Origin of the sequence: Mesorhizobium sp. Cs1299R1N3 (assembly GCF_037179625.1) — a bacterium.
Classification (GTDB): Bacteria; Pseudomonadota; Alphaproteobacteria; order Rhizobiales; family Rhizobiaceae; genus Mesorhizobium; species Mesorhizobium salmacidum.
Window position 1 is genome coordinate 1 of sequence record NZ_JAPYKQ010000007.1, and the last position, 109156, is coordinate 109156.

At 63.7% G+C, this 109156-nt stretch carries 113 protein-coding genes, 1 tRNA gene, 2 pseudogenes and 1 riboswitch (1 of these 117 cut by a window edge); of the genes and pseudogenes, 56 read left to right on the top strand and 60 right to left on the bottom strand.

Annotated elements, in window-relative coordinates; all coding sequences use genetic code 11:
- Positions 1–630: pseudogene (locus O7B34_RS16830) on the top strand (hypothetical protein); the annotation flags it as partial.
- A gap of 26 nt (positions 631–656) precedes the next feature.
- On the opposite strand, the gene O7B34_RS16835 reads toward O7B34_RS16830, so the two are convergent.
- Genes O7B34_RS16835 through O7B34_RS16850 form a run of 4 tightly spaced genes read right to left on the bottom strand, consistent with a single transcriptional unit; the run spans position 657 to position 3722 of the window.
- Positions 657–956, bottom strand: a complete 300-nt coding sequence (locus O7B34_RS16835; protein WP_337147124.1) for a CcdB family protein — start codon at positions 954–956, stop codon at positions 657–659.
- On the bottom strand, positions 956–1198 hold the full coding sequence (locus O7B34_RS16840) for a type II toxin-antitoxin system CcdA family antitoxin (RefSeq protein WP_337147125.1): 243 nt from the start codon (positions 1196–1198) through the stop codon (positions 956–958). The genes O7B34_RS16835 and O7B34_RS16840 overlap by 1 nt, the downstream gene beginning before the upstream one ends.
- Positions 1199–1255: 57 nt before the next feature.
- Positions 1256–3076, bottom strand: a complete 1821-nt coding sequence (locus O7B34_RS16845) for an ABC-F family ATP-binding cassette domain-containing protein (RefSeq protein WP_337147126.1) — start codon at positions 3074–3076, stop codon at positions 1256–1258.
- A gap of 1 nt (position 3077) precedes the next feature.
- Positions 3078–3722 carry a thiamine diphosphokinase gene (locus O7B34_RS16850; RefSeq protein WP_337147127.1) on the bottom strand — a complete coding sequence of 215 codons (645 nt, stop codon included), beginning with the start codon at positions 3720–3722 and terminating at the stop codon, positions 3078–3080.
- A gap of 87 nt (positions 3723–3809) precedes the next feature.
- Positions 3810–3924: riboswitch (TPP riboswitch) on the top strand.
- Positions 3925–3967: 43 nt separating this feature from the next.
- On the opposite strand from O7B34_RS16850, the gene thiB reads away from it, so the two are divergent.
- The 4 genes from thiB (at position 3968) to O7B34_RS16870 (ending at position 9128) form a co-directional block, all read left to right on the top strand.
- Complete coding sequence (gene thiB / locus O7B34_RS16855) at positions 3968–4966, top strand: thiamine ABC transporter substrate binding subunit (RefSeq protein ID WP_337105697.1); 999 nt, start codon at positions 3968–3970, stop codon at positions 4964–4966.
- A gap of 23 nt (positions 4967–4989) precedes the next feature.
- Positions 4990–6657, top strand: coding sequence for a thiamine/thiamine pyrophosphate ABC transporter permease (thiP, locus tag O7B34_RS16860; protein WP_337147128.1), 1668 nt, complete (start codon positions 4990–4992; stop codon positions 6655–6657).
- On the top strand, positions 6650–7426 hold the full coding sequence (gene thiQ, locus O7B34_RS16865) for a thiamine ABC transporter ATP-binding protein (protein ID WP_337147129.1): 777 nt from the start codon (positions 6650–6652) through the stop codon (positions 7424–7426). Before thiP ends, thiQ begins: the two co-directional genes overlap by 8 nt.
- A 232-nt stretch (positions 7427–7658) precedes the next feature.
- The gene (locus O7B34_RS16870; RefSeq protein ID WP_337147130.1) at positions 7659–9128 is read left to right on the top strand and encodes a M48 family metalloprotease; all 1470 of its coding nucleotides are present in this window, start codon (positions 7659–7661) and stop codon (positions 9126–9128) included.
- 16 nt (positions 9129–9144) lie between these two features.
- On the opposite strand, the gene O7B34_RS16875 is transcribed toward O7B34_RS16870, so the two are convergent.
- Entirely contained in the window at positions 9145–10008 is an 864-nt protein-coding gene (locus O7B34_RS16875) for an RNA polymerase factor sigma-32 (RefSeq protein ID WP_027141824.1), read from the bottom strand.
- Between the two features lie 318 nt (positions 10009–10326).
- Between O7B34_RS16875 and O7B34_RS16880 the strand changes: the two genes are divergently transcribed.
- The 4 genes and pseudogenes from O7B34_RS16880 to O7B34_RS16895 all read left to right on the top strand — a co-directional run.
- Positions 10327–11100, top strand: coding sequence for an amino acid ABC transporter substrate-binding protein (locus O7B34_RS16880; protein WP_337143016.1), 774 nt, complete (start codon positions 10327–10329; stop codon positions 11098–11100).
- Positions 11101–11237: 137 nt separating this feature from the next.
- Complete coding sequence (locus O7B34_RS16885; protein ID WP_027141826.1) at positions 11238–11918, top strand: amino acid ABC transporter permease; 681 nt, start codon at positions 11238–11240, stop codon at positions 11916–11918.
- Entirely contained in the window at positions 11915–12685 is a 771-nt protein-coding gene (locus O7B34_RS16890) for an amino acid ABC transporter ATP-binding protein (RefSeq protein WP_337147131.1), read from the top strand. The genes O7B34_RS16885 and O7B34_RS16890 overlap by 4 nt, the downstream gene beginning before the upstream one ends.
- A gap of 53 nt (positions 12686–12738) precedes the next feature.
- Positions 12739–12825 (top strand): annotated as a pseudogene (locus tag O7B34_RS16895) (IS3 family transposase); the annotation flags it as partial.
- Positions 12826–12888: 63 nt separating this feature from the next.
- On the opposite strand, the gene O7B34_RS16900 reads toward O7B34_RS16895, so the two are convergent.
- From O7B34_RS16900 to O7B34_RS16925, 6 genes are all read right to left on the bottom strand, one after another.
- Positions 12889–13470, bottom strand: a complete 582-nt coding sequence (locus O7B34_RS16900; RefSeq protein WP_006327799.1) for a CarD family transcriptional regulator — start codon at positions 13468–13470, stop codon at positions 12889–12891.
- 369 nt (positions 13471–13839) lie between these two features.
- Positions 13840–14178: a ferredoxin FdxA gene (gene fdxA / locus O7B34_RS16905; protein WP_013892564.1), complete on the bottom strand. Its 339-nt coding sequence runs from the start codon at positions 14176–14178 to the stop codon at positions 13840–13842.
- A gap of 237 nt (positions 14179–14415) precedes the next feature.
- Entirely contained in the window at positions 14416–14802 is a 387-nt protein-coding gene (locus tag O7B34_RS16910) for an RNA-binding S4 domain-containing protein (protein WP_337147132.1), read from the bottom strand.
- Positions 14803–14812: 10 nt separating this feature from the next.
- A complete protein-coding gene (locus tag O7B34_RS16915) occupies positions 14813–18250 on the bottom strand; it encodes a helicase-related protein (RefSeq protein WP_337147134.1) in 3438 nt (1145 codons plus the stop codon).
- A gap of 298 nt (positions 18251–18548) precedes the next feature.
- A complete protein-coding gene (locus O7B34_RS16920) occupies positions 18549–18785 on the bottom strand; it encodes a hypothetical protein (protein WP_337147135.1) in 237 nt (78 codons plus the stop codon).
- 144 nt (positions 18786–18929) lie between these two features.
- Positions 18930–19517, bottom strand: a complete 588-nt coding sequence (locus tag O7B34_RS16925) for a TetR/AcrR family transcriptional regulator (protein WP_337147136.1) — start codon at positions 19515–19517, stop codon at positions 18930–18932.
- Positions 19518–19589: 72 nt separating this feature from the next.
- Between O7B34_RS16925 and O7B34_RS16930 the strand changes: the two genes are divergently transcribed.
- Entirely contained in the window at positions 19590–20828 is a 1239-nt protein-coding gene (locus O7B34_RS16930; RefSeq protein WP_337147137.1) for an FAD-dependent oxidoreductase, read from the top strand.
- 97 nt (positions 20829–20925) lie between these two features.
- Here the strand turns inward: O7B34_RS16930 and phbB are convergent, their stop codons facing one another.
- Both phbB and O7B34_RS16940 read right to left on the bottom strand, forming a co-directional pair.
- A complete protein-coding gene (gene phbB, locus O7B34_RS16935) occupies positions 20926–21651 on the bottom strand; it encodes an acetoacetyl-CoA reductase (protein WP_337105708.1) in 726 nt (241 codons plus the stop codon).
- A 121-nt stretch (positions 21652–21772) separates the two neighbouring features.
- Entirely contained in the window at positions 21773–22951 is a 1179-nt protein-coding gene (locus O7B34_RS16940; protein WP_337147138.1) for an acetyl-CoA C-acetyltransferase, read from the bottom strand.
- A gap of 296 nt (positions 22952–23247) precedes the next feature.
- Here O7B34_RS16940 and phaR point away from each other — a divergent pair, with 296 nt between their 5' ends.
- Complete coding sequence (gene phaR, locus O7B34_RS16945) at positions 23248–23856, top strand: polyhydroxyalkanoate synthesis repressor PhaR (protein WP_027141834.1); 609 nt, start codon at positions 23248–23250, stop codon at positions 23854–23856.
- A 20-nt stretch (positions 23857–23876) separates the two neighbouring features.
- Here phaR and O7B34_RS16950 read toward each other — a convergent pair whose 3' ends face one another.
- The gene (locus tag O7B34_RS16950; protein WP_337147139.1) at positions 23877–25019 is read right to left on the bottom strand and encodes a citrate/2-methylcitrate synthase; all 1143 of its coding nucleotides are present in this window, start codon (positions 25017–25019) and stop codon (positions 23877–23879) included.
- A 92-nt stretch (positions 25020–25111) separates the two neighbouring features.
- Here O7B34_RS16950 and O7B34_RS16955 point away from each other — a divergent pair, with 92 nt between their 5' ends.
- The 5 genes from O7B34_RS16955 to O7B34_RS16975 all read left to right on the top strand — a co-directional run bounded on the left by O7B34_RS16955 (position 25112) and on the right by O7B34_RS16975 (position 33068).
- Positions 25112–26200: a citrate synthase/methylcitrate synthase gene (locus O7B34_RS16955; protein WP_337147140.1), complete on the top strand. Its 1089-nt coding sequence runs from the start codon at positions 25112–25114 to the stop codon at positions 26198–26200.
- A gap of 207 nt (positions 26201–26407) precedes the next feature.
- Positions 26408–27538, top strand: coding sequence for a patatin-like phospholipase family protein (locus O7B34_RS16960; RefSeq protein ID WP_337147141.1), 1131 nt, complete (start codon positions 26408–26410; stop codon positions 27536–27538).
- Between the two features lie 821 nt (positions 27539–28359).
- Positions 28360–29535 carry an efflux RND transporter periplasmic adaptor subunit gene (locus tag O7B34_RS16965; RefSeq protein ID WP_337147142.1) on the top strand — a complete coding sequence of 392 codons (1176 nt, stop codon included), beginning with the start codon at positions 28360–28362 and terminating at the stop codon, positions 29533–29535.
- 79 nt (positions 29536–29614) lie between these two features.
- Entirely contained in the window at positions 29615–32791 is a 3177-nt protein-coding gene (locus O7B34_RS16970; protein ID WP_337147143.1) for an efflux RND transporter permease subunit, read from the top strand.
- Positions 32792–32909: 118 nt separating this feature from the next.
- Positions 32910–33068 (top strand): DUF3309 family protein, encoded by a 159-nt coding sequence (locus O7B34_RS16975; RefSeq protein WP_337143027.1) that lies wholly within the window; start codon positions 32910–32912, stop codon positions 33066–33068.
- Positions 33069–33106: 38 nt separating this feature from the next.
- Here O7B34_RS16975 and O7B34_RS16980 read toward each other — a convergent pair whose 3' ends face one another.
- Both O7B34_RS16980 and O7B34_RS16985 read right to left on the bottom strand, forming a co-directional pair.
- A complete protein-coding gene (locus tag O7B34_RS16980; protein WP_337147145.1) occupies positions 33107–34066 on the bottom strand; it encodes an SDR family oxidoreductase in 960 nt (319 codons plus the stop codon).
- A 194-nt stretch (positions 34067–34260) separates the two neighbouring features.
- On the bottom strand, positions 34261–34443 hold the full coding sequence (locus O7B34_RS16985; protein WP_442920971.1) for a hypothetical protein: 183 nt from the start codon (positions 34441–34443) through the stop codon (positions 34261–34263).
- A 115-nt stretch (positions 34444–34558) separates the two neighbouring features.
- On the opposite strand from O7B34_RS16985, the gene O7B34_RS16990 reads away from it, so the two are divergent.
- On the top strand, positions 34559–35473 hold the full coding sequence (locus tag O7B34_RS16990) for a LysR family transcriptional regulator (protein WP_337147146.1): 915 nt from the start codon (positions 34559–34561) through the stop codon (positions 35471–35473).
- Here O7B34_RS16990 and O7B34_RS16995 read toward each other — a convergent pair.
- The 3 genes from O7B34_RS16995 to O7B34_RS17005 form a co-directional block, all read right to left on the bottom strand.
- Positions 35431–36612, bottom strand: coding sequence for an MFS transporter (locus tag O7B34_RS16995; protein ID WP_027141843.1), 1182 nt, complete (start codon positions 36610–36612; stop codon positions 35431–35433). The genes O7B34_RS16990 and O7B34_RS16995 overlap by 43 nt on opposite strands.
- Positions 36613–36710: 98 nt before the next feature.
- Positions 36711–37019, bottom strand: coding sequence for a DUF1244 domain-containing protein (locus O7B34_RS17000; protein WP_337147147.1), 309 nt, complete (start codon positions 37017–37019; stop codon positions 36711–36713).
- 11 nt (positions 37020–37030) lie between these two features.
- Positions 37031–37828, bottom strand: a complete 798-nt coding sequence (locus O7B34_RS17005) for an N-formylglutamate amidohydrolase (protein WP_337147148.1) — start codon at positions 37826–37828, stop codon at positions 37031–37033.
- A 287-nt stretch (positions 37829–38115) separates the two neighbouring features.
- On the opposite strand from O7B34_RS17005, the gene O7B34_RS17010 reads away from it, so the two are divergent.
- Positions 38116–38562, top strand: a complete 447-nt coding sequence (locus tag O7B34_RS17010) for a DUF1036 domain-containing protein (protein ID WP_245262044.1) — start codon at positions 38116–38118, stop codon at positions 38560–38562.
- Positions 38559–39989, top strand: a complete 1431-nt coding sequence (gene pyk, locus O7B34_RS17015) for a pyruvate kinase (RefSeq protein ID WP_337147149.1) — start codon at positions 38559–38561, stop codon at positions 39987–39989. Before O7B34_RS17010 ends, pyk begins: the two co-directional genes overlap by 4 nt.
- Here the strand turns inward: pyk and O7B34_RS17020 are convergent.
- The 4 genes from O7B34_RS17020 to ykgO all read right to left on the bottom strand — a co-directional run bounded on the left by O7B34_RS17020 (position 39962) and on the right by ykgO (position 42622).
- On the bottom strand, positions 39962–40462 hold the full coding sequence (locus O7B34_RS17020) for a hypothetical protein (protein WP_337147150.1): 501 nt from the start codon (positions 40460–40462) through the stop codon (positions 39962–39964). The genes pyk and O7B34_RS17020 overlap by 28 nt on opposite strands.
- Positions 40463–40514: 52 nt before the next feature.
- Positions 40515–41582, bottom strand: a complete 1068-nt coding sequence (locus O7B34_RS17025; protein WP_337147151.1) for an alpha/beta fold hydrolase — start codon at positions 41580–41582, stop codon at positions 40515–40517.
- Positions 41583–41739: 157 nt separating this feature from the next.
- The gene (locus O7B34_RS17030) at positions 41740–42387 is read right to left on the bottom strand and encodes a tetratricopeptide repeat protein (RefSeq protein WP_337143034.1); all 648 of its coding nucleotides are present in this window, start codon (positions 42385–42387) and stop codon (positions 41740–41742) included.
- 109 nt (positions 42388–42496) lie between these two features.
- On the bottom strand, positions 42497–42622 hold the full coding sequence (ykgO, locus tag O7B34_RS17035; RefSeq protein WP_006327841.1) for a type B 50S ribosomal protein L36: 126 nt from the start codon (positions 42620–42622) through the stop codon (positions 42497–42499).
- 242 nt (positions 42623–42864) lie between these two features.
- Here ykgO and O7B34_RS17040 point away from each other — a divergent pair, with 242 nt between their 5' ends.
- A complete protein-coding gene (locus O7B34_RS17040; protein ID WP_337147152.1) occupies positions 42865–43287 on the top strand; it encodes a lysozyme inhibitor LprI family protein in 423 nt (140 codons plus the stop codon).
- Between the two features lie 64 nt (positions 43288–43351).
- Here O7B34_RS17040 and O7B34_RS17045 read toward each other — a convergent pair whose 3' ends face one another.
- The 11 genes from O7B34_RS17045 to O7B34_RS17095 form a co-directional block, all read right to left on the bottom strand.
- A complete protein-coding gene (locus O7B34_RS17045) occupies positions 43352–44428 on the bottom strand; it encodes a 5-(carboxyamino)imidazole ribonucleotide synthase (protein ID WP_337147153.1) in 1077 nt (358 codons plus the stop codon).
- Complete coding sequence (gene purE / locus O7B34_RS17050) at positions 44425–44922, bottom strand: 5-(carboxyamino)imidazole ribonucleotide mutase (RefSeq protein WP_027141852.1); 498 nt, start codon at positions 44920–44922, stop codon at positions 44425–44427. Before purE ends, O7B34_RS17045 begins: the two co-directional genes overlap by 4 nt.
- 98 nt (positions 44923–45020) lie before the next feature.
- Positions 45021–45926 carry an anti-sigma factor family protein gene (locus O7B34_RS17055; RefSeq protein ID WP_337147154.1) on the bottom strand — a complete coding sequence of 302 codons (906 nt, stop codon included), beginning with the start codon at positions 45924–45926 and terminating at the stop codon, positions 45021–45023.
- Positions 45923–46447, bottom strand: coding sequence for a sigma-70 family RNA polymerase sigma factor (locus tag O7B34_RS17060; protein ID WP_337147156.1), 525 nt, complete (start codon positions 46445–46447; stop codon positions 45923–45925). The genes O7B34_RS17055 and O7B34_RS17060 overlap by 4 nt, the downstream gene beginning before the upstream one ends.
- A 58-nt stretch (positions 46448–46505) precedes the next feature.
- Positions 46506–46727 (bottom strand): hypothetical protein, encoded by a 222-nt coding sequence (locus tag O7B34_RS17065; protein ID WP_337147157.1) that lies wholly within the window; start codon positions 46725–46727, stop codon positions 46506–46508.
- Positions 46728–46860: 133 nt separating this feature from the next.
- A complete protein-coding gene (locus O7B34_RS17070; protein WP_337147158.1) occupies positions 46861–48066 on the bottom strand; it encodes an aminotransferase class V-fold PLP-dependent enzyme in 1206 nt (401 codons plus the stop codon).
- Positions 48067–48091: 25 nt separating this feature from the next.
- A complete protein-coding gene (locus O7B34_RS17075) occupies positions 48092–48553 on the bottom strand; it encodes a RidA family protein (protein WP_027141856.1) in 462 nt (153 codons plus the stop codon).
- Between the two features lie 36 nt (positions 48554–48589).
- Complete coding sequence (locus tag O7B34_RS17080) at positions 48590–49384, bottom strand: amino acid ABC transporter ATP-binding protein (RefSeq protein WP_337147159.1); 795 nt, start codon at positions 49382–49384, stop codon at positions 48590–48592.
- Positions 49385–49388: 4 nt separating this feature from the next.
- Positions 49389–50039, bottom strand: coding sequence for an amino acid ABC transporter permease (locus O7B34_RS17085; protein ID WP_337147160.1), 651 nt, complete (start codon positions 50037–50039; stop codon positions 49389–49391).
- A gap of 1 nt (position 50040) precedes the next feature.
- Positions 50041–50706 (bottom strand): amino acid ABC transporter permease, encoded by a 666-nt coding sequence (locus tag O7B34_RS17090; protein ID WP_027141859.1) that lies wholly within the window; start codon positions 50704–50706, stop codon positions 50041–50043.
- Between the two features lie 73 nt (positions 50707–50779).
- Positions 50780–51610, bottom strand: coding sequence for a transporter substrate-binding domain-containing protein (locus O7B34_RS17095; protein ID WP_337147322.1), 831 nt, complete (start codon positions 51608–51610; stop codon positions 50780–50782).
- Positions 51611–51779: 169 nt separating this feature from the next.
- Here O7B34_RS17095 and O7B34_RS17100 point away from each other — a divergent pair, with 169 nt between their 5' ends.
- Positions 51780–52568: an IclR family transcriptional regulator gene (locus tag O7B34_RS17100; RefSeq protein ID WP_337147161.1), complete on the top strand. Its 789-nt coding sequence runs from the start codon at positions 51780–51782 to the stop codon at positions 52566–52568.
- A gap of 35 nt (positions 52569–52603) precedes the next feature.
- Here the strand turns inward: O7B34_RS17100 and O7B34_RS17105 are convergent, their stop codons facing one another.
- Positions 52604–52807, bottom strand: coding sequence for a YdcH family protein (locus tag O7B34_RS17105; protein ID WP_027141861.1), 204 nt, complete (start codon positions 52805–52807; stop codon positions 52604–52606).
- Positions 52808–53046: 239 nt separating this feature from the next.
- Between O7B34_RS17105 and O7B34_RS17110 the strand changes: the two genes are divergently transcribed.
- The 4 genes from O7B34_RS17110 to O7B34_RS17125 all read left to right on the top strand — a co-directional run bounded on the left by O7B34_RS17110 (position 53047) and on the right by O7B34_RS17125 (position 56542).
- Positions 53047–53226 carry a YdcH family protein gene (locus O7B34_RS17110; protein ID WP_027141862.1) on the top strand — a complete coding sequence of 60 codons (180 nt, stop codon included), beginning with the start codon at positions 53047–53049 and terminating at the stop codon, positions 53224–53226.
- 348 nt (positions 53227–53574) lie between these two features.
- Positions 53575–54828 (top strand): flavodoxin-dependent (E)-4-hydroxy-3-methylbut-2-enyl-diphosphate synthase, encoded by a 1254-nt coding sequence (gene ispG / locus O7B34_RS17115; protein ID WP_337147323.1) that lies wholly within the window; start codon positions 53575–53577, stop codon positions 54826–54828.
- A gap of 5 nt (positions 54829–54833) precedes the next feature.
- On the top strand, positions 54834–55688 hold the full coding sequence (locus O7B34_RS17120) for a lytic transglycosylase domain-containing protein (protein ID WP_337129454.1): 855 nt from the start codon (positions 54834–54836) through the stop codon (positions 55686–55688).
- A 101-nt stretch (positions 55689–55789) separates the two neighbouring features.
- Positions 55790–56542: a Stf0 family sulfotransferase gene (locus O7B34_RS17125; RefSeq protein ID WP_337147162.1), complete on the top strand. Its 753-nt coding sequence runs from the start codon at positions 55790–55792 to the stop codon at positions 56540–56542.
- Positions 56543–56557: 15 nt separating this feature from the next.
- Here O7B34_RS17125 and O7B34_RS17130 read toward each other — a convergent pair whose 3' ends face one another.
- Positions 56558–58897, bottom strand: coding sequence for a response regulator (locus tag O7B34_RS17130; RefSeq protein ID WP_337147163.1), 2340 nt, complete (start codon positions 58895–58897; stop codon positions 56558–56560).
- Positions 58898–59006: 109 nt separating this feature from the next.
- Entirely contained in the window at positions 59007–59924 is a 918-nt protein-coding gene (locus O7B34_RS17135) for a polyprenyl synthetase family protein (RefSeq protein ID WP_337147165.1), read from the bottom strand.
- Positions 59925–60002: 78 nt separating this feature from the next.
- Between O7B34_RS17135 and O7B34_RS17140 the strand changes: the two genes are divergently transcribed.
- The 3 genes from O7B34_RS17140 (at position 60003) to O7B34_RS17150 (ending at position 61741) form a co-directional block, all read left to right on the top strand.
- The gene (locus tag O7B34_RS17140; RefSeq protein ID WP_337147166.1) at positions 60003–60764 is read left to right on the top strand and encodes a biosynthetic peptidoglycan transglycosylase; all 762 of its coding nucleotides are present in this window, start codon (positions 60003–60005) and stop codon (positions 60762–60764) included.
- A gap of 141 nt (positions 60765–60905) precedes the next feature.
- Positions 60906–61088: a 50S ribosomal protein L32 gene (gene rpmF, locus O7B34_RS17145; protein ID WP_008834724.1), complete on the top strand. Its 183-nt coding sequence runs from the start codon at positions 60906–60908 to the stop codon at positions 61086–61088.
- Between the two features lie 251 nt (positions 61089–61339).
- Complete coding sequence (locus O7B34_RS17150) at positions 61340–61741, top strand: hypothetical protein (RefSeq protein ID WP_027141869.1); 402 nt, start codon at positions 61340–61342, stop codon at positions 61739–61741.
- 3 nt (positions 61742–61744) lie between these two features.
- On the opposite strand, the gene O7B34_RS17155 is transcribed toward O7B34_RS17150, so the two are convergent.
- From O7B34_RS17155 to O7B34_RS17165, 3 genes are all read right to left on the bottom strand, one after another.
- A complete protein-coding gene (locus tag O7B34_RS17155; protein WP_337147167.1) occupies positions 61745–62176 on the bottom strand; it encodes a GlcG/HbpS family heme-binding protein in 432 nt (143 codons plus the stop codon).
- Between the two features lie 164 nt (positions 62177–62340).
- Positions 62341–62574, bottom strand: a complete 234-nt coding sequence (locus O7B34_RS17160; protein WP_027141871.1) for a hypothetical protein — start codon at positions 62572–62574, stop codon at positions 62341–62343.
- Between the two features lie 76 nt (positions 62575–62650).
- Entirely contained in the window at positions 62651–63172 is a 522-nt protein-coding gene (locus O7B34_RS17165) for a winged helix-turn-helix transcriptional regulator (protein ID WP_027141872.1), read from the bottom strand.
- 92 nt (positions 63173–63264) lie between these two features.
- On the opposite strand from O7B34_RS17165, the gene O7B34_RS17170 reads away from it, so the two are divergent.
- From O7B34_RS17170 to O7B34_RS17180, 3 genes are all read left to right on the top strand, one after another.
- Positions 63265–64101, top strand: coding sequence for an alpha/beta fold hydrolase (locus O7B34_RS17170; RefSeq protein ID WP_337147168.1), 837 nt, complete (start codon positions 63265–63267; stop codon positions 64099–64101).
- Between the two features lie 89 nt (positions 64102–64190).
- On the top strand, positions 64191–64847 hold the full coding sequence (locus O7B34_RS17175; RefSeq protein ID WP_337147169.1) for a glutathione S-transferase family protein: 657 nt from the start codon (positions 64191–64193) through the stop codon (positions 64845–64847).
- Positions 64848–64852: 5 nt separating this feature from the next.
- Positions 64853–65176, top strand: coding sequence for an ArsR/SmtB family transcription factor (locus O7B34_RS17180; RefSeq protein ID WP_149907640.1), 324 nt, complete (start codon positions 64853–64855; stop codon positions 65174–65176).
- A 129-nt stretch (positions 65177–65305) separates the two neighbouring features.
- Here the strand turns inward: O7B34_RS17180 and O7B34_RS17185 are convergent, their stop codons facing one another.
- The 3 genes from O7B34_RS17185 to O7B34_RS17195 all read right to left on the bottom strand — a co-directional run bounded on the left by O7B34_RS17185 (position 65306) and on the right by O7B34_RS17195 (position 67129).
- Positions 65306–65569: an ArsR/SmtB family transcription factor gene (locus tag O7B34_RS17185; protein WP_010911936.1), complete on the bottom strand. Its 264-nt coding sequence runs from the start codon at positions 65567–65569 to the stop codon at positions 65306–65308.
- 31 nt (positions 65570–65600) lie between these two features.
- Positions 65601–66866, bottom strand: a complete 1266-nt coding sequence (locus O7B34_RS17190) for an MFS transporter (RefSeq protein ID WP_442920972.1) — start codon at positions 66864–66866, stop codon at positions 65601–65603.
- A 68-nt stretch (positions 66867–66934) separates the two neighbouring features.
- On the bottom strand, positions 66935–67129 hold the full coding sequence (locus tag O7B34_RS17195; RefSeq protein ID WP_027141877.1) for a DUF1192 domain-containing protein: 195 nt from the start codon (positions 67127–67129) through the stop codon (positions 66935–66937).
- Between the two features lie 122 nt (positions 67130–67251).
- Here O7B34_RS17195 and O7B34_RS17200 point away from each other — a divergent pair, with 122 nt between their 5' ends.
- The 3 genes from O7B34_RS17200 to O7B34_RS17210 all read left to right on the top strand — a co-directional run bounded on the left by O7B34_RS17200 (position 67252) and on the right by O7B34_RS17210 (position 69566).
- Positions 67252–68262: an NAD(P)H-quinone oxidoreductase gene (locus tag O7B34_RS17200; protein WP_337147170.1), complete on the top strand. Its 1011-nt coding sequence runs from the start codon at positions 67252–67254 to the stop codon at positions 68260–68262.
- Between the two features lie 179 nt (positions 68263–68441).
- The gene (locus tag O7B34_RS17205) at positions 68442–68582 is read left to right on the top strand and encodes a DUF1127 domain-containing protein (protein WP_064987068.1); all 141 of its coding nucleotides are present in this window, start codon (positions 68442–68444) and stop codon (positions 68580–68582) included.
- Positions 68583–68870: 288 nt separating this feature from the next.
- Entirely contained in the window at positions 68871–69566 is a 696-nt protein-coding gene (locus tag O7B34_RS17210) for a DUF1013 domain-containing protein (protein WP_140509080.1), read from the top strand.
- Positions 69567–69735: 169 nt separating this feature from the next.
- On the opposite strand, the gene O7B34_RS17215 is transcribed toward O7B34_RS17210, so the two are convergent.
- The 4 genes from O7B34_RS17215 to O7B34_RS17230 form a co-directional block, all read right to left on the bottom strand.
- Positions 69736–70455 carry a helix-turn-helix transcriptional regulator gene (locus O7B34_RS17215; protein WP_013529238.1) on the bottom strand — a complete coding sequence of 240 codons (720 nt, stop codon included), beginning with the start codon at positions 70453–70455 and terminating at the stop codon, positions 69736–69738.
- A gap of 72 nt (positions 70456–70527) precedes the next feature.
- Positions 70528–70935, bottom strand: coding sequence for a hypothetical protein (locus tag O7B34_RS17220; RefSeq protein ID WP_337147172.1), 408 nt, complete (start codon positions 70933–70935; stop codon positions 70528–70530).
- A 69-nt stretch (positions 70936–71004) separates the two neighbouring features.
- On the bottom strand, positions 71005–71595 hold the full coding sequence (locus O7B34_RS17225; RefSeq protein ID WP_337147174.1) for a DJ-1/PfpI family protein: 591 nt from the start codon (positions 71593–71595) through the stop codon (positions 71005–71007).
- Positions 71596–71679: 84 nt separating this feature from the next.
- Entirely contained in the window at positions 71680–71847 is a 168-nt protein-coding gene (locus O7B34_RS17230; protein ID WP_015315361.1) for a hypothetical protein, read from the bottom strand.
- Positions 71848–72113: 266 nt separating this feature from the next.
- Between O7B34_RS17230 and O7B34_RS17235 the strand changes: the two genes are divergently transcribed.
- Entirely contained in the window at positions 72114–73067 is a 954-nt protein-coding gene (locus O7B34_RS17235; RefSeq protein WP_337147175.1) for a ring-cleaving dioxygenase, read from the top strand.
- Positions 73068–73183: 116 nt separating this feature from the next.
- Complete coding sequence (locus O7B34_RS17240; protein ID WP_337147176.1) at positions 73184–73345, top strand: hypothetical protein; 162 nt, start codon at positions 73184–73186, stop codon at positions 73343–73345.
- 25 nt (positions 73346–73370) lie between these two features.
- Here the strand turns inward: O7B34_RS17240 and O7B34_RS17245 are convergent, their stop codons facing one another.
- From O7B34_RS17245 to tkt, 7 genes are all read right to left on the bottom strand, one after another.
- A complete protein-coding gene (locus tag O7B34_RS17245; protein ID WP_027141882.1) occupies positions 73371–74084 on the bottom strand; it encodes an SGNH/GDSL hydrolase family protein in 714 nt (237 codons plus the stop codon).
- Between the two features lie 181 nt (positions 74085–74265).
- Positions 74266–75003 (bottom strand): DUF899 domain-containing protein, encoded by a 738-nt coding sequence (locus tag O7B34_RS17250; RefSeq protein ID WP_337147178.1) that lies wholly within the window; start codon positions 75001–75003, stop codon positions 74266–74268.
- 178 nt (positions 75004–75181) lie between these two features.
- Positions 75182–76207 (bottom strand): class I fructose-bisphosphate aldolase, encoded by a 1026-nt coding sequence (locus tag O7B34_RS17255; RefSeq protein WP_337129476.1) that lies wholly within the window; start codon positions 76205–76207, stop codon positions 75182–75184.
- 148 nt (positions 76208–76355) lie between these two features.
- Complete coding sequence (locus O7B34_RS17260; protein ID WP_337147179.1) at positions 76356–77552, bottom strand: phosphoglycerate kinase; 1197 nt, start codon at positions 77550–77552, stop codon at positions 76356–76358.
- A 157-nt stretch (positions 77553–77709) separates the two neighbouring features.
- A complete protein-coding gene (locus tag O7B34_RS17265; RefSeq protein WP_027141886.1) occupies positions 77710–79590 on the bottom strand; it encodes a potassium/proton antiporter in 1881 nt (626 codons plus the stop codon).
- Positions 79591–79776: 186 nt separating this feature from the next.
- The gene (gene gap, locus O7B34_RS17270) at positions 79777–80787 is read right to left on the bottom strand and encodes a type I glyceraldehyde-3-phosphate dehydrogenase (RefSeq protein WP_337147180.1); all 1011 of its coding nucleotides are present in this window, start codon (positions 80785–80787) and stop codon (positions 79777–79779) included.
- Between the two features lie 157 nt (positions 80788–80944).
- Positions 80945–82936 carry a transketolase gene (tkt, locus tag O7B34_RS17275; RefSeq protein WP_337147182.1) on the bottom strand — a complete coding sequence of 664 codons (1992 nt, stop codon included), beginning with the start codon at positions 82934–82936 and terminating at the stop codon, positions 80945–80947.
- A 262-nt stretch (positions 82937–83198) separates the two neighbouring features.
- Between tkt and O7B34_RS17280 the strand changes: the two genes are divergently transcribed.
- The 4 genes from O7B34_RS17280 to O7B34_RS17295 all read left to right on the top strand — a co-directional run bounded on the left by O7B34_RS17280 (position 83199) and on the right by O7B34_RS17295 (position 85737).
- Complete coding sequence (locus O7B34_RS17280; protein WP_015315371.1) at positions 83199–83471, top strand: DUF4164 domain-containing protein; 273 nt, start codon at positions 83199–83201, stop codon at positions 83469–83471.
- Positions 83472–83482: 11 nt separating this feature from the next.
- Positions 83483–83848: a cell division protein ZapA gene (locus O7B34_RS17285; protein ID WP_027141889.1), complete on the top strand. Its 366-nt coding sequence runs from the start codon at positions 83483–83485 to the stop codon at positions 83846–83848.
- 211 nt (positions 83849–84059) lie between these two features.
- On the top strand, positions 84060–84719 hold the full coding sequence (locus O7B34_RS17290) for a peroxiredoxin (RefSeq protein WP_140509714.1): 660 nt from the start codon (positions 84060–84062) through the stop codon (positions 84717–84719).
- Between the two features lie 145 nt (positions 84720–84864).
- Positions 84865–85737 carry an MBL fold metallo-hydrolase gene (locus tag O7B34_RS17295; protein WP_337147183.1) on the top strand — a complete coding sequence of 291 codons (873 nt, stop codon included), beginning with the start codon at positions 84865–84867 and terminating at the stop codon, positions 85735–85737.
- Positions 85738–85819: 82 nt separating this feature from the next.
- Here the strand turns inward: O7B34_RS17295 and rpoH are convergent, their stop codons facing one another.
- Both rpoH and O7B34_RS17305 read right to left on the bottom strand, forming a co-directional pair.
- A complete protein-coding gene (gene rpoH, locus O7B34_RS17300; RefSeq protein ID WP_015315375.1) occupies positions 85820–86731 on the bottom strand; it encodes an RNA polymerase sigma factor RpoH in 912 nt (303 codons plus the stop codon).
- A gap of 189 nt (positions 86732–86920) precedes the next feature.
- Positions 86921–87961: an RluA family pseudouridine synthase gene (locus O7B34_RS17305; protein ID WP_337147184.1), complete on the bottom strand. Its 1041-nt coding sequence runs from the start codon at positions 87959–87961 to the stop codon at positions 86921–86923.
- 26 nt (positions 87962–87987) lie between these two features.
- Between O7B34_RS17305 and O7B34_RS17310 the strand changes: the two genes are divergently transcribed.
- The 4 genes from O7B34_RS17310 to O7B34_RS17325 all read left to right on the top strand — a co-directional run bounded on the left by O7B34_RS17310 (position 87988) and on the right by O7B34_RS17325 (position 89875).
- Positions 87988–88371 (top strand): fimbrial protein, encoded by a 384-nt coding sequence (locus O7B34_RS17310; protein WP_337129484.1) that lies wholly within the window; start codon positions 87988–87990, stop codon positions 88369–88371.
- Positions 88372–88407: 36 nt separating this feature from the next.
- Complete coding sequence (locus tag O7B34_RS17315; RefSeq protein WP_337147185.1) at positions 88408–88815, top strand: VOC family protein; 408 nt, start codon at positions 88408–88410, stop codon at positions 88813–88815.
- Between the two features lie 90 nt (positions 88816–88905).
- A tRNA-Glu gene (locus O7B34_RS17320) sits at positions 88906–88980 on the top strand.
- A 526-nt stretch (positions 88981–89506) separates the two neighbouring features.
- A complete protein-coding gene (locus tag O7B34_RS17325; protein ID WP_337147186.1) occupies positions 89507–89875 on the top strand; it encodes a hypothetical protein in 369 nt (122 codons plus the stop codon).
- Between the two features lie 95 nt (positions 89876–89970).
- On the opposite strand, the gene O7B34_RS17330 is transcribed toward O7B34_RS17325, so the two are convergent.
- Positions 89971–90186 (bottom strand): hypothetical protein, encoded by a 216-nt coding sequence (locus O7B34_RS17330; protein WP_337147187.1) that lies wholly within the window; start codon positions 90184–90186, stop codon positions 89971–89973.
- 317 nt (positions 90187–90503) lie between these two features.
- On the opposite strand from O7B34_RS17330, the gene O7B34_RS17335 reads away from it, so the two are divergent.
- Positions 90504–91424, top strand: a complete 921-nt coding sequence (locus O7B34_RS17335) for a DUF2865 domain-containing protein (protein WP_337147189.1) — start codon at positions 90504–90506, stop codon at positions 91422–91424.
- 95 nt (positions 91425–91519) lie between these two features.
- On the opposite strand, the gene O7B34_RS17340 is transcribed toward O7B34_RS17335, so the two are convergent.
- Positions 91520–91840: a hypothetical protein gene (locus tag O7B34_RS17340; RefSeq protein WP_337147324.1), complete on the bottom strand. Its 321-nt coding sequence runs from the start codon at positions 91838–91840 to the stop codon at positions 91520–91522.
- A 216-nt stretch (positions 91841–92056) separates the two neighbouring features.
- On the opposite strand from O7B34_RS17340, the gene O7B34_RS17345 reads away from it, so the two are divergent.
- From O7B34_RS17345 to phoB, 7 genes are all read left to right on the top strand, one after another.
- A complete protein-coding gene (locus O7B34_RS17345) occupies positions 92057–96607 on the top strand; it encodes a PAS domain-containing protein (protein WP_337147190.1) in 4551 nt (1516 codons plus the stop codon).
- Between the two features lie 533 nt (positions 96608–97140).
- Positions 97141–98196, top strand: coding sequence for a phosphate ABC transporter substrate-binding protein PstS (gene pstS / locus O7B34_RS17350; RefSeq protein WP_337147192.1), 1056 nt, complete (start codon positions 97141–97143; stop codon positions 98194–98196).
- Between the two features lie 66 nt (positions 98197–98262).
- Positions 98263–99246 (top strand): phosphate ABC transporter permease subunit PstC, encoded by a 984-nt coding sequence (gene pstC, locus O7B34_RS17355; protein ID WP_337105759.1) that lies wholly within the window; start codon positions 98263–98265, stop codon positions 99244–99246.
- Positions 99247–99249: 3 nt separating this feature from the next.
- Positions 99250–100101 carry a phosphate ABC transporter permease PstA gene (pstA, locus tag O7B34_RS17360; protein WP_337129490.1) on the top strand — a complete coding sequence of 284 codons (852 nt, stop codon included), beginning with the start codon at positions 99250–99252 and terminating at the stop codon, positions 100099–100101.
- Positions 100098–100901 carry a phosphate ABC transporter ATP-binding protein PstB gene (gene pstB / locus O7B34_RS17365; RefSeq protein WP_027141902.1) on the top strand — a complete coding sequence of 268 codons (804 nt, stop codon included), beginning with the start codon at positions 100098–100100 and terminating at the stop codon, positions 100899–100901. The genes pstA and pstB overlap by 4 nt, the downstream gene beginning before the upstream one ends.
- A gap of 25 nt (positions 100902–100926) precedes the next feature.
- A complete protein-coding gene (gene phoU, locus O7B34_RS17370; protein ID WP_337105762.1) occupies positions 100927–101634 on the top strand; it encodes a phosphate signaling complex protein PhoU in 708 nt (235 codons plus the stop codon).
- Between the two features lie 19 nt (positions 101635–101653).
- Positions 101654–102343: a phosphate regulon transcriptional regulator PhoB gene (phoB, locus tag O7B34_RS17375; protein WP_010911896.1), complete on the top strand. Its 690-nt coding sequence runs from the start codon at positions 101654–101656 to the stop codon at positions 102341–102343.
- Between the two features lie 2 nt (positions 102344–102345).
- Here phoB and O7B34_RS17380 read toward each other — a convergent pair whose 3' ends face one another.
- The gene (locus O7B34_RS17380) at positions 102346–103593 is read right to left on the bottom strand and encodes an ROK family protein (protein WP_337147193.1); all 1248 of its coding nucleotides are present in this window, start codon (positions 103591–103593) and stop codon (positions 102346–102348) included.
- A gap of 270 nt (positions 103594–103863) precedes the next feature.
- Between O7B34_RS17380 and xylF the strand changes: the two genes are divergently transcribed.
- From xylF to O7B34_RS17400, 4 genes are all read left to right on the top strand, one after another.
- Positions 103864–104904 carry a D-xylose ABC transporter substrate-binding protein gene (gene xylF / locus O7B34_RS17385; protein ID WP_337147194.1) on the top strand — a complete coding sequence of 347 codons (1041 nt, stop codon included), beginning with the start codon at positions 103864–103866 and terminating at the stop codon, positions 104902–104904.
- A gap of 143 nt (positions 104905–105047) precedes the next feature.
- The gene (locus O7B34_RS17390; RefSeq protein WP_337132139.1) at positions 105048–106400 is read left to right on the top strand and encodes a sugar ABC transporter permease; all 1353 of its coding nucleotides are present in this window, start codon (positions 105048–105050) and stop codon (positions 106398–106400) included.
- 54 nt (positions 106401–106454) lie between these two features.
- Complete coding sequence (locus O7B34_RS17395) at positions 106455–107213, top strand: ATP-binding cassette domain-containing protein (RefSeq protein WP_246672658.1); 759 nt, start codon at positions 106455–106457, stop codon at positions 107211–107213.
- Positions 107214–107349: 136 nt separating this feature from the next.
- On the top strand, positions 107350–108990 hold the full coding sequence (locus O7B34_RS17400; protein ID WP_337147196.1) for a CHASE domain-containing protein: 1641 nt from the start codon (positions 107350–107352) through the stop codon (positions 108988–108990).
- Between the two features lie 131 nt (positions 108991–109121).
- Here the strand turns inward: O7B34_RS17400 and O7B34_RS17405 are convergent, their stop codons facing one another.
- Positions 109122–109156, bottom strand: the 3' portion of a protein-coding gene (locus tag O7B34_RS17405) for a YMGG-like glycine zipper-containing protein (protein ID WP_027141909.1). It continues 211 nt past the right edge of the window; 35 of the gene's 246 nt are visible here — the last part of the coding sequence; its start codon lies off the right edge, out of view; the stop codon is at positions 109122–109124.

Consider the following 109156-nt stretch of genomic DNA (forward strand, 5'->3'; position numbering starts at 1 on the left):
GCCGCCACGCCGCCGCCCGCGCCGGCAGGCGCGACGCCGCCCGCACCGGCCGCGGCTGCTGCGCAGACCGCGGTTCCGGTTGGCCAGAAGGCGATCTTCTATGAGGAACGCACCAGCACCGCGCAGGGTTCGGCCGAGCCCGGCAGCATCGTCTGGTCGCTGGTGCAGGAATCGCCCGGCGGCGACCTGCCTCCCGAGCCGGCGATCCGTGCCGAGGCGACCATTCCGGGCAAGGACATCCAGTTGCGCATGACCATTCGCCGCAACACCGACCAGACCCTGCCGGCGAGCCACATCATCGAGATGATCTTCCTGACGCCCGACGGCTTCGAGGGCGGCGGCGTCGACAACATATTGCGCGTCGCCATGAAGAGCTCTGAACAGGATGCCGGCAGCCCGCTGATCGGCATCCCGGCCAAGATCGCCGACGGCTTCTTCCTCGTCGCGCTCAACGACACCAAGGCCGACGAAGACGCCAACATGACCCTGTTGCGCGGCCAGGACTGGATCGACGTGCCGGTGGTCTACAAGACCGGACGGCGGGCATTGCTGACCATGGAAAAGGGCCTTCCCGGCGAGAAGGTGTTCGACGAGGCGATCAAGGCCTGGCAGGCCAAGACGGCGGGTTGAGAAGGCGGCGCAACGGTCGCCTTCGTTCAGAAACCCTGGAACAGCATGTCGAGTGCGGCGACGATGTCGTCGTGATGCCGGGAAAGATTTCCTTCGACGTCCGGCAATTCGGAGGCCGTCAAGGCTGAGATGAACTGTGTGACCATCACATGGTCTTTGCCGTCGATGGCGAAGGTCGGGTTTAGTCGGCGGCCCGGCACCGGAGCCATATTGGGCGGCATCAACGGAATGACGACTCTCGTGGTCAACCTATCAAGAAGGTCGGCCTGAACATCGAGGAGATAACCGTTACCGTCGATATTCCGATAAAGATCGTAACGTGCCATCAAAACAGCCGGTATTTGGCCAATGGCAGTCCGTTGCGCTCCACGTAGGAGTTGGAACTTTCAATCGCTTCCTTGTTCTCTTCTTGCCAACGGCGCGTTTTTTCCGCTGCAATTGCCTTGGCAATACCTGCTTCGGCAGCGCGGGAGATGTTGATGCCCAGCGCTTTGGCATCTTCGATCAGCTGGGAGTCAATGGACGTGTTGACCGACTTTCGCTGAGATTTCTGCGTCGATTGCAGCATGGAAATTGCCTTCCTTTATGCGCATAATATACGCGCACCAAAGGCCGCATGCAATCTTCACCCTTCCATCTCTTCCCGCAGCATCTCAAGCTCCAGCCATTCTTCCTCGAGCGCCGCCAGCGTGGCGCGCTCCTTGTCGAGGGCGGCGATCGTCTTCTGGAACGAGGCCGGGTCGCGCTCGTAATAGGCCGGATCGGCGATGTTGTTTTCCAGCCGCGAGATCGATGCGGTCACCGCCTCGATTTTCTTGGGTAGGGACTCCAACGCGAACTTCTGCTTGAACGACAGTTTCTTCGCCGGCCCTTTCGGCGCTGCCGGCTCGCTCCTGCCCGGCGTGGGCACATCGCCGGCTTCGGCCTTGGCGCGTGTCTTGCGATCGTCGAGCCTTGTGCCGCCGCGTTGCGCCAGCATGTCGGAATAGCCGCCGGCATATTCGACCCAGCGGCCGCCGCCGTCCGGCGCGATGATGCTGGTGACGGTACGGTCGAGGAAATCGCGGTCGTGGCTGACCAAGATTACGGTGCCGGCAAAACCGGCAACCAGTTCCTGCAGCAGTTCCAGTGTCTCCATGTCGAGATCGTTGGTCGGCTCATCGAGCACCAGAAGGTTCGCCGGCCGTGCCAGCACGCGCGCCAGGATCAGCCGCGCCCGCTCGCCACCGGAAAGCTCACGCACAGGGGTGCGGGCCTGTTCCGGCTTGAACAGGAAATCCTTCATGTAGGAGACGACATGGCGCTGCTCGCCATTGATGACCAGGTTCTCGCCGCGCCCGTCGGTCAGATATTGCGCCAGCGTCTCCTGCGGGTCGACCGCCTCACGCTTCTGATCGAGCGTGGCGATCTCCAGATTGGTGCCGAGCCGCACCGAACCGGCATCCGGCGCCAATTCGCCGGTCAGCATCTTCAGAAGTGTCGTCTTGCCGGCACCGTTCGGCCCGACAAGACCGACGCGGTCGCCGCGCTGGATGCGGGTCGAGAACCCCTTGACGACGGTGAGATCATCAAAGCTCTTCTCGATGTTCTTGGCTTCGATCACCAGCTTGCCGGATTCGGCGGCGTCGCTTGCCACCATGGTCGCGGAGCCTTCGGCGCCGCGATGGCCGCGAAAGCGCTGGCGCATGGTCTGCAGTTCACCCAATCGGCGCATGTTGCGCTTGCGCCGCGCCGTCACGCCATAACGCAGCCAGTGCTCCTCGCGCACGATCTGGCGCCCCAGCTTGTGCTGCTCGCGCTCTTCCTCTTCCAGCACCACGTCGCGCCATTCCTCGAAATGGCCAAAGCCCTTGTCCAGCCTGCGGGTCTCGCCACGGTCGAGCCAGACGGTGGCGCGCGACACACGTTCGAGGAAGCGGCGGTCATGCGAGATGACGATGAGCGCCGAGGAGGTCCGGACGAGCTCCTCTTCCAGCCATTCGATGACAGACAAATCGAGATGGTTAGTCGGCTCATCAAGAAGCAGGATGTCGGGCTCCGGCGCCATGACACGGGCAAGCGCGGCGCGCCTGGCCTCGCCGCCGGACAGGTCGCCTGGCCGTTCCTCGCCCGACAGGCCGAGATGCTCCATCAGATAGCTGGCGCGGTAGGGATCGTCGGCCGGGCCAAGACCGCCCTCGACATAGGCGCGCACATTGGCGAAGCCGTCCATGTCTGGCATTTGCGGCAGATAGCGCACTGTCGCGGAAGGCTGGCGGAACACCTCGCCGTGCTGCGGTTCGATCAGGCCGGCGGCGATCTTGAGCAGCGTCGACTTGCCGGACCCGTTGCGGCCGACCAGCGCGATCTTGTCGCCGCCCGACGCGGTCAAGGCGGCGCCGTCGAGCAGCGGCGTGCCGCCAAAAGTCAGCTTTATCCCGTCGAGATTGAGAAGAGGCGGGGCCATGTCAGCTTTCGGGCAATGGATGGGGATGGGCGAGCAGCAGCGCTCGGCCATGGCGAAGCGCGATGTCGAGGCGGCCCTTGACCTCGTTGGAAATGGTCAACGACGAACCGAAAGCCACCTCGACCTTGTCGAGCGGCCATTTGGCGCCGGTGACGGTCAGGCCGGAGAGTTCGGAGAAGCCAAGGATCGAAAACAGCGTGCCGTCGGCATAATCGAAGCTGGCCCTGCCGAGCAGCAAGGGGACACCTTCCTGGGCACCGCTGGTCAGAAGCACATCCGTTCCGGCCTCGGCCAGCCGCAGGCCAAGCGCCAGGTGCAGGAAGGCGTGGTCGGCGCGCTTGCCGCCGAAGGCGCCCGCCAGCACAAGGCGCGTCGCCCCGCGTTCAAGGGCTGCCGCGATCGCCAGTTCGCCGTCGGTCTTGTCCTTTTCCGCCGGGAAGGTCTGCCTGGGCACGGCGGCGAGATCTTCCGGCAGATCGGCTGGTACGGAATCGAAATCACCGACCCACAGTTCCGGCACAAGGGCCAGCATCCGCGCATGGCCGATGCCGGCGTCGGCGGCGATGACGCGCGAGCCTTCGACCTGGCGGTCGAGCCGGGGCGTGCGGATGAGGTCGCCGCCAAGCAAGATGGTGAATGTGCTCATATCCCGTCGCCCTTACCAGCCCGGCACGGGAAACGGAAGGCGGCAAACTCCCACTTGCGTGTCCCATCGGCCGGGCTTATGTGTCGAAACGCTCTAACGGGGTGCCGGACGCGACTTTCGCGGGCCGGCTGAGAGGCAGTCTCGCCAACCCGCTGAACCTGATCCGGTTTGTACCGGCGGAGGGATTAGACGTTTCGGACAATCCGACGCCTCAATTCCTTTCAACGCAAACGAAGGAGGCGCCGATGCGCACGCTTTTATATTCCCTCATCGCGGCCACGGTAGTGACCCTGTCCGGGCCGGCTTTGGCCAAGGACAAGCTCACCGTCTACACCTATGAGAGCTTCACCGCCGACTGGGGTCCAGGCCCGGTGGTGAAGAAGGAATTCGAAGCCGAATGTGGCTGCGATGTCGAGTTCGTCTCGGTCGCCGATGGCGTGGCGCTGCTCAACCGCGTCAAGCTGGAAGGCGCTTCGACCAAGGCCGATATCGTGCTCGGCCTCGACACCAATCTCACCGCCGATGCCAAGGCGTCGGGCCTGTTCGCGCCGCACGGCGCGGTGAGCGATGTCAATGTGCCGGGCGGCTGGAGCGACGATACTTTCGTCCCCTTCGACTATGGCTATTTCGCTGTCGTCTACGATACCGAAAAACTGAAGACGCCGCCGAAAAGCCTGAAGGACCTGGTCGAGGGCAGTGCCAATGACAAGATCGTCATTCAGGATCCGCGCACGTCGACGCCCGGTCTCGGCCTGCTGTTGTGGGTGAAGTCGGTCTATGGCGACAAGGCGCCGGAAGCCTGGGCCAAGCTCAAGGCCAAGGTGCTGACCGTGACGCCGGGCTGGAGCGAGGCCTATGGCCTGTTCACCAAGGGCGAGGCGCCGATGGTGCTGTCCTACACCACCTCGCCGGCCTACCACATGGTCGCCGAGAACACCGAGCGCTACCAGGCGGCATCCTTCGAAGAGGGCGAGTACCTGCAGATCGAAGTCGCCGGCATCACCACGACAGGCGCCAAGAACCCGCTGGCGGCCAAGTTCATGGCTTTCATGACCGGGCCGAAATTCCAGGACGCCATCCCGGAGACCAACTGGATGTTCCCGGCCGGCAAGACCGACAAGCCGCTCAACCCTGCCTTCGACAAACTGGTCAAGCCGACCAAGACCTTGCTGTTCAGCCCCGAGGAAGTCGCGGCCAACCGCAAGGCCTGGGTGGACGAATGGCTGGCGGTGATGAGCAAGTAGGTTTCGTGGGCTAGTCTCGTGAGATGGCCGCCAAGGAACACAAGGTTTCCCAAGTCGATCGTTGGTTCTCAGTGCAAACCCGCTCTGACCCCCGCATCACAGCCGGCATTGTCGCGCTTGCGGCAACCACGCTGCTGATCGGCGGCGCTTTTGCCGGCCTGCTTCTCGAAGGCGCCCACGATTTTTCCGGCGCCTGGGCCGCCTTCGATCCTTACCTCTTCCGCGTCGTGCGCTTCACGCTCTGGCAGGCGGCCCTGTCGACGCTGCTCTCGGTCGGGCCTGCCCTGTTCGTGGCGCGGGCGCTGTCGCGGCATCCACGTTTCCCCGGCCGCGCCTTCATCCTGCAACTCTTCGCCGTGCCGCTGGCGCTGCCGGCGATCGTCGCGGCGCTCGGCATCCTGGCGCTCTACGGCCGAGCCGGCTATTTCGCCGGCCTGTCCAACTGGGTTGGCGGCCAGGGTTGGCCGGGCATCTACGGCCTCTCCGGCATTCTCGTTGCCCATGTCTTCTTCAACCTGCCATTGGCTACCCGCCTGTTCCTGGAGGCGCTGCAAACCATCCCCTCAGACCAGTGGCGGCTGGCGAGCCAGCTCGGCATGGGAGCGCGTCCGGCATTCCGGCTGATCGAATGGCCGACGCTGCGGGCCGCCTTGCCTGGTGTCGCCGGACTTGTCTTCATGCTCTGCATCACATCCTTCACCATCGTGCTGACGCTCGGCGGCGGACCGGCCGCGACGACGCTGGAGGTCGGCATCTATCAGGCATTGCGCTTCGATTTCGATCCCGCGCGGGCTGTCGCGCTGACATTGCTGCAGATCGCGCTGACCTTTGTCGTGGTGCTGGCGTTGACCCGGCTTGGCGCCAATGTCGTCGGCGACACCAACCTGCCGGTCGCGCCGCGCCGCTATCTCTCGGTCAACAGGACTGAGGCCGTGCTGAATGCCCTGCTCATCGGGCTGGCGCTGCTGTTCGTGGTGGGACCCATGGCGGCGACCGTGGCGGCCGGATTGGGCGCCGATCTCGGCCGGCTGGCCGGTGAGGCCACTGTCCGGCAAGCGACACTGACCAGTGCCGTGCTCGCATTCCTGTCGGCGTTGCTTTCGGTGATGCTGTCGCTGGCTCTCACAATGGCGCGGAGGGCGCTGGCATTGAACCGCCGCTCCGGCTCAAGGACACTGCTCGAACATGCCACCGATACCGGCGCCGGGTTTGTGCTGGTCGTGCCGCCGATCGTCATCGGCGCCGGCTGGTTCCTTCTGTTGCGCCATCTCGGCGATGTCTTTGCTGTCGCCCCGCTCATGGTCGTCACCGTCAACGCCGTCATGGCAATGCCTTTCGCGCTGCGCGCCGTCCGTCCCGCCTATGATGCGGCAAGCGAGCGTCACGAGCGGCTCTGCGCACAGCTCGGCATTTCCGGCTGGTCAAGACTGTGGCTGGTCGACTGGCCGTCGCTTCGGCGGCCGCTCGCCACCGCCTTTGCCTTCGCCATGGCGCTGTCGCTTGGCGATCTCGGCGTGATCGCCCTGTTCGGCAGTGATTCCGTGCAGACCTTGCCCTACCTTCTCCTGGCGCGCATGGGCAGCTACCGCACGCAGGACGCCGCCGGCCTGGCGTTGTTGCTGGGCCTTGTCTGTCTGGCGCTGGTGCTGGCAGCGGACCGGCTGGGAAAGGGGATGGCCCGCGATGTCTGACGGGGCGGCTGACGGCAAAGGGGTTGCGGTGCGGCTGGACAGGGTCTCGTTCAGTTATGGCGAGGCGTTGTTCGCCTTCGATGTCGGATTCACCGCGACGCGGATCACCGCCATCATGGGGCCGAGCGGTTCGGGAAAGTCGACGCTGCTCAATCTGGTGGCCGGGTTCGAGACGCCGCGATCCGGCCGCGTACTGGTCGGCGGGGCCGAAGTCGGTGGCGACCCGCCGGCCATGCGGCCGGTGTCGATGGTGTTCCAGGAAAACAATCTTTTCGCCCATCTCTCTGTCCAGCAAAATGTCGGGCTCGGCCGTTCGCCATCGTTGCGGTTGACCGAAGCCGACCACGCCGATATCGCGGGCGCACTTGCGCGCACCGGCCTTGCCGGCAAGGAGAAGCGGCTGCCGCGCGAGCTTTCGGGCGGCGAGCGTCAGCGCGTCGCCCTGGCCCGCGTGCTGGTGCGTGACCGCCCGGTGCTGCTGCTCGACGAACCCTTCGCCTCGCTTGGGCCCGCCTTGCGCGGCGACATGCTCGACCTGGTTGCCAGCCTCCATGCCGAGCGAGGCATGACGGTGCTGTTCGTCACGCACCAGCCGCAGGATGCCCGCCGCATCGCGCAGAAGGTGGTATTCCTGGACAATGGCACCATCGCTGCCTCGGGCACATCGGACGATTTCTTTGCAGGGGCTGGGCCGGAGGCGTTCCGGCGCTATATCGGTGCCGGTGCCGGGGATGCGTTATCACGAGATATTGCCCGGAAGCGGACATAATTTACGCTCAAACCGGCTTGAGGCGATGTGGCGCTTGCTTGCCATGACTGGAGTAGTGTGGCTAGGTCCGCTCGATACCGGTCCGGCACAGGCCGTGATTTGCCTACAGCATCTGCTGCCCGCCCCGAGGGGCGCGTGACGGACGCTGTAGCAGTTTGTTTTGCGCATGCCGTGGTCATGCGCAAGGACCTGAAAGGAAGCCATTCTGGCGATCAGCGCTGACAGGCTACGAATGAATCCGCTGGTGCGGTTCCTGGCGCTGGCTGGCTTTGCGGTGGCGCTGGCAAGCTGCCAGATGTTCACGCCTCCGGAGGTCCAGGAATCCGGCTTCCAGCCATCCGACAAGCCGATCACGGTGGACAATGTCGCCGCCAACAACAAGCTTGCCGAACTCGCCAAGGCGCAGCATCCGCGCATCCTTGCAACGTATGGCGGCGAATATTCCGATCCCAAGCTCGAGCGCATGGTCGCCAAGGTGGTCGGCAATTTGACCGTGGTATCGGCCAACCCGACCCAGACCTATCGCATCACCATCCTCAATTCGCCCAACGTCAACGCCTTCGCGCTGCCGGGCGGCTACCTCTACATCACGCGCGGCCTCTTGGCGCTGGCCAATGATTCGTCCGAGCTCGCCGCCGTCATCGCGCATGAAATGGGCCACGTCACCGCCAATCACGGCCTGCAGCGCCAGCAGCTGGAGGCCGAGGAAGGCCTGGCGACCAAGGTCGTTTCCGATGTGCTCGGCGACAGCCCGACCGCCAAGGCAGCACTGATCCGCGGCAAGCTCAGGCTGGCGCAGTTCTCGCGCAATCAGGAACTGGAGGCGGACGCCATCGGCATCAAGTCGATCGGCGAAGCCGGCTACGATCCCTATGCCGCCGGCCGCTTCCTGCAGTCGATGTCGGCCTACACCGATTTCCGTTCGATCAGCGGTGCCACGGACGCCAGCCTCGACTTCCTGGCCACCCACCCCAACACGCCGCAACGCATCGATCTGGCACAGCGCCACGCCCGCCAGTTCGGCGCGCCCGGTTTCGGCACGCGCGACCGCGATTCCTTCCTCGCCGGCATAGACGGCCTGCTTTATGGCGATACGCCGGAAGAAGGCTATGTGCGCGGCGAAACCTTCCTGCATCCGGGCCTCGGCGTGTCGTTCACCGTGCCGGACGGTTTCATCATCGACAATTCAGCGGCAGCGGTTACGGCGACCGGGTCGGGCGACATAGCGATCCGCTTCGACGGTGTTTCGATCGACAAGAACCGCGCCCTGACCGATTATATCAGAAGCGGCTGGGTGGCCGGCCTTGACGACAGCACCGTCAAGCAGGAAACCATCAACGGCAATGAGGCGGCGACCGCGCACGCAGGCGCCGAAGGCTGGCAGTTCGATATCGCGGTGATCCGTGCCGGCGGCCAGGTCTACCGGTTGCTGACCGCGGCTCCCTCGGCCAGCACCTCACTGGAGACGGTGGCTCGCTCGGTCAGCGGCTCCTTCCGCATTCTCAGCCCCGCCGAAAAGGCGGCACTGAAGCCACTGCATATTCGTGTGCTCACCGTACAGCCGGGACAGACCATGGGTTCGCTCGCCGCGCAGATGGTGGGAGTCGACCGCAAGCTCGACCTGTTCCGCGTGCTCAACGCGCTGTCGCCGGGGGCCGCGGTTTCGGCCGGCGACAAGGTCAAGATCGTCACCGACAAGTAAGCGCATGTCGCGGGAATCAGGCGGCAGTCGCCATGAATTCCGGGTTCTGCTTCACCAGCGCGACCTTGAGCTTTTCCATGGCGCGGGCCTCGATCTGGCGGACGCGTTCCTTGGAGATGCCGAGCGTTTCGCCGAGAGCCTCGAGCGTGGCGCCCTCGTCGGTAAGCCGGCGTTCCTCGATGATGCGGAGTTCGCGGGCGTTGAGAGCTTGAAGCGCCTCCCTCAGCCAGAGCGAGCGGCGCGCGACGTCGATCTTGTCGCCGACAATCTCGTCGGGCAAGGGATCGTCCGAGACCAGGAAATCCATCCGCTCGGTCGCCCCCGCATCGTCGGCAAGCGGCACGTTGAGCGAGGAGTCGGGCGCCGACAGGCGTGAATCCATCAACTCCACATCAGCTTCGGAAACGCCGAGCGCAACCGACACCTCGCGGTAGAGAGTCGTGTTGGAGAGCGGTTCGGCGCCGTTCGCGAGACGGGCACGCAAGCGCCTGAGATTGAAGAACAGGGCCTTTTGCGCCGAACTGGTGCCGCCGCGCACGATCGACCAGTTGCGCAGGATGTAGTCCTGCATCGAAGCGCGAATCCACCACGTCGCGTAGGTCGAAAACCGCACCTCGCGCTCCGGCTCGAAGCGGGCGGCAGCCTCGAGCAGGCCGACATGGCCTTCCTGGATCAGGTCGCCGAGCGGCAAGCCGTAATGGCGGAATTTCGAGGCCATGGAAATGACCAGCCGCATATGGGCAACGGTGATGCTGTGCAATGCGTTCTGGTCGTTGTCCTCTTTCCAAAGCAGTGCCAGCCGATGCTCCTCGTCGCGCTCGAGGTAAGGCGCCCTCATTGCCGCGCGGACCATGACCCGACCTGCCGTGTCTTCCATCATAAGGCGCTCCTTGGCTCAGGCGTGCGAATGACAAACTGGCAGGAACCGGCTTGAAATGACGGCGTCGTGCCCTAGAACAGCCAAAACTGCCGTGCGCGGGAAAGGTTCCGCTGGCGCAGGCAGGCGAGCGATGACGTCCGGGCAATTTCGGCACGGCTGCCCGGAATCCCGATGCTGCAACGCAATTCCTTTTGGAGTATTTGATTTCTGGAATTAGCCCTCTTTGAAATTTTGTTCCTTATTTTTCCGGGCTGCATCTGTCATTTTCCAACTCTCACAACATGCCTGATATCAGGCCAAGGACGGGATCACAGAAAAATGAAATGGCTGAAGTCGCTCATCATCGCCGGAACGCTGCAGGTCCTGGCGGTCGCATCGGGGCATGCCGGCGCCAATCTCGACCAGATCAAGCAGGCCGGCGTCATCAAGGTCGGTACGGAAGGCACTTACGCTCCGTTCACCTATCATGATGCATCCGGAGCGCTCGTCGGATTCGACGTCGAAATCGCCAAGGCGATCGCCGACAAGCTCGGCGTCAAGGCGCAGTTCCTCGAGGGCAAGTGGGACGGCCTGATCGCCGGCCTCGACGTCAACCGCTATGATGCCGTCATCAACGAAGTCGGCATCACCGATGCCCGCAAGGCCAAGTATGATTTCTCCGATCCCTACATCGCCTCCAAGGCGGTGCTGATCGTGCGCGGCGACAATACCGACATCAAGACTTTCGCCGATCTCAAGGGCAAGAAGTCGGCGCAGTCGCTAACCTCCAATTTCGGCAAACTGGCCGAGTCGAATGGCGCCGAACTGGTCGGCACGGACGGCTTCGACCAGTCGATCCAGCTGCTTTTGACCGGCCGTGCCGACGCCACCATCAATGACAGCCTGTCGTTCCTCGACTTCAAGAAGCACAAGCCCGACGCCAATGTGAAGATCGCCGCCCAGGAAGAGAATGCCGATTACTCCGGCGTCATCGTGCGCAAGGGCGATCCGGAGCTGGTCGCGGCCATCAACAAGGCCCTGGCCGACATCAAGGCCGACGGCACCTACCAGAAGATCGCCGACACCTATTTCGGCCAGGACGTCTCGAAGTAATTCATAAGGCGGGGCGGGTTGTCGCCCCGCAGCCCATCCAGCGGCGAGCCGTCTTTGACGGCTCGCCGCTTTTGTCGTGATATGGCTGACGCATTCGCGCTTCGATGACGCTGCCCGTCCCTTCCGGAGGATATTTCGTGCCGCACTGGCTGCAACTGATGCTGGATTCGCTGCCCTCGCTGCTGTGGGCAGCGTTGATCTTCACCGTGCCGCTGACGCTGCTGTCCTTCGTGCTCGGCCTGACGGTGGGATTGGGCGCGGCGCTCGGCCGGCTGTTCGGGCCGAAGCCGCTGGTGGCGCTCGTGCGCTTCTATGTCTGGATCTTCCGCGGCACGCCGCTCCTGGTGCAGCTGTTCCTGATCTTCTACGGCCTGCCGTCGGTCGGCATCCTGCTCGACGCCTTTACCGCGGCGCTGATCGGCTTCACACTCAATATCGGCGCCTACACGTCGGAAATCATCCGCGCGGCGATCGGCTCGGTGCCGAAAGGCCAGTGGGAGGCCGCCTATTCGATCGGCATGACCTGGAGCCAGGCGATGCGGCGCACCATCCTGCCGCAAGCCGGCCGGGTGGCGGTGCCGCCGCTCTCCAACACCTTCATCTCGCTGGTCAAGGACACGTCGCTGGCCGCCGCCATCACCGTGCCGGAGATGTTCCAGGCGGCGCAGCGCATTGTCGCCACCACCTATGAGCCGCTCATCCTCTATGTCGAGGCGGCGATCCTCTATCTGGCGATGAGTTCGGTGCTCTCGGCCTTGCAGACTCGGCTGGAGGAGCGGCTCAACCGCTATGGCGGCTTCCTGGAGGCACGCTCATGATCGGCCTCACCAACATCGAAAAGCGTTTCGGCGACAATCTCGTGCTGAAGGGGGTGACGGTTGCCATCGCCGAAGGCAGCGTCACCGCGCTGGTCGGGCCTTCGGGCGGGGGAAAAAGCACGCTGCTGCGCTGCATCAACCTGCTGGAGATCCCAACATCGGGCACGGTGCGGATCGGCGACGAGACGCTCGAGTTCCGTCCCGGCGGGAAGGTACCGGCGGCGGACATAAGGCGTCTGCGCCTGCAGACCGGCATGGTGTTCCAGAATTTCCAGCTGTTTCCGCATCGCACCGCCATCGAAAATGTCATGGAGGGGCTGGTCACGGTGCTGAAATGGCCGGAGGCGCGCGCCCGCGAGCGGGCGCTCGCGCTGCTGGAAAAGGTCGGCATGGCGCACAAGGCGGATGCCTGGCCGGCGACGCTGTCGGGTGGCCAGCAGCAGCGCGTGGCGATCGCCCGGGCGCTGGCGCCGTCGCCGAAGGTGCTGCTGTGCGACGAACCGACTTCGGCGCTCGACCCGGAGCTGGCGCAGGAGGTGGTCGATGTGCTGAGTCAGCTCGCCAGCGAGGGAACGACCATGGTGATAGCGACGCATGATTTGCGCCTCGCTTCCAAGATCGCCCAGGAAGCGGTGTTCCTCGACGCCGGCGTCATCGTCGAGCAGGGGCCATCCGCCACGCTGTTCGGCAATCCGGAGCGCGAAAGGACCAAGCGGTTCATCGCCACGCTGAAGCAGGAGGCGGCGGAGAAGAAGGCCGGCGCATAGGCGCGGCAATCTCCGGCAATCCCAAAGAAAACCCGTCCTCGTGAACTGACCCCTACAACCACCGCCGCATCAAACTGAAACTGAAAGGGCTGGCCCCTGTGCAATACAGGACCCAGCCCTTAAATCTACCAGATCAATGAACCGTCCAACTTTACGGGGTCAGTTCACGAGGCCGGGTTTTCGTTAACTCGACGGCGAAAAGCTCAGGCAGCTTCTTCCTGCTCGGCTTCCTCATTGTCGGCCTTGGCGCCACGCTTGGGGCCTTTGTTGAGGTTAACCTCGATCAGGCGCACGGCTTCGGTTTCCGACATGCGGTTTACGGCCGCGATCTCGCGAGCCATGCGGTCGAGCGCCGCCTCGTAGAGCTGGCGTTCGGAATAGGACTGCTCCGGCTGGTTGTCGGCACGGTAGAGGTCGCGCACGACTTCCGAGATCGAGATCAGGTCGCCTGAATTGATCTTGGCATCATATTCCTGAGCACGGCGCGACCACATGGTGCGCTTGACGCGGGCGCGACCCTGCACGACTTTCAGCGCGCGCTCGACATAATCCTCTTCCGACAGCTTGCGCATGCCGATCGAGGTCGCCTTGGCGACCGGCACCTTCAGGCGCATCTTGTCCTTCTGGAAGTCGATGACGAACAGTTCCAGCTTGTGGCCGGCCACTTCCTGCTCGTCGATCGAGACGATCTGCCCGACGCCATGCGCCGGATAGACGATGTACTCGCCGGTCTTGAAACCGTGACGCGCGGCAGTGGACTTCTTCTGCGGGGTGATCGTTGCCATTACGCCCTGAACTCCTTGTTGTGGGCCGGCGGCGGTGCCGGCTGAACTCGCGTGATCGGGGTCACCGACCATTAGCCGCACAACAGATGAACCCACCGGAAAGGCCGGGACCGGCAAACCGCACGAACTGCGGCCGCCTGGCCCAGATCGCTCTGGTCCGGAATGGGATTTTCACCTTTCAGTGATTTGGGGCGTCTGCGCCATAAATCGACGTTGTGTCACCGGCATGTTTCGTTGATGTAACACAAAAAGTCGGAAGAATCAAGGTTTTGCTGCGTAAGCGAAGGCCACAACCAATCGCCGCCTGTCAAGGCGGTTAATCCGACGTGCCTGTTACGCTGCGTCATACAAGCCTTTACAGCGGCGTTGTCAATCGCCTTCGCCCGGCTCGGCGGAGAAGTATTTCTCGAACTTGCCGGCCTCTCCGTCGAAGGTCTTGGCGTCGGCCGGCGGCTCCTTCTTGGCGGTGATGTTGGGCCATTTCTCGGCGTATTCGGTGTTGATCTGCAGCCATTTGTCGAGGCCGGACTCGGTGTCGGGCTTGATCGCGTCGGCCGGGCATTCCGGCTCGCAGACGCCGCAGTCGATGCACTCGTCGGGATGGATGACGAGCATGTTCTCGCCCTCGTAGAAACAGTCGACCGGACAGACCTCGATGCAGTCCATATATTTGCATTTGATGCAGTTGTCGGTCACGACATAGGTCATCGGTCGGCTCCGGGATGTCCCGTTTTTGTTGGCTTTTTTTGTGAGGTAACGCCTTTATCGGCCGCTTGCAAGGGTGGCCATTCCCAGTGGCGCCAGGGTTTGGGAATGGAATTCCAGGCGGCCGGTGCCGCGGGGGCCCGACATGCCCCACCGGCCGTCGCGTTTGCCGGTCCCGGTTCTGCTTTTTGTTTGTCTTTGCCCTCGGGAAACACACCCCCGCGTCTGGTCGGCAAGGGCTCAATCTTCGTCGAGCAATCGGTCGGTCTGGCGGCGCTCTTTTTTGGTCGGGCGGCCGCTGCCTGCCTCGCGCAGCGCCGGGATAGCATCGGGAAGGGCGTCGGCCTTGGGTGTGGGCGGCGGCGACATGTCTTCATAAAGAGTGCGGGCTTCCTCGGCCGGGCCCCGCCGAACACCAGCGCCGAGCACCTTCCAGACGAAGATACGCCGGTCGAGCGTGATGGTCAGCACATCGCCCGGCTTGACCAGATCGGAAGCCTGCGCTGCTTTGTCGCGATTGATGCGCACGCGGCCGGCTACAACCAATTTGGCCGCCAGCGAGCGCGATTTCACCGCGCGCGAGAAGAACAGCCATTTGTCGATGCGCTGGCGGCCTTCAGCAACCATCGAAGCGAGCCTACTTCTTTAATTGGTCGCGTAAGGCTGCGAGCTTGGCGAAGGGGGAATCCGGGTCGAAGCGCACCGGGCGCTCCTCGCGCGGCTTGGGCTGGAAGGCGGGCTTTCCGCCCCCCTTGCCGCGATCGGGCCCGTTGCCTTCCGGCCTGCCACCCTTCCAGTCGGGGCGGCCTTCGCGGCGCTCGGGACGCTCGCCTTGCGGGCGGCCATCGCGACGCTCAGCGCCTTCGCCTTGCGGCTTGGGCTTGAACTTCGAGCGGTCGAAGCGTGGCTTGCCGGCGCCGTCGCGGCGTCCTTCATGGGCGGGACGGTCCGCGGGCGCGCCTGTTGCCGGTGCGCCGGCGGCATCGGCCGTCGCATTGCCTCGGCCGCGCGCCTGTCCGTTCTGCGGGCGGTTGTTGCGGCCTTCGCGATGGCGCGGACGCTGGTCAAAGCGACCTTGGCGCCACAACAGGATCGGCTTTGGCGCTTCGGCTTCCGGCACGTGTTCGCCGGCAGCTTCCGCAACTGCCACTGGTTCGGTGGCTTCCGTCGGCGCGGAGGCCTCGACGGTCGGCTCCGCCGCTGCGGCGTTCTCTTCTGTGGGCGCGGCTTCAATCTCGGCAGTTTCAGGTTCGGCCTGCGGTTCAACCGGCGCCGGCTCGACCGGTTCAACGGCGGCTTCGGCTACTTGCGCCTCTTCACCGGCAACTTCAGCCGTGGCTTCCGCCTGTGCTTGCGCGACAGGCTCTGCTGCCGTTTCCGCGATGACCTCGGCCGGAGTTTCGATGGCGGCCTCGGCGGCTGCCGTTGCCGAACCCTCGGCCGCTGCCTCCACGGCCGCATCTACAGCGCCGGCTTCCGTTACTGCGGCTTCCACTGCCGCCTCTTCCGCCGCCTTGGCTTGTTCCGCGCGGGCTGCCTCGTCGGCTGCCTGCTTGGCTGCGGCGGCTTCCCGCGCGGCAGTGTCCTGCGCTTCCAGCCGGGCCTTGACTTCAGCAGCCGGTTTCGGCTCGGCGCGATAGCCTAGGCCCTTGAGGATCTCTTCCATGTCGTCGGCGGTGGCGCCGAGGATCGACATCATCGGCGGCGTCACCATGAAGGACTGGCCGTCATAGGCGCCGTCCGGTCGTTGGCCGAGGCCGGGCTTCCAGTTGGTCGCCGGGCGGATCAGGTCGGCCAGCCGCTCGAGAATATCGATGCGTACGGCGCGGCGGCCGAGATTGCGGTAGCCGGCAAGCTTGTAGAACGCCTTGTCGAAGGCCGGATCGATGACCACCGAGGTGCGGCCCGACGCCAGCGCATGGACGACGTCGCCGAAGCCAGGCTTGTCCTTGCCGTCGTTCTTCAGCGCCCACAGCAAGGTCACCAGTCCGGCGGGTGCCGGCTTGATCATAGCCGGCACGAAGACGTGGTAGGCACCGAAGCGCACGCCGAGCCGGCGAAGTGCCGCGCGACCTTCCTGGTCGAGCGACTTCATCTCCTCGGCGATGTCGCGGCGATTGATGAGGCCGAAATTCTCGACCAGCTGGAAGGCGATGCCGCGGCCGATGCCGGAAATCTGCTCGGCATTCTTCAAGTCGACCAGTGGCTTCAGCAGGGATTCGATCTGGAAATTGACGAAGCGTTCGGCGCGCGCGGCGACCCTGTCGCGCGCCGGGCCGGTCAGCTGTTCGTCGGCCAAAAGCACCAGGCGCGGCTTCAGCGCGTCCTCGCCCGAAACCAGCGTGCCGATCGGCGCGCCGATCCAGCGCAGCGTGCCGTCCGAACCGAGCGCGAGATCGCCATTGGCGCAGGCGCCGAAGCGCTCCGCGCGTGCCTCGAATTCGGCGGCCAGCGCCTTTTGCGCGGCCGTGCGCACGGCCTTGGCGTCCTCGCCGCCGGCGGTCTGGTCGGCGGTGAAACGGAACCCTTGCAACTCGCCGACATGATGGCCTTCGACAAGGACGGTTCCGGTAGGGCTGATTTCGGCTTCAGGCATGGTATTTTCTCTAAGGCGCCGCATGAGGACGGAAGTCCTGCGGTCTACGAAGCGTTTCGTCAACCGCTCATGCAGCGCATCCGACAATCTGTCTTCGATTTCGCGCGTCTTTTCCCGCCAGTGTGCCTGATCGGCCAGCCAGCCGGGCCGGTTCGACACGAATGTCCAGGTGCGGATCTGGGCGATGCGGTGCGACAGCGTATCGATGTCGCCCTCGGTGGTGTCGGCGCGGCGCACCTGCTCGGCCATGTAATTCTCGTCGACATGGCCATGGCGGGCGAGGTCCATGTAGATCGAGGCGATGAGATCGGCATGCTGGGCCGGCGCAATCTTGCGATAGTCGGGCAGCGCGCAGGCTTCCCACAGCAGCGCCACGCGTTTTGCATCGGTTGCGAGCGCGCGGATGTCTTCGTCGCGGGAGAGATGTTCGAGCGCTTGTGCATCGACGGCCGGCAGCGCGCGTGTCAGGCCCTCGACCGGGGCGTTGGTTTCGATCGATCGCTTCAGCGCATCAAGGCTGACGAAATCGAATTGCGCGGTGCGCCATTGCAGCACCTTCACCGGGTCGAAGTCATGGCCCTCGATCTTCTGGACCAAATCCTCTTCGAGCGGATCGACCTGGCCGGTGACGCCAAACGTGCCGTCGCGCAGATGCCGGCCGGCGCGGCCGGCGATCTGGCCGAGTTCGGCCGCCGTCAGATTGCGGTACTGGTAGCCGTCGAACTTGCGGTTCTGGGCAAAGGCGACATGGTCGAGATCGAGGTTGAGGCCCATGCCGATCGCGTCGGTGGCAATGAGGTAGTCGACATCACCCGACTGGAACAGCGCCACCTGGGCATTGCGGGTGCGGGGTGACAGCGCCCCGAGCACGACGGCCGCACCGCCCTGCTGGCGGCGGATCAACTCGGCGATAGCGTAGACCTCGTCGGCGGAGAAGGCGACGATCGCGGTACGCCGTGGCAGGCGGGTCAATTTCTTGGAGCCGGCATAGGCCAGATGCGACAGCCGCGGCCGCGTCACCACCGAGACGCCCTTCAGCAGCCGCTGGAGGATGCCGTGCATCGTGGCCGCGCCGAGCAGCAGCGTTTCCTGGCGGCCGCGCAGATGCAGGATACGGTCGGTGAAGATATGGCCGCGCTCGAGGTCGCCGGCCAGTTGCACCTCGTCGATGGCGACGAAGGCGGCATCGGTCTCGCGCGGCATGGCTTCGACGGTGCAGACCGAATATTTGGCGCCTTGCGGCTGGATCTTCTCCTCGCCGGTGATCAACGCCACCTTGTGGGCTCCGACCTTCTCGCAGACGCGCGTGTAGACCTCGCGGGCCAGCAGCCTCAGGGGCAAGCCGATGACGCCGGTTTCGTGCGCCACCATGCGCTCGATGGCGAGATGGGTCTTGCCGGTGTTGGTGGGGCCAAGCACCGCGGTCACGTCGCGGCCCGACAGGATCAGCGGCTCGGTGTGTTTCTGCTGGATGTTCATCGGCTCGGAAATAAGGCTTTCTGGCCTCTCGTGGTCGGGAGCGTGCCTGGACGGCGCGTATGACAGCCGACACATAGGGATTTCGGGCGCGAAGCGAAAGCGGAATGTTCCAACCGGTTTCCGAAGACGTCCGCGTCAGCCCGCAAATCAGCCCCTGCTTAACAGTTGGAACGAGTCTGGAACGAATCGGCGACGAATCGGTGACTCCGTCAGATTCAGCTTTTGTTCACGGCTAGATATGGATTTTGTGACCACGAGTCTCACCACATGCTGAATCGCCGGATTGGCCCGTTTTATGCTAGGCGGGCTTTGCCGTTAACTTTTGCCTGTGAACGATGCGGGAGGATCGGTATGCCCCGCTCAAGGTTCTGAAATCGTTAATCTTTCTGAACTCGATATTAAGGAATAGCAGGCAATCGCGGCCATTAATGTTAACATTGCGCTCAAAGCCGGAACGAATCGGCGACAAATCAGCGTCAGAGGTTTTTTCTCCTTTTGTTCCCTCAATATCTTGTGTTGTGAACAGCTTATCCACCGAGAATCCACAGGCTTGATCACAGGGTTTCGCACAGACGCGCTGCCGCCATTAACCTTTGCGTGCCGGAACAGGACATGGCGGGTTAGAGGGCCCGATAATGTCGTGATCAGGCGCACGGTAATGCTCGCCGCCGGTTCAGGATTAATCCGCCCCGGTTGCATAGCGCTGCAGGACCGGACCGACATCCCTGATGATTTCTTCGTGCGATAAGGCCACGACGGGCGGCAGCCGCAGCAGATATCGGCACGTCGCCAGACCCAGCAACTGGCTGGCGACGAGGCCGGCGCGCCGGCCGGCATCGGCGGGGTCGCCGAACGGTGCCACAACCGGCCGGACCTGAGTGGCGAATACGTCGCGCACCTTCTCCGCGGCGAATTCATTGGACGCAGCCGAGCGCAGGAGAATGACCATGCCGGTGGCGCTGGGAGAATTCTCCCAAGTGCGAAGAAAACGCCGGATGATCGCGTCGCCGATGGAAGCGCGGTCGGTCACCTGCGTTGCGGGCAGTTGCAGGTCGAACAGCGCCGCCCTGGCGAACAGCTCATCCTTGCTGCGGAAATAGCGGATCACCATCGCGGGATCGATCGAAGCGAGCGCTGCGATGTCACGGATAGAAGCGCCGCCATAGCCGTGCTCGGAGAACAACTGCCTCGCCGCGTCGAGGATTTGTGCACGGGTGCGGTCGGACTTGCTCGGTTTTTTTGGCTGATTCGTGCTCATGAAATCCATATGCCAACGACCGTTGACAAATTCAAGCGCTCCAAATAAAAGTCACCGATCGTTGACAAATGGAGAGAGGAAATGCTGCCCGATACCACCGAAGTCCTGATCATTGGCGCCGGCCCGACCGGCCTGGCGCTGTCCATCGCCCTGCACCAGGCCGGCGTCGACCACGTCCTGGTCGACCGCCTTGCCGATGGCCTCAACACCTCACGCGCCGGAGTAATCCACGCGCAGACACTGGAAACACTGGCACCGCTCGGCGTCACCGGGCGCCTGGTTGAACTCGGGCTGAAGCTCGACAACTTCGCCATTCGCGATCGTGACCGGACGCTGGTCAATCTCAACTTCTCCGGTCTGCCCACGGCATATCCCTATGCGCTGATGATCCCGCAGAACCTGACCGAGAGGGTGCTTGCCGAACGCATCGCCGAACTGGGCGGCGTCGTCCATCGCGGCGTCGAGGCGAAAATGGTTATGCAGGACCAGGACGGCGCACGCGCTACCCTCGTTCAGAACGGCCGCGAAAAGACGATCTACGCACGCTACGTGGTCGGTGGGGACGGCATGCATAGCGTGGTTCGTGAGGCGGCTAGCATCGGCTTCGACGGCGAGCCCTATGCCGGGTCCTTTGTTCTTGCCGATGTGCGCCTCGACTGGCCGCTCGGGCCGACGGAGGTTTCATTGCTGTTCTCGCCGGCTGGACTGGTCGTCGTGGCGCCTCTGCCGGATGGATCGTACCGAATCGTGGCGACCATGGATGAGGCGCCGGAGCAGCCTGGTATTTCCGACATCCAGGCGCTCCTGGACAGCCGTGGACCGTCGGCGAGCCCGGCGAAGGTGCTCGACCTGAGTTGGAGTACACGTTTTCGCGTTCATCATCGCATCGCCAAGTCCTATCGCCATCGGTCGTTGTTCGTCATGGGCGATGCTGCCCATGTGCACAGCCCCGCCGGCGGTCAAGGCATGAACACCGGTCTGATCGATGCCGTGGTGCTGGGAGAATTACTCGGCGACGTGATCAACGGCATCCGCGGGGAAAGCGAACTCGACCTTTACGAGACGCTTCGCCGTCCAGCGGCGCAGGAAGTGATTGACCTCGCGGGCAGGCTGACCGGCATGGCACTCACGCGCACCCCGTTCCGGCGCTTCCTGCGCAACCTCGTCCTCAACTTCGTCAATATCAACCCGATCGCCAAGCGCAAGATTTCACTGAAGCTGTCAGGTCTCAGCCGGGCCGATATGGCCAAGCTGCCGGCACCGTCACAATCGGGTGTGCGTAAGCAGTCCATGAAAAGCGGGCTTAAGCTGGTCGCATGAATCGACAGCGCCAGCTTCCGTGTCTGTATGGGCGAGCATCAAAAATGAAAGCGCCGGCGGAACTGCCGGCACTTTCAGATTTGGCCATACGGTTTGATCAGACGAAGTACTGGCCACCGTTGGCGGTGAGGGTCGAGCCGGTGATGAAGCCGGCGTCTTCGGAAGCGAGGAAGACGACGCAGCGCGCGATCTCTTCCGGTTCGCCAAGGCGGCCGACCGGGATTTGCGGGATGATGCGTTCGTTGAGCACTTTCTCGTCTATCGCCTTGACCATCTCGGTGGCGATGTAGCCCGGACAGATGACGTTGACGGTGATGCCCGCGCGCGCGCCTTCCTGCGCCAACGCCTTCGAGAAGCCGATGTCGCCGGCCTTGGCGGCGGAGTAATTGACCTGACCAGCCTGGCCCTTCTGTCCGTTGATCGAGGAGATGGTGATGACGCGGCCGAACTTGCGGTCGCGCATACCGCTCCACAGCGGATGCGTCATGTTGAAGACGCCCGACAGATTGGTGTCGATGACCTCTTTCCACTGCTCGCGCGTGATCTTGTGGAACATGGCGTCGCGGGTGATGCCGGCGTTGTTGACCAGCACCGAGACCGGGCCGAGGTCGGCCTCGACCTGCTTGATCCCGGCGGCGCAAGCGTCATAGTCGGCGACCGACCATCTGTAGACCGGAATGCCGGTCTCGGCCTTGAACTTCGCCGCTGCGTCGTCGTTGCCGGCATAATTCGCGGCAACCGAATAGCCGGCAGTTTTCAAAGCGATCGAGATCGCCGCGCCGATACCGCGCGATCCACCCGTGACGATTGCAACTTTGGTCATGTGTCCTCCCTTTGGTCGGAGGGGCGAATGGGGAGCAGCCAATAGCGAATGGGGATTTGATGTCCCACAGCGCTGAGGCCGTTCTTCCCTATTCGCTCCTCCCTATTCGTTATTGGCTAGGTTAAATCGCTTCGACGCACATGGCGACGCCCATGCCGCCGCCGATGCACAAGGTGGCCAGTCCCTTCTTGGCGCCGCGTCGGCGCATCTCGAAGACCAGCGTGTTGAAGATGCGGGCGCCCGAGGCGCCGATCGGGTGGCCGATGGCGATGGCGCCGCCATTGACGTTGACGATCGCGGGATCCCAGCCCATGTCCTTATTGACGGCGCAGGCCTGCGCGGCGAACGCCTCGTTGGCCTCGACAAGGTCGAGATCCCCTGCCGACCATCCGGCCCGTTCCAAAGCCTTGCGCGAGGCGGGAATGGGTCCGGTGCCCATGATCGCCGGATCGACGCCGGCGGTTGCCCAGGACGCTATCCGCGCCAGCGGGGTGATGCCGCGCCTGGCGGCTTCCGCTTCGCTCATCAGCAGCGCACCGGCGGCACCATCATTGATGCCGGAAGCGTTGGCGGCGGTCACCGTGCCGTCCTTGTCGAAGGCCGGCTTCAGCTTGGTCATGGCATCGATCGTGGCGCCGTGACGGATGTACTCGTCCTGATCGACAACCGTGTCACCCTTCTTGCCCTTGATGGTGAAGGAGACGATCTCGTCCTTGAACTTGCCGGCCTTCTGCGCGGCCTCGGCTTTGTTCTGCGAGGCCAGCGCGAACTGGTCCTGGTCATCGCGGGTGATCTGGAACTGGCGGGCGACGTTCTCGGCGGTGTTGCCCATGTGGTAGCCGTTGAAGGCGTCCCACAGCCCGTCCTTGATCATGGTGTCGATCATCTTGTAGTCGCCCATCTTGACGCCGGCGCGCAGATGCTCGGCGTGCGGCGACAGCGACATCGATTCCTGGCCGCCGGCGATGATCACCTTGGCGTCACCGGTGGCGATCTGCTGCATGCCGAGCGCGATGGCGCGCAGGCCCGAACCGCAAACCTGGTTGAGGCCCCAGGCGGTGGTCTCCTTGGGCAGGCCGGCCAGGATCGAGGCCTGGCGGGCCGGGTTCTGGCCTTGCGCCGCGGTCAGCACCTGGCCGAGGATGACCTCGTCGACCTCGCCCGCCTCGACACCAGCACGCGCCAAAAGTTCCTTGACGACGACGGCGCCGAGTTCATGCGCGGGCGTGGCGGCGAAGGCGCCGTTGAAGGAGCCTACGGCCGTGCGCGCGGCGCTGGCAATGACGATGGAAGCGGACATTTTCTTCTCCAGACTTCAAGGGTGTTGTTGTGCCGTTGAGGACTTTTCTTGCCCTTTCCCAACCCCAAGTCAAACCGGAAATCGGCATGACGCCCATGCGCCGCAAGCAGGCCAAGTCTCGCCGCCCCGGTGGTCCAGCCGCTGCTGCGCAGCATATTTAGCCTGCCATGCAGCATTATATGATCCCGCAGTGCACAAACTGCTTGGAATTGTGAGGCTTTTGCGCATATCCTCAAAAAGGGCGCAATCGTTACCGGCTGCTTACTCAGGCGTGCCGGTGTCCGGGGAGGATGCAGATGGCCGCAAAAGACGACCCGATCATTATCAAGAAATACGCCAACCGCCGCCTCTATAATACGGGGACGAGCACCTATGTGACGCTCGAGGATTTGGCCGAAATGGTCAAGAAGGGCGAGGAATTCACCGTCCAAGACGCCAAGACCGGTGACGACATCACCCATCCGGTGCTGACCCAGATCATTTTCGAACTGGAGAACAAGGACGGGCAGAACATGCTGCCGATCCCGTTCCTGCGCCAGCTGATCGCCTTCTACGGCGACCAGATGCAGATGATCGTACCGAGTTTCCTCGAACAGTCGATGATCGCCTTCTCAAAGGAACAGGAGCGGTTCCGCGAGCAGATGAAGGGCGCCATCGGCAAGTCGCCGCTGGACGTGATGAAGATGGCGACGCCGATCAAGGCGCTGGAAGAACAGACGCGCCGCAACATGGAAATGTTCCAGAATGCGATGCGGCTGTTCACGCCATTTCCGCCTCCGGGCTCGGCGCCCGCCGCGGCTCCCGCCGAACCGGCCAGGAAAGAAACGCCGGAAAAGCCGGACGATCTGCAACAGCTGAAGGACCAGATCGCGGCCATGCAGCGCAAGCTCGACACGATGTCGTAAGCGCATAGCGCTCACGACATTTATGGCAGCAATCCTTCATAGCGGCCGCGCGGCCGGATGATGCTGCCGCTCACGATCTGTTCGACCATGTGCGCGGCCCAGCCGACGCTGCGTCCAAGCGCGAACAGGTGGAACGGTGCATCGCGCGGCAAGCCAAGGCCGCGCGTCAGCACGGCCAGGGCAAAATCTATGTTCGGTTGAGCGCCGGTCGCGGCAATGGCGGCGCTTTCCAGCGACCGCAACGTCTCGTCGGTGTTGTCGAGGCCCGCCAGAAGCGCTGCGGCCCGGGGATCGCCCTCGGGATAGAGCGGGTGGCCGAATCCCGGCAGTGGCCGGTCGTGGCCAAGCCAGCGCCGGATCGCGGCATCGGCGCCATGCCGCGCCGCGTCTTCGGCGAGTTGCATCACCGCTTCGCCAGCGCCGCCGTGGCGGGGACCGGACAGTGTCGCCAGGCCAGCCAGCAGACACGCGGCGGGCGAAGCTCCGGTCGAGGCCGCGACGCGGGCCGCGAAGGTCGATGCGTTGAGTTCGTGATCGGCAAGCAGGACAAGGACGCGACGGATCGCTTCCGCGCCATCATCGTCCACCGACCAGCCCCGTGCCAATCGCTGGTGCACCGGTTCCGGTCCCGCCATGGCACCGAGGGCGCTGGCCAGAACGCCGATCGCGTGCGCGGCGTCGGCGCACAGCGAGGCAGCACTTCGCCCAAGCGAAGGCCGCGCCTGGCCGGCTAGCAAGGCGAGTTGCGCAAAGGCCGGGGCGCGACCGATCTGGGGCGGTGCATCTGGCGACGGCGCTTCAAAACTGACCGGGCCGGGCAGAGCCCAGAGCAGTCCGGCGGTTTCTTCCAGCGTGGTACGGTCGGACAGCGCAACGGCGTCCCGGCCCCGATAGATGAGGTGGCCGTGCCAGACTGTCGAGATCGCGGTGACGATCGACGGCTCGCCCCAGGCGATCGCGCTTTCGGCAATGGCCGCAGGGCTGCGCCCGCGCGCCCTTCGCGTTGCCAGCGCCGCGATGTCGTCGGCGCGGTATTGGCTGCGGCGCGGATCGTCCCGGTCCGGGCGCATGCCGATGCGGCCGCGGCTGACATAGGCATAGAGCGTCTGCGGCCTCACCCCAAGCCTTTCCAGCGCCTCCTCCCGCGACAACCATTCCGACATATCGGTCCTGATATTGATTTAGTTGATCAAGATTGATGCCTATGTTGCCCAGCCTTATCTCCCATCTGGAAAAGCTTCAAGGAGACAAGGCTATGGCGAATGGGCTCGATGACGTGGTGGCGGCCGAAACCGTGCTGTCCGACGTGGACGGTCTGGGTGGCCGCCTGACGATCCGCGGTCATTCGCTTGGGGAGTTGGCAGGGCGATGGAGTTACGCCCAGGTCGCACGCCTGCTGCTGGACGGGTTCTTCGACGATCTGCCTGGCGACGCCGAACTGTCGGCAAGGTTGGGTGAGGCTCGCGTCGAGGTGTTCGACCGGCTCGCGGCTTCGCTGCCCTGGCTGGCACCGCTCGATATCTACAGCGCCATGCGCGCCGGCATGGCCTTGCTGCCGGATGGCGAGACGCTGACGGACGCCTTGCGGCTGATCGCGGCGCCCGCGGTGCTGACGCCGGCCCTGCTGCGCCTGCGGCGCGGCGAGCAGCCGATCGCACCCGACGGCAAGGCGGATCATGCCGCCGACATGTTAGGGATGCTCAGGGGTTCCGTCCCGTCGCCGGCATTGGCAAAGGCGCTCGATACCTATCTGGTCACCGTCTGCGACCATGGCCTCAATGCCTCGACCTTCGCCACCCGCGTCGTCGCTTCGACCTTGGCGGGCCTGACATCATCGGTGCTGGCCGGCCTTGGCGCGCTCAAGGGCCCGCTGCATGGCGGCGCGCCCGGCCCGGTCATCGAGATGCTCGACGCCATCGCCGCGCATGGCGACGCTGCCGGCTGGCTGCGCGACAAGATCGCGCATGGCGAGCGCATCATGGGCTTCGGCCATCGCATCTACCGCGTGCGCGATCCGCGTGCCGATGTGCTGAAAGCGGTGGTGCGCAAGCTTGGCGGCGAGGGCGACACCGGCCGGCGGCTGGCTTTCGCCGAGACGGTTGAGCAAACCGCGCTCGACGTGCTTCGGATCGCCAAGCCGAAGCGCTCGCTGCAGACCAATGTCGAATTCTACACCGCGCTGGTGCTGGAAGCGGCGGGATTTCCGCCCGGTGCCTTCAGCAGTGTCTTTGCCGCCGGGCGCGTTGCGGGCTGGGTCGCGCACGCGCGCGAGCAGCAGACGACCGGACGGCTGATCCGTCCGCAGTCCCGCTATGTCGGGCCGGTGCCGGACCTCGTCGCCTAGATTCTCTGTCTGTTTCGAAAGCTACGGCCTCTCCGCATTGCAGCGGAGGGGCTTTTCGCATGACCGAAATTTCATGTGATCACGCGACCGTGTTCGTGTTCTTGCCTTGGTCCGTCCTTATATGCTGCACTGCAACATAGGCCGGCGACAGCTGCTTCCCTCCAATGACGTTGGGGCAGGCCGGCGCATCAGGATGACAGGAACGCCATGACGAAGAACGGCAAGGCGGAGGAAAAGAAGAAGATCAACATCGCCCTCCAGGGAGGCGGCTCGCACGGGGCCTTTTCCTGGGGCGTGCTCGACCGGCTGCTGGAGGATGACAGGCTTGAGATATCGGCGGTTTCCGGCACCAGTGCCGGCGCCATGAACGCGGTCGCATTGGCCGATGGTTTCGTGCGTGGCGGGGTTGAGGGCGCCAGGCGGAAGCTGGACGATTTCTGGCAGGCGGTGGCGGCAAAGGGCCGATTCAGCCCGGTGCAGCGCATGCCGTGGGATGTCGCCTGGGGCAACTGGTCGATCGAGAACACGCCGGGCTATGTGTTCTTCGACACCATGTCGCGGGTGTTTTCGCCCTATGTCGCCAACCCGCTCGGCCTCAATCCGCTGCGCGACGTGGTCGCGCGGGAGATTGACTTCAAGAATGTTCGCGCCTGCAAGTCGATGGAACTGTTCATCTCCGCCACCAATGTCGAGACAGGGCAGTTGCGGGTGTTTTCCGATGGCGAGATCGACCTCGACACGGTGATGGCGTCGGCCTGCCTGCCGCAACTGTTCCGCGCCGTCGAGATCAAGGGGGTGCCCTATTGGGACGGCGGTTATGGCGGCAATCCGGCGCTCTACCCGTTCTTCAAGACGGCAGCGACCGAGGACGTGCTTCTGGTGCAGATCAATCCGGTGGTGCGCGAGGGAACACCAAGAAGCGCCAACGAGATCCAGAACCGCATCGACGAGATCACCTTCAACGCCGGCCTGCTGCGCGAATTCCGCTCGATCGCCTTCGTCAAGGAACTGATCGCCGCCGGCCGCCTGCCGCATGGCGAATATCGTGACATCCGCATGCATCGCATCGATGCCGATGAGGCGTTCAAGGATTTGTCGGCATCGTCCAAGATCAATGCCGAATGGGCCTTCCTGACCTATCTGCGCGATCTCGGCCGTACCGCCGCCAGCGACTGGCTGGAAGAGAATTATGACGCGGTCGGCAAGCGGGCTACGCTCGATCTCTCGGGCGAACTCGACGATGGACTCAAGCCGGTACGCGGTCCCGCACCCGGCCGTCGGGTGAAGGAATTTCTCGCCGTGCGCAAGAACCCGGAGGCCGAGCGCCGTCGGGCCTGAATCTGACGGCACAGGCTTGGAGGGGCCGCGTTTGCCGGCAATCGCGGGCGTCATCCGCGGAGCGTCAGAGAGGTTGTTGGCGTGACAGCAACCTTGGCGTGCGGAAGAGCCCTCATCATCCTGACGTCTGCTGCCACTGACGGTCAGTGGCACCACCTCCGGGGCGCTCGTTACCTGCTCACATGCAGCGCTCGATACAGAATTGCGAATGGGACAGATACACCCGGTGTTCCGGCGCCTGCCTCGCGCCACGCCCGACGTCGCACGTGTCAGGGCACGACGATTCGGGGCGTTATCGCGCCGGCGCATTGGCGTTTTCAGCATCTGGTTTGACTTCGGTGCATTGGGATCGGCAAGCCTGATCCGAAGCGGCTGCCGTGCGTTTTCCTGAGCGATTCCAGATCTTTGGCGGAGTATCGTGGCGCCGCAGCCATTGTCCCTCGCCGATCGCACTGACGCGGATCGTTGGTTTGTGCCCGAGCTTCAATCAGCGATGTGATGCGGATCGCAACTGTATTCCGGAGACGGCCCATGGCGAGCGGGGCTGGCCACCGCGTAGCCGGCGTTTCAGGGCCACGTGAGCCGGCGGGCCGCTTCGTCAAGTAGACTGGCAAGTCACGAAGAACCGTTTCATGGCTGCCACACCTTGTCCGGCTATGCAATGCTGCTGCAACTTTAGGACTATATTGCGATGCAACTTTGATGTAGAAGCGCGCTCGCCGATCACGGCAATTTGAACACGGTCAGGCGCGCACCCATATCGGCGACGCGCCCGCGTCATAAGACGCGGTGCTGGCCGAACCCGCAGTGGAAAAATGACGATGCCTAAAATCAGGTTTCACAAGCTTGCAGCCATTGTTGTGCTTATCGGTTTCGCGGCGTGGATGGCGACAGGCGAGTTCTCGTCGGTCGGCAGCGTAGCGGCCGACAAGGCCAAGGCAGCCGAGGTCGAGCAGGGCAAGGCGCCGGACGCGAGCAAGCCGAAGACGGCGGAAGCCGAACCGAAGGCCGCGCTGCGCACCGTCGCGGTGGTGACGCCGCCTCGCAAGACCTATGCGCGCGCCATCCGCATTTCCGGGCTGACCGAAGCCGACAAGCGCGCGGTGCTGGCAACCCGCGTTGCCGGCGTCATCGACAGGCTGCCGGTCAAACAAGGCGATCGCGTCAAGACCGGCGACCTGGTGCTGATGCTCGCCGCCGAGGAAAAGATCTCGATGGTCGACAATGCCAAGCAGCTTGTCGCGCAGCGCCAGGCCGAGCTGGACGCGTCGTTGCGGCTGATGAAGACCGGCAATTTGCCCAAGCTGCAGCTCGACACTGCTCGCTCCAATCTGACCCTAGCGCAATCCCAGCTGGACACCGCGCAGGCCGAGCTCGACCGCAACGAAGTGAAGGCGCCGTTTGACGGCGTCATCGACCGGGTGCCGGTGGAACTCGGCAGCTCCGTCATGCAGGGCGGCGAGGTAGCGACCATCCTCAAGCTCGATCCGGTGATCGCGCGCGGCGAGATCAGCGAGCGCGACCTCGGTTACCTCAAGATCGGTGACAAGGCCAGCGTTCGGCTGGTCAGCGGCCAGACCGTCGAAGGCACCGTGCGCTATATCAGCCGTGACGCGTCGTCGGCGACCCGCACCTTCCGTGTCGAGATCGCCATCCCCAATGCCGATGGCTCCGTGCCGGCCGGCATGACGGCGGAAATCCAGCTCAGCGCGTTGCCGACCGACGCCGTCCTGCTGCCGCGCTCGGTGGTGACGCTCGGCGACAAGGGTGATCTCGGCATCCGCGCCGTCGGCAAGGACAACAAGGTGGCATTCTTCCCGATCGATCTGGTCGACGATACGCCGACCGGTCTCGTGCTCGGCGGCATCCCGGCCGACGCGCGCATCATCGTCGCCGGCCAGGAACTGGTGAAGGAAGGCGATGAGGTCAAGCCGGTCGAGGCCGACCAGGCGACCATCAACAAGCTGATCGGCGAAGCCACCGCAGGGACGCAGTAGCGCGGGGCGCCGGCGCCGGGCCTTGCCCGGCGCCGGCATGTCCGTTCGCCACTCCCGAAAGCAACAGCAGGCATAAGTCATGGATATCGTCAGACTCGCAATCAACAATGCCCGCCTGACCATCTCGGTCCTGGTCTTCCTGCTGATTGCAGGCTGGGTCGCCTATCAGTCGACACCGAAGGAAGCGGAACCCGACGTTCCGATTCCGATGATGTATGTCAGCCTGATCTATCAAGGCATTTCGCCTGAAGATTCCGAGCGCCTTCTGCTGCGGCCGATGGAAAGCAAGCTGAAGAGCCTGAAGGGCCTCAAGGAGATGCGCTCGGCCGCTTTCCAGGGCGGCGGCTATGTGCTGGTCGAGTTCCAGCCGCAGACGAACCTGGCGACGGCACTGCAGGATACGCGCTCCAAGGTTCAGGACGGCAAGGCCGACCTGCCGCAGGCGGCCGAGGAGCCGGTCGTCACCGAGGTCAACATTTCCGAATTTCCGGTGCTCGTCGTCACGCTGTCGGGCGAATTGCCCGAACGCGTGCTGGCGGCCGCGGCGCGCGAACTGCGCGACCGTATCGAGGAAGTGCCCGGCGTCCTCGAAGGTTCGCTGCAAGGCTCCCGCGACGATCTGGTCGAAGTCGTCATCGATCCGATGAAACTGTCGTCTTACGGCTTGCAGCTCGATCAGCTGATCGGCGCAGTCGGTGCGTCCAACAGCCTGGTCGCCGCCGGCAACATCGAGGGCTCCCAGGGTAAATACGCAGTCAAGGTGCCGTCGCTGATCGAGAAGCCCGAGGATGTGGCGGCACTTCCCGTGGTTGCCGGTCCCAATGCCGTGGTTCAGGCCAAGGACATCGCCACGATCCGCTCGACCTTCGCCGATGCCACGACGATCACCCGCCTCAACGGCAAGCCGGCCATCGCCATCGAGGTCAAGAAGCGCATCGGCGCCAATTTGATCGACACGCTCACCAAGGTCAGGGAGGTGTCCGACACCTTCGTCAAGACCATGCCCGAAGGCATGCACGTCACCTACACGCAGGACAAGTCGGTCTTCGTCAACCAGTTGCTCGGCGATCTGCAGAACCACGTGATGATCGCCGTCATCCTGGTGTTCATCGTCATCCTCTACGCGCTGTCCGGGCGCGCCTCGTTGCTCATTGGGCTGGCCATTCCGTCATCCTTCCTGATCGGCATCCTGCTGCTGGCCATGATGGGCTACACGATCAACATGATCGTGCTGTTCAGCCTGATCCTGGCCGTCGGCATGCTGGTCGACGATGCCATCATCGTCACCGAGTTCGCCGAGCGACGGATGAGCGAGGGCATGCCGAAGCAGGAAGCCTTCGCGCTTGCCGCCAAGCGCATGGCCGGTCCGGTCATCGCGGCAACGATGACGCGTATCGCCGCCTTCTCGCCGCTGCTGTTCTGGCCGGGGATCATCGGCGATTTCATGAAGTATATGCCGATCACGCTGATCGTCACGCTGTCGGCCTCGATGCTCTATGCGCTGGTCTTCGCGCCGACGCTGGGGGCGATCTTCGCCAAGGCGCCGCAGCATCACGAGGATGGCAATCGCGACGGCTGGTACATGGCTGTCGTCAAGCAGGCAGTACGCTTTCCCATCACCGTGATGGTGCTCACCGTCGTCTTGCTGGCCGGTATCTTCGTTGGTTATTCGAAGTACGGTGCCGGTGTCGAGTTCTTCCCGAGCGTCGAACCCGACTACGGCCTGCTCTATGTGCATGCCCGCGGCAACCTTTCGCTGGCCGAAATGGATACCGCGACCAAGATCGCCGAAAGCCGGCTGCTCGGCTGGCCGGGCGTGAAGTCGGTCTATACCCGCGTCGGCAAATCCGAGGGCGGCGGCCAGGATGTGCCCGAAGACGTCGTCGGCGTCATCCAGTACGAATTCATCGATTGGCGCGAGCGCAAATCGGCCAACGATATCCTGAACGACCTGCGTGGCGTGATGGCCGGCATTCCCGGCGTCGATGTCGAGGTGCGCGTGCCGGAAGCCGGCCCGCCGACCGGCAAGCCGATCCAGATCAGGCTTTCGGCCATCGACCCCAAGGGATTGGACGAGAGGGCGCGCGAAGTCGCGGCACGCATCGCCAAGGTGCCCGGCGTCATCGACATTTCCGATGGCTTGCCGCCGCCCGGCGTCGACTGGGCACTCGAGGTCGACCGGGCCAAGGCTGCCCAGTATGGCATCAGCCCCACCTCCGTCGGGACGGTGGTGCAACTCGTAACCAACGGCCTGAAGCTTTCGGAATACCGGCCTGCCGGTGCTGACAAGGCTGTCGACATCCGGCTGCGCTTGCCGGAGGACCGGCGCACGCTGTCGACGCTCGACGAGCTCAGGGTGCAGACCTCGCAAGGATCGGTGCCGATCTCGAACTTCGTCGTGCGCAAGGCGAAGCCGAGCGTCGGCATCCTCAACCGCATCGACGGCGCCCGTACCGTGGTGGTGCAGGCCAACGTTGCCGCCGGCGCCCAGGTCGCCGCCGTGCAGCAGCAGGTTACCCAGGCGGTCACCGACATGAATCTCGGCAGCGGCATCCGCTGGAAGCTTGCCGGCTCAAACGAGGACAGCGCGGAGGCCAGCGCCTTCCTCAGCAAAGCCTTCGGTGCCGCTATCTTCCTGATCTTCCTGGTGCTGCTGGCGCAGTTCAACAAGTTCACCAGCGTCTGGCTGGTGCTGTCCTGCGTGGTCATGGCGACGATCGGCGTGTTCCTAGGACTGCTGATCACGGGCGAGACGTTCGGCATCGTCATGTCGGGCATCGGCGTGATCGCGCTGGCCGGCGTGGTGGTCAACAACAACATCGTGCTGATCGACACCTATGACCGGCTGCGTGAAGAGGGCTGGGACAAGATGGACGCGGTGCTGCAGACCTGCCGCGAGCGTGCCCGCCCGGTCGTGCTGACGGCGGTATCGGCCATTCTCGGCGTGCTGCCGATCGCCTTCGGGCTTGGGCTCGAAATCTTCCATCACGAGACGACGATCAACGCGCCGTCGACGCAATGGTGGATTTCGCTGTCCTCGGCGATCGTCTTCGGCCTGTCCTTTGCCACCATCCTGACGCTGGTGGTGACGCCGTCGATGCTGATGGTGTTCACGCGCGCCAAGGTCAAGCCCGGTGCGCGGCGCGGCTGGTTCAGCCGCCTGTTCCGGCGCGGCAAGGGCGAGATCTCGTCGGACACGCCGGCAGCGGATGCAGGTGTCGAGCCGGCGATTGCCTACCCGAAAGCCGCCGAATAGACAGGCTTGCCGATCTGACTGGCAAAGGCCGCCCGGAACAACCGGGCGGCCTTTTGCATTTTCCCCAAGGCCGATGCCACGCATCGTCTCCGAAGCAACGCAGAGCGGGGAATTTGTCATGCCGATCAGCACCATCCTCATCATCGTCCTGATCCTTGTCCTCATCGGAGCGGTGCCGGCCTGGCCACACTCGCGATCCTGGGGCTATGGACCTTCGGGCATTGTCGGTGTGGTGCTGGTGGTGATTCTCGTGCTGGTGTTGATGGGACGGCTCTGAGCGGCTGTTGCCGCTGGCCGGCTTGGCCGCGACGAGCCTCAGGCTGCTTCCGCGGTGCCATTTACGGTAGCGATGCCGATATCTTCGAGAGCCTCGGCGACCGCCTGGTCGAGCGGCGTGTGGGGGATTTCGCCGATGATGCCTTCCAGCCGCGTCGAGGCCAGCCGGTGCGGCTCGAAGCGCAGGTATGACATCGAGACGATCTCGCGCCACATCGCCACGAACGGGCTGCCGGCGCGCAGCACCCACCAGGGCATGGAAGTCATCTTGAGCTGATGGCCGACGGCCTTCTCGGCGGCGGCCTTGATCTGAAGATCGGTGACGGCGTGTCCCGGAAAGTTCAGCGCCTCATAGAGGCCGAGCTTGTCGAGATTGCGGGCAAGCGCGACGAAACCGACTGCGAAGTCCGGGAGATAGGCCCATTCATGCACGAGGTCGGACGGACCAGGCGCGGTGTAGATGCCCTTGTTGATCTTGGCGGCGACGATCTGGTCGAACCAGGAGCCGCTGCCGGTGCCACCGAAGAAATCGCCTGCGCGCAGAAGAATCGTGCGCACGCGGCCGGACTCGGCCTCACGGCGGAACAAATTCTCCATGGCGCAGCGAATGCGGCCTTTTTCCGTGGTCGGGTGGAAGGGGGTGTCTTCCGTGATCACCGCCGGCATTGGCGAGCCGTAATTGTAGACGGTGCCGGGGAAGAGGTGCAGCGCGCCGTTGGCATGGCAGGCGGCCATGACATTTTCGGCCATCGGCAGGCACTTGCCCCAGTCGGTGTAGATCGGGTTGAGGCCGTTGAAGATGATATCGACGCCTTCGGTGGCCTGGATCAGAGATTGGCGATCCAGCGCATCGCCGGCAACAGCCGTGGCGCCCTTAAGCTCAGCCGGCACCTTGCCGGTACGGGTGACGGCGCGGACGTCGAAACCGGCGTCGATGAAGGCCTTGGCAACCACGCGACCGAGCCGGCCATTAGCGCCGAGAATTGCGATCTTGGTCATTCTTCGTCTCCTTGTTCGTTTGAAGTGCGGGGTTCGTTTTGAAGTGCGGGGGTTCGTTTTGAAGTGCGGGGGTTCGTTTTGGAGTGCCGGGCTTTGTCTTGAAGTGCGGGGTTTGCCGTGAAGCGACGGGACAAGCCCGCCGCTTTCTGGATCTTCCGAGGACCGTCGTTCAGCGGCTGCCGAAGAGGTCGCGGTTACTGCCCGGCACGACAGGCTTCTGATTGGTCGACTCCGATTCGCTGATCGAAGTCGGTCGTATTGTCCGTGCCTGCGACGGCCGGCTGGCTGGCATTGCCCGAGCCAAACTTGTCGCTGCCGGCAAAAGCGGTGCTGGCGGCGATGAGAAGGGCGGCGGCGGTGAGTGCGATCTTGGTCATTGGATTACTCCTGGTTGGTTGTTGCAGTTCCGTGTCGGTGTTTGCAGGGTGAATATGATTGTTTCATCAATGAATTGAAATTGACTATGAATGCAGGTTTGATATTCATTATTGAATGGATGACATCGACTGGAACCTGATCAAGAGCTTTGTCACCGTGGCGGAAACCGGCAGCCTGTCGGCTGCGGCGCGAAAGCTGTCGGCAAGCCAGCCGACGCTTGGACGTCACATCGGGGAGTTGGAACAGGCGCTCGGCGTCACGCTTTTCCGGCGCGGGCGAAACGGCTACGCGCTGACGGAAGCGGGAGCCACGCTATTCGAACGCGGCAAGGTGGTGAGCGAACAGGCTAGTGCCTTTTCACGGCTCGCGCTGGGCTCGGTCGAGGCGATCGAAGGCACGGTGCGGATTGCCGCCAGTGAAGTGGTGGCCGCCTATGTGCTGCCCGACATGATGGCGCGGCTCGGCATCGAGGTACCCGGCATCGAGGTCGAGATCGTTGCGTCGAACCAGGTCGAGAACTTGTTGCGCCGGGATGCCGACATTGCCATCCGCATGGTCAAGCCGGCGCAGAACGAACTGGTGGCGCGCAAAGTCTGCGATATCCCGCTCTGCGCCTGCGCGGCCATCTCCTATCTCGGTGGGCGCGGCCGTCCCATGGGGCCGGCCGATCTCGTCCATCACGCCCTGATCGGCTTCGATCGCAGCGACGAGATGATCCGAGCCTTTTCCCAATATGGTATCCCGGTCACCCGAAGCAGTTTCCGCTTCAGGGCCGACAATCAGACCGTGCTCTGGGAAGCGGTGCGGGCGGGAAACGGCATTGGTCTTGGCCAGGAGCCGCTGGCAGACCGCGATCCGCTGGTGGAAAAGGTGTTGCCCGGACTGCCATTGCCTGCTCTCCCGATATGGCTGGCCATGCATCGCGACGTGCGCGGCAGCGTGCGCATCCGCCGTGTGGCTGACTTTCTCCATGAGGAGTTGAAGCGCTATTCGGCAGGTGCCGCGTCAGGAGCGAATTCGGCGCGGTGAGCCAATCCGGCCATCAGCAAGACGACGATCAGCAGAACCGCCATGGCGATGAAGATCGGGCCGAAGCTGGAATGCTCGGCGACGAAGCCGATCGCCGACGGCGCCACCAGAATGCCGGAATAACCCATGGTGGTGACGACACTCATGCCGGTGCCCGACGACATGCCTTCCTGGTTGCCGCCGGCCGAAAAGATGATCGGCACCATGTTGGCGATGCCGAAGCCGCACAGCGCAAAGGCTGATATGGCGAGCCAGGGCGAGGGCGACAGGCCGGCAATCAGCATGCCGGCGGCCGCGACGATGGCTGAGCCGCGCAGTGTCATCACCGCGCCGAAGCGGTTGCGGACGCCATCGCCGAAAAAGCGCATGATCGCCATGACGCCGGAGAAGGCCGCATAGGCAAGGCCGGCGACGGCGAGGTCGGCGCCGAGTTCCTGCCGCAGATAGAGCGCCGCCCAATCGAGCACCGCGCCCTCGGAAATCATCGTCAGCAGGGCCATCAGGCCGATCAGGTAGACCAACGGATTTGCCGGCAGGGCGAATTTATGATGCTCGGCCGCCTGTGGCCTGTTTTCGGCCACGATATGGGGCACCGCCGCCGCGATTGCCGCGAAGGCAAGCGCGGTCACCACCGAAGCATGGGCGAGGTGGCCATAATTCTGGATGGCAAAGCCGCCAAGGGCGCCGCCGGCGAAACCGCCGAGGCTCCAGAAGCCGTGCGACGAGGACATGATGGCGCGCCCCAGCCGCCGTTCCACCACCACCGCATTGGCATTCATGGCTACATCCATGCCGCCGATCGAGCCGCCGAAGATGAACATGGCGACGGCCGCCAGCGGCACGTCGGGCGCCAGCGCCACGACCAGCAGGCCGAGGCTGCCGCAGAGACCGAACCAGCGCAGCACGGTGCGCGAGCCATGTTTGGAGATCAGGTGGCCGCACCATGTCATGGCGGTGACCGCGCCGGCGCCGAACAAAAGGATCAGCAGGCCGAGCGTGAATTTCGAGATGTCCAGGCGCGTCAGGAATACCGGAATCTGTGGCGCCCAGCTGCCGGTCAGGAAGCCATTGGCGAGGAAAATGGCCGCCACGGCCCATCGGCCGCGAATGGCAGTCTGCATGGCGTTCGGCGCGTTCATGAGGCGAATCCGGTCAGAAAATGGCTTTGCGCGGCAAATTAGATCGATTCAATTTTCAGTCAAGCGCTCTTTCGGGAAAGCATTTGGGCCAAACGGACTCAGTGATCCTTGGGACGCCTGGCTTCGAATTCCGCCTTCTTGGCGTCCGAAGCCTCTGTCTGGTTGAGCGCCTGCCACTGCGCATAGGGCATGCCGTAGACGATCTCGCGCGACTGGTCCTTCGAGAGATCGACACCCTCGGCGTTGGCCGCCTCGCGATACCAGTTCGACAGGCAGTTGCGACAGAAACCGGCGAGGTTCATCAGGTCGATATTCTGAACGTCGCCGCGTTCGCGCAAATGCTCGACCAGCCGGCGAAAGGCAGCGGCTTCGAAATCACGCTTCTGCTCGTCGCTGAGTTCGGTCATCGAAACCTCCGTCATAGCGGCCCGGTACGCGAGCCGAACATCTTTACCGCATGTATATCGGGACGGCGGTCGATGGCGTCAACGATCGGCGCCAGCCGTTCGGCCCAGGCGATGGCGCCCTTCTGGTCCGCTATCAGGTCCTGGCGGATTTCGATCAGCGCGTGGGCATAGCCATTGACGATGGCGTGCTTGAACATGGTGTCGCCGTGCAGAGCGCCGTCATACGGTTCGTTGTCGCCGACGATGAGGTTTTTGTCTTCAGCCAGCATGTCGATCAGCAGCCGCGCCACCCGGTCGTCCTTGTCCCAGAGGATGCCGACGTGCCAGGGCCGCTGCTTGCCTTGCATGGCAGGCGTGAAGGAGTGCACCGAGAAGATGAAGGGCGCCTTGCCGGCGGCTTGCGCGACCGATGCAATCATGGCGCCGATCGCATCGTGATAGGGACGGTAGAAGCGATCAAGCCGCCTTTCGCGTTCTTCCGGTGCCATGGGATAGTTTCCCGGCACGACCGTGCCGTCATAGAGCTGGCGAATGAGGGTTGGATCGTCCTCGCCGCGGTTGGGATCGATCAGCAGCCGTGAGAAATTGGCGAGCACCGCAGGCGCATCCAGCAGGGCCGCCAGTTCGCGCGTCACGGCTTCGACGCCGATGTCGTAAGCGATATGGCGGTCGAATTCGACCGACGGCAGCCCCAGGCTGCCATACTCCTCCGGCAGGTCGCGGCGGGCATGATCGGCCAGGAGCACGATGCCTCGCTTGCGGTCGCCTTCGACGATATCGAATGGCGCGAAAACTGTGGATCGGGTCATTGGCGGGAAATGGGCTGTTCGCTGGCTTCCGGGGAGGGTGCTATCGTCATTCCACGAAGACGACGCGTGCGCAATGCCGTTGTTTGGCCAAGGTTTCCGCTGAAATCTGGCAAGGGGCGACGGATCGTGCGCCGGGAGCCTTCCTAAATCGATTGGATTGGTTGAAACGGTGCGTTGACATGCGCCCGGACTTTTCCGAAAAGGGGCGCAGAGAGATGCTGATGTGGTTCTTGAGGGGTTTTGGAATGGGTTCCGCCGGCAGGCAGCGCATGCGCTCCGGCTTCGCCATGCCGCTCCTGATCCTGACCGTCGGCGTGTCGGCAATGGTCATGGCCTCGCCGGCGCGCGCCGATTTCCGCGTCTGCAACGCCACACAGAACCTGGTCGGCGTCGGCATCGGCTATCGTGCCAAAGCCGGCTGGATCACCGAGGGCTGGTGGCACATCGAAGGATCGAGCTGCAAGACGTTGATCGAAGGGCCGCTGTCATCAAGGTTTTATTATCTTTATGCAGAAGACGCGGAGCGCGGTGGACGCTGGGACGGCCCGATCAACATGTGCGTGGCTGAAAAAGAGTTCAAGATCGCCGGCGTAAGCGACTGCGTCGCCCGAGGCTTCCAGCGCGCCGGATTCCAGGAATATGACACGGGCGAGCAGGCAAGCTGGATGGTCCAGCTCACCGATGAGCCCGCAACGGGAGGCGCCCCAGCCGCCCCGGGAACGAATAGTCAATGAGACGTAGCCGCAAGGTCAAGATCCTAGCCACAATCGGTCCGGCCTCCTCGTCCGAGGAGATGCTGCAGAAGCTGTTTGAAGCCGGTGCGGATGTCTTCCGCATCAATATGAGCCATACCGATCATGAGCTGATGCGCACGCTGGTCGCACGCATCCGCGCCGTCGAGGAAAAAGTCGGCCGGCCGATCGGCATCCTGGCCGACCTGCAAGGTCCGAAGCTGCGCGTCGGCAAGTTCGCCAACGGCAAGGAAGTGCTGACGCTGGGCCAGACGTTCACGCTTGACGACAATCCCGCGCCCGGCACCTCGACCAGGGTCTACCTGCCGCATCCTGAAATCCTGAGTTCGGTCGAGGCTGGCCATCGCCTCCTGATCGACGACGGCAAGCTCGAGCTGAAGGCGGTGAAGAGCGACGGCAAGTCGATCGTCTGCACCGTCATTGCCGGCACCACCATTTCCGACAAGAAGGGCGTCAGCCTGCCCGACACCGACCTGCCGGTCGGCGCGCTGACCGAGAAGGACCGCAAGGACCTCGACGCGGTGCTCGCCACTGGCGTCGACTGGGTCGCGCTGTCCTTCGTGCAGCGGCCGGAAGACTTGGCCGAAGCGCGCAAGATCGCGCGCGGCCGCGCGCTCATCATGGCCAAGATCGAAAAGCCGCAGGCCGTCACCCGCCTGGCCGAGATCATCGAATTGTCCGACGCTCTGATGGTTGCCCGCGGCGATCTCGGCGTCGAGATGCCGCTGGAAGCCGTGCCCGGCATCCAGAAGCAGATCACGCGCGCCGCGCGCCGCGCCGGCAAGCCTGTGGTGGTCGCCACGCAGATGCTGGAATCGATGATCACCGCCCCTGTGCCGACCCGCGCCGAGGTCTCCGACGTTTCGATCGCCGTCTTCGAAGGCGCCGACGCCATCATGCTGTCGGCGGAATCGGCGGCGGGCGCTTATCCGGTCGAGGCGGTTGCCATGATGAACCGCATCGCCACCAAAGTCGAAACAGATCCGACTTATGCCGGCATCATCAACGCACAACGTTCGGAGCCGGAAGCGACCGGAGCCGACGCCATTTCGCTGGCCGCCCGCGAAATCGCCGAAACGCTGAAACTGTCGGCGATCGTCACCTACACGGCATCAGGCACCACCGGCCTGCGCGCCGCGCGCGAGCGCCCGCAAGTGCCGATCATAGCGCTGTCGCCGATCGTCAACACGGCGCGGCGGCTGTCGCTTTTGTGGGGCACGCATTGCGTCGTGTCGCCGGACGCCACTGATCTCGATGACATGGTCAACCGCGCCTGCCGCATTGCGCTGGAAGAAGACTTCGGCAAGCCGGGCGACCGGGTCATCATCACCGCAGGCGTGCCGCTGCGAACCCCGGGATCGACCAACATGCTGCGCATTGCCTATGTCGGATCGGAAACCGGCCGATAATCGGCCGCCAGCCTGGTCGCGATCCTGAGCGCTCCTGCCGCGGCTTCAGCATGGTTTCTTCGCTGGAGAAACCGCCGTGCGCGGGGGATGGGGTCGTACAGATACTGATCCGGGCCCAGCATCTTTCGCCGGTTGAGCTCGGTGGTATCGAGCAGATCGAAATCGACCTTCGCAATCGTGCAAGGCCATCCGGCGTTCCGCGCGGCCCAGCCTCTTTCATGGTGTTCGAGCAACCGCTCTCGCGCGCAATAGCCGTGATAGTCGAAAGCGATCAGGCCGTCCGTCACATAGATATGGTTTCCTGAAAAGCCTTCGTCAGGAATGATCCGTTCGCCGTAAAATCCCTCCACAGGCGGATGCTTGAGGAAGGTGCCGGCGAGAATGGCGCACGCGCCGTAACCGAAGAAGATGCGATCCGGCAACGCCCATCGCTTTTCGGGATATCTCTTTATGCCGTGTTTCAGGATGTACATGCCGCTCAGGTCCCGGTGGCGTCTTGTGATGACCATTTTCGGATGGCATGCATCAGGTCGGCGCGAGCTCCGCTCCAGGTTCCTTGATGTCGGCGCATTTGCCCACGCCATAGGCGTCGCCGGCAATCCGTGCCTCCACCTTCCTGGCAATCGCCTGCAGATCGATATCCCTGCCGGCGACCCTCTCGATGGCGCCGACGACGAGATCGGGGGCGATCCAGTCCGGCTTGTGACCGAGATTATGCACCCAGACGAGCTCGGCGCCTGAGATGTCGCGCACCAGGCCAACGGAATGGATATGCGCGTAGACGACCTTGTCGCGGTCGCCGGAGATGACCACGGCCGGCGCCGTGATTTCTTTGTAACGCGGCGCGGCGCCAAGTGCATACCGATAGAGCCCGGCGACGTCGGTGGCATTGGCGCGGAAGGCCGATGGCCGCAGCACCAGCGGGATCGCGGCTGAGGCGAGATAATTGTCCGGCACCTTGTTGGGCGAGAAGACGCAGGTCGTGGTATCAGCCATCCGCAATGTTCCCGCAGGATAGCTCAGGGTCTCGGAGAACAGCCGGCCGATCACCGGAATGATGGTCAGGTCGTAGTACCAGGACGTCGCGCCGCCCGGCCAGGGATGGGTTGCCGGTGCCAGGAAGACGAGGCCGAGCGTCTTGTCCGCATGCTCGCGGCCGAAAGTCGCCGTCACCACGCCGCCGAAGGAATGGCCGACAATGATTGCCTTCCTGATGCCGAGACGGTCCATCAGTGCGGCAATGGTTGCGGCTTGCTCCGATGGGTCCTCATTGTTGCCTGGGCCGCGTCCCGACCAGCCAAAGCCCGGCCGGTCGAAGAACAGCATTTCGGCACGCCCTTCGAGCAGTGGCCTCAACGGCAGCATCTGATCCCTGAGATTGGCGCTGGCGCCATGGATGAAGACGATCGGAGGCAGATCCGCATCGGCTGGGGCGGGGATGTGGACATAGTGGATGAGGGCGCCGTCGATGTCTGCGAATTCGCCGGCCGGCGGACTGCGGTGCTCGATCAGCCATGAGCCGACGCGGGTCACGCCGACAAGGGCAAGGACAAGCGCCATCAGGAAGGCGAGCGCGGCATAGATCAGGTTCATGCGGGGATATACGGGAATGGAGGGGGATAAGTAGGGGAGTAGGGGAGTAGGGGAGTAGGGGAGTAGGGGAGTAGGGGAGTAGGGGAGTAGGGGAGTAGGGGAGTAGGGGAGTAGGGGAGTAGGGGAGTAGGGGCCTCTTCCCCTGCCGCCTAGTCTATCAAATGCCTTCGCCGGCAAGCTCTTCCGACAGGGTGGCGACCTGGTTCTGGGCGCTGCGCATCATCGGGTAGATGGCCAGCACCTTTTGCCAGGCCTCGAGCGCCGATTGCTTGTGGCCTGTCTCCGCCATGATCTGGGCCAGGCCCGACAGCGCGCCGAAATGGCGTGGCTCGAGCTGCAGCGCGCGGTCGATGTCGGCCATCGACTTGCCGTAGTTCTTCATCATGAAATGCACGGTGGCGCGGCGGTTCCAGCCTTCGGCGTAGTTTGGCTGCAAGGTCACCACCTGGTCCAGGAAATCGAGCGCGACATCGAACTTCCGATCGTTCATCGCTTTTTGCGACCACTGCATCATCAGGTCGATCGAGGCGCTGCCGGACTGGAACCACTCGTTCCAGATGTTGCCGGCAATGCGCTCGGCGGCCTTTTCGTTGCGCTCGCGTTTCAGGTCGGAGAACAGCTTGTCGATCCGCGCCTGCTTCGTCATTGGCGGGGCCGGAGTGTCCCGGGCCGCGGGCTGGGCATCGGAGGGCGCCGACTGACCATCCGTGGCTGCGACCGCGATCGGCCGGTCACCGGCCTGCGTCGGCAGGGAGATGACGCCGGAAACCAGGAAAGTCGTCAAGAATGCAAAAAGGATCCGCATCGCCCGACTCTAGTCCCGGGCGGCGGAACCGCAAAGTGATTTTAGCGTGAGAGGATCGGCAGGCCGACAAACATCAATGGGCGGAGGCAAAAAGCCTCCGGCCGAAAACTCAACCCTGGCGCGCCTTGTAGCGGGGGGCGGTCTTGTTGATGATGTAGACGCGGCCCTTGCGGCGAACCAGCTGGTTGTCGCGGTGACGCGCCTTCAGCGCCTTGAGCGAATTCTTGATCTTCATGGTCTTGCCTGTCGGTGTGGACCCGGTTCCGGGTCGAAATTTTAAGGCGCGCCAGAAGACGCGCCTTTTGAACGGTGGGTGGCTCATAAACGAGGAGCCTTGCCCATGTCAACCGTAAGTCGATCGCAAGCGTGCTCCGCGTCCTGATATCATCAAATATCCGCCATGTCGGCCCCGTGGCATTGCGCGGCCATGAGCCGGCTGGGATGATGCCGTTTGCTTCAAGTGATTTGGGGACGACCATGCGCCGAATATTCCTGTCCGCCTGCCTCGTCGTCCTGGCGGCGAGCGCGGCTGCCCGAGCGCAGGAATGCGACCGTTCCGACGACAGCCAGCAAATGATGAACATCTGTGCCGGCGAGGACTATCAAGCCGCCGACGCCAGGCTCAACAAGGCCTATCAGGACCTGATCAGCTCCGATGATGCCGATGGAAAGAGATCGCTGCAGGCGGCGCAACGGGCCTGGATCGCCTTCCGCGACGCCGAGTGCACGCATTCCACGGCCGCCAGCCAAGGCGGGTCCATCCATGCGATGGAGGTCTCGCAATGCCTGACCGGGCTGAGCAATGATCGCATCAAGCAGCTCGCCGCCTCGGCCAATTGCGAGGAAGGCGATGCGACTTGCGCCAGTCCCGGCGAGGACGAGAGCGACGAGGTGCAATAGGCGTGTTTGCTATCAGAGCGGTTGTTACGCTATTCCGGACGGACACACTTTTCCTGGAATTGCTCTAACCGCGGCGGCCGATGCGGGTGAAGTGGCCCATCTTGCGGCCGGCCCGGGCTTCCGCCTTGCCGTAGAGGTGCAGCATCAGGTCGGGCTCGGCGAGCAGCGTTGGAACGCGCAGCACGTCGTCGCCGATCAGGTTCTCCATCACGCAATCGGAATGGCGGTCGGGGCTGCCCAGCGGCAGGCCGGCAATGGCGCGGATATGTTGCTCGAACTGCGAAACGATGCAGGCGGCTTCGGTCCAGTGGCCGGAATTGTGGACGCGGGGCGCGATCTCGTTGGCCAGCAGCGAACCGTCGGCCAGTACGAAGAATTCGACACCGATGACGCCGACATAGTCGAGCGCCGACAGGATTTTCGTCGCCGCGTCTTTCGCGGCCCGCGCGGTCGCCGGCGCAACGCCGGCCGGCACGGTCGATGTGTGGAGAATCCCATTGCGATGCACGTTTTCGGCCGGATCATAGGCGGCGACAGTGCCGTCCAGCCCCCGCGCGGCGATAACGGAAATCTCGCGCTCGAACGGCACGAAACTTTCCAGGATCAGCGGCACATTGCCCATTGCCTCGCAGGTGCCGGCGAAACCGCCGGCTTCGATGTTGCGGAAGACGCGCTGGCCCTTGCCGTCATAGCCCATGCGCCGCGTCTTCAGGATGCCGCTGCCGTCGAATGCCTTGAGCGCCGCCGCCAGCTCGTCGTCGGTGTCGACCGGACGGAAATCGGCGGTGGCGATGCCGATGCCGTTGAGGAATGTCTTTTCGCTCACCCGGTCCTGCGCCACGTCGAGTGCGCGCGGCGGCGGATAGACCGGCACCTTGGCGGCAAGCGCGGTTGCAGCGGCCACCGGCACGTTCTCGAATTCATAGGTGACGACGGCACTCGCCGTGGCCAGTTCAGCAAGCGCGACCGGGTCATCGTAGGCGGCCGTGATCTGCCGGTTGGCGACCTGCGCGGCCGGGCAATCCGGCTGTGGCTCCAGCACGACGGTGCGGTAGCCGAGGCGGGCAGCGGCCATTGCCAGCATGCGACCAAGCTGGCCGCCGCCAATGATGCCGATGGTCGATCCGGCGGGCAGGCTCACGGCGTGTCCGTCGGTTCGGCCGCGACCTTGGCGGTCTGCGAGGCGCGCCAGGCGTCGAGGCGCTGGGCAAGCTTGTCGTCATTGAGCGCCAGCACGGCAGCGGCTAGGAGGGCGGCGTTGGCCGCACCTGCCTTGCCGATGGCCAGCGTTCCGACCGGAATGCCGGCCGGCATCTGGACTATGGATAGCAGCGAATCCTGGCCCGACAGCGCCTTCGATTCCACCGGCACGCCGAACACCGGCAGTGGCGTCATTGCCGCCGTCATGCCGGGCAGATGCGCCGCACCCCCGGCGCCGGCGATGATCACCTTGTAGCCGGCCGCCTTGGCGCCCTTGGCGAATTCATAGAGCCGGTCGGGCGTGCGGTGCGCCGAAATGATCAGCCGTTTATGGGGGACACCAAGCGCCTCCAGCGTCTCCGCTGCCTGGCGCATCGTCGCCCAGTCGGATTGGCTGCCCATGATGATGGCGACGTCGGCGCGTTGATCGTTCAAGCTTCTGCTCCCCGGCGACAAAGGCGCGCCTTAGCGGAATTCGCGCGGGGCCGCAAGGATTTCAGGCCATCGGCGAGGTGCCGACGGCCATATCCGGCTCATACCGCCGCCTTGCGGAAGCGGGCGACGAAGTCGTCGAGTTCGGGCCGCTCCATGTCGGAGATCGCCCAGTAGGAGAAGGCGCCGTCGCTCCAGTGCACCATCGAGAAGCCGCCCGAGGAAAGATCATCCGGCTGAGTGGTCTTGCCGCCCTGCTGCGGTTCGGCGACGAGCGTGATCAGGTGCTCACGGTGACGGTAGACCAGTGCCGGCACCGGCCGGCCTGATATCACCTCGACCCGGCCGCCGATGAGGGCGAAACCGTCCTGGGCAAGGTCGGGCGCTGGCGGCGAGACGCCGATCCGGGCGTCGAGCCAAGGCTTGACCGTATGGCGGTCGGAGGAAACGATGTCGATCGGGCTTGCGGCGAGCAGGCTGCGGCGATGGCCGCTGGCTACAGCGGCGGCAAAGCCGTCTTCCGCGCCGTTGAACATCACCCATTGCGTCGCGCCGCTGGCCAGCACCGCGCTGATCATGATCGACGCGGCCATGGCGCGCCAGTCGAACGAGCCGAAGCGGCGTGCCCTTGGCGATGTCCGTGCCTGCGAAGGACGCGTCCCGGCTTCCCGTCGCTGGCCCGCGCCGGCAATCAATCCCGGGAGCTTCGACGGCGTGCCGCGCTGCGGCTGCGCCGCATCGCCTTGGTCCTGCTGGTCGGTGCCCGCCATGCCGATTGCCGCGATGCGGGTCCGAAAGGCGTCGCTGATTTCGGGGCGTGGCAAGCGGCTGACCGCGCCTCGCAAGGCAAGGATGCGGGCATGTTCGGCGGCAAGCCGGGGGTCGGCGGCGATGCGACGCTCCACGGCAAGGGCCGCCGCCGCATCAAGCTCGCCATCGACAAGGGCGTGGATCATCAGTCTGATACCTTCGGGATCATTGGGCAGTCCGTCGTCATGGCCGGTCATGGCGCTATCCCCAGTTCAGATGCCAGCACGCTGCGGGCACGGGCCAGCCTCGACATCACCGTGCCGATCGGCACGTCGAGCATGGCCGCAATCTCACGATAGCTAAGGCCGTTAATGTCGCGCAGCACCAGCGTTTCGCGAAACGGCTGCGGCAGGGCAGCGATTGCCGCCTCGAGTGCCGCCGTATCGGCCCTGGCGATGAGGCTCGCTTCCGGACCGTCCTCATCGGGCAGGCTGGTGCCATGGGCCGCCGCCATGTCGTCGAGATCGCCGAGATCACCGACGGCCATCATGGCGCGCGGCCGATTGCGCGCCATCCAGGTGTAGGAGGTGTTGCGCACGATGGTCAGCAGCCAGGCACGGGCATTGCCGCCGGCATAGCCTGACATGCCGGCATGCGCCTTGATGCAGGCGTCCTGCACGACATCCTCGGCGTCGGCGGCATTGCCGGTCAGCCAGCGGGCAAGCGCCAGCGCGTCGCCGAGATGCGGCAGCACCACCTGATTAAAGCGCTCTGCCATGGCCCTCTCGCTCAAAGCAGCACCATGATCCCCTCCGGAGCGGACAGGCCGTGCCGCCTCAAGATGCGACAGCGATTTTGCCTGGCTTGCAGGGGCAAAGCCCCCGGAAACGGGCAAAGTCGCTTGCCTTGCTGAAAGTGAATTCATCTGCCTCACCAGTGTCAAGCGCGATGAAAAGAAAGCGCGCCACGGAGGAGGGACTGACGACGGTCATGCTCGCCAGCGCATGACGGCGGCTGCCGCCGCAGCCAGGTTCGCTGTGCTCGCGATGACGGGGCATGCCGATCTCCTCAACGCCAGCCGTGGCGTATGTCGAGGAGACTTGTTGAGGAGACGATTTATTCCCGCGCGGGCAAATCCGGCTGTTCACGGTCGCGTGATCAGCCGGTGCTTTCGGCATGGTCGGTTGGCGATCAATCCGGCCAGCGCAAAACACCCGACGAATCCTTGCGCGCAATTTTCATCGCGTCGCCCGGGCGCTCCTTCGCGGTCAGTACGGCGTGCAGGCGCTCAGCGACGAGTTCCGCCTCGCCGGGATGAAGATTACAGGGGTCGAGGAAGAAATGGCCGCGCTCGACCTCATGGTTGCGCACGATGATCGGCGGCGAGCCGGCGGCAAGCGCCGAGGCGAGACCGGCGGCGGTGAAGCGGCTCTCGGGCGAGACGAATATCTGCAGCCGGTCAAGCGGATTGGCGGTGGGGTCGGGAATGATGATGGCGGCGATGCCGGGCAGTCCCTGCAAAGTGTCCTTCCACAGATTGAGTGCCGCCTCCTCACACCGACGGATGCCGGCATGGTCGCGCTTCTCCCAGGCCTCGAGCGCCGCCATGGTGCCGGCGATGCTTTCCTTGCCGACCTTCATGGCGCGGGCGACGCCGCGGTTCTGCAGATAGGCTGATCGCACAAGGTCCTTGCGGCCGGTGACGATGCCGCTGGTCGGCCCGCTCAGGAATTTGTGGCCGCTGTAGACGACGACATCGGCGCCGCGCGCGAGGAAACAGCGCAGATCGTATTCGGACGCGGCATCGACGATGACAGGCACGCCCTTGGCGTGGCAGATCTCGCAGAACTCCTCCAGCGACAGCATGCCGTATTGCACGGTGTGGTGGGCGACGACGTAGAGGCCCGCCGCCGTGCGCTCGTTGATCGCTTCGCGCACATGATAGTCCTGGGTGACGCTGACCGTGCCGGCGGGCACTACCCTGGCGCCGGCAACGCGGACCGACTGGTCGATCGGCGCGCCGTAATTGACGATGTGGCCAAGCTGGATGACGACCTCCGACTTGAGGTCGCCGGTGTCGTCGGGCAGACGCTCGATGGCGAGCAGGTTGGTTCCGGTCATCGCTCCGGCGATCGCCATGGTGATGCCGCTCGCGCAACAGGCGGTGATGAAGCCGGCCTCGCCGCCAGTGAGGCGCGCGACAACCGTGCTCGCCGCGCGCTGGAGATCGTCCATCTCCACCCATTGCGAGGCCATTTCGGCCATGGCTCTGATGGCTTCCGGGACGATGATCGAGGCGCCGAGCGCGGTCATGGTGCCGGAGACGTTGATGATCGGCCGCAAGCCCAGCCGTTCGCGGATGGTGGTGTTGGAGCCGGTGTCGGAATAGGTTTTCATGTGAGCAAATCCCGTGGGTGGCAGGTCAGGCGGCGATCTCGACGACCGCTTCGATTTCGACGGTGATGTTTCCAGGCAGCGAGCCGACGCCGATCGCCGAGCGCGCGTGGCCGCCGATCTTGTCGAAGACATTAGCGAACAGGTCCGAACAGCCATTGACCACCTTTGGATGGTCGCTGAAGGTCGGCGTCGCATTGACGAAGCCGAGCAGCTTGACGACGCGCACAATGCGGCCGAGATCGCCGGCGGCGGCATGCATGACGGCAAGCAGGTTGAGCCCGGTCAGCCGGGCATGCTGATAGGCCTGCTCGACCGTCACATCCTCCCCGACCTTGCCGGTGCAAAGTGTGCCGTCGGCGCGCAGCGGCCCCTGGCCGGAGAGGAAGATCAACCGGCCGCTCTCGGCATGGGTGACGAAGTTGGCGATCGGCGTCGGCGGCTCGGGCAGCGTCAGGCCGAGTTCGGCGAGCCTGATATAAGGCGTCATGGATGAAGGCTCCTTGGGCGGCCTGGCCGCCTGAGTTTAGAAGTGCGAGGCGCGGAAGCGCGCCAGGAAAGTGCGGAGGCGCTCGTTGGTGGTCTCCGCCGCGAGGATCTCCCTCGGCGGTCCGACGGCGCTGACGCCGCCGTCGGCCATGAAGACGATGCGGCTCGAAGCGTCGCGGGCGAAGGCCATTTCGTGGGTCACCATCAGCATGGTCATGCCGTCCTCGGCCAGGCTGCGCACCACGGCCAGCACCTCGCCGACCAGTTCGGGGTCAAGGGCGGAGGTGATCTCGTCGAGCAGCAGGATCTTCGGTTCCATGGCCACGGCGCGGGCGATGCCGACGCGCTGCTGCTGGCCGCCGGAGAGTTCAGCCGGCAAGCTGTCGGCCTTGTGGGCGAGGCCGACGCGGCCGAGCCAGTGTTCTGCGATCGATCGCGCCTCGGCCTCTTTCTTTCCCCGCACCTTGGTCAGGCCCAGCATGATGTTGCCGGCCGCCGTCAGGTGAGGGAACAGGTTGAAGCTCTGGAACACCATGCCGGTCTCGGCACGCATGGCGGCAAGATCGCGCTCGCTGCGGCGCTGGCGCGTTCCGGCCTCGCGGTAGCCGACCTCGTTGCCATCGATGCGGATCGAGCCGCTGTCGTAGCTTTCGAGGAAGTTGACGCAGCGCAGCAGGGTGGTCTTGCCGCTACCGGAAGGGCCGATGACAGTCACCACCTCGCCGCGCTTCACCTGAAGGCTGACGGAGCGCAACACTTCGACGGTGCCGAAGGCTTTTGAGACGTCGCGCACGTCGAGCAGTACCGGACCGACGTTTGGGGCTTCGGACATCGTGCTATTCCCGGATGAAGGAGAAACGCCGCTCGAGCCGCCGGCTGGCGAGCGAGAGTGCGTAGTTGACCGCGAAATAGATGAGCGCGCCCAGTATATAGAGCGGCATCGCTTCGTAGGTGCGGCCGATGACCTTGTTGATGGCCTGCATCAAGTCGGTGATGCCGAGCAGCGACACCAGTGCGCTGCCCTTGACCGCGTCGGTGACCCCATTGATCCAGGGCGGCAGGAAGCGCCTGAAGGCCTGCGGAAAGATGACGTAGGTGAGCCGTTGGCGAAAGGTCAGCCCGATCGCCATCGCGGCCTCGGACTGTCCCTTCGGGATCGAGCCGACCGCGCCCCTGAGATACTCGATGACCTGCGCCGTCTTGAACAGAGTGAGCGCGGAAACCGCGGCCCAGAACGACGGCAGATGCAGCCCGATCGCGGGCAGGCCGTAATAGACGAAGAACATCAGCACCAGGATCGGAATGCCGCGAATGGTGTCCGAGAAGATGCGCACCGCCCAGCGCAGCGGCATTGGTCCATAGACCAGGCCAACGCCCAGCAGGACGCCCGCGATGAGCGACAGAACCACGACCAGCAGCGAGACCCACAAGGTCACGGCGAAGCCTGCGGCAAGGAAGGGCAGTGCGTAGAGGATCTGGCCCGGCATGTCAGCGCGCCGCCCTGAACCGGCGTTCCACGAGCCGCAGCCCAAAAAGCATGATGTAGCCCGTCACCAGATACATGGCGGTGGTGACCAGGTAGACCTCGACGATGCGGAAGGTGTTGAAGTTGATCCACTGGGCGCCGAAGGTGAGTTCCGGCACCGAGATGACCGAGGCGATCGAGGTGTCCTTGAACAGCGAGATGAAGGTGTTGGAGAGCGCCGGCAGCGTGATGCGCAGCATGGTCGGCAGGCGCACATGAAGCAGCCTTTGCCAAGGCGTCAGGCCGATCGCCTTGCCGGCATCGAGCTGTCCGCGCGGGACAGCCTCGAGGCCCGAGCGAAACACCTCGACCAGATAGGCGCCGCTATAGACCGACAGGGTCAGCACAAATGAGGTTGGTGCGCTGTAGGCCAGGTCGACCACGGTCGGCAGGCCGTAGAAGACGAGATAGACCAGCAGGATCAGCGGCACGTTGCGGATGAATTCGACATAAGCCGCGATCACCGCCCGCACCACGCGTCCGGCCGAGACGTACCAGACCGCGAGCACCAGGCCGATGACGACGCCGATGGCGATCGAGATCACGGCAAGTTCGAGGCTGAGCAGCAGGCCGCCCCAGAGCTTGTCGAAATGCCGCCAGATCAGGTTGAAATTGAGGGCATAGCCCATGCATCCGCCTCGGTGTGAAGGGCGTCGAGTCGATTGCGGAAGGGCTGGAATGCCGCCCTTCCGCAAGCCGGGATCAGATGACCGGGAAGCCGGGGTGACGCGCCGGCGGTTCCTGGCCGAAATAGTCCTTGAAGGCTGCGTCGTAGAGCGCTGATTCATGGCCGAACATGGCGATGGTGAAGGTCTGGTTGACGAAGGTCAGCCAGTCGAGATCGCCTTGCCGAAGTGCTGCGCCGTAAAGCATCGAATACCAGCTCTTGCCGGCATCGAAATACTTGTCGGGATTGCGCGAGGCGAGCCAGCGAACGGTGGACAGGTCGACAGCGGCAGCGTCGGCGCGCTTGGATTCAAGCGCCTGCAGCACGTTGGCCTGGGTGTCGATCTGCAGCACCTGCGCTTGCGGCAGAGCGTAGCGGACCGAGCTTTCGGCGTCGACATTCTGCAGGATGGAAATGCGGGTCGCCGAACCGCCGGCGAGCAGCTTGTCGAAGGTCTTGTTCTCGGCGGTCGGCAGCGTCAGCAAGGCAACGCCCTCGACATAGTAGGGTCGGGAGAAGTTGATCAGCTGCGAGCGCTGGGCCGTCATGGTCATGAACTGGATGGTGATGTCGACCTTGTTGGTGGTGACGTTGGGAATGCGCTGCGCCGGATCCTGCATGACGAACTCGACCTTGGTCGGATCGTCGAAAAGGCCCTTGGCGAGGATGCGGCCCATGGTGATGTCCATGCCGACCAGTTCGCCGGCATCGTTCTCGAAATGCCAGGGTGCGTTGGTGCTGCCGGTGCCGACAATCAGCTTGCCGCGGTCGAGCACGGTGCGCAGCAGGCTGTCGGATGCGGCTTGCGCTGCGGCCTTCTGCGCATCGACGGTTGCCAGAACGCCTGCCGTCGCAAGTCCCGCCATTCCCAATTTCAGAAAATCACGTCTTCCGGATGTGTCGTTCACGGCGACCTCCTTTCGTGTTGTGTTCCCCATGCACAGGCCATGCACGCGACAGCGATTATCAAAGGTTGTCTCTTACAAGAGACGCATGTATCCTGTACAAGACAGATACTAACACCGGGAATCGACAATGCAAGATGGTAGTGTTTTGGCTGTTTCAGCCGACGAGAAGACGCCGGGCTCCCGTGAAAAGGGTCTCAACCGGGTCCTGGAGATCCTGGAATTTCTTCACACGACGCAGCGTGCGATCGGTATTGGCGATCTCGCCAAGGGGGTCAATGCGCCGCGTTCGACCACCTACACGCTGGTGCGGTCCCTGGTGGATGCCGGGCTGCTGGAAATGGCCGGCGATGGCAACCGCGTCTATTTCGGCAAGAAGCTCTACCTCTACGGAATGGACTATGTGCGCGGCAACGACCTGTTGCGACGCGGGCGCCAGGAGGTCGATCATCTGTCGCGCGAGACCGGCGAGACCTCGGAACTGTGCATGCTGCAGAGCGGCCGCTACACGATCGTCCATTCCAGCCCCGGCACCAGGCCGTTCCGCATCAGCTCGGCCACCGGCCTGCAGATACCGCTGCCCTGGACCGCCTCGGGCCGCCTCCTGCTTGCGGGGTTGGATAGAGCGGCGATCGAGGCCATGGTGTCGGACGACGATCTCGTGCTGCCCGACGGCCGCAAGCTGCGGCTCGAGGATTTCATCGCCGACATCGCAAAGGCAGGGGTGACCGGCTACTGCGTCACCTCGGGCCTCGTCGACGCCTATACGAAATGCCTCGCCGTGCCCGTCTTTTCAGCGCCAGGCAAGGTCGAGGCGACGATGTGCCTGGTGGTTCCGATCGACACGTCGGAGGAGCGGACCACCGATCTCATCGGCCTGCTGCGCGGCCGCGCCGCCGGGCTTTCGATTGGGGGGTAGGTGGAAAGTGCCGGCGAGCGCGAGGCGTCCGCGTCTCAGGCGATGATGTCTGGAATGATCTTGTCTTCCAGTTTCATCAGCCGGTCCTTGAGGGCCAGCTTCTTCTTTTTCATGCGCTGGATCTGCAGCGGGTCGCAATTCATGGCGATCATCGCGTTGATCGCGGCATCGAAATCGGCGTGTTCCTGCTTCAGCCGGGAAAATTCGAGGCGAGTATCGGCCTGTTCCTGATCGGACATTCTCTACCGTCTGCACGTCTGCGGCGCCCAAAACTGGGCCTGGTTGGGCGGGGGCGGCAATTTCTGCCACCGGCGCGCAGCCCATATCACATTTCACGTTGTCGTGGAATGCTACCACGCAGCATTCGACATCGCTGCCTGATGGTGGCACACTGTCATTGTGCCGTCACAGATGCGACCTGCGGTGGACGTGCCTTTGACGGCTGCAATCGAGGAAACCATGAAAGGGAGAACCAATCATGTCTCTTGCATCCCATCTTGATGAGTTGCAGCGGAAACACGGCGACATCGAACGCGAAATCGATGACGCGATGAATCACCCGTCGGTCGACGATCTCGACATCGTAAATCTCAAGCGACGCAAGCTGGCACTCAAGGATGCGATTGAGAAACTGAGGGCGCAACCAACCTCGCATTGACGCTCACCTGACATAGCCGCTCACCACTGGCGGTCTTCCTTGCCGGCGGCACCTGCCGCCGGTGCAGTGGTTTTAATTTCAGCGATTCCATAAGTCGAAGCTAATATCCTTCACGCGCATTGTGCCCGGCCGCCGTCAGGTCGGCGTGCTGTTTCAGGTCCCCGGCGGGATCAATTGCTGCCAGTGGCGACCTGTCGCCATTGACAAGCCATCTTTGCTCCTCCACCTCATGCCCGGACTTCAGCGCATCGGACCCGGCTTGTGCGTCCAAGCGGACGCACGGGCTTCAGAGAGACGCATAGCGCTCCAGAGAGACGCATGGCGCTCCAGAGACAAAAGGCTGCCGGCATGACCGGATATTTTTCCTTTCCCTTCCCCCGCCGCACCTCGGTCGGCGTCGATGTCGGCGGTGTGGTCGTCGGCGGCGGCGCACCGGTCGTCGTACAGTCGATGACCAACACCGACACGGCCGATATCGACCAGACGGTCGCGCAAGTCGCGGCGCTGCACCGCGCCGGTTCCGAAATCGTGCGCATCACGGTCGACCGCGACGAGAGTGCGGCCGCCGTGCCGCGTATCCACGAGCGACTGTTGCGGCTCGGCATCCATGTGCCGCTGGTCGGCGACTTCCACTATATCGGCCACAAGCTTTTGGCCGACCATCCGGCGTGCGCCGAGGCGCTGGCCAAGTACCGCATCAATCCCGGCAATGTCGGCTTCAAGGACAAGAAGGACCGGCAGTTCACCGATATCGTCGAAATGGCGATCAAGCACGACAAGCCGGTACGTATCGGCGTCAACTGGGGCTCGCTCGACCAGGAACTGTTGACCCGGCTGATGGACGACAACCAGGACAAGGGTTTCCCCCTGACCGCGCAGGAAGTCACGCGCGAGGCGATCGTGCAGTCGGCGATCCTGTCGGCCGAGATGGCCGAAGAGATTGGCCTTAGCCGCGAAAAAATCATCCTGTCGGCCAAGGTCAGCGGCGTGCAGGACCTGATCGCGGTCTACACCGAACTCGCCACCCGTTCCAATCACGCGCTGCATCTCGGCCTCACCGAAGCCGGCATGGGCTCCAAAGGCATCGTTGCTTCTTCCGCCGCGATGGGCATCCTCCTGCAGCAAGGCATCGGCGACACCATCCGCATCTCGCTGACGCCGGAGCCGAACGGCGACCGCACCCGTGAGGTGCAGGTGTCGCAGGAACTGCTGCAGACCATGGGCTTCCGGCAGTTCGTGCCGATCGTCGCAGCCTGTCCCGGCTGCGGCCGCACCACCTCCACCGTGTTCCAGGAACTGGCGCAGAACATTCAGGCGGACCTGCGCAAGAACATGCCGGTGTGGCGTGAGAAATACCCGGGCGTCGAGAACCTCAAGGTCGCGGTGATGGGATGCATCGTCAACGGCCCGGGTGAGTCCAAGCATGCCGATATCGGCATTTCGCTGCCCGGCACCGGCGAGACGCCGACCGCGCCCGTCTTCGTCGACGGCAAGAAGGCGGCGACGCTGCGGGGGCCGTCGATCGCGGCGGATTTCGAGAAAATGGTCGCCGACTATATCGAACAGAGGTTCGGTCAGGGCGGCAAGGCCGCGGCAGAGTAGGCCAGATGCGGCGTTTCCCCTGGGCGACGCTGATTTTCCTGTGCGGCATGGCCTGGTCGACGCTTGCCCAGGCCGACCCGCCGCAATCGGCCAAGCAGCGGCTGATCGACAAGGTCTGCAACCTGATCCAGGCGCATGCCGACCAGAACGATCTGCCCCGGGACTTCTTCGCCCGCCTGATCTGGAAGGAAAGCCGGTTCGATCCCAATGCCGTCAGTCCCGTCGGCGCCGAGGGCATCGCCCAGTTCATGCCGGGCACCGCCAAGATGCGGGGGCTGGAAAATTCCTTCGATATCAACCAGGCGATCCCGGCGTCGGCTAGATATCTCGCCGAGATGAAGACCAGCTATGGCAATCTTGGCCTGGCTGCCGCCGCCTACAATGCCGGCGAGAGCCGGGTGTCGCGCTGGCTGAATTCCGGCGGCTTCCTGCCGATGGAGACGGAAAGCTATGTCTTCGACGTGATGGGCGAGCCGGTCGATAAGTTCACGGACCGGGCCTATGCCGGAAAAGTCGAGCCACTCGATGGCAAGCTGGATTTCGCGGTCGCCTGCCGCAAGCTGCCGGTGATCATGTCGAGAACGGTGGCGATGGCCTCGATCAACATCAAGCCATGGGGCGTCCAGGTGGCGGGCAATTTCCGCCGCAGTGCCGCGATCAGCCAATGGCTCAGGGTGCGGGGCCGTTTTCCGGCCCTGCTTGCCGGGCATGATCCGGTGGTGAGCCGGGTGCGCACGCCGATCGGCCGGCGCGGCATCTACGCCGTCAGGATCGGGATCGACGACCGAACTGCGGCCAATGTCATCTGCCAGAAACTGCAAAGCGTCGGTGGCGCCTGCGTGGTGGTGCGCAACCGGTAAAGGCCTGAAAGCCGGCACCCGTCGCATCCAGCAACGATTTCAGCTATAGCGGCGGCCACCATCTCTCCTTGGGCAGCAGCCCTGTCATCGCGAGCGCGCCCATGTTCGACGGATACATCATCTGCGGCACGCCCAGAACCGGCAGCACCCTGCTGTGCAAGCTGCTGGCGGCCACCGGAACGACCGGCGATCCCCACTCATTCTACCGGCGGCAGGATGTGTCGGGGTGGGCCGAGGATTGGGGACTGCCCGCTCGCGACACGATGGGCGAGCTGGAATTCCAGCTTGCCTATCTCAATGCGGCGATCGGTGCAGGCAAGGGCGATACTGAAATCTTCGGTTTGCGCCTGATGCGGGAGAACCTGGGCGAGCTTTCAGCGATACTCGACGGGATTTTTCCGGAGCTCGCGTCGGACAAAGCGCGTTTCGAGAGGGCTTTTGGCCGTGTCCTCTACATACACCTGTCGCGCGAAAACAAGCTCGCGCAGGCCGTCTCCCTGGTCAAAGCCCGGCAAACCGGTCTTTGGCATATCGCCCCCGACGGAACCGAAATCGAAAGGGTAGGGCCTGCCAGGGAACCTCACTATGATTTCGAGCGCATCAAGGGTGAGGTCGAAGAGTTGGAAGCCTATGATGGCGCCTGGAACATCTGGTTCGCGCAACAAGGCATAGCGCCATTGCGGATCGGCTATGAGCACCTTGCCGCCGAGCCCGCCGCGGCACTGCTGCGCATCTGCGAAGCCCTGGGCGTCCGGGCACCGGATGCCCGGCATGTCAGGCCCGGCGTCGCCAAGCTCGCCGACGAGACAAGCCTGGACTGGATGCGCCGCTTTCATCTGGACGCAGCCGTCTGAGGCGTTGATGGGTGGTCAGGCCGTCTTGGCCACCACCGTCTCGCTGAGCCAGGTGCCGATCTTGGCGCCGAGGCGATCGGGCGAAACGGGCTTGGGCAGATAGTCGTCCATGCCGGCCTCGATGCACTTGTCGCGGTCGCCCTTCAGCGCATGCGCGGTGACGCCGATGATCGGGATGTGGCCGCCGGACGAAGCTTCGATGGCCCGGATGGCGCGTGTCGCCTCGTAACCGTTCATTTCCGGCATTGAGACGTCCATCAGAACCAGCCTCGGATGCAGCGACCGGTACATCTCGACCGCGGTGCGGCCATTGCCGGCGATGCGATAGCTCAAGCCGAGCCCATTGAGGATTTGGCCGAAGACCATCTGGTTCACGTCATTGTCCTCGGCGATGAGGATGTCGATCGGGCTGTTCGGCGCCACATTCGATTCTGGCACTGTCGCGACCGGCACGGCGGGGCCACGGATAACCGTGAAGGCCGGCGGAGCCGCCTGGGGCATCGGTTGGACCGGCTCGCGAATGAACTGCGCCTTGCCGACCTGCGAACGCGCCTTCTGGATGACCGAGATGACCGTGCCGAGCAGGACCGCCGACCGCGCCGGCTTGGTCAGATGCGCCGATATGCCGAAGTCGATGATCATCTTGCCGAAATCGACTTGGTCGACCGAGGTCAGAATAACGACCGGGATGGCGGACAGCCGGCTGTCCGCGGCGATGGCCCGGGCGACATCGGCGCCGTTCATGCCGGGCATCTGATAGTCGAGGATGATACAGTCGACGCTGGCGCCGAGTTGGCAGGCGCGATCGAGGAAGGCGAGGCCAACCGCGCCGCTTTCCGCGGCGGCGCAGTCGAAGCCCCAGCTTCTGAGCTGTTCGAGCAGGATCTCGCGGTTGACCGGATTGTCATCGATGACCAGCACGCGCGCGCCGGTGACGTCCACCGGCACGATAGCATCGCGCGCCTCGGCGCGGTGGACCGGCAGCGGCACGGCGAACCAGAAGACGGAGCCGCGGCCGATCTCGCTCTCGACGCCGATCTTGCCGGCCATCAGGTCGACGAGACGGGCGGCGATGGCGAGTCCAAGGCCGGTGCCTTCGTGACGACGGGTCGAGGAGCCATCGACCTGGGCGAACTTCTCGAACACGTTCTGCAATTTCTCGGCCGGGATGCCGATGCCGGTGTCCTCGACGCGCAGCTTGAGCTGGACGACGTCGTTGACGGTTTCACCGCCGACATCGATCAGCACATGGCCCTTCTCGGTGAATTTGACCGCATTGCCGACCAGGTTGGTGACGATCTGCCGAAAGCGGCCGGCGTCGCCGACGACATAGGCCGGCAGCCTGGGGTCGACGCGCACGATAAGTTCCAGGTTCTTCTCGGCGACGCGCGCCGACACAAGCGTCGCCACATCCTCCACCGCTTCCGAGAGGCGGAAGGGGGCAGGATCGAGCGTCAGCTGCCCAGCATTGATCTTCGAGAAATCGAGAATGTCGTTGATGATGGTGAGAAGCGCGTTGCCTGATTTGACGATGACGTCGGTGAAGGTCTTCTGGCGCGGGTTCAACTCGGTCTTGGCCAGCAATTCGGCCATGCCGAGCACGCCGTTCATCGGCGTGCGGATCTCGTGGCTCATATTGGCCAGGAATTCCGACTTGGCGCGGTCGGCGGCCTCTGCCTTGAACAAGGATTCGGCCGACTGGGCAAAGGCGCGACGGATCGCCTGTTCCATCGGCCGGAAGATCCAGAAGGCGACGATGGCCAGGACGGCAAACAACAGGCCGCTCGCCCACAAAAGCAGCCGGTCGCTGGAGGCGTCCGCCAGATGGCGTTCCTCGTCCATCGCGGTGCGGACCCGCACCAGCATGGGCTGAACGAACAGGTCGTTCTGGTTGCGGATTTCGCGAGGACTCCATTCATCGGTCTTTTGCGCCACCGACATCAGATTGAAGTTGCGAACCATGTCACGCGGCGACCAGAACAGATCGCCGTTGACGGAAGCGGCTGCCAGTTCGTTGACGGTCTTGGCCGACAGGCGCTGACGTATCGCCGCGAACTGGGCGGTCAGTGCCTCGATCTCGCCGGTCAGACGCTCGGAATGGCCGCGCGCCGAAGCCGTCAGCGCATCGCGCGTCTCGATCCGCCAGGCGGAACTGGTTGTCTCGGCGAAGCTCGTGGCGTTGCGCAGGTCGCGGGTGAAAACGACCAGATTGCTGCTCAGCGCATCGATCTCATGGCGCAAGGAATTGACGCGATTGAGCGCACCCATGATGGCGGCCGAAGCCAGCGCGAAAACCAACAATCCTGAAAGATAACGTATCCGGACGGACCGGATGAAGGAAGAATATTCCGGCATGCGCAACCCCAAAACATACGCATTCTAAGAATTGGGATTACGCTTCATTTACATTAAGATTTCGTTGGCACAACCACAGGTGCAATGTGCAACCCGAATGGGCCTTCCGTCAGCTGTTGCGGGTTGCCACGAAGGTCGCGGCGGCCTTCAGCAGGGCCGCCTTTTCGCCATAGGGCTCGAGCAGCGCGTGCGCCTGGCCGACGAGACCGTCGAGCTGCCTGCGTGCCCAATCCGCGCCGTGCAAGGCAACCAGCGTCCCCTTGCCCGCGGCGGCATCCTTGCCGGTCGCCTTGCCCATCTGCCTGGCGTCGGCCGTCAGATCCAGCAGGTCGTCGGCGAGCTGGAAGGCAAGGCCGATCGCCGACCCGAACTCGGCCAGCCTTTCCCGGTCATCGGACTGTGCGCCGGCCAGGATTGCACCCGCCTCGCAGGCGAAGCGGATCAAGGCGCCGGTCTTCATCGCCTGCAGCCGGATGATGCCGGCCTCGTCCGGTCGCACCAGCTCGGCTTCGAGATCAAGCTTCTGGCCGCCCACCATGCCGCCGGCCCCGGCGGCGCGGGCCAGCGCCAGCACCAGCGCGGCCCGCCGCTCGGCCGGCAGCGCGGTCGCTTCGCCGGCGAGGATATCGAAGGCGAGCGTCAGCAGTGCGTCGCCGGCCAGGATGGCGGTGGCCTCGTCAAAGGCCTTGTGCACGGTCGGCTGGCCGCGGCGCAGGTCATCGTCGTCCATCGCCGGCAGGTCATCATGGATCAGCGAATAGCAATGCACGCATTCGAGTGCCGCCGCGACGCGCAGCGCGGCTTCACCATCGGCGGAAAACAGTGTCGCACTTTCCATGACCAGGAAGGGGCGAAGGCGCTTGCCGCCGTTAAGCACGCCATGGCGCATCGCCGCCATCAGGCGATCGGGCCGCGCGATCTCGCCCGATAGCGGGCGGTCGTCGAGCAGCCGGCGCAGCATCACCTCGACGGCGGCCGCGCGCCTGATGAGCGCCATTTCGAACGCCATTTCGTCCTCATTCGTCATGGCCGGGACCGGTAGCCGACACTCAGACGTTGCGCAAGAAGGCAAGCGCCATTATGCCGGAGCAAGGAGAAGTGCGGGTTGGGCGGCTTGGCGGAACCGATCGTCGATCATGAGACCGAAAAGCTGGACATGGCGACGAGATCGCGAGGCTTGAACCGTCGCAGTCTCAGGCGCTGGGTCCGGCGCGGCATCGTCGCGGCCGCCGTGCTGGCGCTTATCCCGGTGGTGCTGACCTTTCTCTACCTGCCGTTCTTCGTGCATCCGGTATCGACGCTGATGCTGAAGGACCTTGCAACCTTCTCCGGCTACGACCGGCGCTGGGTTTCCATTGATGACGTGGCACCGGTGCTCGCCCATTCGGTCATCATGTCGGAGGATGGGCAGTTCTGTTTCCACCGCGGCGTCGATCTCGGCGAGCTCAGGGGCGTCGTCGACGATGCGCTGGCCGGCGAGGCGACACGCGGCGCCTCGACCATCACCATGCAGACGGTGAAGAACCTCTTCCTCTGGTCGCGGCCGCTGGGCTCGGTACGCAAGGTCGTCGAACTGCCGCTGGCCGTCTATTTCGACGCGGTGATGTCGAAACGGCGCATCATGGAGATCTATCTCAACATCGCCGAATGGGGGCCGGGCATCTACGGCATCGAGGCGGCGGCGCAGCACCATTTCGGCATTTCCGCAAAGCAGTTGTCGCGCCGGCAGGCGGCCCTTCTCGCCGTCAGCTTGCCCAATCCGATCGCCCGCAATCCGGCAAAACCCGGACCGGGCCTCAGACGGCTTGCCAACCTGATCGAGCGGCGCGCCGGGCGCTCAGGCGCTTATGTCGGCTGTCTGGACTAGCCGGTACAAAAAAGATTCACCGCAGTGCTGGCCAAAACGGTGTCAGGCGTGTATAGGCACCCGACTTTCTCAGATTTAGGCCCCGACATGGCCCTTTCACGAGGGCGGGCGGGGCTTTTGACCATGTAGTGGAGCATATCCATGGCCGTTCCGAAACGCAAAACCTCTCCGTCCAAGCGCGGCATGCGCCGCTCGGCCGACGCCCTCAAGGCCCCGACCTATGTCGAGGACAAGAATTCCGGCGAAATGCGCCGCCCGCACCACATCGACCTGAAGACCGGCATGTACCGTGGTCGCCAGGTGCTGACGCCCAAGGAAAGCTGAGCCCAGCTTTTTTCGAAGGTTAGAGTTGCAAAAGACCGGCCTCTGGCTGGTCTTTTTGCGTTTGGTGCGGCGTGCGCGCCGGCTACTTCAAACGCCGAGTTTTCGTCTCTCGTTTTTTCATGTCGGCCGGGCAAACGGCTGACATGGTTGTTGCGTCCGGTCTTCGACCGTGTTTGCGGCCGTGCACGAAAAATCTTGACGCCGTGCCTGTGGAGCATTCTACAGAAGGTGCCCCCATATGGAGACGCCAGATGTTCGGTGCCGTCCCGCTTTTGATCGTGCCTTTCGTGCTCTACAATCTCGGCCTGCTCGGTATATTCGGCGGCGGCGACGATCCGTGGGCGAGCGAGATATTCTCGTTCCGCATGATGTCGGGCGGGGTGTTCTCGATGACGCTCGGCGACCTGATCGTGCTGATCGGGCTGATCTTCCTGTTCCTCGAAATGGTGAAGTCGGCGCGCACGACCACGGCCTCGATCATGGACCATCTCCTGTCGACGCTTGTCTTCGTCGCTTTCCTGGTCGAGTTCCTGCTGGTGAAGGGTGCCGCCCACTCCATCTTCTTCACGCTGATGATCATCGCGCTGTTCGACGTGCTGGCCGGGTTCGCGGTGTCGATGCGGTCGGCCAGCCGCGACATCAATTTGAATTGAGGCTCAGCCCGGGTCAGCGGTGAAGCCGGCGGCTTCAATGCCGGCAATCGCGGCTGCCTCGTCATTGTCTGACGTGTCGCCGGAAATACCGACGGCGCCGATGATGATGCCGGCTTTGTCGCGGATCAGCACGCCGCCGACGACCGGCAGCACGCGTCCCCCCGACACGTCGGAAATGCCGGCAACCAGATGCGGACGTTCCTTTGCGAAGGCCTCGACCTTGCGCGAGCCCATGCCGATGGCCAGCGCGCCATAGGCCTTGCCGGCCGACATTTGCGGGCGCAGGAACGAAGCGCCGTCTTGGCGCTGGAAGGCGACCAGGTGCCCGCCGGCGTCGAGCACCGAGACGCCGAGCGGCTTGAGCTTGAGATCGGCGCCCCTGGCGAAAGCGGCGTTGATGATCTCGGCGGCCTTTTCGAGCGATAGCACGGTCATGGCGATCTCCTGCTGAACAGCCCAATCATCGGCGACCAGCCGGACGAGGCAATCCCGGTTTCGGTTGAAATTGCTTCCTGTGAAGCCGCGGGATCAAGGCGCGCCTGTCCGACGGCGTCACGACTGCTCGATTCAAGGCGAGGAATTGGCGGAAAGGCGGGGCGTTACTTTTTCTTGGCGCGGGCCGGCTTCTTGGCGGGGACGGCAGGCGTGTTGGCTAGATCTTCGGCTTCCTTGGCGAGCCGCAGCGCTCGCAGCTTGTCGGTCTTGGCCTTGCGGGCGTCGCTCTCGGCGACGTATTCGGCCATGGCCTTCTGACGGACCGTCGCCGCCTCCTCCTGCTTCTTGAAGCGCAGATCGGCACGCGCGCGGGCAGTGTCCCTAGAGTTCTCAACCAAGAGCCTATCCAATCCCGTCACGTGTGATTTCCGTCCCTTGTAGCAGAGCCGGCCTTTCAACGGGAAAAATAGTTGATCAGCCGGCCGGGCTGGCGTTGAGCGCCTTTTCGGCAACGACCGCTTCATAGGCGGCCCGCAGCGTCGCGCGGACAGAGGGGCCGGGCGCTGTATCGAGGGGTGTGCCGAGGTGCTCATGGCGCAACTCGGCCATGAATTTCTCCCACATTGGCGGTCCGCCCTTTTCCAGGAGTTCGGCGCGGATCGAAAGTTCCTCGCTGGTCGGCAGCCAGACGCGGCCCCAGGCGCCGAGATGGGCCAGGATGGGGACCAGCGTGATGGCCATCTCGGTCAGGCTGTAGATCGCCTTCTGCTTGTGCGAAGGATCGTCCGCCTTGGTCAGCATGCCGAGCTCCATCAGCCGCTTCAACCGGTCGGCGAGGATGTTGGAGGCAATGCCTTCCATCGACCCGTTGAGCAGTTCACGAAAATGGCGCCTGCCGCCAAAAATCATGTCGCGCAGGATGATCAGGCTCCAGCGGTCGCCGAACACCTCCAGCGAGAGGTTGATCGGGCAGCCGGACCGGCGATCGAGGGTCATTCCATTTTCTCCACGAAACCGGTTGCATTATCGTATCGGTTTTATTATCGTGCAACCGATTGCAAAATGCAAGCAGATGAGAAGGCCATGAGATGACGACCAAAGACCGTCCGGAGATCATATCCGAAACCTTCGGCGATCCGGCGGATCCGGCACTGCTGCTTATCATGGGCGCTATGGCCTCGATGCTTTGGTGGCCGGAGGCGTTTTGCCGGAAGCTGGCGGATGCCGGCCTATACGTGATCCGCTACGACAATCGCGACACCGGCCGGTCGACCAAATATCCGGTGGGACAGCCGCCCTATACTTTCGACGACATGGCCGAGGACGCAATTGCCGTTCTCGACAGCCACGGCATCGGCAAGGCCCATGTCGCGGGCATGTCGATGGGCGGCATGATCGCGCAACTCGTCGCGCTCAAGCACCCCTCCCGTGTCGCATCGCTGACGGTGATCAGCAGTTCGCCCGTGGGGACCGACACTTCGCATTTGCCGCGGACGACCGACGCCTATCTGGAGCATTCGGCCGATGGGGCCAAAGTCGATTGGGCGGACCGCCGCCAGGTCATCGATTTCATGGTCAGGGATGCGCGGGTAATCGCCAGCACTGCCCATCCGTTCGACGAGGAGGGGATGAGAGCGTTCATCGAACGGGATTATATCAGGTCCGGCGGCTTCCTGAGCGCCACCAATCATTTCATGCTCAAGGGCACGGATCAGTGGAAGGGTCGCCTGCACGAGATGAAAGCGCCATTGCTGGTCATCCACGGCACGTCGGATCCGATCTTTCCGATCGAGCATGGCGAGGCCTTGGCCCAAGCTGTTGGCGGCGCGAAACTCCTTCGCGTCGAAGGCGGCGGTCACGAACTGCATCCGGATGACTGGCCTGACATGGAAGCCGCCATCGTCGCGCACGTCCGATCCAGCTGAGACTTCGTGGGTCAGCCTTGATGAGCAAGGCTCACCGAAATAGTTAAGCAGATGATTCAGTATTGCCGCAGAAACAGACGAGCACAAGAATGTCCCTGACGCTGCATTTCCATCCGCTGGCCTCCTTCTGCTGGAAACCGCTGATCGCCCTCTACGAGAATGCCACGCCTTTTTCGCCGGTCATTGTCGATCTCGGCGACGAGCAATCGCGCGCGGCCTTCCTGAAGGTTTCGCCGACCGGCAAGATGCCGGCGCTGCGCGACGACGCGCGTGACCGTACGGTGCTGGAATCGACGATTGTCGTGGAATATCTGGCCGCGCACTATCCGGGATCGGTCGACCTCGTTCCCGCCGACATCGACATGGCGCTGGCGGTCCGCCAGGCCGACCGCTTCTATGATTTCTATGTGCAGGAGCCGATGCAGAAGATCGTCGGCGACAGGTTGCGGCCGCAGGACAAGACCGATCCATTCGGTGTCGAGCAGGCGCGCGGCCAGTTGCGCAATTCCTACGCCATCATCGAACAGGAGATGCAATCGAGAGAATGGGCTGTGGGCGATGCCTTCACCATGGCCGATTGCGCGGCGTCTCCGGCGCTCTTCTACGCCAACAAGGTCGAGCCGTTCGGCGACAAATATCCCGCCGTGAAGCGCTATCACGACCGCCTGCTGCAGCGCGCCGCCTTCATCAGGGTGATCGAGGAGGCGCAGCCCTATTTCAAGCTCTTCCCCTACAACAACGGCTGATCGCGATGCTGCATGATCCCGCCCAGCTCGACCTGATGTTTCAGGCGCTCGCCGATCCGGCGCGGCGGCAGATGGTCGACCGGCTGTCACGCGGCCCCGCCTCGGTGAGCCAGTTGGCCGAGCCGCTGGCCATGTCGCTGTCGGCGGTCGTCCAGCACCTCAATCTCCTGGAGGCGAGCGGCCTCGTGCGTACGCAGAAGGTCGGGCGGGTGCGCACCTGCCAGATCGAGCCGAAGGCACTCCGAGCGGCTGAGCACTGGATCAACGAGCGGCGCCTCTCATGGGAACGCCGGCTGGATCGGCTCGGTGACTTCCTGGCCGAGAGCTAGACAGGGCGGGTACCGCGGCTAAAGCGCGTCGCGTCGAAAAGGATACTTGCGACGCGCCTTAGGTCTTTGCCCGATGCATGTCGTTGTCGCAAACCGAGATCACTTTTGCGCGAGATGCACTAGAAATAATCAGGCTTCCCAGAATTGATCGAGCCAGATGTTGAGTCTCAGGAAACCGGCATTGCTCACCGTGTAGACACGCCTCGTGCCCTCAGCCTTGGCGTTGACCAGTCCGGCGTCAAGCAACACTTTCAGATGCTGTGACACGGCCGGACGGGAGACCGGCAGCCCGGCCGCCAATTCGTTGACGGTCTTCGGACCGCGTCGAAGTTCTTCCAGAAGATGGCGCCGATTGGGGTCGGCGATCGCCATGAAGGCGTCGGAAAACATCATGCCTCATTTGTGAGGCAAAGTTTTTCAAATCTCAACTGTTTGCTTCTGCTTTTCTTCTCGGATCAAGCCGCAATGCTTCGGGGGTCACCGAACGGTCGGCCGGCTGCGTCTTGAAGGCATCGCGATCCTCGATCGGCACCGGAGCGCGGCGGCTGATGCGCAGCAGCGTATAGCCTGCCAGGGACAGATGCGCCAAGGCGGTCGCCAGGAACAGGCCCTCCGGGCGCATCCAGCTCATCAGGGCCGCCGCCAGCAAAGGCCCGATCATGGTGCCGAAGCCGTAAAGCAGCAGCAGGCCGCCCGATACCTTGACGAAATCCTCGGAGCGCGCGTGGTCGTTGGCATGCGCCACGGCAATCGAATAGAGCGTGTAGGCGAAAGCGCCATAGGCGGCGGTGAAGACGAGGACGAAGACTGCGGAGCGCGGCTCGAACAGGAAGATGAGAAGCGCGAACAGCGCCGCGCCGCAAGCGGCACCCGCCAGCACGAAACGCCGGTCGGTCTTGTCGGAGAGACGCCCGGCCGGAAGCTGCATGGCGGCACCGGCGACGACCACAAGGCTCATCATCAAGGCGATCTCGGCAGTAGGGATGCCGATGCGGGCACCGTAGACCGCGCCAAGCGTGCCCCAGGCGCCATTGGCGATGCCGATCAAGAGGCAGGCAATCGCCGACACCGGAGAGTTGGCGTAGAGCCCCCTGACGTCGAGCTTGACGTCCTGCAGCGGCTTCGGATGCGAGGCGGTCGAAACCGCGGTCGGAATGAGCGACAGGCAGAACAGGATGCCGGTGATCATGAACAGCGACGCCGATTTCACGTCACCGCCGGCGACGATCATCTGTCCGCCCATGATCGAGGCATAGGTGACCATCATGTAGAGGCCGAAGACGGTGCCGCGGTTCTCGTTGGTGGCCTTCTCGTTCAGCCAGCTCTCGATGACCATGAAGGCGCCGGCCATGGTAAAACCGGTGAAGGCCCGTAGCAGGATCCAGACATACTCGTCGATGACAAGGCCCGTCAGCAGCGCCACGATGGCGCCGGACGCGGCAAAGGTGCCGAAGGCGCGCACATGTCCGGCGCGGCGCACGATGCGCGGCGCAAAGAAACAGCCGGTGACGAAGCCGCCGGCCCAGGCCGTGCCCATCAGGCCAAGCGACGCGGTCGAGAATCCTTCCACCTGGCCGCGCAGAGGCAACAGCAGCCCGTGCAGTCCCGATGCCGCCAGAAGGAAGGCGGTGCCGCGAAGCAGGGAAAGGATCGGTCTGTAGGCTGCGAGCATTTTTTGATCCGGCTGCACTGGGAGGGAAGCAGGTTTGAAGACAGTCGCATTCGGGCTTTTCGGCGGCGGGCGGTTACCTCAGCGAATTATCCGCGGCGAAACAGCGCCTCGGCGGCCGACTTGGTGTTGTCCTTGGTCTTGAGTTCGGCCTCCAGCCGGGCGATCTCGTCGCGCAGGATGCCGATGCGCTCGGACAGTTCACCGACGGAAAGCAGCGACAGGTCCTGCCCGATCTCGTGCGGGCGTGCCTTCTTCTTGGGTTCGTCGTCGAAGATCGCCATCGTTGCTCCTCCTCCGCCAGACCAGATTGGCCATTTGCCTGATTTGGCAATGAGCATACATAGGGCAGGGGTGTCGATGCAAACAGCCGGTAAGAGTGCGGCGAGGAAAGACGGGAAACTTCATGGCGAGGGGACAGAAAATTCCGGCACGGATGACGGCGATCGCGATCTCGGAGCCGGGCGGCCCCCGGGTGTTGAAGCCGGAAGCGCGCGACGTGCCGCTGCCCGGCCCCGGAGAAATCCTGATCAAGGTCCATGCCGCCGGCGTCAACCGGCCCGACGTCCAGCAACGCAAGGGCGCCTATCCGCCGCCGCCCGGCGCATCGGACCTGCCGGGCCTCGAGGTGTCGGGAGAAGTGGCCGCTCTTGGCGACGAGATATCGCGCTGGCGCATTGGCGACCGGGTCTGCGCGCTCACGCCCGGCGGCGGCTATGCCGAATATGCTAGGGTTCATGCAGGCAGCGTTCTGCCGCTGCCGGCGGGTTTCACCCACACGGAAGCGGCGGCGGTGCCGGAGAACTACTTCACCGTCTGGCACAATGTGTTCGAGCGCGGCGGGCTCAAGAAGGGTGAGACACTGCTCGTCCATGGCGGCTCGTCCGGCATCGGCACCACGGCGATCCAACTCGCCTCGGCCTTCGGCGCCTATGTCATCACCACCGCCGGATCCCAGGAGAAATGTGACGCCTGCCTGAAGCTCGGTGCCGACCGCGCGATCAATTACCGCGAGCAGGATTTCGTCGCTGCGGTCAAAGAGGCGACCGAAGGCCGGGGCGCCAACGTCATCCTCGACATGGTCGGTGGCGATTATGTCCAGCGAAACTACGAGGCCGCCGCTGTCGAGGGCCGGATCGTGCAGATCGCCGTCCAGGCCGGCGCGGTGGCGAGCGCCGACTTTTCCAAGGTCATGGTCAAGCGGCTGACCCATACGGGTTCGACGCTGAGGCCGCGCAGCGTCGAATTCAAGGCCGCGATCGCGGCGGCGCTGGAGGCGCAGGTATGGCCCCTGCTGGGCACGCGCAAGGTGGCGCCCGTCATGGACATGATCTACCCGCTCACGGACGCCTGGCGGGCTCACGAGCGGATGGAGGAGGGCGAGCATATAGGCAAGATCGTGCTCGACGTCGGCTAAATCGGCATCACCTCAATCGCGGCACGTCCGCAGCGCGCGCCCTTGCTTACAAGATGAACAGAAGCTTAATGGTGCAATGCAGCATTTGCATCATTGCTATGCAAAATCAGCCGTTCAAGTCCTCATCGATGATCACTATTTGAGCATCATCGAAACGAACCCAATTCAGGAGGACTACCATGAACCCGATCCGCGCTTTCCGTAACTGGCGCATGTACAACGAGACCGTTCGCGAACTGAACCGCCTCAACGCACGTCAGCTGAGTGACCTCGGCATCAACCGCGCCGACATTGAGAGGATCGCCCGCCAGGCGATCTGATTGCAAGCGCGACCCCGCCGCAAGGCAGGGGTCGCAATGCAGAGCCGATGTAGACGCTTGTCGTCGCCGGTTCCGAACCCGCTGGACCCTGTCCGGCGGGTTTTGTCTTTTGGGAGCAGAATAGCGGCGGAGGCAAATCGCGCCTGCCAGTTCGCGGTTTCGGGTGGGCTTCTCCAAAAACGTTGCGAAACAGGCAGGGAACGGTTATACAGGCCGCGAATTTCCCATTTTGGTGGCTCTAAACCACCGCCCGCGCGGGAACGCGGGCGAACGAGAAGGATTTTGCACATGGCCAATACGCTGCTGATGCCCAAGGCGACCGCCGTCTGGCTGGTCGACAATACCGCGCTTTCCTTCGAGCAGATCGCGCAGTTCTGCGGGCTGCATCCGCTCGAGGTCAAGGCGATCGCCGACGGCGAATCGGCGCAAGGCATCAAGGGCATGGACCCGATCATGACCGGACAGCTGACCCGCGACGAGATCGCGCGCGCCGAGAAAGACCCGAACCAGCGCCTGAAGCTTTCCGACCCCAAGGTGCGGGTGCCGGAATCCAAGCGCAAGGGACCGCGCTACACGCCACTGTCGAAGCGCCAGGACCGGCCGAATGCCATCCTGTGGCTGGTGCGCAACCATCCCGAACTCAAGGACGCGCAGATTTCGCGCCTCGTCGGCACCACCAAGTCGACCATCGAGCAGATCCGCGAACGCAAGCACTGGAATTCGGCCAACCTTCAGCCGATGGACCCGGTGACGCTGGGTCTCGCCTCGCAGATCGACCTCGACATGGAAGTCAACCGCGCCTCGCGTGGCCGCGAGCAGGCGCAGCCGGTCGGCGACACGCTGCTGCCGGCGGCATTGACCGAGCGGCTGGTGCCAGCGCCGGAGAAGCCGAAGGACGAGGATGCGGAGCTCGATGCCAACGCCGTGTTCGCCAAGCTGTCAGCGCTGAAGTCGAAGGATACCGACAGGGACGACGAGGAATAGGCGTCGGCTCTTCCTTCTCCCCTTGTGGGAGAAGGTGGCCGAGCGAAGCTCGGTCGGATGAGGGGTGTTCCAGGGAACACCGACGCCTCACTCCGCTGGAACACCCCTCATCCGTCTCGGCGCTGCGCGCCGATCCACCTTCTCCCACAAGGGGAGAAGGAAGAAACCGTCAGCTTCGCGCCGCGCGGTCCGGCGCCATGCCGTAATCCTCGCTGCGCTCCACCGCCCGGTAGAAATCGGCAAGCTGCTTGCCGCGTTCCGGCTTGAAAATGCGCCCTGCGATGACCACCGAGGCGATGCGATCGATGCGGAAGGCGCGGAAATCATCGCGCATCTCGCACCAGGCGACCAGCGTCCACACCTTGCCCCAGAACCACAGGCCGAGCGGCCTGATATCGCGCGCGGTGCCGCGGCCGGCTTCGTCGGAGTAGTCGATGGTCAGCACCTGGCGCTTTTCGACCGCGCGTTCGATCAGGTCGATCGCCTCGCGGGCGGCGTCGCTGACCACCCACATCGGCGTGTGGATCTCGGTGCGGGCGATGCGGTCCTTTTCGGCATCTGGGAGCACGGCACCGATCTTGACCAGCGCTTCGTCGGCCGCCCGCGCCATCGCAGCGCCGCCAAAGGCGCGAACCATGCGGGCGCCGGCAACCAGCGCCACGATCTCGTCACGCGTGAACATCAGCGGCGGAAGGTCGAAACCCTCCCTCATCATGTATCCAACGCCGGCCTCGCCATCGATCGGCACGCCCGTCGACTGCAGGTCGGCTATGTCGCGATAGATGGTGCGCTCGGAAACCTCGAGCCATGTGCCTAGCTTCTGGGCGGTGACCAGACGGCCACCACGCAGATGCTGCACGATCTGAAAGAGCCTGTCGGCGCGGCGCATCGTTTGCTTCCCCAGTGTTCTTCCCATGCATGCCGTGGCTCCCGGACCGGATCCACTTCCACGTGACATGCATTACGGTTTCAGCCCTTCGCGCTTGCGCTGCGTGGCAACAAATTCCGCGCCGAAGGACAGTTTCCTCGTTGTCGGCGTCTTCCCGTCGAGCACGCGCCAGAAGGGAGCGATGTCGCGGAGCGTCATGCCGCGCTCGAAATCCTCCTTGGCAGCCTCGGCGACCGGGCGCAGATGATAGCCTATGGTGACCGGGCATGTCACTTCGGCGCCATGCTCAATGGCAAGCGCCGTGCGCAGCGCACGAACGTCCATCTCGACGCCTTCAGGGATAGAGCGGATGAAATCATCGACCTGGCGCGCGGTCGGCACCAGCATCGGCTGGCCTTCGACGACGTCTCCCACCGTGCGCGGCGTTGGTTTCACGCCGTTGATGCCAGGCGTGTTCAGCCTGTCGTTCCAGTTTTTCATCGATCGTCCTCTCGGCCGGCCATGCGCATCATCATCCCACCATCGCACGCGCCTCCTGACAGCATACTGTCAGGAGGCTTCAGCATACTCCTTGGCGAACAGCGTCCGCATCTGTGCGAGATCGCCGCCTTTTTCCGGGTAAAGCGTCTGCAGAAAGGCAAGAGCGAAAGTGCCGGGCGCCGAACCCGGCGCGGACACGATCCTGCCGTCGGCCACGGCATAAGGCACGTCCTGATAATTGCCCTCGCCGGCATAGCCGGTCTCGCGGTGCTTGATCCAGTCATGGCCATTGCTGGTATGCCTGGCGTTCTCGAACATACCGGCCCGGGCCAGCGCAAGCGTCCCGGCGCAAATCCCGCCAACGACACCGCCGCGCCTGGCAACGGTCGTCAGCAGTTCGGATAAATCCGGCGGCGCCTTGCCCGCCCACTGGTCGGAACCGATGACGGCCACGGCATCGAGATCGGTATTCTCATCGACGCTGGCCGACCGGTCTGGCGTCAGCCGAAAACCGCTGATTCCGGTCACCGGCTTGCCTTCGGGCGTAACCGAGACGGCGCGAGCGCCGAACCATTCGACCGCCGAGGCCGCCAGCAGCCCATATTCCCAGTCGGCAAAGCCCTCGATGAACAGAAAGCCGATTGTCTTCCGATCGGGCATAAGCTCGCTCCATCCCTCGCGCGCCGGACCTAATATCTGGGTGCTGACGCGTCAGCGTCCAACTGCTGCATTGAAAATTTCGTCTCAATTGCCGTGATGGCGACGCTCGGCATACATGTCGGGCCAGCCGATATCCTTGCGAATGTCGGCGGGCAGCGCATTCATGAACCGCTGGGTCCGGATCTCGTTGCGCATCGTGCGGATCTTGCCGACATAATGCTGCATGCCGCGCAGAATGGTAAAACCGTTCATGACCAATCTCCTCTCTCTAACTGGAGACAGTATCGCACACCCCTCCTGACAGCAGTCTGTCAGGAGGATGGCAGGTCGTGCGACGACAGTTCCGTTCTTGCCGTGACAGGTCATGCGGCTGCGGATCGTTCACCAAGATCAAGCTAATCGGGGTTGTATTGTTCATCGCCTGGTGACGAACTGTCGGGATAGGCGGCCTTCAGCGAGGTGACCGGAGTTCTGATATGAAAGGAGAAAATTCTTCCCCCAAAAACAGGGAGACGACCATGAGCTTGCAACTGACAGGAACTCACCATCTGACCGCCATCACCGCCAATGCGCCCGGCAATCTTCATTTCTACACGAAGGTGCTGGGGCTGCGGTTGGTCAAGAAGACGGTGAACCAGGACGATACCTCGGCCTACCATCTCTTTTATGCCGACGGCGAGGCAACGCCGGGTACCGACCTCACCTTCTTCGACTGGCCGGTCGGCCGCGAACGGCGTGGCACGCACAGCATCGCGCGGACCAGTCTCAGGGTCAGCAGCCAGGAGAGCCTTGCCTGGTGGAAGCAGCACCTTGCCAGCGAAGGCATCGCGACAGGACAGATTGCCGATATCGGCGGTTACCCCAGCCTGAATTTCGAGGACCCCGAAGGCCAGCGCCTGCGGCTCGTCAGCGATGGCGGCGAGGGCGGCAGCCATCCCTGGCTGCAAAGCCCGGTGCCGGCCGAATATCAGATCCGTGGGCTCGGGCCGATCGTGATCAGTGTTCCCGACATCACCAACACCGAGGCGGTGCTGACCGAGGTGATGAATATGCGCAAGGCGCGTGACTATGCCTCGCCGGACGGCGAGGGCCAGGTCCACGTCTTCGAGATGGGCGCGGGCGGGCCGGCGGCGGAGCTTCATGTGGCCGTGCAGCCTGGGCTGGCGCCCGCAAGGCAAGGCGCCGGTGCGGTTCACCACGTCGCCTTCAGGGCGCCGGACCAGGAGACGTTGCATCAATGGACAGCGCGCCTGGCCGAATTCCGGCTGCCGTCGAGCGGCGAGGTCGAGCGCTACTACTTCCGCTCGCTCTATTTCCGCGAGCCGAACGGCATCCTGTTCGAGATCGCCACCGACGGGCCGGGGTTCACCGCCGACGAGCCGCTGGAGACGCTCGGCGAAAGCCTTGCCCTGCCGCCGTTCCTGGAGGCAAAACGGGCCTCGATCGAGGCCGGCCTCAAGCCGCTGAAATAGATCGCTGCGCGGTCAAGGCGGGCGCCGCGTTCCGGTTCGGGATCGCGGCGCCTTTTCTTTCCCGGAGACAGAACCAACCGCTTTGACAGGTGTCAGCGTTGCTGGTCAAAGGCTACATGACGAAACTCCTCGCCCTTGTCATTGCCGGTTTCATGGTGATTCAGATCATCAAGCCGCTCGGTTGGCCCGGGCTCAGGCGTCGCGGCGATTTCTGGAAATTGGCATTGCTCGCCATGGCGGCAATTTCGCTGGCGGCCGTGCTCGGGCATCTGACATAGGCCCTCGCGACACCTGCCGTCGGCTTCAGTCCGCAAGCACTGGGCCGACGAGATGTTCCGCCCAGGCCCGGTAACCGGCCTCCGAGGCATGAAACCCGTCGGAGGCAAAGCCGGCCTCGGGATTGGTGATCGGCAGGCGCGGCGCCGGCACCGCGCCGCGTTCCAGGCAGAGCCGTTCGCCCATCCGGTTCATCGCGGTGGCGCGGATCTCGAGGATCTTGCCGAGCAGCGACGGCATGGCCGGCGCACGCGTGAACTCCAGCACCGGCGACCATACCACGCGTGCTTCGGGCCATTTGGCGCGCAATGCATAGAGCAGGCCGCCGAACTCTCTCTTGAAACGCGGTACGGAATGAAAATTCTTGGTGTCGTTGGTGCCGATGGCAAGCACGATATGCGTCCACGCATCGGCCGACAGATTGGGCAGGACGTGGTCGCGGATCTGGCCCGACGTCGCCGAATTGAAGCCGGCGGCACGCCAGCGCACAGCGCTGCCGGTGCGCTGCGCGATCATGACGGCAAGCTGCGCGGCAAGGCCGTTTTCGGAATTGCCGATGCCAACCGACGCGGCGGAGGAATCACCCAGCACCAGCAGCGAGATCGCCGGCTCGTTGCCGGCGAGATCGTGCATGACCGGTCCTTGCGCCGGCAGCATGCGCGAGGTGCGGCGGCGCACGCCCAACCCCTGCCAGACATAGACAGGGAAGGCGAGCCAGGTGAGGATGGTCGGAAAACCCATGGCAATACCGTGCAACAATCCGTGGCAGCCTTAGCGCATGTTTTGGCCGGCGTGAACGGATACCTGCTTCATCGGCCCATGCCCTGGAGCGGCTCAGCGATTGGTAGAATCGCTGAGCCGCTCTAACGCTTTGTTTTCACGCAATTCCGCAAGGGAAAGGCTACGCGCTTTCGCGCTTGCGCTAGGGGCAGGCGTCGTCCTGCCGCGACCGGTTCCCATAGTTGTCGTGCAACCGCACCCAATCCATCGAAGTCCCATAAGGACCGGTCTCGCCACGGCCTTTCGGCGCCATGTCGAGATATTGATAAGCGCCGATGAACTGCTCGCTGCCACGGGCGCGCGACATGAAGGTCAGAAAGATGTCGCCGGCTTCCTCCCTGTAGAAGACAGTGGTGCCGGGCAGGTCCTTCGACGTCGACACGGGTGTTTCGAAATTGTAGACGGCTTCGCCGGAGGCGATCTGCCTGTCGGTGAAGGAGACCTGCATGTCGAAGTTGAAGTCCGAGGCGTAAGAGGACACCCAGTCGAACTTCCAGCCCATGCGCTGCTTGTAAGGCAGCAGCTCGGCGAGCGGCGCGCGCGCGATCACGACAAGCGACACGTCGTGATGCCTGAGATGTTGGTTGGCGCCGTCGATGTGATCGGCGACGAAGGCACAGCTCTCGCAGTGATGCGTTGAGCCTGGCGCGAACACGAAGTGGTAGACGATCAACTGGCTGCGGCCGGCGAAGAGATCGGCGAGTTTCTTCGGTCCCTGTTCCGTCTCGAAGACATAATCCTTCCGCAGCTTCAGCCAAGGTAGCTTCCGCCGCTCGGCCGCGATGCGTTCGCGAAGCCGCGTCAGTTCCTTCTCGCGGGCCAAATGGGCCTTATGAGCCTCGAACCATTCTTCGCGCGAAACGACCTTGTTGCGATGCATGAACTTCTCCCTGTCTGCACCCCAAGGACGTACGGGATGGGCGCAAGCCGACATCGCCGCTGCCAGGAATGCCCAGAGGAAATAAGAATGCGAATGCCTTGCCCCAAGGCCGGTGCGACAAAACGAAAAACCCGGGCATGTCGGCCCGGGTTTGAAGGGAAGGAACAAAAGTGGGTCTTCAGGCAGCCTGTTCCAGGCTCGCCTTCCATTTACCGAGTGCCGCCAGGTGGTTCATGTGGGCGCGGTGGGTGAAGGCGGCCTGGCCGGCGGCGACATTCGAGGCCTTGCCGCTCCAGGCCTTCTGCGGGGCGGCCTGCAGCGCGCGGCCGTAGGAGAAAGTCAGCTTCCACGGATGCGGGCCGATGGCGTTGATGGCATTGAGGTTGGCGGTCGCCTCCTCGTCCTCCTGGCCGCCGGAAAGGAAGGCGATGCCCGGCACCGCCGCCGGCACCGTCTCGCGAAACAGCTTTATGGTCTTTGCCGCGACTTCCTCGGGGCTGTCCACCGTGCCCGACTTTTTGCCAGAGAGCACCATGTTGGGCTTCAGGATCGTACCTTCGAGCACGACACGGGCGGCATAGAGCTCGTCATAGAGCTTCGTCAGCGTGGCCTTCGAGACCTCGTAGCATGTGCCGATGTCGTGGGCGCCGTCCATCAGCACTTCAGGCTCGACGATCGGCACGATGCCGGCTTCCTGGCAAAGGGCGGCATAGCGGGCGAGCGCATGGGTGTTCGCGCCGATCGAGGTGGCCGAGGGCACGCCCCTGGTCGTGTCGATGTCGATCACCGCGCGCCATTTGGCGAAGCGGGCGCCGAGCTTGTAATAGTCGGCCAGGCGCTCTCGCAACCCGTCGAGGCCCTCGGTGATGGTGTCGCCGGGAAAGCCGGCCAGCGGCTTGGCGCCGGCATCGACCTTGATGCCGGGAATGGCACCTGATGCCTTGATGATGTCGACCAGCGGCGTCCCGTCGGCGGCTTTCTGGCGGATGGTCTCGTCATAGAGGATGACGCCGGAAATGTACCTGGTCATCGCGTCCTTGGTGCGGAACATCATCTCGCGATAGTCGCGACGGCTGTCGGCGGTCGATTCGACGCCGATGACGTCGAAGCGCTTCTTGATGGTGCCGGAGCTTTCGTCGGCGGCCAGCAGGCCCTTGCCGTTGGCCACGATCGCGGCGGCAATGTCTTCGAGACGTTCGCTCATCATGCTTCTCCTGAACCGGTTGATCTGCGCCTAGCAGAACACTACCGCCAAAGGAATGACGCCGGAAAGCTCGAATCGATTGAAAGTCGCCGGCTCCGGCTCCGGCTCTCCTCGAGTTGATCGGATTGTTGGCGAGCCGCCGAACGCCTCAGCGCTTGAGCACGTCGACGCCGGGCAACGGCTTGCCTTCCATCCACTCCAGGAAGGCGCCGCCGGCGGTCGAGACATAAGTGAAGTCGTCGGCGACACCGGCATGGTTGAGCGCCGCCACCGTATCGCCGCCGCCGGCGACCGAAACCAGCTTGCCGGCCTTTGTGCGCGCGGCCGCATGCCTGGCCGCCGCCACCGTGGCGTGATCGAACGGCTCGATCTCGAAGGCGCCGAGCGGACCGTTCCAGACCAGCGTCGCCGCGCGATCGATCCACTCGCCGATGGTCGTGACGGTCTTGGCGCCGACATCGAGGATCATGCCGTCGGCTGGCACGTCGGAGATGGCGACGGTTTCGCAGGCGGCACCCGCCTTGAATTCCTTGGCGACGACGCCGTCGACCGGCAGGATGATGGCGCAGCCGGCTTCGGCGGCCTCGATCATGATCTGCTTGGCGGTCGGGGCCAGGTCATGCTCGCACAGCGACTTGCCGACATCGGTGCCGCGCGCGGCGAGGAAGGTGTTGGCCATGCCGCCGCCGATGACCAGCGCGTCGACTTTCTTCACCAGGTTCATCAACAGGTCGATCTTGGTCGAGACCTTGGCGCCGCCGACGATGGCGACAACCGGACGCACCGGGTTGCCCAGTCCTTTCTCCAGCGCCTCAAGCTCGGCCTGCATGGTGCGGCCGGCGAAGGAGGGCAACAGGTGTGCCAGCCCTTCAGTCGAGGCATGAGCGCGGTGGGCGGCGGAAAAGGCATCGTTGACGAAGATGTCGCCATTGGCGGCGAGCCGTTCGGCAAAGGCGGGATCGTTCTTCTCCTCGGCCTTGTAGAAGCGGGTGTTTTCGAGCAGCAGCACGTCGCCCTTGTCCATGGCGGCGACAGCGCTTCCCGCCGTGTCGCCGACGCAATCGCTGGCGAAGCCAACGGGGCGGCCGAGCACCTGCGCGGTCGCCCTGGCGATCGGCTCCAGCGAGAATTCGGGCGAAGGACCATCCTTGGGCCGGCCGAAATGGGCGAGCAGGATGACCTTGGCGCCCTTGCCGGACAATTCGGCGATGGTCGGCGCGATGCGCTCGATGCGGGTGGCGTCGGTGACCTTGCCGTCGGCGACGGGAACGTTGAGGTCGACGCGCACCAGCACGCGCTTGCCACTGATGTTGCCGATATCGTCCAGTGTCTTGAAGGCAGCCATGCCGGTCCCTTTCGTCTGAAAATCGCCGGGACCATACCCCGCATCGGCGGCGATGCAAGGCTTTGGCCGGGGTCGGATGCGAAATTTTGAGACGGGCGCGGACATAGTCGGTGAAGACCGCCCGCCGTATGTCGGGCGGTGCGAACGGTCTGCCGTGTCAGCTTTCGGCCGATGCCTTCTCGACCGGCGGCTCGGGGGCGTCATCCGCCCGCGCCGCCACCTGCGCCTCAGCCGGCTTGCGCCAGTCGCGGATAAAGGCGATGAGACGGTCGCCGATCTCACCGGCGCTGAGGAAGACAGGCACGCGCGCCACCGGCGCGGTCGGCTCGAAAGACAGGCCGAGACCGGTGATCTTGCCCTTGTCGTCGACGTCGCGCACGATCAGTTCGATCGGGCCGAGCAGCACGCGGTCGGCATATTCGGCATGGCCGCCGAGCCGCGCCGTGACCAACGCACCGACGGTTTGCTTCTGCTCGGCCTCGGTGAGACCGGGCGCATAGGCGGCTTCCAGTTCGGCTGCGGAACGCGCCGGATCGACGGCGAAGGCACCGAAGAAATCGGCATCCTCCGGATCGACCACGGCGCGGCTGGCGAACAGCTTGTCGAGCAGGCGCGGATAACGGTCGGGCACGAAGATGTAGACCTGATCGCCGGCGGCGAGCCGGCCCATGTCCTGGAAACGCATCGAGCGACCGTCACGCAGCACCAGCGAGGGCCGCGCCCAGCGCGGGATGCGCTCGCCGCGCGCCACCGGACTGCCCGGCGCCACGCGATAGGCAAGGAGCTCGTGATGCGCGGAGCCGGGCAGTTCCAGCTCGACCTTGTCCAACGGTCCGAGCCGCGCCGGCACGATCAGGCCCAGGCGACGCGCCAGTGGGCCGACGGTCCAGCCCTGGATGACCAGCGACACCAGAACGATGATGAAGGCGGCGTTGAAGATGGTGCGGCCGTTCTCCAGCCCGCCGAGCAGCGGTGTAATGGCGAGCAGGATAGATACGGCGCCGCGCAGGCCGACCCAGGAGACGAAGGCGACTTCGGGACGCGGCAGGCGGAACGGGATCAGGCAGAGCCAGACCGCGACAGGGCGGGCGACGAACATCAGGAACAGGCCAAGCAGCACCGCAGGCACCATGATGGCCGGAAATTGCGAGGGCGTGGCGAAGAGGCCGAGGATCAGGAACATGATGATCTGCGCCAGCCACGACATGCCGTCCTGGAAGCGCTTCAGGATGGTGACGGCGCGGATGTCGGAGTTGCCGGCAATCAGGCCTGCGATATACACCGCCAGGAAGCCCGATCCGCCGATCGCGCCGGCGGCTGCGAAGACCATCAGCGACAGGGTCAGAACGAAGATCGGCAACAGGCCATGGTCGAGGTTGAGCCGATCGACCAGGCGAACGATGGCGAGGCCGCCAAGCACCCCGACGATGGCGCCGAGGCCCATGTTGACGAGGAAGCCGAGCATCAGGTTGGTGACCAGGACATTGGCTTCGGGATTGGCGTGTGCGGCTATGATCTCGACCAGTGTGATGGTCAGGAAGATGGCGATCGGATCATTGGTGCCGGATTCCACCTCGAGCGTGGAGCGCACGCGCTCGCGCAGGTTGATCTCGCCGGCGCGCAGCAGGAAGAACACCGCCGCCGCATCGGTCGAGGCGACGGCGGCGCCGAGCAGGAAGGATTCCAGCCAGCTGAGGTCGAGCAGATAATAGGCGGCGGCGCCGAACAGGCCGGTGGTGAGAAGCACGCCGAAGGTCGCCAGCGACAAGGCCGGTCCCGCCGCCTGCCGCAAAGCGTTGAGCGGCGTGCCGAAACCGGAATCGAACAGGATGACAGCGAGCGCCAGTGAGCCGGCAAAATAGGCGACGCGGGCGTTGTCGAACTGGATGCCGAGGCCGTCGGTTCCGGTGGCGAGCCCGATGCACAGAAACAGGAGCAGGAGCGGGGCGCCGAAGCGGAAGGCGATCAGGCTCGAAAACGCGGCGGCGACAACAAGCGCCGTGCCGACCAGCGTGACGAGATAGATCGCATGCTCCATCCGTGATTTGCCCCTCGAATTCCTCTGCTTGCTGGCTTTACGGCAGAGTGGGGCGAAGGCGTGACCAGTACAAGGCGGGAGGGTGGTTTTTTGCCCCGCGCCGCTGATTTTCGCGTTGCTGCTCCGGCAAACGAAAACGCCCGGACGAAGCCGGGCGTTTCGAGTGTCGAGAAGACGGATCTTCGATCAGGCGATGGTCTTGCCGAAAGCGACGGCGGTATCGCCCATGCGGTTGGAAAAGCCCCATTCATTGTCGTACCACGACAGCACCGAAACGAAGTTGCCGTCCATCACCTTTGTCTGGTCGAGCGCCATGATCGAGGAGCGCGGATCGTGGTTGAAGTCGATCGACACGTTCGGGTGATGGGTGACGCCGAGGATGCCCTTCAGCCTGCCGTTGGAGGCGGCGATCACCGCCTCGTTGATTTCCTGCACCGTGGTCGACCGCTTGGCGATGAACTTGAAGTCGACGACCGACACATTCGGCGTCGGCACGCGGATCGAGATGCCGTCGAGCTTGCCCTTGAGGTCGGGCAGGACGAGGCCGATGGCCTTGGCGGCACCGGTCGAGGTCGGGATCTGCGACAGGGCGGCGGCGCGGGCGCGGTAGAGATCCTTGTGCATGGTGTCCAGCGTCGGCTGGTCGCCAGTGTAGGAATGGATCGTCGTCATCATGCCCTTTTCGATGCCGACCGTCTCGTGCAGGACGGCCGCGAGCGGCGCCAGGCAGTTGGTGGTGCAGGACGCATTCGAGATGACGATGTGGTCCTTGGTCAGCTTGTCGTGGTTGATGCCGTAGACGACGGTCAAGTCAGCGCCGTCGGCAGGTGCCGAGACCAGCACGCGCTTGGCGCCGGCGGTCAGGTGCGCGGCGGCCTTGTCGCGGGCGGTGAAGATGCCGGTGCATTCGAGCGCGATGTCGACGCCGAGTTCCTTCCACGGCAACTGCGTCGGATCCTTGATCGCCGTGACCTTGAACTTCTCCTTGCCAACGGTGATCTGGTCGCCGTCGACCGACACTTCATGCGGGAAACGGCCGTGCACGCTGTCAAAGCGCAGCAGGTGGGCGTTGGTCTCGACCGGGCCGAGATCGTTGACGGCGACGACATCGATGTCCCTGCGGCCGGACTCATGGATGGCGCGCAGGATGTTGCGGCCGATGCGGCCAAACCCGTTGATGGCAACTCTGACGGTCATTGTTCTCTCCCTGGGAGCTGGAAGGCAGACGATTGGTCCGCAGCTTCATAGCGGCGGACGGGCGAAGAATCCAGCCGCAGCGGGCCGGATTTAAATCGATTAGGTTAGGCCAGTTCGGCAAAACCGCTTTTCAGGCGATCTCGCCGGACCCCCAAAGTCATTTACCGTGCAAGCGAGCTTCCGCTGCCTTGGCTGCCGCCTCGGCGGTGATACCGAAATGCGGATAGAGCTGCTCGATGGTGCCCGAGGCGCCAAAGCCGGTCATGCCGATGAAGATGCCATCGGAGCCGATAAGATGATCCCAGCCCTGGCGGATGCCGGCCTCGATCGCCATCTTGATCGGCGCGTCGCCGATCGTCTTCTTGCGATAGGCGTCGCTCTGCTTATCGAACAGTTCGAAGCAAGGCACCGAGACGACACGGGTCGGGTGGCCATGCTTTTCCAGAAGGTCGCGGGCGCCGAGCGCGATCTCGACCTCGGAACCGGTGGCGAAGATCGTCACCGCGGCTTCACCGCTGGCGGCGGCGAGTTCATAGGCGCCCAGGCTGCTCAGGTTGTTTTCGGTGAACTCGGTGCGCACGGTCGGCAGGTTCTGACGGGTCAGCGCCAGTGTCGACGGCGTCTTTTCGGTTTCGAGCGCGATCTGCCAGCACTCGGCGGTTTCCACGGCATCGGCCGGACGGAACACATTGTGGTTGGGAATGGCGCGCAGGGCCGCCATGTGCTCGACCGGCTGGTGGGTCGGGCCGTCTTCGCCCAGACCAATGGAATCATGGGTCATGACGAAGATCGAGCGGATGCCCATCAGCGAGGCAAGCCGCATCGACGGACGGGCATAGTCGGAGAAACACAGAAAGGTGCCGCCATAGGCGATGAGACCGCCATGCAGCGTCAACCCATTGATGGCCGCTGCCATGCCATGCTCGCGAACGCCGTAGTGAACGTAGCGCTGGCCGTAATCATCCGGCGTGATGTTCTTGGTCTGGCTGGTCTTGGTGTTGTTGGAGCCGGTCAGGTCGGCCGAGCCGCCGATGGTCTCGGGCACCGCGCCGTTGATGACTTCCAGCGCCATCTCGGATGATTTGCGGGTGGCGACCTTCGGCTTGTCGGCCGTAAGCTTCTTCTTGTAGTCGGCGATCACGGCGTCGAAATTCGCCGGCAGCTTGCCCGCAGTGCGGCGCTCGAACTCGGCCTTCAGCTTCGGATCGGCCTTGGCGAGGCGGCCTTCCCAGTCGGTGCGCGCCTTGACGCCGGTCTTACCGGCGGTGCGCCAGGCGTCGAGGATGTCGGCTGGAATCTCGAAGGGCGGCGAGTCCCAGTTGAAGAACTTGCGCGCGCCGGCGATCTCGTCGGCGCCCAGCGGCGAGCCATGCGCCTTGTTGGTGCCGGCCTTGGTCGGAGCGCCGAAGCCGATGGTCGTCTTGCAGGCGATCATCGTCGGCTTGTCGGAGTGACGGGCGGCCTCGATGGCGTAGGCGATCGCTTCCGGATCGGTGCCGTCGATATGGCTGGCGTTCCAGCCGGATGCCTGGAAGCGGGCAACCTGGTCGGTGTTGTCGGCGAGCGAGACCGGGCCGTCGATCGAGATGTTGTTGTTGTCCCAGAAGACGATCAGCTTGTTGAGCTTGAGGTGGCCGGCAAGCGCGATGGCTTCCTGGGAAACACCTTCCATCAGGCAGCCGTCGCCGGCCAGCACATAGGTGTAGTGGTTGACGAGGTCGTTGCCGAAGGCGGCGTTCATGATGCGCTCACCAAGCGCGAAGCCGACCGAATTGGCAAGGCCCTGGCCGAGCGGACCGGTCGTGGTCTCGATGCCGGTGGCATGGCCGTATTCGGGATGGCCCGCTGTCTTCGAGCCCAGCTGGCGGAAGTGCTTGATCTGGTCGATGGTCATGTCTTCGTAACCGGTCAGATGCAGCAACGAGTAGAGCAGCATCGAGCCATGGCCCGCCGACAGGATGAAGCGGTCGCGGTCGGCCCAGTGCGGGGCCTTGGGATCGTATTTCAGGAAGCGGGTGAACAGTACCGTGGCGATGTCGGCGCAGCCCATGGGTAGGCCAGGATGGCCGGAATTCGCCTTCTCGACGGCGTCCATGGAGAGAAAACGGATCGCATTGGCCATCCGGTCATGTTGTTCACGCGACGTCATGGTACCTCCAGGGTGGGGGTTTGGGGGCTTGGGAGAGCCCTTGAAAAGGGTGCGCGACACATAGCAGGCGCGGGCTTTTAGTCAACAAATCGGGTGCACATTTGCCGGTCTTGTGATGCCGCAGGCGGGACTACTTTAGCGTTAGCGGGGGACAGTCGCGAGAGCTTTGTTGACGTGGCCTTCACCCGGTGCCTAATGTTTCTGACATAACGCGTTCTGAACGCGAACGATTCGGTGATGGGCAGGGCACAGGACGAAGGCCATGACCGGGGAAACCACGCTCAAGGAAGTAATCGCCAGGCTGAGCAAGGCCATCGAGGGGCTGGAAAACGCCGTCGCGGCCAAGCTTGAGCACGAACGCGACTATTCGGAAGCCGAGGCAGAAGTGCAGCGGATGAATGCCGATCGCTCGCGGCTGGCGCAGGAGCTCGACAATTCCGAAGCGCGCGCCGAACGGCTGGAAGACGCCAACAAGGAAGTCTCGCGACGGCTGGTGACCGCGATGGAAACCATCCGCGCCGTGTTGGACAGATAGGAGCTGGCCCGATGGCACAGGTCACGGTTTCAATCGACGGCAAGCAGTACCGCATGGCCTGCGACGAGGGCCAGGAAGAGCATCTGATCGACCTCGCCGAACGCTTCGACCGTTATGTCTCGCATCTGAAGGATTCTTTTGGCGAGATCGGCGACCAGCGGCTGACCGTCATGGCCGGCATCATGGTGATGGACGAGCTTTCCGAACTGCAGAAGCGCGTCAAGGGCATGGAGAGCGAAGTGCTGACCTTGCGCAAGACGCGCGACGAGGCACTGACCAAGGCCGACAAGAGCGACAGTGTGCTGACCAACGCGCTCGGCGCCTTGGCGCAGCGCATGGAAGACCTGGCGACGTCGCTGGCGATCACCAAGGCCTGAGGCGGGCCTCGCCGATCCCTAGCGTTTGTCTCATGCCCAATGTCACGCTTTATTTTCGCCCCGATCCGAAGGCGCGGAAAAATTTTTGCCCGTCGGGTGAATAGCCGTCATCTCCACCGTTTAATCAGTCACGTAGCGGTGCTAGGAATAGGTGCCGGCGCCGGCCGGCGATAGAATGCAGGCTAGATTTCACCAGGGGTAGGGATAGGTCATGAGTCTTCGTATCAACGACATCGCGCCGGACTTCACCGCCGAGACCACGCAAGGGACCATCAAGTTCCATGACTGGATCGGCGACGGTTGGGCGATCCTGTTCAGCCATCCGAAGAATTTCACGCCGGTCTGCACGACCGAGCTTGGCACGATGGCGGGGCTTGAAGGCGAGTTCAAGAAGCGCAACGTCAAGATCATCGGCATTTCGGTCGACCCGGTCGAAAGCCATGGCAAATGGCAGGACGACATCAAGACGGCGACCGGCCATTCGGTGCATTATCCGCTGATCGGCGACAAGGACCTCAAGGTCGCCAAGCTCTACGACATGCTGCCAGGCGGCGCCGGCGAAACCTCGGAAGGCCGCACGCCAGCCGACAACGCCACCGTGCGCTCGGTCTACGTCATCGGACCGGACAAGAAGATCAAGCTGGTGCTGACCTATCCGATGACGACAGGGCGCAACTTCGACGAGATCCTGCGCGCGGTCGATTCCATGCAGCTCACCGCCAAGCACCAGGTGGCGACGCCTGCGAACTGGAAGCAGGGCGAGGACGTCATCATCACGGCCGCCGTTTCCAACGAGGATGCGATCAAGCGCTTCGGCGCCTACGAGACCATCCTGCCCTATCTCAGGAAGACCAAACAACCTTCCGCCTGAAGCCGGCGCGTCGGAACAGTTTTTGGTTTTTCCGCTCCTGCGAGCCAAGTCATGCTTGACTGGCTCGACGGGGCGGACAACCATGCTCGCAGCGGGTTCCGGCGGAGAAAATCGTTCCTGCCGGCTGTGAGCGATGGAGCCGGACGTGGATGTAGCTTTGGCCAGGCCTTTGGTCAGCGGCTTCTATGACAAGCCGACCGGAGCCATCCAGTATGTCGTCGCGGACCCGACGACGAAGCGTTGCGCCATCATTGATCCGATCCTGGATTTTGACGAAAAATCCGGCGCAACGGGTACGAGGAGCGCGGATGCGCTGCTCGCTTTCATCGGGGAAAATGGGTTGGAGCTCGAGTGGATCCTCGACACCCATCCCCACGCCGACCATTTCTCGGCGGCGCACTATCTGAAACAGAAGACCGGAGCGCCGATGGCGATCGGCGACAGGATCGTCGACGTCCAGGCACTATGGAAGGTCATCTACAACTGGCCCGATTTTCCCGCCGACGGTTCGCAGTGGGACAGGCTGTTTGCCGAAGGCGAGACGTTCCGGATCGGAACCCTTCCAGTCAAGGTGCTGTTCTCACCAGGACATACGCTGGCCTCGATCACCTATGTGCTCGGTGACGCCGCCTTCGTGCACGACACGCTGTTCATGCCCGACAGCGGCACGGCAAGGACGGATTTTCCCGGCGGGAGCGCCGCGCGGCTCTGGCGCTCGATCCAGGGCATCCTGGCCTTGCCGGAGGAAACCCGGCTGTTCGTCGGCCATGATTACCAGGCCGGCGGGCGCGAGCCGATGTGGGAGAGCACGGTCGGGGCGCAGAAGGCGACCAACATCCATCTTGTCGCCGCGCGCGGCGAGGCCGAGTTCGTCGCCCTGCGCGAGGCGCGCGACCGGACATTGCCGATGCCGCGGCTGATCCTGCATGCGCTGCAGGTCAACATGAATGGCGGACGGCTGCCGGAGCCGGAAGCCAATGGCCGGCGGTACCTCAAGTTTCCGCTTGATGGGCTTTGAGGGTACGCTCCGGCTTCTCGTATACAAAAAGGGCGGCGCCAGTTTCCTGACGCCGCCCTCTATTTCGTAATCGGTCCCGGCTTTAAGCCGCCGGCTGTGCCTCGATGGTGCGCAGCGCCTGCATCTGGCGCTTGGCGGCGGCCTTGACGGCATCCTGCACCTTCTCGAAAGCGCGCACCTCGATCTGGCGCACGCGCTCGCGGCTGATGTCGAACTCGGCCGAAAGCTCTTCCAGGGTGAGCGGCTCCTCGGCGAGGCGACGCGCCTCGAAGATGCGCCGCTCGCGATCGTTAAGCACGGCCAGAGCGCCCGACAGCATGCCGCGCCGGTTTTCCAGTTCGTCCTGCTCGATCAGCATCTCTTCCTGGCTTTCGTGGTCGTCGACCAGCCAGTCCTGCCATTCGCCGGACTCGCCTTCCGTCGCCCGGATCGGCGCGTTGAGCGACGCGTCGCCGGACAGGCGGCGGTTCATCGACACCACTTCGGCCTCGGAAACGTTCAGCCGCGTGGCGATTTCGGCGATCTGGTCGGGCTTGAGATCGCCGTCGTCCAGCGCCTGAATCTTGCCCTTCACCTTGCGGAGATTGAAGAACAGGCGCTTCTGGTTGGCGGTCGTGCCCATCTTGACCAGGCTCCACGAGCGCAGGATGTATTCCTGGATCGAGGCCTTGATCCACCACATGGCGTAGGTCGCGAGGCGGAAACCGCGCTCGGGTTCGAATTTCTTGACGGCCTGCATCAGGCCGACATTGCCTTCCGAGATCACCTCGCCGATCGGCAAGCCGTAGCCGCGATAGCCCATGGCGATCTTGGCGACGAGCCTCAAATGGCTGGTGACGAGCTTATGCGCGGCCGTGGTGTCTTCATGCTCGGCATAACGCTTGGCGAGCATGTACTCTTCCTGCGGCTGAAGCATGGGAAAGCGGCGGATTTCTTCCAGATAGCGGCTGAGGCCGCCTTCGCCGGAAACGATACTGGGTAATGACTGGGCCATGATAGCGCCCCTCTCTATTGGAGTAATGCCCCCGAAACGCGGCGGGCATGTGACGCGAGCACCAAAAGGCTCGCCCGCGACATCAGATCTTATACAGGAACAAAACCAGAAAAGACAGGCATTTGTTCAACACGAAACAGTGTGTCACGCTGAAGTGAACAATGACAGTCAGGTTTTTTGATGGCTGGTTCAGAGTTTGCGGAAGCCGTCGACGAGTTCCTCCATATCCTCCGGTATCGGCGCCTCGAACCTCATCGTTAGATGGGTAGTGGGGTGCCGAAATGCAAGGAGCCAGGCATGCAAAGCTTGCCGGGAAAATGCCTTGACCTGAGTTTTCAGGGGCTCCGGCAGCCGATTGGCCTTGGTGCGGAATGCCAAGCCGTAATCGGGATCGCCGATAACGGGATGGCCGATATGGGCCATGTGGACGCGGATCTGGTGGGTGCGGCCGGTTTCCAGCCGGCATTCCACGAGGCTCGCGGTGGCGAATTCCCGCTGGCCCTCGCCGAAGCGCTCTTGCACGGCAAAGCGGGTAACGGCGTGGCGCGCGTCGTCGCGGCCTTCCGGCACGACGGCGCGGCGCACCCGGTCGGCGGCGCGGCCAAGCGGCGCATCGATCGTGCCGGTCGGCCTTTGCGGTGTGCCCCAGACCAAAGCCAGGTAGGCGCGTTCGAGGTCGCCGGTCAGGCCGTGGTCGGCGAAGGCTTCCGATAGCGACTTATGGGCGCGGTCGGTCTTGGCGACCACCATGACGCCGCTGGTCTCCTTGTCGAGGCGGTGGACGATGCCCGGGCGGCGTACCCCGCCAATGCCCGACAGGCTGTCGCCGCAGTGGTGGATGAGCGCATTGACCAGCGTGCCGGTCCAGTTGCCGGCGCCGGGGTGCACGACAAGCCCTGCCGGCTTGTTGATGACGATCAACTCGTTGTCTTCGTAGAGCACGTCGAGCGCGATGTTCTCGCCCTGCGGCAGCGCCGGTTCCGGTTCCGGCATGGCGACCGACACATTTTCTCCAGCGCTCATCTTGCGCTTGGTTTCGTTGACCGGCTTGCCGTCGATGACGACGCCGCCTTGCCTGATCAGCATCTGCACGCGACTGCGTGACATGTCGGGACCAAGCGCTGCCGCCAGCCACTGGTCGAGGCGTTGGCCGGCCGCATCCGCGCCGGCGACCAGCAAGGTGGGCGCGGCCTCTATCAATTCAGGGGCCTCTTCGCTATGAGCGCTCATCGAAAAACCATTCCGGAATATTTGCCATGGCCCGGCCCGATGCCGATGAAGAGCAGGAAAAGCCGCTTGACCCCGCGGTCGACAAGCTGCGCGGCAGGCTCATCCGCTTCATGGCCATCAATCTCGGCCTGCTCCTTCTGGCTCTTATGGTGGTGATCGCGGCGATTGTCTACAAATCACGCAAGGCAACGCCGGTGAGCCCGCCGCTGGCCGGCGACGTCCAGGTGCCCGCCGGCGAACCGCTCAGCGGGGACATCGTGCTGCCGGTAGGCTCCCGGGTGGTCGGTCAGTCACTGTCGGGCAGCCGCCTTTCTATCGACGCCGAGCTTGCCGACGGCAGCCGTGCGATCTTCGTCTATGATATCTCCGAGCGCCGCCTGATCGGCCGTTTTGCAATCCGCAACAAATAGGCAGGCGGCAATGCAGCAAACAAGTTTGCGGCGGACATGACCGGGTTTGCCGAACATCGCCGTGTCGCGACCGTGACGCTGGTCGTCGCCGATTATGACGAGGCGATCGCCTGGTATGTCGAGCGGCTGGGTTTTACCCTGACCGAGGATGTCGATCTCGGCGGCGGCAAGCGCTGGGTGACCGTCGCGCCGGCCAACGGACAGGGTGCCAGGCTGCTGCTTGCCGAGGCGTCCGACGAGGCGCAGAGGAAAAGCATCGGCAACCAGACCGGCGGCCGGGTCTTCCTGTTTCTCGAAACCGACGATTTTGCCCGCGATCACGCCGCCATGCTGAACAAGGGCGTCGAATTCCGCGAGGCGCCGCGCTTCGAGCCCTACGGCACCGTGGCCGTTTTCGCCGATCTCCACGGCAATCTCTGGGACCTGATCGAGCCGAAACGCTAGCTTGTGGGCGGTTTTTCGTTCGATGCTGCAAAGCCGCCGAACCCCAGTTGCTTTTTCCCAGCCGCCAGCCTATATCGCCCCTTCTTGAACGCGCCCATCGTCTAGCGGTCAGGACACCGCCCTCTCACGGCGGGAACAGGGGTTCGATTCCCCTTGGGCGTACCAAGCAACGGCCCGGTCGTTGCCCTCCAGACAATCTAACAAGTTCGGACCAGTACCTGCATGGGCTCGGCATGCCTCGAAAGAGTGCACGATGCCCCGTGAAAAACCGGCTGTTCCCATGCCCGAATCCACCTGCCGCAAGCCGAGTTCAGGGCGGTCGCCTGGACCATCCTACCGCAAGATGATGGCCTTCACGGTTATCGAATCCTGACTTGGTGCGTGGGACGGCAGGCACGTTAAGGTTTGGTTTACCAATAGCCTGTCTACTGGAGACAATTCGCTTTCGGCCCGCGACCACGGATGTACTGGCGCAACTGTCGAGGCGGAAAGGAAAGGTCGGCTCAGTGCCGGCCTTTTTGTTTTCGGCATTGGCTCGCATCGGTCTCGGTCAGTCGCCCGGGCGGCTTCGCAGTCGGCTCTCTCCGAACAACTTTTTGGCGAGGGATATTGCCATTGCCCGTATCGGCCCTACCATCGATTCCGGCAGTCCGACGCGGATTGCCGGCTGGTCGTGACGATGAGGCGTGCGATGAAAGGCGTTGCAAAGCTGGTGATTGCGGGCGTGATGTCGACGGGTGTCGTATGCGCATCGGTTGCCGCAACGCTCAACACCATGGACGATGTCGGGGCCGCGATCCAGTCGTGCTGGACGCCGCCCGCCGACGCCGGGAATTCGACTGTAACCCTGAGCTTCAGTTTCAAGCGCGACGGTACTCTGATCGGCGCGCCGCGACCAACCGCCGTCAAGGTGGCCGGCGACGACAAGGCGCGTCAGTCATTCATCGATGCGGCAATAACGGCGGTGAAGAATTGCACGCCGCTGAGTTTATCGCCGGAGCTGTCACGAGGAATTGCCGGCAACGTGTTCACGCTGCAATTCGTTTCGCCCAAGCAGTAGCGGTACGCCCAAAAAAGCCTGCCATGGGGTGGGCATCAGCGTGGCTGGTCTGGATCGGAGAGCTGCGTCGGGCGTCTTTCCCCGATTGGCGCAAATCAACGGCTCAGGCGCCGTACTTCGGCATGCCGTGCCAGATCCGGTGTCTCAAAGACATAGTCGCTCCAGGCCGATTCGGGAATCTGCCCGGCCAGATAGCACTCGAGCAACAGGCTTTGCTCGGGGTTGAGCGGCCGCGGGCCACGCTCGTGATCCCGCCCGAGAGAGTGAAAAAGGTTTCTTGTCAGTTCCGACACCGTGAAGTGGATCGACATCTGCGTTCTCCTTCGCCCCTCAACGCAGCAGCACGAGCAAAGGTTTCAAGGCAGAGACCGGTAACGCCCGATTGATCGCATGGCTCGACGCATCGGCCTGCCGACGGCCGCGGATCTGTCTCCGTTGCTTCCCGGTTCGTCTCAATCTTGAAATAAAAATGTAATATGGAATTTACATGCAGGATTATATTACACTAGATGAAGGTCTGTTCAGGTCAGAAGTCTTAAAATATTAGGTATAGCTCATTTAGTGAAAGTTTGTCCAAGTCGAAAGAGCGTAGTTCCGGACTATCGGCAACAAGGATCATGGCGTTCAGATGACCCGTTTCTGTCTTTTCATGATGATCGCGCTGGCAACGGTCGCTGCGTTTGCGTCCGGCACGACACCTTCCTACGCGGACAGTTGTGGTGCGATCAAAAGTCAATTGCTGTCCGCTGGCCGCGGCGGAGGCGTGAGCCCGGCACTGGCTCAGCTTCGTCGCCAGCTCGCGGCGGTCCAGGGCCTGGAGAGGCAGCGCAAGTGCACCGCGCAAGGTGCCGCGGGCGGCTTCTTCAACGCTTGTGCCGACCTCGCTCGAAACCGGACGGAGGTGCAGCGCCAGATCGCGGCTGCGTCCAATTCCGGCCGTGACAATTCGGGCCTGCAGGCGCGGTTCGCGGCGCTCGGCTGTTCATCGGGGGTAAAGCAGGAGCGCCCGGCGCCGAAGGCGAAATCCGCGACGGCAGCGGCCGGGGCCACGACCGGCGGCAATGCGATGCTGTTTTGCGTCCGCCTTTCGGATGGGTATTTCTTCCCCGCGCCAAAGTCGCAATTCGCCGGCAACCGCGATCTCAAGGAAATGGCCGATCAATGCCGTTACATCTGCGATGATCCGGCGGTCGATCTCTACACGCTGAGCGATATCAGCCAGGAAACCGACAGCATGGTGGCGCTCGACACGCGCAAACCATACACCGAGTTGCCGGCCGCTTTCCGGTATCGTGACGATGCCAATTTCAAGGCCTGCGACGTCAAGCGTTATTATCAGCGGGTTGCCGAACTGAGGGCTAGGACGGTGACGCCCACGAACATGACCAATGCAATCATCCCGTTGCCTCAGGCAAAGCCGGACTTCGGCAGCGTCGCGGCAATTCCAGAAACCGACATCGAGGCTCCGGGTGCCGCTCAGCTCCAGTCGATCGAGCCCGGCAAGCGCACCGTGCGTGTGGTCGGTCCCGCCTTCTTCCCGGCTGAATGACAGGCTGGAGCCAAGCAACCGAGGAAGGGCGCGGCGTCGCTATAGGACATTGTTCGCGGGAGCGGTCTGGCGACACTGTCAAACGCTGAACCGTTCTATTCGCAGACCATGCGAACCCTTTGGCCGGGCGCGCTGACGTTCCTGCATGCCAATTGCTTTTCGGAATCCGATGACGGGGAAGGCGGCGGTGACGCCCTGGTCTGATGCCGTCTGTGCGGCGCAGGTTTCAGGGCCTTGCGCTCGGAAACCCGTCCGGGGGATTGTGGCGGCCCCGGAAAGGCGCCGTTGTCGACCTGCGGCTGGTAATCGACATTGGGCGGTGGCCGGTCCCAGATCCGCCTGGCGTCGAGCGGCCGCGGGATGATGACCGTGCCGTCATAGCTGCGCGAGCAGCCGCCGCCGAAAAGCAGCGCCACGCCCAGCAAGAAAGGCCCTATTCGTCCATACATTAGCAACACCCCTGCGCATGCTTATAGCGCGGCCTTGCCGCGCGCCACAACCGGACGGAATAACGCAGCAGGAACAGGCCGGTTGCGCCGTTAAGGTTAGCGGATCGTTAATGCTTCTGCGGCACATTCCGCCGACGAACCGCGGAGGGAGGGTTCGGCCTTGATTTTCGGGGTGGGGACAGCATGGCGGAATCGAACGAAGCAATCGGCGCGCGCGGCAAGCGTGAGCCCGGCAAGGCAGCCGCGCATGGCGGCGATGGATCGTCCGGCGTCGACATGGATCGCGCCGGCGCGCTTCGCCAGCTCGTCGAAGCGGCTTCGGACTGGACGTGGGAAACCGACGCGGAGCTTCGCTTTTCCTGGCTTTCTCAAGACTACCAGGCTGCGACGGGCATCGATCCGGCTGATGTGCTTGGCCGGTTCCGGTTCGATTTTCTCAATCAGGTCCGGAAGGGCAACCGCAGCGCGGCAGCCCATCTGGAGGACTTGCAGGCGCACCGGCCGTTCCGCGACTTCGTCTACGAACTGAAGGGTGGCCGCCCCGACTGCCGCTGGGTGCTGACGTCAGGTTTCCCGCGTTTCGACAGTGACGGAAAATTTGCCGGCTATCGCGGCATAGGCCGCAATGTCACCGCGCTGGCCAGCGCCTTCGAGGACATGGAGCCGCCGGCTGGCGGCGAGCCCGTCCAGCATCTTGCCGATCTCGAGCGGACGATGGACGCCATGCACATGGGCGTCGTGCTTCTGGATGCAGGGCTCGACACGCTGATCGTCAACAAGGCCTATCGCGACCTCTCCAGGATTCCGGATGGGGCCGTGACGGTTGGAGCGCCGTTCAGCCTTTTGATGAAACTCAACCGCCGCAACGGCATCTATGGCGACATCGACGAAGAGCAATGGCAGCGCTACCTCGCCACTCGCATCGAGGAGATCAGGGGCGGTACCGTCGCACCTCGGGAGTTTGTCCACACCGACGGGCGGACCATGATGTTCTCGGTCACGGCTCTGTCGGGAGGCAAGCGGCTGCTGACCTACTATGAGGTCACCGAGGTCAAGCGTCGTGACGCGGAGATCGAGAATGCCAACGCCAAGATCGCCGAGACATTCGCCAATCTCCGCACCATGGTCGATCAGATGCCGATCGGTGTCCTCGTCCTCGATGCCGACATGCGTGCCGAGGTCATCAACCGCGCCTTTTACGATTTCTGGCAGATCGACGCCCGGCGCGCCGAGATCGGCTGCAGCTTCCGCGATCTGATGGACGCGAGCCGCGACATAGACCCCTACGGTTCGGACGACGCGACATGGCAGCGACATGTCGCCGAACGCGAGGCTGAAATCAGAGCCGGCACGGCCGGATCGCGGCAGTTCCCACGCAATGACGGCCGGACGCTGATCTCGTCGATGGCGGCGCTGGCCGGCGGCAAGCGGTTCATTTCCTACGTCGATATCACCGACATGAAGGACCGAGAGGCTGAACTCGCCGAAGCACTGGAGAAGGCGCGGCTGGCGGAGGCTGTGATCAACGGCGTCAAGGATCCGATCTTCGTCAAGGACGACAATCTGCGCTTCGTCTTCGTCAACGAGGCCTTCGCGGCGCTGTTCAAGCAGGCGCCGCAAGCCATGCTTGGCAGGCCGGGGAGCGATTTCCTCGGGCCGGCCGACGTCGCGCTGTTCGAAAGCAGCGAACGTGAGGTGCTGGCCGGCGGGCGGCAATATGAAGTGGAAGAAAGCTTCGAGGCCGACGGCGCCAGCCGTTCGCGCATCGTCAGGAAGAACCGCGTCCGCATGGCAAGCGGCCGCGACTATGTCGCCGGCTTTCTCTTCGACATCTCCGACATGAAGCGGCGCGAGACCGAAGCCGAAGATGCGCGCAAGCATCTCGCCAGCGTGCTGGAATCGCTGCCGGCAGGCGTTATCATCTACGACCGGGACGACAAGTTCGTATTCGCCAACCACAGGCTGCAGGATTCGCTGCCGGCGCTGAAGCCGTTCTGGCAGCCCGGCCGCACTTTCCGCGAAGCGCTGGAGTTCGGCCATTCGGTCGGATATTTCCGGTCGAGCGGCGATCCTGGAATCGACAGCCTTTACGAAGTCGATTCCGAACGCTGGCTTGATGGCATCCTGGCGCGTTACCGCCTGCCGAATTCCTCCTATGAGCGCCTCAATGGGGATGGACGCTGGTACCAGGTCTATGACATGCGCACCGGGGACGGCACCTTCATCGGCGTGCGCGTCGATATCACCGACCTGAAGAGCCGCGAGGCCGCGCTTCATCACTCGATGCGCCAGATCGATCTCTTCCGGCATGTCATGGACGAGTTGCCGGTAGCCGCCTTCATCAAGGCGCAGGACCTGAGCATCGAATTCGTCAACAAGGCCTGGTGCGCGCTGACCGGTCTCGCCAAGGACGATGTCATCGGCCGGACCGACCGCCAGCTGTTCAGCGGCGAGGAAGCAGAGAGCTTCAGCCAGGACGACACCGATGTCGTGACGAACGGCAATGTGCGTGAGGTCGAGGAGCCCGTCACCCATCGTGACGGAACGGTGCGGCAGTTGGTGACGCGCAAGAGCCGCCTGGTGGCCACGGACGGATCGGTGCATCTGGTCGGCTCCAGCACCGACATCACCGACGTCAAGGCACGCGAGCAAGCTCTGGAAGAGAGCATGCGCGAGAACGAGGTGTTCCGCAGCCTGATCGACAATGTACCGGTGTCGATCTACGCCAAGCGCTCCGATCTCAGGCAGTTCTATGTCAACAAGGGCTGGTGCGACCTCACCGGCTTCAGCAAGCAGGAGGCGATCGGCAACACCGACGTCGAGATCTTCGGGCCGGATGGCGAGGCCTTCGTGGCCAGCGATCTCGCCGTGCTGCGTACCGGCGAGACCCAAGAGATCGAGGAGACGGTGCGCCTGCCCGACGGCAGCGTCAGGCATCAGTTCGCCCGCAAGGGCGCAATGATCGCCTCCGACGGTTCGCTCTATTTGATCGGTTCGACGACCGACATCACGGAACTGAAGCAGCGTGAGGCGGAGCTCAGCGAAGCGCGTCAGCGCGCCGTGCTCGCCGACCGCGCCAAGTCGGAATTCCTCGCCAATATGAGCCACGAGATCCGCACGCCGATGAATGGCGTGCTGGGCATGGCTGAACTGCTGGCCAAATCCAATCTCGACCCGAAGCAGAAGACATTCACCGACATCATCGTCAAATCGGGCAATGCGCTGTTGACCATCATCAACGACATCCTGGATTTCTCCAAGATCGATGCCGGCCAGCTGGTGCTCGACCCGGCGCCCTTCAATCTCGCCGAGGCGATCGAGGACGTGGCGACGCTGGTGTCTACGCGGGCCAAAGAAAAGGACCTCGAGCTCATCGTGCGCATCGAGCCGCGGCTCGAAAGCCTGTTCATCGGCGATGTCGGCCGCATCCGGCAAATCGTCACCAACCTGCTCGGCAATGCGGTGAAGTTCACCGAAGAAGGCCACGTGCTGGTCGATGTGACCGGCGAACGAGTTCCGACGGGAACCAGGCTGACGATTTCGGTCACCGACACCGGCATCGGCATCCCCGAGGAAAAACTGAAACTGGTGTTCGAGAAATTCAGCCAGGTCGACACGTCGTCGACAAGGCGCCACGAGGGCACCGGGCTTGGCCTTGCCATCACCTCGCGGCTGGTCGACCTGATGGGTGGCGACATTGGCGTCGAGAGCGCCGAAGGCAAGGGGTCGACCTTCTGGTTCACGGTGACGCTGCCGGGGGCCGGGCAGCAGAACGGGCAGCGCATCACGCCGGTGGACGTGACGGGCGCACGCGTGCTGATCGTCGACGACAATGCCGTCAACCGCGCCATCCTGACCGAGCAGATGACCTCGTGGACGTTCGATTCCTGCGCGGCCGAAAGCGGCGCCGAAGGTCTCAAGGTGCTGATCGCCGCGGCAGCCTATGGCGTGGCGGTGGATTGTGTCGTGCTCGATTATCAGATGCCTGAGATGAGCGGCGCCGAAATGGCGCGCATCGTGCGCAACACCGAGGGCCTCGCGGACACGCCGATCATCATGCTGACCTCGGTCGACCAGTCGCTTGCCAACACCAGCTACCGCGATCTCGGCATCGACGCGCAGTTGATCAAGCCAGCACGCTCCTCGGTACTTCTGGAGACCCTGGTCGCGACCATCCAGCGCCATCGCCACGCCACCAACGACCAGGCCGTTCAGCCGCCAGCGAGCGAGGCGCTCGAGATTACCCCGCGGTCGCCTCTGGCGCCTTCCGAGCAGCGCGCGCAGCTGCAGCCGCCGCCGGTTCGTCCCAGGCTGCCTGCCACCGGGGGCGGGCACAGGCTGGATATCCTGGTGGCCGAGGACAACGAGGTGAACCAGATGGTCTTCACCCAGATCCTCGGCGAGACCGGCTACGGTTTCGAGATCGTCGGCAACGGCCGCAAGGCACTCGACGCCTTCGGCACGCTCAATCCGTGCATGATCCTGATGGATGTCTCGATGCCGGAGATGAGCGGTCTCGAAGCGACGGCCGCGATCCGCCTGCTGGAGCAGGAAACCGGTACGCATGTGCCGATCGTCGGGGTCACCGCGCATGCGCTCAAGGGTGACCGCGAACGCTGCCTGGAGGCGGGCATGGACGACTATCTGCCCAAGCCGATCAGCCCCAAGGCCCTGCTCGAGAAGGTCGAGCGTTGGGTCGGCGCCGGCCGTCAGGTCCACCGCAACGCGGGATAGCGCCCGCGTCGCCTTGATTTAGGATCCGGTGAGGCAAATCGAGGGAATCAGCAGGGGATTTGCCGCTACTTCCGCGTGCAGTGACTATGGTGCGATCGCGCCATATCAAAGACGGTGTCCAGCCGGAACAATAGCAAAATCGAATTCCGCTCTTCTCAGTTACGGGCGGGAGCAGCGACCGCCTGCAAGAAACAGTGTCACTCTACCCCAACGGACCTGTTTTTGGCGATGGCCCGGCCATGACACGCTCTGGCTGCGAGCAACGCGCTCCCGTCCGGATTTTCTTCACTTGGGAAAGCCCCGTCGAATTCCGGGTGCTTCCACCCGTCGAACGGCTCAAGCCCCTGATTCCGGCGATAAACTCGGACCGCGCCTCGAAGCGCCCGACACCGGTGCTTTTCCCGGTGCCGGCGACGCGTTACCGGGCTGACATGAAACTGTCATGCGACTGTTATAATCCAAGGCTATTGGCCTCAGCGGGCGCCGGAAAGAAGTGGCGCCGAGAGACCATCTTCCGAACAGGAGCAGGCCACATGAGACATTTCATCCGCTCGGCGGCCGTTGCGATTGCAATGGCTGCGGCGTCCACCCTCACCCTTTCCGCGGCAATGGCAGCTGACCTTTCCGGCGCCGGCTCGACCTTCATCTATCCGGTGTTCGCCAAATGGGCCGACACCTACAAGAAGGACACCGGCATCGGCCTCAACTACCAGTCGATCGGCTCCGGCGGCGGCATCAAGCAGGTCATCGCCAAGACCGTGACCTTCGGCGCCACCGACAAGCCGATGTCCGACGCAGACCTGGAAAAGAACGGCCTCGTGCAGTTCCCGATGGTGATGGGCGGCATCGTGCCGATCGTCAACCTCACGGGCATCAAGCCGGGCGAACTCGTCCTCGACGGCAAGACGCTGGCCCAGATCTATCTCGGCGCCATCACCACCTGGGACGACGCCGCGATCAAGGCGCTGAACCCCTCGCTCACCCTGCCGTCGACCGCGATCGCGGTCGTGCATCGTTCGGACGGTTCGGGCACGACCTTCAACTTCACCGACTACCTGGTGAAACTGTCGCCCGACTGGAAGGACAAGGTTGGTTCGGACACGGCCGTCGAATGGCCGACCGGCGTCGGCGCCAAGGGCAGCGAAGGCGTTGCCAACACCGTCAAGCAGACCGACGGCGGCATCGGCTACGTCGAATATGCCTATGCCAAGCAGAACAAGCTGTCCTACTCCAAGATGGTGAATGCAGCCGGCAAGGTTGTCGAGCCGTCGCTCGAATCCTTCGGCGCCGCCGCTTCGAATGCCGACTTCAAGGGCGCGAAGAACTTCAACGTCATCATCACCAACGAGCCCGGCGACGCCACCTGGCCGATCGCCGCCTCGACCTGGGTGCTGATCCACAAGGCTCCGGACGATGCCGCTGCCACCGGCGAAGCGCTGAAGTTCTTTGCCTGGGCCTACAAGGACGGCAAGGAAACCGCCAAGGCGCTCGACTATGTGTCGATCCCCGACAGCGTCGTCGACCTGATCAAGGCTTCGTGGAAGGCCGACATCTCGGCCGGCGGCAAGCCGGTCTACGCTGGCGAGTAACATCACCCGAAGGAGCGCCGCTTCACGCGGCGCTCCTTTTTCTCAACACAAAGAGCCGAGCTTGACATGAGTGCTGTCCAGGAAGCCTTGCCAGCCATTAAGGGCTCGCGCGACGCCATCGTCAGACGCTTCGCGTTAACAGATTCGATCTTCCATGGGCTGACCCGCGCCGCCGCCATTCTCGTGCTGGTGCTGCTTGGCGGCGTCGCCATCTCGTTGTTTGCCGGTTCCTGGCAGGCACTGTCGACCTTCGGCTTCTCGTTTCTGACCAGCGAGAGCTGGAACCCGGTGACGGAGAAATTCGGCGCCCTGGCGCCTATCTATGGCACCATTGTCACATCGGCCATCGCCATCCTGATCGCCGTGCCGCTCGGCATCGGCATTGCCATTTTTCTCACCGAGCTTTGCCCGCGCCCGCTTCGGCGCCCAATCGGCATGGCGGTGGAACTGCTGGCCGGCATTCCTTCGATCATCTACGGCATCTGGGGCCTGTTCGTCCTGGCGCCGTTCCTGCAGACGACGGTGCAGCCCTTCATCATCAGCGTTTTCCATGGCGTTCCCGGCCTTGGCAGCCTGTTTGCCGGTCCGCCCTACGGCATCGGCCTGCTGACCTCGTCGCTGATCCTCGCCATCATGGTGCTGCCCTTCATCACCTCGATCACCAAGGACGTGTTCGACACGGTGCCGCCGGTGCTGAAGGAGTCCGCCTACGGCATTGGCTGCACGACCTGGGAAGTGACACGCCGCGTCGTCATCCCTTACACCCGCATCGGCATCATGGGCGGCGTCATGCTCGGCCTTGGCCGCGCGCTCGGCGAAACCATGGCGGTGACCTTCGTGATCGGCAATGCGCACCGCATCTCGACCTCGCTGTTCGCGCCGGCAACGACAATCTCCGCGACCATCGCCAATGAATTCACCGAAGCCGTCGGCGATCTCTACACGTCCTCGCTGGTGGCGCTCGGCTTGATCCTGTTCGTCATCACTTTCCTCATCCTTGCCATCGCACGCTACATGCTGATGCGCATCGACGCCCGCACCGGAGCCTGACCGATGTCGACAGCCTCGTCGCTTCACAGCCGCCGCAAGACCAGAAACTCGGTGATGATGACGCTGTGCGTCGCCGCCGCGGGCATCGGGCTTGCCTGGCTGGCACTGATCCTCGGCGCTTTGGTCTACAAAGGCGCAGCCGGGCTCTCCCTTGATGTGTTCACGCAGATGACGCCGCCCCCCGGCGATGCCGGCGGCCTGCTGAACGCTATCTATGGCAGCGTGGTGATGACGGTCATCGCCGTTATCGTCGGCACGCCAATCGGTGTTCTGGCCGGCACCTACATGGCCGAATACGGCCGCTTCTCGAAACTCACCACCGTGGTGCGCTTCATCAACGACATCCTGCTGTCGGCGCCGTCGATCATCATCGGCCTGTTCGTCTACGAATTGATGGTGCGGCCGATGGGGCATTTCTCGGCGATCGCCGGCGCCGTCGCGCTGGCCATCCTGGTCATCCCCGTGGTCGTGCGCACCACCGAGGACATGCTCAACCTGGTGCCGAACGCCTTGCGCGAAGCCGGCACCGCGATCGGCGCGCCGCGCTGGGTGGTCATCAAATCAGTGGCTTACCGTGCAGCACTTTCCGGCATCGTCACCGGCATATTGCTGTCGATCGCCCGCATCTCCGGCGAGACGGCGCCGCTGCTCTTCACCGCGCTCAACAACCAGTTCTGGTCGAGCAATCTCAACGCGCCGATGGCCAGCCTGCCGGTCACCATCTTCCAGTTCGCTCTCAGCCCCTATGAGGAATGGCAGCAGCTGGCCTGGACCGGCGCACTCATAATCACATTGACGGTTCTCGCGCTCAGCATCTTTGCGCGCAGCCTGACCGGACGCAGAGAGGACAAATGAGCCAGATGTTGTCTCCAGACATGACGATTGCCACCGAGGCAGCCGCCAAGGCGAAGATCGAGGTCAAGAACCTCAATTTCTACTACGGCCAGTCGAAGGCGCTGAAGGACATCACGTTGTCGCTGCCCGAGCGCAGCGTGACGGCCTTCATCGGACCGTCGGGTTGCGGAAAGTCGACGCTGCTGCGCGTCTTCAACCGCATCTACGAACTCTACCCCAAGCAGACCGCCGAGGGCCAGGTGCTGCTCGACGGCCAGAACGTTCTCGACCGCTCGCAGGATCTCAACCTGCTGCGTACCAAGATCGGCATGGTGTTCCAGAAGCCGACGCCGTTCCCGATGTCGATCTATGAGAACATCGCCTTCGGCGTCAGGCTCTATGAGAAGATCAGCAAGGCCGAAATGGACGGCCGTGTCGAGCAGGCGCTGAAGCGCGCCGCATTGTGGACCGAGGTCAAGGACAAGCTGAACGCCAGCGGCCTCAGCCTGTCAGGCGGCCAGCAGCAGCGTCTTTGCATCGCCCGCACCGTGGCGGTGAAGCCGGAGGTCATCCTGCTCGACGAGCCGGCCTCGGCGCTCGATCCGCTGTCGACCGCCAAGATCGAGGAACTGATCGACGAGTTGCAGGCCGACTACACGATCGTCATCGTCACCCACAATATGCAGCAGGCGGCGCGCGTGTCACGCCAGACGGCTTTCATGTATCTGGGCGAACTGGTCGAATTCGACAAGACCGAGAAGATCTTCACGTCGCCTCGCGAGAAGCGCACCCAGGACTACATCACCGGCCGCTTCGGCTGATATCACGCATACGAGGACCAGGATCATGGCCGAACATACAGTCGCAGCCTTCGACGAGGATCTCGGACAGATCAGCAGGCTGATCAGCGACATGGGCGATCTCGCCGGCACGATGGTCGGCGGCGCCACCAAGGCGCTGCTGAATTCCGATAACGCGCTGGCACAGCGCGTCGTCTCCGACGATGCCATCATGGACGCGCGCCAGCGCGAACTCGACGACCGCGCCATCACCCTGATCGCCAAGCGTCAGCCGATGGCCGACGATCTGCGTCACGTCGTCGGCTCGATCCGGATGGCGGGCGATCTCGAGCGCATCGGCGACCTTGCCAAGAACATTGCCAAGCGCGTCGGCTCCGTCGGCCTCTCCGCCACGCCGCGCGACCTGTCGCATTCGATCGACTCCATGGCGCAGCTGGTGCTGATCCAGGTGCAGGGCGTGGTCGAGGAATACGCGGCCGGCGATGCCGCCGCGCTCGCCAAGCTCAGGAATGACGACGAACGCATCGATGTCAAATACACATCGGTGTTCCGCGAACTCCTGACCTACATGATGGAGGATCCGCGCAACATCACGGCTTGCACGCATCTTTTGTTCTGCGCCAAGAATCTCGAACGCATCGGCGACCACGTGACCAACATTGCCGAGAATGCATATTATGTGCTGACCGGCACGCAACTGCCCGCCAACCGTCCGAAGCAGGACGAGACGGCGATGTCGGTGCCGGCGGCTTGACGGCAGGGATGATCAATCGATGATCGCGCCACGCATCATGGTGGTGGAGGACGAGGAGCCGCTCGGCGTGCTCCTCCGCTACAATCTGGAATCGGAAGGCTACCAGGTCGAGGTGGTGACGCGCGGCGACGAAGCCGAGATCCGCCTCCAGGAGAACGTGCCCGACCTCCTGGTGCTCGACTGGATGGTGCCGGCGGTTTCCGGCATCGAACTCTGTCGGCGCCTGCGAATGCGGCCCGAGACCGAGAGGCTGCCGATCATCATGCTGACGGCGCGCGGCGAGGAGAGCGACCGCGTGCGCGGCCTCTCGACCGGTGCCGACGACTATCTGGTCAAGCCGTTCTCGACACCGGAATTCATGGCCCGGGTCAAGGCGCTGCTGCGCCGCGCCAAGCCGGAAGTGCTGTCCAGCGTGCTCAAGGTCGGCGACATCGTGCTCGACCGGGAATCGCACCGGGTCTATCGCAAGAAGAGCGAGATCCGGCTCGGGCCGACCGAGTTCCGCCTGCTCGAATTCATGATGCGTCATCCCGGTCGCGTGTTCTCGCGCAGCCAGCTGCTCGACAATGTCTGGGGCGAGACGATCTATATCGACGAGCGCACCGTGGACGTGCATGTCGGCCGGCTGCGCAAGGCGGTCAACAACGGCCGCATGCCGGACGTGATCCGCACCATTCGCGGCGCGGGCTACGCGATCCGCGAAGACTGAAATCAGGCTACATTCTTGCCCGGAACGCCGGGCCTCGCCAGCACGCCCGGCGCGAAAATCTCCTGGTCGACGAAGGTCAGCGCCCGCATGGCGCAACCTTCGCGGATGAGCGGCAGCTCGTTCGGCTCGGTGTCGAAGGAAATCGATTCCGAATGCTGGCCGCCGGCGGTCTGGGCGATGGCCTCGCGCAAGGCCGGCTCGATTAGGTCGAAGGCGGCGGCGCTGACGCCGACCATGGCGACGGGTGCGGGATCGATCAGAGCGAACAGGCTGCCCAGCCCATAGCCCAGCGCCTCGCCGGCCTTGCGATAGGCTTCGCGCTCCGGTCCGTCTTTCTCCCTTGCCGTCGCGGCGAGTGCCCGCATCTGCGCATCGCTGACATCGGCGACCGGTTCGGCGTCCTCGCCAAGCTGCCTGGCGTTGCGCCAGATGGCGTAGTTGCCGGCATAGGCCTCGACGCAGCCGCGCCGCCCGCAGCGGCAGAGCGCGCCTCCCGGGCGATGGATCATGTGGCCGAACTCGCCTCCCGACGAATGCGTGCCGGTGAAAAGCTCGCCCTTCAGCACCAGGCCCATGCCAATGCCGTGCGAGAGCAGGATGGCGATGAAGTCGTCGCGGTAGCGTTCGGGGTCGCGCCAGCGCAGCGCCACCGCCATCATGTTGCAGTCGTTCTCCATGGTGGCGGGGATGCCGAACTCGGCTTCAAGTATGTCGGCGAAGGGAATATCCGTCTGCGGCGTGATCGGCGACCACAGCATCGCACGCGCCTCGGTGTCGGTGATGCCCTGGATCGCCAGCGCGATGCGGGCAATACTGCGGACGTCGAGATCGGGGTCCTCGAGGCGCCGCCGCACTATTGCCGTGCATTCGCCGATCAGCGCCTCGCGCGATATGGTCAGCGTGTCCAGCCGGCGCTGTTCCTCGGCGACCACCTGGCCGGAATAATCGATGACGGCGACGGACAGGAAATTCAGCGACAGCACCACGGTCATCACAGCCGCGGCCTCGGGGTTGAGACCAAGGCCAACCTGCGGCCGGCCGCGTTTCAGTGAACCGGCCTCGTTCGGCTTGCCTTCGGTCAGGATACCCTCGTCGATCAGGTCGGCTGATATCGCCGATATGGTCGAGTGGCTGAGGCCGGTGGTGGCGGCGATCTCGGTGCGCGAGGGCTGACCACCCTGACGCACGGCTGCAATCACCATGGCGCGGTTGCGCCGGCGCAGATCGTCGTGGCGGATTCCGACCGACATGCTTCCCACATCCTCCCGTCGCCGCGGTTCTTGACACCCCCTCGAACATCTCCGGCAACGGGCCGAATACTGGCAGAAGCGGCAGGAGCTGTCATTTATTTATTGCGGGACTCGAAAAAAGGGTCCCGGCACCTCAAAATCCATCAGAATCGATGTTGACAGTGTTCCGACGATGGATCAGTGTTTTTTCGAGGCTCGAAAAAATAGGGCCTTTGTGCCGGCCTTCGGGCCAGTTTGGTCGCGCCATACGCGGCGCAGGGAGGATATATCATGAAGAGATTCACAGTCGCCATCCTGGCGGGTGTCGCCATGTCGCTGACGCTGGCGCCGGTGGCGCAGGCGAAGGACAAGGTCATCGGCGTTTCGTGGTCGAATTTCCAGGAAGAGCGCTGGAAGACCGACGAGGCCGCCATGAAGAAGGCGATCGAGGCCGCGGGCGACAAGTACATTTCCGCCGATGCGCAGTCCAATCCCGGCAAGCAGCTGACCGATGTCGAAAGCCTGATTTCGCAGGGCGCCAATTCGCTGATCATCCTGGCGCAGGATGCTTCGGCCATCGGCCCGGCGGTGCAGAAGGCGCTCGACGAGGGCATTCCGGTCGTCGGCTATGACCGCCTGATCGAGAACAAGGACGTCTTCTACCTGACCTTCGACAACAAGGAAGTCGGCCGCATGCAGGCCCGCGGGGTGTTCAAGGTGAAGCCCGAAGGCAATTACGTCTTCATCAAGGGCTCGGGTGCCGATCCGAATGCCGACTTCCTGTTCTCGGGCTCGATGGAAGTGCTGAAGGAAGCCATCGACAGCGGCAAGATCAAGAATGTCGGCGAAGCCTATACGGACGGCTGGCTGCCCGCCAACGCCCAGAAGAACATGGAGCAGTTCCTCACCGCCAACGACAATAAGGTCGACGCCGTGGTCGCGGCCAATGACGGCACCGCCGGCGGCGTCGTCGCGGCGCTGACGGCGCAGGGGCTCGCCGGCACCGTGCCGGTCTCTGGCCAGGACGGCGACCACGCCGCGCTCAACCGCATCGCGCTCGGCACACAGACCGTGTCGGTGTGGAAGGACGCGCGTGAACTCGGCAAGAACGCCGCCGAGATCGCCTCGCAGCTCGCCGACGGCAAGAAGATGACCGACATCGCCGGCGCGAAGGACTTCACGACGCCTGGCGGCAACACCGTCAAGTCGCTGTTCCTGACCCCGGTCGCCATCACCAAGGACAATCTCAACCTCGTCATCGACGCCGGCTGGATCAAGAAGGACGAAGTCTGCGCGGGCGTCGCCGCCGGCAGCGTCGCGGCCTGCAACTGAGTTTGACCGCTTGAAGAAATGAAGGCGCCGCGGCCCCCAAGCCGCGGCGTTTTCTCAAAAAGATTTGTGTTTCCGCATCACGCGGATAGCTTCTAGGCCGGGTTCGGCATCCGCGTCAGACGGCCAGCCGGTTGGAGGAAATCATGACCGACACGACGTCCAACCTGCAGGCCGATACCGCGCGCGCTTCGGAACTCGGCGCGGTCGCCCGGTTCCTGAAAGCGACCGAGATCGACACCCGTATGCTCGGCATGATCGGCGCCCTGCTGCTGATCTGGGTCGCGCTGCATGTGATTTCGAGCTTGCGTCTTGGCGTCAATCCGCTCGATTTCGACAGCCGCACGTTTCTGACGCCGCGCAATCTGTGGAATCTGTCGGTGCAGACGTCAGCGGTCGCAATCATGGCCTGCGGCATGGTGCTGGTCATCGTCATGCGCAACATCGACCTGTCCGTCGGTTCCGCCGAGGGCCTGATCGGCATGGTCATGGGCTTTGCCCAGGTGCACTTCCTGGTCCGGTTCGTGGGGCTTGAACTCGGCAATCCATGGATCTGGGTGCTGGCACTGGTCATCGGCCTGGCGCTCGGCCTTTTGATCGGCGCCTTCCAGGGCTTCGTCATCGCCTATCTCGAAGTGCCGGCCTTCATCGTCACGCTGGGCGGCCTGCTGGTCTGGCGCGGTGCCGCCTGGTGGGTCACCAGCGGCCAGACGGTGGCACCGCTCGACGCCACCTTCCAGCTGATGGGCGGCGGACCGGCCGGATCGATCGGCGCGACCTGGAGCTGGGTCGTAGGCATCGTCGCCTGCCTGGCCGTCGTGTTTGCGCTGTTCAACGGGCGGGTGCAACGAAAGCGGTTCCGCTTCCCGCTGCGGCCGATCTGGGCCGAGACGCTGCTCGGCGTCGTCACCTGTGCCGTCATCATGGGCGCGGTGTGGCTGGCCAACTCCTATCCGTGGCCGATCGGCATCGTGAACCGGTACGCGGCCGCCAACAACATCACCGTGCCGGAGGGCGGGCTATTCATCGCCCACGGCATCGCCATACCGGTACTGATGGCCGTCGCCGTCGGTCTGGTCATGACCTTCATCACAAAACGCACCCGTTTCGGCCGTTATGTCTTTGCCATCGGCGGCAATCCGGAAGCGGCCAACCTCGCCGGCATCAACACGCGCTGGATCACCATGAAGGTGTTCATGATCATGGGCGTGCTGGCCACGATCGCCGCCGCCATTTCGTCGGCCCGGCAGAACTCGGCCACCAATGTGCTTGGAACATTGGATGAGCTGCTCGTCATTGCCGCGGCCGTCATCGGCGGCACGTCGCTTGCCGGCGGCTCGGGAACGATCATCGGCGCCATGCTCGGCGCGTTGCTGATGCAGTCGCTGCAGTCGGGCATGGTGCTGCTCGGCGTCGATTCGCCGCTGCAGAGCATCGTCGTCGGTGCCGTGCTGGTCATCGCGGTGTGGCTCGACACCGTTTACCGCAAGCGCGTTTAGGGAGGCATCACCGTGATTGACAAGACTGCTCCTGCGGCCACCGCGCTGGTCGACATGCGTAATATCTCGATCGCATTCGGCGGCATCCGTGCCGTCGACGATGCCTCGATCGATCTTTTCCCCGGCGAGGTCGTGGCGCTGCTCGGCCACAACGGCGCCGGCAAGTCGACGCTGATCAAGATCCTGTCCGGCGCCTACAAGCGCGACTCCGGCCAGATATTCGTCAATGGCGAGGAGGCAGCGATCTCCAACCCGCGCGACGCCAAGAAATACGGCATCGAGACGATCTACCAGACGCTGGCGCTGGCAGACAATGTCGATGCCGCCGCCAATCTGTTCCTCGGCCGCGAACTGATGACTGCCTGGGGCACGCTCGACGACGTCGCCATGGAGGCCGAGGCGCGCAAGGTAATGGGGCGGCTCAATCCTCGCTTCCAGCGTTTCAAGGAACCGGTGATCAAACTGTCGGGCGGACAGCGCCAGTCAGTGGCGATCGCACGCGCCATCCTGTTCAACGCCCGCATCCTGATCATGGACGAGCCGACGGCGGCACTCGGCCCCCAGGAAACGGCACAGGTCGGCGAACTGGTCAGGCAGCTCAAGTCCGACGGCATCGGCATCTTCCTGATCAGCCACGACATCCACGACGTGTTCGAGCTTGCCGACCGGGTCTGCGTGATGAAGAACGGTCAGGTCGTCGGCACGGCACGCACCACGGATGTCACCCAGGACGAGGTGCTGGGCATGATCATCCTGGGTAAATGTCCTCCAGGTGCCATACCGGGGCCGGGTGCGCTGAAGATCGCCGCCTGAGGCCGGCGAGGCTGCTCGGGCACGCCCCTTGCCGTTCACATGATATGCCAGTGATCACGATGGCTTGGCCTGACCATTGTGTTGGCCCGGCGACTTGCCCATAAAGGTCCTGTTTGATCGTGGACCGCATCATCAGTTGAAGAAGCTTTTTCCAATCGTCGCCTTCATTGCCGTCGCATTGATCAGCATGACCATGGCGGGATTCGCTTATTTCGCGACGCAGGAAGCCGCCCGCATCAAGTTCGAAGGGGCGGCCGATGACGCCCTCAATCGGATCGAGAGCCGCATCGACCTGCATCTGTCGCTGCTGCGCTCGACACAGGCCCTGTTCGACGCGCGCAACGGCGATATTTCCCAGAACGAGTTCAAGGCCTTCTTCAAGGCGCTGGATGTCGACAGCAATTTCGGCGGCCTGCGCGGCATCGGCTTCCTGCGGCTGGTCAAGACGGGCGACGAGGCAACGGTCGAACGCGACATCCTCCACGATTTCGGCGCCAGCCATCCGGTCTATCCGGATACGACGCAGCCCTGGCGCACGCCGATTGCGCTTTTCGAGCCGCTGGATGCGTCCAACCAGGCCAGTATCGGTTACGACATGTTCAGCGAGCCGGTGCGGCGCGCGGCGATCGAAAAGGCGATGGCCGACGATCAGCAGCATGCAAGCGGGCTGGTGCAGCTCGGCCAGGACACTGGTGCCGCGCAGACCTTCACCGGCTTCCTGGTCTTCGTGCGGCTCAACGTCGAAACGGCGCCGGAGGTCATCAACGCATCGCGCTCCTCGACCGCCGGCTTTCTCTATGCCGCCTTCCGCGCCCGGGATCTGTTCCAGATCGCGCTGAGCCGCGCGCCGCTGCTGCCGGTCAATACAGAGATCTATGACGGAGCGGCAAACAGCGACAATCTGTTGTTCCGCTCGGAGACGCCACCGGCTTCATCCCTGGGAGACCGGCTGCTGGTCACCCGCACGATGACCGTGGCGGGGCGCCCTTGGACCGTGTTGTTCAGGCCGACCAGTGCCTTCTCGCAACCCTCGTCGCGCGCCATTCCTGTCATGCTGGGACTGTTCGGCCTGCTCCTGGCCGGCGCCATCGCGCTGGTGGCGCGCTATCAGGAGCGAGCCTATGACGCGGTGTCGGCCTTGCACGAGACAACGGAAAAGAGCCTGCTCGAAAAGGACCTGATGCTGCAGGAGATGAAGCATCGCATCAAGAACTCGATCACCAGGGTGCTGGCGATCGCCCGGCAGACGGCGTCGCGGGCAACCGACGTCAATGAGTTCTCCGCTTCCTTCTCGGCCAGGCTGCAGGCGATGGCCGCCTCGCAGGACATGTTGACGCGCTCGCGCTGGCAGAAAGCCGACCTTGCCGACCTGCTGCGCATCGAGCTCGGCCAGGTGTTCGGCAAGGAGCTGCCGGAGGGGCTCCTGTCAGGCCCGGAGGTGCTGCTCGATGAAACCACGACGCAGGCGCTTGGCCTGACCTTTCATGAACTCGCCACCAATGCGCTGAAATATGGTGAAGCCGGCAATTCCGCGAATTCGTCCAAGGGGGATTGGGCGCTTAAAGTGGACTGGTCGCTGGAAGGGCGTGGACGCGAGCGGATCCTGGCGCTGAACTGGCGGGAAGCTGGAAAAAACAAGATCGAGGCGCCGGCCGTGACCGGATTCGGCACGAAACTGATCGACCTCAACGTCACCCGCGAATTGCGCGGCACGATCAAGCGCGATTTCCAGGATGACGGCCTGAAGGTGGAAATCAGAATTCCGTTGGTCGGCTGAAATCCTGCCGATCGGCAACGGCCAAGAAAATCCGGAGGCCGGACATGGCCCCCGGTTTTGGTATTCTATTAGTGCGGTTCAGCGTTTGATAGAAATCGCCGAGCCGCTCCTGGATTGCTCTAATCGCTGAATTAGTTGCAGCGAGCCGTGTAGATCCGGCCGCGAT

Coding starts and splice junctions, on each gene's coding strand:
- O7B34_RS16835 (WP_337147124.1), bottom strand. CDS start 956: ATGGCACGTTACGATCTTTATCGGAATATCGACGGTAACGGTTATCTC.
- O7B34_RS16840 (WP_337147125.1), bottom strand. CDS start 1,198: ATGCTGCAATCGACGCAGAAATCTCAGCGAAAGTCGGTCAACACGTCC.
- O7B34_RS16845 (WP_337147126.1), bottom strand. CDS start 3,076: ATGGCCCCGCCTCTTCTCAATCTCGACGGGATAAAGCTGACTTTTGGC.
- O7B34_RS16850 (WP_337147127.1), bottom strand. CDS start 3,722: ATGAGCACATTCACCATCTTGCTTGGCGGCGACCTCATCCGCACGCCC.
- thiB (WP_337105697.1), top strand. CDS start 3,968: ATGCGCACGCTTTTATATTCCCTCATCGCGGCCACGGTAGTGACCCTG.
- thiP (WP_337147128.1), top strand. CDS start 4,990: ATGGCCGCCAAGGAACACAAGGTTTCCCAAGTCGATCGTTGGTTCTCA.
- thiQ (WP_337147129.1), top strand. CDS start 6,650: ATGTCTGACGGGGCGGCTGACGGCAAAGGGGTTGCGGTGCGGCTGGAC.
- O7B34_RS16870 (WP_337147130.1), top strand. CDS start 7,659: ATGAATCCGCTGGTGCGGTTCCTGGCGCTGGCTGGCTTTGCGGTGGCG.
- O7B34_RS16875 (WP_027141824.1), bottom strand. CDS start 10,008: ATGATGGAAGACACGGCAGGTCGGGTCATGGTCCGCGCGGCAATGAGG.
- O7B34_RS16880 (WP_337143016.1), top strand. CDS start 10,327: ATGAAATGGCTGAAGTCGCTCATCATCGCCGGAACGCTGCAGGTCCTG.
- O7B34_RS16890 (WP_337147131.1), top strand. CDS start 11,915: ATGATCGGCCTCACCAACATCGAAAAGCGTTTCGGCGACAATCTCGTG.
- O7B34_RS16900 (WP_006327799.1), bottom strand. CDS start 13,470: ATGGCAACGATCACCCCGCAGAAGAAGTCCACTGCCGCGCGTCACGGT.
- fdxA (WP_013892564.1), bottom strand. CDS start 14,178: ATGACCTATGTCGTGACCGACAACTGCATCAAATGCAAATATATGGAC.
- O7B34_RS16910 (WP_337147132.1), bottom strand. CDS start 14,802: ATGGTTGCTGAAGGCCGCCAGCGCATCGACAAATGGCTGTTCTTCTCG.
- O7B34_RS16915 (WP_337147134.1), bottom strand. CDS start 18,250: ATGAACATCCAGCAGAAACACACCGAGCCGCTGATCCTGTCGGGCCGC.
- O7B34_RS16925 (WP_337147136.1), bottom strand. CDS start 19,517: ATGGATTTCATGAGCACGAATCAGCCAAAAAAACCGAGCAAGTCCGAC.
- O7B34_RS16930 (WP_337147137.1), top strand. CDS start 19,590: ATGCTGCCCGATACCACCGAAGTCCTGATCATTGGCGCCGGCCCGACC.
- phbB (WP_337105708.1), bottom strand. CDS start 21,651: ATGACCAAAGTTGCAATCGTCACGGGTGGATCGCGCGGTATCGGCGCG.
- O7B34_RS16940 (WP_337147138.1), bottom strand. CDS start 22,951: ATGTCCGCTTCCATCGTCATTGCCAGCGCCGCGCGCACGGCCGTAGGC.
- phaR (WP_027141834.1), top strand. CDS start 23,248: ATGGCCGCAAAAGACGACCCGATCATTATCAAGAAATACGCCAACCGC.
- O7B34_RS16950 (WP_337147139.1), bottom strand. CDS start 25,019: ATGTCGGAATGGTTGTCGCGGGAGGAGGCGCTGGAAAGGCTTGGGGTG.
- O7B34_RS16955 (WP_337147140.1), top strand. CDS start 25,112: ATGGCGAATGGGCTCGATGACGTGGTGGCGGCCGAAACCGTGCTGTCC.
- O7B34_RS16960 (WP_337147141.1), top strand. CDS start 26,408: ATGACGAAGAACGGCAAGGCGGAGGAAAAGAAGAAGATCAACATCGCC.
- O7B34_RS16965 (WP_337147142.1), top strand. CDS start 28,360: ATGCCTAAAATCAGGTTTCACAAGCTTGCAGCCATTGTTGTGCTTATC.
- O7B34_RS16970 (WP_337147143.1), top strand. CDS start 29,615: ATGGATATCGTCAGACTCGCAATCAACAATGCCCGCCTGACCATCTCG.
- O7B34_RS16975 (WP_337143027.1), top strand. CDS start 32,910: ATGCCGATCAGCACCATCCTCATCATCGTCCTGATCCTTGTCCTCATC.
- O7B34_RS16980 (WP_337147145.1), bottom strand. CDS start 34,066: ATGACCAAGATCGCAATTCTCGGCGCTAATGGCCGGCTCGGTCGCGTG.
- O7B34_RS16985 (WP_442920971.1), bottom strand. CDS start 34,443: ATGACCAAGATCGCACTCACCGCCGCCGCCCTTCTCATCGCCGCCAGC.
- O7B34_RS16990 (WP_337147146.1), top strand. CDS start 34,559: ATGGATGACATCGACTGGAACCTGATCAAGAGCTTTGTCACCGTGGCG.
- O7B34_RS16995 (WP_027141843.1), bottom strand. CDS start 36,612: ATGAACGCGCCGAACGCCATGCAGACTGCCATTCGCGGCCGATGGGCC.
- O7B34_RS17000 (WP_337147147.1), bottom strand. CDS start 37,019: ATGACCGAACTCAGCGACGAGCAGAAGCGTGATTTCGAAGCCGCTGCC.
- O7B34_RS17005 (WP_337147148.1), bottom strand. CDS start 37,828: ATGACCCGATCCACAGTTTTCGCGCCATTCGATATCGTCGAAGGCGAC.
- O7B34_RS17010 (WP_245262044.1), top strand. CDS start 38,116: ATGCCGCTCCTGATCCTGACCGTCGGCGTGTCGGCAATGGTCATGGCC.
- pyk (WP_337147149.1), top strand. CDS start 38,559: ATGAGACGTAGCCGCAAGGTCAAGATCCTAGCCACAATCGGTCCGGCC.
- O7B34_RS17020 (WP_337147150.1), bottom strand. CDS start 40,462: ATGTACATCCTGAAACACGGCATAAAGAGATATCCCGAAAAGCGATGG.
- O7B34_RS17025 (WP_337147151.1), bottom strand. CDS start 41,582: ATGAACCTGATCTATGCCGCGCTCGCCTTCCTGATGGCGCTTGTCCTT.
- O7B34_RS17030 (WP_337143034.1), bottom strand. CDS start 42,387: ATGCGGATCCTTTTTGCATTCTTGACGACTTTCCTGGTTTCCGGCGTC.
- ykgO (WP_006327841.1), bottom strand. CDS start 42,622: ATGAAGATCAAGAATTCGCTCAAGGCGCTGAAGGCGCGTCACCGCGAC.
- O7B34_RS17040 (WP_337147152.1), top strand. CDS start 42,865: ATGCGCCGAATATTCCTGTCCGCCTGCCTCGTCGTCCTGGCGGCGAGC.
- O7B34_RS17055 (WP_337147154.1), bottom strand. CDS start 45,926: ATGACCGGCCATGACGACGGACTGCCCAATGATCCCGAAGGTATCAGA.
- O7B34_RS17060 (WP_337147156.1), bottom strand. CDS start 46,447: ATGGCAGAGCGCTTTAATCAGGTGGTGCTGCCGCATCTCGGCGACGCG.
- O7B34_RS17065 (WP_337147157.1), bottom strand. CDS start 46,727: ATGCCCCGTCATCGCGAGCACAGCGAACCTGGCTGCGGCGGCAGCCGC.
- O7B34_RS17070 (WP_337147158.1), bottom strand. CDS start 48,066: ATGAAAACCTATTCCGACACCGGCTCCAACACCACCATCCGCGAACGG.
- O7B34_RS17075 (WP_027141856.1), bottom strand. CDS start 48,553: ATGACGCCTTATATCAGGCTCGCCGAACTCGGCCTGACGCTGCCCGAG.
- O7B34_RS17080 (WP_337147159.1), bottom strand. CDS start 49,384: ATGTCCGAAGCCCCAAACGTCGGTCCGGTACTGCTCGACGTGCGCGAC.
- O7B34_RS17085 (WP_337147160.1), bottom strand. CDS start 50,039: ATGCCGGGCCAGATCCTCTACGCACTGCCCTTCCTTGCCGCAGGCTTC.
- O7B34_RS17090 (WP_027141859.1), bottom strand. CDS start 50,706: ATGGGCTATGCCCTCAATTTCAACCTGATCTGGCGGCATTTCGACAAG.
- O7B34_RS17095 (WP_337147322.1), bottom strand. CDS start 51,610: ATGGCGGGACTTGCGACGGCAGGCGTTCTGGCAACCGTCGATGCGCAG.
- O7B34_RS17100 (WP_337147161.1), top strand. CDS start 51,780: ATGCAAGATGGTAGTGTTTTGGCTGTTTCAGCCGACGAGAAGACGCCG.
- O7B34_RS17105 (WP_027141861.1), bottom strand. CDS start 52,807: ATGTCCGATCAGGAACAGGCCGATACTCGCCTCGAATTTTCCCGGCTG.
- O7B34_RS17110 (WP_027141862.1), top strand. CDS start 53,047: ATGTCTCTTGCATCCCATCTTGATGAGTTGCAGCGGAAACACGGCGAC.
- ispG (WP_337147323.1), top strand. CDS start 53,575: ATGACCGGATATTTTTCCTTTCCCTTCCCCCGCCGCACCTCGGTCGGC.
- O7B34_RS17120 (WP_337129454.1), top strand. CDS start 54,834: ATGCGGCGTTTCCCCTGGGCGACGCTGATTTTCCTGTGCGGCATGGCC.
- O7B34_RS17125 (WP_337147162.1), top strand. CDS start 55,790: ATGTTCGACGGATACATCATCTGCGGCACGCCCAGAACCGGCAGCACC.
- O7B34_RS17130 (WP_337147163.1), bottom strand. CDS start 58,897: ATGCCGGAATATTCTTCCTTCATCCGGTCCGTCCGGATACGTTATCTT.
- O7B34_RS17135 (WP_337147165.1), bottom strand. CDS start 59,924: ATGACGAATGAGGACGAAATGGCGTTCGAAATGGCGCTCATCAGGCGC.
- rpmF (WP_008834724.1), top strand. CDS start 60,906: ATGGCCGTTCCGAAACGCAAAACCTCTCCGTCCAAGCGCGGCATGCGC.
- O7B34_RS17150 (WP_027141869.1), top strand. CDS start 61,340: ATGTTCGGTGCCGTCCCGCTTTTGATCGTGCCTTTCGTGCTCTACAAT.
- O7B34_RS17155 (WP_337147167.1), bottom strand. CDS start 62,176: ATGACCGTGCTATCGCTCGAAAAGGCCGCCGAGATCATCAACGCCGCT.
- O7B34_RS17165 (WP_027141872.1), bottom strand. CDS start 63,172: ATGACCCTCGATCGCCGGTCCGGCTGCCCGATCAACCTCTCGCTGGAG.
- O7B34_RS17170 (WP_337147168.1), top strand. CDS start 63,265: ATGACGACCAAAGACCGTCCGGAGATCATATCCGAAACCTTCGGCGAT.
- O7B34_RS17175 (WP_337147169.1), top strand. CDS start 64,191: ATGTCCCTGACGCTGCATTTCCATCCGCTGGCCTCCTTCTGCTGGAAA.
- O7B34_RS17180 (WP_149907640.1), top strand. CDS start 64,853: ATGCTGCATGATCCCGCCCAGCTCGACCTGATGTTTCAGGCGCTCGCC.
- O7B34_RS17185 (WP_010911936.1), bottom strand. CDS start 65,569: ATGATGTTTTCCGACGCCTTCATGGCGATCGCCGACCCCAATCGGCGC.
- O7B34_RS17195 (WP_027141877.1), bottom strand. CDS start 67,129: ATGGCGATCTTCGACGACGAACCCAAGAAGAAGGCACGCCCGCACGAG.
- O7B34_RS17200 (WP_337147170.1), top strand. CDS start 67,252: ATGGCGAGGGGACAGAAAATTCCGGCACGGATGACGGCGATCGCGATC.
- O7B34_RS17205 (WP_064987068.1), top strand. CDS start 68,442: ATGAACCCGATCCGCGCTTTCCGTAACTGGCGCATGTACAACGAGACC.
- O7B34_RS17210 (WP_140509080.1), top strand. CDS start 68,871: ATGGCCAATACGCTGCTGATGCCCAAGGCGACCGCCGTCTGGCTGGTC.
- O7B34_RS17215 (WP_013529238.1), bottom strand. CDS start 70,455: ATGCGCCGCGCCGACAGGCTCTTTCAGATCGTGCAGCATCTGCGTGGT.
- O7B34_RS17220 (WP_337147172.1), bottom strand. CDS start 70,935: ATGAAAAACTGGAACGACAGGCTGAACACGCCTGGCATCAACGGCGTG.
- O7B34_RS17225 (WP_337147174.1), bottom strand. CDS start 71,595: ATGCCCGATCGGAAGACAATCGGCTTTCTGTTCATCGAGGGCTTTGCC.
- O7B34_RS17230 (WP_015315361.1), bottom strand. CDS start 71,847: ATGAACGGTTTTACCATTCTGCGCGGCATGCAGCATTATGTCGGCAAG.
- O7B34_RS17235 (WP_337147175.1), top strand. CDS start 72,114: ATGAGCTTGCAACTGACAGGAACTCACCATCTGACCGCCATCACCGCC.
- O7B34_RS17240 (WP_337147176.1), top strand. CDS start 73,184: ATGACGAAACTCCTCGCCCTTGTCATTGCCGGTTTCATGGTGATTCAG.
- O7B34_RS17245 (WP_027141882.1), bottom strand. CDS start 74,084: ATGGGTTTTCCGACCATCCTCACCTGGCTCGCCTTCCCTGTCTATGTC.
- O7B34_RS17250 (WP_337147178.1), bottom strand. CDS start 75,003: ATGCATCGCAACAAGGTCGTTTCGCGCGAAGAATGGTTCGAGGCTCAT.
- O7B34_RS17255 (WP_337129476.1), bottom strand. CDS start 76,207: ATGAGCGAACGTCTCGAAGACATTGCCGCCGCGATCGTGGCCAACGGC.
- O7B34_RS17260 (WP_337147179.1), bottom strand. CDS start 77,552: ATGGCTGCCTTCAAGACACTGGACGATATCGGCAACATCAGTGGCAAG.
- O7B34_RS17265 (WP_027141886.1), bottom strand. CDS start 79,590: ATGGAGCATGCGATCTATCTCGTCACGCTGGTCGGCACGGCGCTTGTT.
- gap (WP_337147180.1), bottom strand. CDS start 80,787: ATGACCGTCAGAGTTGCCATCAACGGGTTTGGCCGCATCGGCCGCAAC.
- tkt (WP_337147182.1), bottom strand. CDS start 82,936: ATGACGTCGCGTGAACAACATGACCGGATGGCCAATGCGATCCGTTTT.
- O7B34_RS17280 (WP_015315371.1), top strand. CDS start 83,199: ATGACCGGGGAAACCACGCTCAAGGAAGTAATCGCCAGGCTGAGCAAG.
- O7B34_RS17285 (WP_027141889.1), top strand. CDS start 83,483: ATGGCACAGGTCACGGTTTCAATCGACGGCAAGCAGTACCGCATGGCC.
- O7B34_RS17290 (WP_140509714.1), top strand. CDS start 84,060: ATGAGTCTTCGTATCAACGACATCGCGCCGGACTTCACCGCCGAGACC.
- rpoH (WP_015315375.1), bottom strand. CDS start 86,731: ATGGCCCAGTCATTACCCAGTATCGTTTCCGGCGAAGGCGGCCTCAGC.
- O7B34_RS17305 (WP_337147184.1), bottom strand. CDS start 87,961: ATGAGCGCTCATAGCGAAGAGGCCCCTGAATTGATAGAGGCCGCGCCC.
- O7B34_RS17310 (WP_337129484.1), top strand. CDS start 87,988: ATGGCCCGGCCCGATGCCGATGAAGAGCAGGAAAAGCCGCTTGACCCC.
- O7B34_RS17315 (WP_337147185.1), top strand. CDS start 88,408: ATGACCGGGTTTGCCGAACATCGCCGTGTCGCGACCGTGACGCTGGTC.
- O7B34_RS17325 (WP_337147186.1), top strand. CDS start 89,507: ATGAAAGGCGTTGCAAAGCTGGTGATTGCGGGCGTGATGTCGACGGGT.
- O7B34_RS17330 (WP_337147187.1), bottom strand. CDS start 90,186: ATGTCGATCCACTTCACGGTGTCGGAACTGACAAGAAACCTTTTTCAC.
- O7B34_RS17335 (WP_337147189.1), top strand. CDS start 90,504: ATGACCCGTTTCTGTCTTTTCATGATGATCGCGCTGGCAACGGTCGCT.
- O7B34_RS17345 (WP_337147190.1), top strand. CDS start 92,057: ATGGCGGAATCGAACGAAGCAATCGGCGCGCGCGGCAAGCGTGAGCCC.
- pstS (WP_337147192.1), top strand. CDS start 97,141: ATGAGACATTTCATCCGCTCGGCGGCCGTTGCGATTGCAATGGCTGCG.
- pstC (WP_337105759.1), top strand. CDS start 98,263: ATGAGTGCTGTCCAGGAAGCCTTGCCAGCCATTAAGGGCTCGCGCGAC.
- pstA (WP_337129490.1), top strand. CDS start 99,250: ATGTCGACAGCCTCGTCGCTTCACAGCCGCCGCAAGACCAGAAACTCG.
- pstB (WP_027141902.1), top strand. CDS start 100,098: ATGAGCCAGATGTTGTCTCCAGACATGACGATTGCCACCGAGGCAGCC.
- phoU (WP_337105762.1), top strand. CDS start 100,927: ATGGCCGAACATACAGTCGCAGCCTTCGACGAGGATCTCGGACAGATC.
- phoB (WP_010911896.1), top strand. CDS start 101,654: ATGATCGCGCCACGCATCATGGTGGTGGAGGACGAGGAGCCGCTCGGC.
- O7B34_RS17380 (WP_337147193.1), bottom strand. CDS start 103,593: ATGTCGGTCGGAATCCGCCACGACGATCTGCGCCGGCGCAACCGCGCC.
- xylF (WP_337147194.1), top strand. CDS start 103,864: ATGAAGAGATTCACAGTCGCCATCCTGGCGGGTGTCGCCATGTCGCTG.
- O7B34_RS17390 (WP_337132139.1), top strand. CDS start 105,048: ATGACCGACACGACGTCCAACCTGCAGGCCGATACCGCGCGCGCTTCG.
- O7B34_RS17395 (WP_246672658.1), top strand. CDS start 106,455: ATGCGTAATATCTCGATCGCATTCGGCGGCATCCGTGCCGTCGACGAT.